We start from the raw sequence: 115,343 nt of genomic DNA, 5'->3' as shown, positions 1-115,343 counted from the left end.
AAGGATCATCCTTGGTTCGTAGCAGTTCAATATCATCCAGAGTTAAAATCAAGACCAAACAGACCTCACCCATTATTTGTAGGATTTGTTGGTGCTGCATTAAACAATAAATAATTTTAGAAATATTAAGGATATCTAACTAAATGTTAGGTGTCCTTTTTTTATTTAATAATATTAGAAATAAAATCTTATAAAAATATACTATATATAGATTAGATTTTATGTGATATGATAATAATATAAATATTTAACATAAGAAATTTATACATTTTTAAATAGGATATTCGAAAGTTTCTATATATAAAAGTCTTAAGGCAATCTAAAACAACTTTTCTTTACCTTATTCCACTAATTAAAAAAGCAGGAGGTGCTTAAATTGAATATAGAACAATATGAAAATATGACTTTAGTTCAGCTAAAAGAGCAGGCTAAAGAATTAGGAATAAAAAATATAAGTAAAAAGAAAAAAAGCGAATTAATTGAGGAATTAAAAGCTGAATTTAATAAACAAAATAGCAATACTAAAGTAATACATAAAGATGGTGTTATTTTAAGAGAAAAAATATCTCAAAAAGAGCAAGGTGGAAACAAAGAAAGTTTTTCTGGTGAAAGAGTAGTTAGAAATAGCAATAATTATAATAACAATAATAGTAATTATAATAATTCAAATGATGAAGGAAAAAAAGAGCAATTAAAGGATATGATAAGTTCATCAGACTCTGCTAAGGGAATACTTGAAATACTAGATAATAATAATTTTGGTTTTTTAAGATGTAGAAATTATTTAACAAGTGAAGATGATATATATGTTTCTCCATCACAAATAAGAAGATTTGGATTAAGAACTGGAGATGAAGTTCAAGGTAAAGTTAGAATACCAAAGGATGGAGAAAAGTTTAAAGCTTTACTTTATGTAGAGAGAGTAAATGGTGAAAGTCCTGAAAAAGCAGTTGGAAGAAAGAAATTTGAAGAGTTAACCCCAATATATCCAAAAGAGAGATTAAGACTTGAAACTGAAAATGGAAGAGATTTAAGTTCAAGACTTATGGATATAATTTGTCCAATAGGTAAGGGACAAAGAGGAATGATAGTTGCACCACCTAAGGCTGGAAAAACAACTCTTTTAAAAAGAATAGCTCAGAATATATCAAAAAATAATCCTGAAGTTAAACTTATAGTGCTTTTAATAGATGAAAGACCAGAAGAAGTAACGGATATGAAGAGAAGTATAGATGGAGAAGTAATCTATTCAACTTTTGATGAAGAACCACAAAACCATGCTAAAGTTTCAAGTATAGTATTAGAAAGAGCTAAAAGGATGGTTGAGCAAGGAAGAGATGTAGTTATCTTAATGGATTCTCTAACAAGATTATCAAGAGCCTATAATTTAACAGTTACTCCATCTGGAAGAACTTTATCAGGTGGATTAGATCCAGGGGCACTTATAATGCCTAAGAAATTCTTTGGAGCAGCTAGAAATTTAGAAGAGGGCGGAAGTTTAACAATTTTAGCAACTTCTTTAGTTGATACAGGAAGTAGAATGGATGATATGATTTTTGAAGAGTTTAAGGGTACTGGAAATATGGAGGTACACTTAGATAGAAAGCTTCAAGAAAGAAGAATATTCCCAGCTATTGATATTTATAAATCAGGTACTAGAAAAGAAGATTTATTATTTAATGAGGAAGAAAGAGAAGCTTCATATAAAATAAGAAGAGTATTACAAAAAGAAAATAATATAGAGGATGTAGCTGAAAAACTTATAAATTTATTATCAAAAACAAAAAATAATAAAGAGTTTTTACAAGTTGTTCTAAAAAGCAATTTAGAAAATTAAATAAGTTTTCAAAACAAAAGAAGATATTAAAGTCTATAAACTTTAATATCTTCTTTTATTATAAGAATCATTTAGCATCTTAGTGCAAAGTTTAATTGTTCCTTCTGGAGAATAAGAACTTAATACATCTAAAATACTTTTTCTCATATTAATTAATTTATTATTATCTTTATTTAAATCATTAATTACCTTATTTAATTCTTCCAAGTGGTTGATAGTAATTGCACAATTACTTTTAGATAAAAATTCTCTATTTTCACTTTCTTGACCTGGAATTATAAATGGAATTATCATTGGTAAATGACTTAAAAGTGATTCTGTAGTAGTTAGTCCACCGGGTTTTGTAATAATTAAATCCGAACTTTTCATTATCTTAGGTATTTCAGTTGTATATCCTAAAATGTTTAACTTTTTATTACCCTTTATATGCCCATATTCTTTACATAATTCTTTCTTTAACTCAGTATTGTTTCCACAAACAATAGTTAAATTTAAAGGGTTCTCATTTTTGATTAGGGTTTTTAATACTTTAGATATGTTATCTAACCCCATACCGCCTCCCATTAAAAGAATATTTAATGGTGATTGGATAGTATTTTCCACATAGTTATGGTAATCTTCTTTGTAAAAATCTTGCTTTACAGGTATACCAAAAGGAGATATTCTTTCTTTAGGTATTCCCTTTAAGGCTAGATTTTCTTTTGTAAAATCACAAGCAACTATGTAATGATCAATTATTTTAGAAACATAAGTATAATGACATTTAAAATCAGTAACAACAGAAATAACTGGTACTTTTATAATTTGTCTTTTCTTTAAATAAGAAAGAATACTTACTGCTAAAGGATGGGTTGTAATTATTAAATCTGGATTAAAACTATCGATAAATTTAGCTAATTTATTTGCGACTGGCAAAAATAAAAAACTAACTAAATTATTTATAAATTTTATATTACTAATTTTGTAAAGTAGACCATAAAGAGTTCCTAGGGAACTTGCACATAAATCGTATCCATTTACTATTGATCTATCAAAGAAACGGTTCTCCTTAAGAAAATCGTGTACAAGAATTTCTGTATCATCATTCTTTATAAGTTCCATTAAAGAGTTAGCTGCTTGATTATGACCATAACCAGTAGATGTACTTAAAATAAGAACTTTTTTCATCATATCCACTCACTTTTACTAAAAATCTATTTGCAAAAACAAACTTTATTTGAAAAATATGCCTTATAAACAAAAATGGGAAAGATTTGAGTCTTTCCCATAAAGAAATTATTTATTAAGATTAAATCTCTTGTTGAACTTATCAACTCTTCCGCCAACATCAACGATTTTTTGTTTTCCTGTGAAGAATGGGTGGCACTTAGAGCATATTTCAACTTTAAGTTCTGGTTTAACTGAACCAGTTGTGAAAGTGTTTCCACATGCACACTTAACCACTGTATCGTGATGGTATTCTGGATGTATGCCTTGTCTCATGTAATTCACCTCTTTCAAAAATAAAAAAATGTTGCTAAACAACTATTAACAAGTATATCATGGGGATATTTAATCGTCAATAGTTTAAAAGCTTTCTTATTTAAGTTATAATCATATTTAGAATATTATAAAAGGATAAGGAGTTTAAAGTTAAAATGAGCAAATTATATTTTAGATACGGAGCTATGAATTCAGGTAAATCTACACACCTTATGCAAGTAGCACATAACTATGAAGAAAGAGGTATGGAAGTTATTATAATCAAACCATCTACTGATAAAAAAGGTGGAGATAAGGTTGTTTCAAGACTAGGTGTTGAGAGAGTTGTAGATATTTTAATAGATAATGATGAGAATATTATAGAAACAATTGAAGAGAGACTTGAAAAAGGAAGAAAAATAGATTGTATAATAGTTGATGAAGTTCAATTTTTAAAAGCTCATCACATAGATGAATTATTTGAAATTGCAGTTGGTAAGGGAATACCAGTAATTTGTTACGGATTAAGAACAGACTTCCAAATGAATGGGTTTGAAGGAAGTGAAAGACTTTTATTATTAGCACATAGTATAGAAGAAATGAAAACTATATGTAGATGTGGAAGAAAAGCTATATTAAATGGAAGAATGATAAATGGAAAGTTCACATTTGAAGGAGAACAAGTGGCTATAGATTTAGTTGATAATGTAGAATATCAATCACTATGTGGACAATGCTATTTTAAATATAAATATGGTAAGGATTCTGATAAGTAGTTAATGAAAGGATAGGGTTCAAATTATGAGAAAATGCCAAGTAGGCGGTCAAGCAGTATTAGAAGGCGTTATGATGAGAGGATCAAAAGGAACAGCCACAGCAGTTAGAACTCCAGAGGGAGATATAGAGGTTTCTTTTGAAAAGACTATACCATATACAAAGAAAAATAAAATTTTAGGGCTACCTTTTATAAGAGGATTTGTAACTCTTATAGAGTCTTTAATTGTAGGATTAAAATCATTAAATTATTCAGCAAGTTTTTTTGATGATACAGAACCGTCTAAATTTGAAGATTGGTTAAATAATAAATTTGGTGAAAAAGCTAATAATGTAATAATGACACTTACAATGATACTTTCCTTTGTATTTGCCATAATTTTATTTGTAGCAATACCAACTGGAATTACTTTTTTACTTAAAAAACTTAATCTTCCAGATTGGAGTTTAAGTGTTATTGAGGGAGTCATAAGTATTGGTATGCTTTTAGGATACATGTACTTAATGGGAAAAGTAGATGATATAGAAAGAGTATTTCAATATCATGGAGCAGAACATAAGACTATATTCTGTTATGAGAATGAAGATGAACTTACAGTTGAAAATGTAAGAAAATATCCTAGATTTCATCCTAGATGTGGAACAAACTTTCTATTTTTAGTTGCTATTGTAAGTATATTTATATTTTCCTTTACTAAATGGGATTCAGTTGCTCAGAGAACGGCTATAAGAGTAGCAATGTTACCAGTAATATCAGGAATAACTTATGAACTTATAAGATGGCTTGGCAAATCTCAAGGAAATTTTGCAAAGATAATAGCAGCGCCAGGATTACAATTGCAAAAATTGACTACAAGGGAGCCTGATGATTCACAAATTGAAGTAGCAATAGCTTCTTTAAGGAGGGCTGAAGGATTGAAAGAACCAAATAAAAAAGTTGGAGAATTATTAAATTTAGGAAATGAAACTTTAAAAGAAGTGGGTATAGATACATATATATTAGACACCCAATTATTATTAGGAAAAGTTTTAGAAAAAGATAAAATATGGCTTATAACGAATAAAAGTGAAGAAGTTAAAAAGTCAGATGAAATACATTTCTTAAACTTATTAGAAAAAAGAAAATCAAAGATGCCTATGCAATATATTTTAGGAACTTGTGAATTCATGGGATTAGATTTTTATGTAGAAGAAGGAGTTTTAATTCCAAGAGGAGATACTGAAATAATTGTAGAGGAAGTATTAAACAATATAGATGAAGATGCAGAGATTAATGTGTGTGATTTATGTTGTGGAAGCGGAGCTATAGGCTTATCTTTAGCTAATTATAGAAAGAATATTACTGTAGATTTAGTAGATATAGATGATATACCAGAAAAAGTTACAAGAAAAAATATAAGAGAATTAGAATTATCAAAAAGATGTGGCTTTATTAAGAGTGATCTTTTAAGTGAAGTCATTAAAAAAGGAAATAAGTATGATATTCTAGTTTCTAATCCACCATATATAAGAACGGAAGTCATAAATACTTTAATGGAAGATGTTAAAGATTATGAGCCGCACCTAGCTTTAGATGGGGGAGAAGATGGTTTAATATTCTATAGAAGAATTATTGATGAATCTTTAGAAGTATTAAAGGAAAATGGTATATTAGCCTTTGAAATAGGACATGATCAAGGTGAGGATGTTAAAAATCTTATGATTGAAAAAGGATACTATGGTGTTAAGGTCATAAAAGATTTAGCTGGTTTAGATAGATGTGTTATAGGAAGAGTAAGCCTTGAAAGATAGCATAGTAGTGTGCTATAATTGTAAAATATGAAAATCTGTATACGGAGTGATAATAGATGATACTTGATAGATTAAATTTTATTGAAAATAAATATGATGAACTTTCAGTTAAGATTAGTGATCCTTCAATAATGGCTAACCAAAAAGAGTGGAGAAAGCTTTGTAAGGAACACGCTGACTTAGAAGTTATAGTTAATAAGTACAAAGAGTACAAAGAAGCGACAGAAGAATTAGAAGCTAACAAAGAGATGCTTTCAGAAGAAAGTGATCAAGAAATGAGAGAGATGATAAACTCTGAAATCAAGGACTTAACAGAAAGAAAAAAAGAATTAGAGGACGAAATACAAATTCTTTTACTACCAAAAGATCCTAATGATGATAAAAACGTATTTGTTGAAATCAGAGGTGGTGCTGGTGGAGATGAAGCAGCACTATTTGCAGCTAATCTTTTCAGAATGTACACTAAATACGCTGAAAAGAATAGATGGAAAGTTGAACTAATGAGTGCAAATGAAACTGACATTGGAGGTTTCAAAGAGGTTGTATTCATGATAAAAGGAGCAGGTGCTTATTCAAAACTTAAATATGAGAGTGGAGCACATAGAGTTCAAAGGGTTCCTGATACAGAAAGTTCAGGAAGAATACATACTTCAACTGCTACAGTAGCTGTTTTACCAGAAGTTGATGATGTAGAAATTGAAATAAACGATAAAGATATTAAAATAGACGTATTTAGAGCATCAGGTAATGGTGGTCAGTGCGTTAACACAACTGATTCAGCTGTAAGAATAACTCACTTACCTTCAGGATTAGTTGTTTCATGTCAGGATGAAAAATCACAGCTTAAAAATAAAGAAAAAGCTATGAAAGTATTAAGAGCAAGATTATTCGAGCAAGCTGAAGCTGAAAGATTAGCTGGTATTGCTGAAGATAGAAAGAGTCAGGTTGGTACTGGAGATAGAAGTGAAAGAATAAGAACTTACAACTATCCACAAGGAAGAGTAACTGATCACAGAATAAACATGACTTTATACAAATTAGATAGTTTCTTAGAAGGTGACATAGACGAAATATTAAATGCTCTAATTACTGAAGATCAAGCTCAAAAGATGAAAGCAATGGGTAATACTGAATTTTAATATACAAAGCCTTACATGAATAATGTAAGGCTTTAAAAATACATAGTTTTAAAATGGTAATTAAAGAGGAATATAATTATGGATATAGATAAAGCTATAAAAAAACAAAAAAAATCATATAAAAGATTCATGTTTGTTATGGTAATACTTCTAATATTATTACCTCTTTTGGTTTGTTTTTTTGAAGTTTATAAGGATTTTCTTATAGTATATTTAATCTTTTTAGAAATTTTTATAGTTATTGTTATGATTAAAAATTTTAATAATATAAGATTAGAATATACTTGTGAAAATGGAATTCTAAGAATAAAACCTAATGTGTTATCTAAATATAAGTATATATACTGCGATAGAGTAGGTTTAGTTCATACAGAAAATGAACTTGAAGATATGAAAATTATAATTGTCTTTACTAACAAAGGAAGAAAAGGTAAATTTGGAAAGCAAGTAGGAGAGTACTTTTGTAAAGTTCATCCTGGACTAAGCAAGGATTATAATAAGATGATTAAATTAAACAAGGAAACACAATGGTATTATATAATAATAAAAAGAGGGGCTTTAAAGAAATTTAAACTTTTAGATGACATTTATAAAAATTGTGTTACAGCAACTTATACAAATGATAGTATTGAAAATATAAAGATCGCAAGAGGTCAGAAGAATTTATAAAAGATGAAGGTGATATTGTTTTATGAAAACAAAAGTACAATTCATAAAAGATATAGATAAAGATATAAAATATTTAGAGGAAGCCGCTGAAATAATAAAAAATGGTGGTATTGGGGCATTTCCTACTGAAACAGTTTATGGATTAGGCGCAAATGCTTTAGATGGAGAAGCTGTTAAAAAGATTTTTGTGGCAAAGGGAAGACCGCAGGATAATCCTTTAATAATACATATAGCTGATAAAAAAGATATAGATAAATATGTTGCTGAAATACCTAAATATGCACAGGAGTTAATGGATAAATTTTGGCCAGGTCCTTTAACAATAATATTAAAGAAAAAAGATATAGTTTCAGATGTTACATCAGCAGGTTTAGATACAGTTGGCGTTAGAATGCCAAATGATGAAATAGCCTTAAAGCTAATAGAACTATCAGGAGTTCCAATAGCAGCGCCATCAGCTAATATATCAGGAAGACCAAGTCCTACAGATATAGAAAGATGTGAAGAAGACTTAAATGGAAGAGTTGATTTTATAATAGGAGCTAAAAAAAGTGAAATAGGAGTAGAATCAACTATAGTAGATGCAACTGGTGAACATTTATGTGTTTTAAGACCTGGAGGCATAACTTTAGAGATGTTAAAGGACATAGATGAAGGAGTATATATAGATAAAGCTATATTAACTACTTTAGATAAAGATACAAAACCTAAGGCACCTGGAATGAAGTATAAACATTATGCACCAAAGGCAAAAGTTAGAATGGTTCAAGGTCCAATAAATAAAATGGTTGAAAAAATTAAAGAAATAGTGCATAATTACATAGATGAAGATTTAAAGGTCGGAATTATGGCAACTGATGAAACAATTTCTATGTACAATGAAGGAATAGTAAAATCATTAGGAACTAGAGAAGACTTAACTTCTGTAACAAAAAATTTATTTGAAATGCTTAGAGCTTTTGATGACTTAGGGGTAGATGTTATAATAACTGAGGCCTTTGAGGAAAAAGATTTGGGCGTAGCCATAATGAATAGATTAAAAAAATCCTGTGGATTTGACATAACAATAGTTTAAGAATATATATGGAAGGAGCTAGATAAAAATGAAACTTTTGAGAAAAAGGAACTGTTTTGAATTTATATTTTTTAAAAATTCTATATTTGTTTTTTTTGAAAGTTTAATATCTTTATTTAGTGTTCTTCCAGTTAATAAAAAAAAGTGCTTTTTTATTTGACTTACTATTTAATTTTTTAAATTAAGTAGTGTTATTAGTCATTGAAAAAGCACTTTTTTTAAAATAATATATTAAAACAAACAGGTATAATGGAGGTTAATGAAATGAAAATAGCAATTGGTTGCGATCATGGTGGATTTAATTTAAAAAACACAGTGATAAAACATTTAGAAGAAAAAGGTATTGAGGTAAAAGATTTTGGTACATACAGCACAGATTCTTGTGATTACCCTGATATATCTATACAGGTTGCAGAAGTTGTAGCTAAAAAAGAATTTGAATATGGTATATTAATCTGTGGAACTGGGATAGGAATATCTATAGCAGCAAATAAAGTTCCAGGAATAAGAGCAGCATTATGTTCTGATACATTTAGTGCTCATGCAACAAGACAACATAACAATGCAAATATTCTAGCTATGGGTGAGAGAGTTGTAGGTCCAGGATTAGCTTTAGATATAGTTGATACTTTCTTAAATTCAGAATTTGAAGGTGGAAGACACCAAAATAGAATAGATAAAATAACAGCTATTGAAGAAAAGTATTCAAAATAATTTGATAAAAAATATTTTTATATAAATTTTAGGAGGAAGATACAATGAGTAAAGTAACAGAAATAACACATCCACTTATATTACATAAGTTAGCTTTTATAAGAGATAAAAATACAGGGTCTAAGGATTTTAGAGAACTAGTAAGTGAAGTTTCTATGCTTATGGCTTATGAGGTAACAAGAAATCTTCCTATGGAAGAAATAGAAATAGAAACTCCAGTTTGTAAAACTAAATGTAAAGTTTTAGCTGGTAAAAAAGTTGCTATAGTTCCAATATTAAGAGCAGGATTAGGTATGGTAGACGGTATGCTACAACTTATCCCAGCAGCAAAAGTAGGTCATATAGGATTATACAGAGATGAAGAAACTCTTCAACCTGTAGAATATTTCTGCAAATTACCACAAGATATAGCTGAAAGAGACATAATAGTTGTTGATCCAATGTTAGCTACAGGTGGTTCAGCTGCAGATGCTATAACTCTTTTAAAGAAAAGAGGAGCTAAGCAAATAAGACTTATGTGTTTAATTTCTTCACCAGAAGGAATAGAGTTTGTACAAAAAGCTCATCCAGATGTTGATATATATGTTGCATGTATTGATGAGAAATTAAATGATCATGGATATATCCTTCCTGGATTAGGTGATGCAGGAGATAGACTATTTGGAACAAAATAGTTATAATTTAAATAGCTACTTATTTTAAGTAGCTATTAATTATTTTTGGAGGTAAATGATTCATGGAAAAGATAAAAGTTTTAACTATCTTTGGAACAAGACCGGAAGCTATAAAAATGGCTCCATTAGTAAAAGAATTAGAAAAAAGACCGGAAATAGAATCAAAGGTTTGTGTAACTGCTCAACATAGAGAAATGTTAGATCAAGTTTTAGAACTATTTGATATAAAGCCTGACTTTGATCTAGACATAATGAAAAATCGTCAAACTCTTACTGGAATAACAAATAGAGTTTTAGAGGGATTAGAAAAGGTATTTACAGAAGAAAAACCAGATATGATACTTGTACATGGTGATACTACAACAACTTTTGCTGGAGGATTAGCAGCATTCTATCAACAAATAAGAGTAGGCCATGTTGAGGCTGGACTTAGAACTTTTGATAAATATTTCCCATTCCCAGAAGAAATGAATAGAAAATTAACAGGTGCTTTAGCTGATTTACATTTTGCTCCAACTAAAGGATCAAAAGCTAACCTTTTAAGAGAAGGAATAAATGAAAACGACATAAAAATTACAGGTAACACTGTAATCGATGCTATGGAACATACTGTAGAAGATAACTATGTTTTTGAAAATGATGAATTAAATAAAATAGATTTTGAAAACAAAAAAGTTATAATGATAACTGCTCATAGAAGAGAAAACTGGGGAGAAGGTATAGAAAATATCTGTACAGCTTTAAATAAAATAGTTGAAGATAATAAAGATGTTGAATTAGTTTATCTTGTTCACTTAAATCCAGTTGTAAAAGAGGTTGTTTATAAAAATCTTGATGGTAAAGATAGAGTACATCTTTTACCACCACTTGATACAAAAGAAACTCATAACTTAATGAATAAATGTTTTATGGTTATGACTGATTCAGGTGGATTACAAGAGGAAGCTCCTCATTTAGGAAAACCAGTATTAGTTTTAAGAGATGTTACAGAAAGACCAGAAGCTGTTCAATCAGGAACAGTTAAATTAGTTGGTACTGATGTTGAAAAAATATTAAAAGAAGCTAATTCACTTATAAATGATGAAAAGGCTTATGCAGAAATGAGTAAAGCTATAAATCCATATGGAGATGGTAAAGCTTCTGAAAGAATAGTAAAAGCTATTTTAAATTACTTTGGAAAAAATGATGAAGAAGTAGAAGAATTTATAAGTAAATAACACTTTGTTAAAAAGTTTAATAAATATAATTTGAATAAATGGTATAAATAGACAGATATTTAGAATATTATAGAAATTTTAATGAAAGAATTCTATAATAAAGCTAAATTATCTGTCTTTTTTTTCGAAAAGAGAAAAAATAATAAAAAAGATTGTTTAAAATTTAACAAAAAATATTGAAAGCTAGTAAATTTATGGTTATAATTAAATCAGTTAGAAAAAATATAGATTTTTGATAAATTTTTACCTAAATGGGAGGTTTTTGATATGAGAGAGGTAGTTATTGCAAGTGCAGTAAGAACAGCATTAGGTTCATTTGGTGGTTCATTAAAGGATGTTCCTGCTGTAGATTTAGGAGCTTTAGTTATTAAAGAAGCTTTAAATAAAGCTGGTGTAAAACCAGAATGTGTTGATGAAGTTTTAATGGGAAATGTAATTCAAGCTGGATTAGGACAAAACCCTGCAAGACAAGCAGCTGTAAAAGCTGGTTTACCAGTTGAAATTCCTTCAATGACAATAAATAAAGTTTGTGGTTCAGGTTTAAGATGTGTTGCTTTAGCAGCTCAAATGATAAAAGCAGGAGATGCTGACGTAATAGTAGCTGGTGGTATGGAAAACATGTCACAAGGACCATATGTTTTAAGAACTGCAAGATTTGGTCAAAGAATGGGCGATGGAAAAATGGTCGATGCTATGGTCAATGATGCTTTAACAGATGCATTTAATGGATACCACATGGGTATAACTGCAGAAAATATAGCAGAACAATGGGGATTAACTAGAGAAATGCAAGATGAATTTGCTGCAAATTCTCAAATGAAAGCAGAAGCAGCTATAAAAGCTGGAAAATTCAAAGATGAAATAGTTCCAGTAGTAATTCCACAAAGAAAAGGTGATCCAATAGTATTTGATACTGATGAATTCCCTAGATTTGGAACAACAGCTGATAAATTAGCTAAGTTAAGACCAGCATTCAAAAAAGATGGTACAGTTACAGCTGGTAATGCATCAGGTATAAATGATGGTGCTGCTGCATTAGTTGTTATGAGTGCTGAAAAAGCAAAAGAATTAGGAGTAACTCCAATCTGTAAAATAGTTTCTTATGGTTCAAAAGGATTAGATCCTTCAATTATGGGATATGGCCCATTCTATGCTACTAAAAAAGCTTTAGAAGGAACTGGATTAACAGTTGCAGATCTTGATTTAATAGAAGCAAATGAAGCTTTTGCAGCTCAAAGTTTAGCAGTTGCTAAAGATTTAGAATTCGATATGAGCAAAGTTAATGTAAATGGTGGAGCTATAGCTTTAGGACATCCAGTTGGAGCTTCAGGAGCTAGAATATTAGTTACATTACTTCATGAAATGATGAAAAGAGATGCTAAGAGAGGTTTAGCAACACTTTGTATAGGTGGAGGAATGGGAACTGCTTTAATAGTAGAAAGATAATAAGTTTACCATTATTATAATATATATTTAAAGATACTATCCTATTTGAGGATGGTATCTTTTTTATTAAAAATTTTTTGTAAATCATGTTTAAATCTAAAAATATATTTAAAAATATGCACGAAATTAATAATAAAAATTCATAGTAAAAATATATAATTTATTTAATTTTATATAAAAAAACATGAATAATAGTAAGAAGAATAGAAAAAAATAGGATTAAAGTGAAGAAAAATATTTAAAATCTTAAATTTTGAAAAAAAAAAATAAAAAAATGTGAATAAATATTAAAAAGGTTATTCAAAACCTTTTAAGTTGTATGTTTTATTCTTAATAGTGGTTTGAAATTTTTTTGATAAAAAAGCCTATAAAAGATACAATTTTATAACAAAAACTTTTAAAAAAGGATTTCAAAATCGAAAATAGTAATCGAAATTTAATTTAAGTTCTTACATAGTAATTTAAAAATTCAGAAAAATGAAATGATAAATTCAAAAACATTCATAAATAATTTATAAAAGAGTAAATGAGAGTTTTTAAGAGTAAAAATGAAGGAAATAGTTAAAATTACTTTAAAATATCAGAATATTAATAAATTCAACCAAAATTTAAATTTTATTAATATTAAATTCGGGAATATAATTAGTAAAGTAACATTGCGGAACTATGGAGGTTATATGTGAACGCTAAAATTAAAAGTTTAGTTTTTTCAATTATGAAGACTAACATTTTATTAACAATAATAGCAACCCTATTAATTAGTTTATTTAATTTTAGATTTGGGGTGGCTTTTTTAGTTGGAAGTATAGTTGCTACAATTAATTTTACAGTAAATGCAATTGTAATTCACAAAGTAATAAATAAAAGAAGAGGAGCTTTAAAGATACAATTAAGTTTTGTATTAAGAATGATATTAATTCTTTTATTTACAGTAATATTTATGAAAGATGTTAAAGTATTAGCATTTTACTTAATAGGATTTATTTCACATCAGATATCAATATTTATTTATACAAAAAAGAATAAGGCCTTATCAAAATAATAAATAAATATTTATATACATATATAAATTAATACTAAGATAGAAAGGGAGTGATTCCGTGGATATCTTTGCACCAATGTTTACAGTTAAGATTGGTAGTTTAACAATTAGTAGTACAATTATTTTTCAATGGGCAGCAATGCTTGTTATAACAATATTCGCTATATTGTCAACTAAAAATCTTAAAAATAAACCAGGTAAGTTACAAGTTGTTTTAGAGTCACTTTATCAAACAGTTTATAACTTGGTAAAGAGTAACATGGGGGAAAGTTATATTGGTTTTGTACCTTATATAGGAACATTAGCAGTATTCCTACTTGTATTAAACCTTTATGGATTAATAGGGCTTGCACCTCCTACTCAAGATTTAAGTGTTGCAGTAGCATTAACAATTACTTCCTTTGTTGTTGTTCACGTTAACGCAATACGTAAATGTCATGTTGGAGGGTATATAAAAGGATACTTTAAGCCTTATCCAGTAATGTTACCTTTAAACTTAATGGAGAGAATTATTTTCCCAGTATCTCTTGCACTACGTTTATTTGGTAATATGTTAGCTGCCACTCTATTAATAGATTTAATGTATTCAGGTCTAGCACATATAGGATGGATAGCTCAGTTAGGTGTGCCAATAGTTGCACATGGTTTCTTCGATGTATTCGACGGAACAATACAAATGATAGTATTTACTATGTTAACAATGGTAAATATTAAAATGACAGCAGAACATTAGAAAAATTAAATGAACAAATCAAAATAACTTTACTTTGATTTAAAAAAGGAGGAATTTTTAATGGATATGAAGTTATTAGCAGCAGGTATAGCTGTATTAGCAGGTATAGGAGCCGGAATCGGTATAGGAATTGCAACAGCAGGAGCAATAGAAGCTACTGCAAGACAACCAGAAGCATCAGATAAAATCCAAAGTTTATTCATCATGGGAGCTGGTCTTTCAGAGGCAACAGCTATATATGGTTTAGTAATTTCAATAATATTATTATTCGTTGTTTAATATCAAATTGCGTACTTTTTATTAAGAACTTATAGTAATTAATAAATGAAGATAATAGAGTTAATATAATTGACTCCGAAGGGAGGCTGTGATTGATATATGGAATTAAATTTTATGAGAATATTAGCTACAATCATTAACTTTATAATATTAATTCTTATACTAAAACATTTTTTCTGGGACAAAATCAAAAGAGCCATCGATGCAAGACAAGAGGCTATAGATGAAACTATCTTAAAGGCCGATGAAGATGCAGAAAAAGCAAGAAGATTAAGATTAGATAATGAAAGAATTCTTAAATCTGCTAAAGAAGAGGGCAGAAAGCTTAGAGAAGAACAGAAAAAAGAAGCTGATAGAATTTATAAAGAAATAGTTGATGATGCTCATAGAGAAGCTGAGGCTATAATAAATAGAGCTAATATTGAAATTCAAAGAGAAGAAGAAAAAGTAAAATACGAGTTAAAGCAACAAGTAGTTGATATTTCTGTAATGCTTTCAGAAAAAGCACTTGGAGAAACTATTGATGAATCTAAACATAGAGAATTAATAAATGATTTTATTGAAAAGGTAGGTATCTAATTATGTATGAATATTTAGATCGTAGATATGCCTTAGCTCTATATGAAGTTGCGGAAGAAAAGCATAAAGTTGAAGAATATTTAAATGATTTAAGAGAAATCTGTGATATTATTTATGGAAATAATGAACTTTATGAAATAATAAAACATCCTCAAATTAGTACTGTAAGAAAGAAAAAAACTTTCAGAAACATATTTGAAGGAAAAATAGATGACGAGTTACTTTCATTTTTAATGGTTCTTATAGAAAAAGATAGAATACTTTATCTAAGAGAAAAATTAAGAGAAATGGAAAAAATCCATCTAGAAAGAAACAATACTTTATTTGCAGAAGTAAAAAGTGTTGTTCCATTAACAGAAGATGAAGTTACAAGACTTGTAGGAAAGTTAGAAAATAAATACTCAAAGAAAATTTTATTAAAGCAAGAAATAGATAAAAGTATCATTGGAGGACTTTTTGTCAGAGTTGGCGATGATGTTATAGATGGTACTGTTAAATCTAGACTTGACGATATGAAACAGATAATGCTTAAGAGAGAATAGAGGTGAGTCTATGCATATTAAACCAGAAGAAATAACTTCTATAATCAAGAATGAAATAAAAAACTATGAAAAAGAGTTAGAAACTGTTGATTCTGGTACTATCATACAGATAGGTGACGGAGTTGCCAGAGTTTACGGATTAGAAGAATGTATGGAAGGTGAACTTCTTGAATTCCCTAATCAAGTTTTCGGTATGGCTCTTAACTTAGAGCAGGATAACGTTGGTTGTGTTCTTTTAGGATCTGAAGAAGGTATAAAAGAAGGAGACATCGTTAAAAGAACTGGAAAAATAGTTGAAGTACCAGTAGGAGAGGCCTTAATAGGTAGAGTTGTTAATTCATTAGGTCAACCTATAGACGGAAAAGGACCTATTAAAAATGATGGATACAGAGCTATAGAAGTACCAGCACCAGGTATACTAGAAAGAAGTTCTGTTAATGAGCCTCTACAAACAGGTATCAAAGCAATCGACTCAATGATACCAATAGGTAGAGGACAAAGGGAGTTAATTATAGGAGATAGACAAACAGGTAAAACTGCTATAGCTATAGATACTATAATTAACCAAAAAGGTAAAGATGTTATATGTATATACGTTGCTATTGGACAAAAACAATCAACAGTAGCTAACATAGTTAACACTTTAACTGAAGAAGGAGCTATGGACTATTCAATAGTTGTAACTGCATCAGCATCAGAATCAGCTCCATTACAATACATTGCACCATATTCAGGATGTACAATGGGTGAATACTTCATGAATAAAGGTAAACATGTATTAATAATATATGATGACTTAAGTAAGCACGCAGTTGCTTATAGAACAATGTCACTATTAATTAGAAGACCACCAGGAAGAGAAGCTTACCCAGGGGATGTATTCTACATCCATTCAAGACTACTTGAAAGAGCTGCTAAGTTATCAAAAGAAAATGGTGGAGGCTCATTAACAGCACTTCCAATAATAGAAACATTAGCAGGAGACGTAACAGCATATATTCCAACTAACGTTATATCAATAACAGATGGACAGATATTCTTAGAAACTGAGTTATTCAACGCAGGACAAAGACCAGCTGTTAACCCTGGTATATCAGTTTCAAGGGTTGGAGGTAACGCTCAAATAAAAGCAATGAAACAAGTTTCTGGTACATTAAGACTAGAACTTGCTCAATATAGAGAGTTAGCATCATTCGCTCAATTTGGTTCAGACCTTGATAAAGATACTCAAGCAAGACTTGAAAAAGGTAAGAGACTTATTGAAATCTTAAAGCAAGATCAATATAAGCCAATGGCAGTTGAAAAACAAATTATGATAATATATGCTGCAGTTAACAATTTCTTATTAGATATTAAAGTTTCAGATATTAAGAAATTTGAAAAAGAATTCTTAGAATATATGGATACTCATCATAGAGAAATTGGTAAAGCTATATTAGATAAGAAAGTTTTAGACGATGAATTAAAATCTGCTTTAGAAAGTGCTATAGTAGAATTTAAAAAAATATTCTTAATGTAAAATAAGAGCATAGCTTTTTAATTAAAGCTATGCCCACATTTTTAAGAATGGAGGTGGAGCTTAAATGGCAGGTGCAGGACTTTTAGAAATTAAAAGAAGAATAAAAAGTATCAAAAACACAAGAAAAATAACAAAAGCTATGGGACTTGTTGCCACTTCTAAGTTAAGAAAAGCTAGACAAAAACTAACTGAAAATAATCAATATTTTAGTAGTCTAGATGAAATTGCTAGAGAATTAATCGGATCATTAAATAGCAATAATAATCCTTTACTTAAACCCAATGATAATCCTAAAAAGTTAATAATATTATTAGCATCAGATTCAGGATTATGTGGTGGATTTAATGGTAATACTGCGGCTTTTGTAAGAGATAAATATGAAGATAATCTTCAAAACATCGAAGCAGTAGTAGTAGGAAAAAAAGGTATCCATTATGTTAAGAAAAACAAGATTTCTACTTTAGCAGAATATGTTGATTTAGGAGATACACCAAACGTTGGTGATGCATCAACTATAGTGAATAAAGCTGTTAAAGAATTTACTGATGGAAATTTTGGAGAAGTAAGTTTAGTTTACACTAAATTCTTTTCACCTGTTAAGCAAGAGGTTGTTGAAGAAAAATTATTACCACTAGACTTAACTGGAGAAAAAGGTAAAGTTTCTTTCTTAATTGAACCGGATGAGGATGAAATAATAGATTCATTAGTTTCATCATATTTAAAAGGTAAATTCATGAATGCTATGTTTAATTCAAAAGCTAGTGAACAAAGTGCTAGAATGCAGGCAATGGACGGAGCAACTAAAAATGCCGATGATTTATTAAACTCATTAGATGCTAAGTACAATAGAATAAGACAAAGTATTATAACACAAGAGATATCAGAAATCGTTGGTGGAGCAGAAGCACAAAAATAAGGAGGTACTCAAAATGTCTAATAATATAGGTAAAGTAGTTCAGGTTATTGGACCAGTTGTAGATATAAAATTTGCAAATGATGAACTTCCTAATATATTTAATGCAATACACATAAAAATGGACGATGGAAAAATCTTAGTTTGTGAGGTAGAGCAACACGTAGGAGACGATATAGTTAGAACTATAGCTATGGAGGCTACTGAAGGACTAAGAAGAGGTGTAGAAGCTGTTGATACAGGAGCACCTATATCAGTACCAGTTGGTGAATGCGTATTAGGAAGAATATTTAACGTATTAGGTAAACCACTAGATAGTGGAGCTGAAGTTAATAATGAAGAAAAATATCCAATTCATAGACCAGCTCCATCATTTGAAGAGCAATCAGTTGTTCCTCAAATGTTTGAGACAGGAATAAAGGTTATCGACCTTTTAGCACCTTACCAAAGAGGGGGAAAAATCGGTCTATTTGGAGGTGCCGGTGTTGGTAAAACAGTTCTTATCCAAGAGCTTATAAACAACATAGCTAAAGAGCACGGTGGACTTTCTGTATTCACAGGAGTTGGAGAAAGATCAAGAGAAGGTAATGACCTTTACTATGAAATGATGGAATCAGGAGTTATAAAAAATACAGCATTAGTATTTGGACAAATGAACGAACCACCTGGAGCAAGAATGAGAGTTGCTTTAACAGGACTTACTATGGCTGAGTACTTCAGAGACCAAGGGCAAGACGTGTTATTATTCATAGATAACATATTCAGATTCTCACAAGCTGGATCAGAGGTTTCAGCTTTATTAGGAAGAATACCATCAGCTGTTGGTTACCAACCAACTCTTGCTACAGAGATGGGAGCTCTTCAAGAGAGAATCACATCAACTACTCATGGATCAATTACATCAGTTCAAGCGGTATACGTACCAGCCGATGACTTAACTGACCCAGCTCCAGCTACAACATTCAACCATCTTGATGCTAAGACAGTTTTATCAAGAAGTATAGCTGAAATAGGTATTTACCCAGCTGTTGATCCACTAGATTCTTCATCAAGAATATTAGACCCAAGAGTTGTTGGAGAAGAACACTATGAAGTTGCTTCAAAAGTTAAGCATATATTAGAAAGATATAAAGAACTTCAAGATATCATCGCTATCCTTGGTGTTGATGAGCTTGCAGATGAAGATAAATTAATAGTTGCTAGAGCAAGAAGAATACAAAAATTCTTATCACAACCATTCACAGTAGCAGAGCAATTTACTGGAATGCAAGGTAGATACGTTCCAATAAAAGAAACTATAAGAGGTTTCAAAGAAATATTAGAGGGTAGACATGACAATGTTCCTGAATCAGCTTTCTTATTTGCTGGAACAATAGAAGAAGTTCTAGAAAAAGCTAGAGCAATAGCCCAATAAAAGGGGTGAATAAAAATGAATAAATTCAAGTTAATTGTTACAACACCAGAAAGAGTTCTTATTTCAGGTGAAGTTTCAAGAGTCTTATGTAAAAATGCTGTCGGTGAGTTTGAAGTATTAGCAGGTCACCAACCTTATTTAACAGCGACTGTTCCTACTGTTACAAGAATAGATGATGAGAATGGTGAAAGTAAATATTTATTTACTTCAACAGGATTAATGAAGGTTCAAAACAATGAAGTTACTTTTTGTGTAAATTCAGCAGAATGGCCTGAAGAAATAGATCAAGCAAGAGCTATGAATGCTAAGCAAAGAGCAGAGGAAAGATTAAACAATAAGACTGATGAGCTAGATGAAAAGAGAGCTAAGTTAGCCTTAGCAAGAGCTATGTCTAGATTAAAGTTAAAAGAAATGTAATTTATATAAAGCATACAGGAAACTGTATGCTTTTTTTATTATGATTATGCTTCTCAATAAATATTTTTATGTAATTAATAGAACTTTTTCAGATTACTATAATATATTGATAATATATAAGAGAATTATTGTATAAAAATACTATCCTTGACAATAATTTAGATGGAAGGGTGGTATATTAATGAATAATAATATTTTGGTAGCAGCATTATTTTGTTTCTCTCTTATTTTTAGTCCAAGCACTATTAATTTAGATAATAAAGTCTATTCTAAAGTTGAAGAGGAGATTTGTAATATAGAAGAGTATGGTATGAAAATAGAATATATTACAGATGAAAATATGAAAGATAAGTTTAATCATATTAGTGATTATATTAAAATTGAAGATTTTACTAGTATAGTAGAAAAAGAAAATGAAATATATTTAAATACTTCAAAAAAACAATTTGATTTAGATATTAATCTAATAGAAGAAAATTCAAAAAGTAGAGTTCAAATAGTAATTGTTTCTAAAAATAGAATTGATTTTAATAATATTAAGGAACATTTTCAAGTTATTCATAATAAAAATATGAAAAATATAAAATATTATACTTATATAAAAGGCACTATTAGAGAGAATAATAATATAGATGAAATTGAAGAAAAACTTATAGAATCAATTGGTAAGAGTAAGGTAAAGGAAACTAAAAGAATAAATTTAGAGAAAGGAACTACAGGAATAATTAATCTTAAGAGTGATTACCAGTTTAATTACTCCATTATGACATATGAGGAAGATAGGAAGTTGATTTTAGGAACTCCTATCATATTCACAACATATTAAAATAATTTTAATGGAGGATAATATGGATAAAATAGTAGTAAAAGGTGGAAAGAAATTAAAAGGAGAAGTAAATATAAATACAGCTAAGAACTCAGTTTTACCAATAATCGCAGGAAGTATATTAGCTACTGATGGTGTACTAATAAATGAATTACCTATGTTACAAGATGTTTTTACAATTTGTAATGTTATGGAGCAATTAGGGTATAATTTAAAAATAGATAAGAAAGAAAATAAATTAATTGTACCACCACTAAATAAAGAGCCTTTAATTCCAAGTGAGGATTTGGTTAAAAAAATGAGAGCTTCATTTTTAATAATGGGACCAATGATAGCTAAATATGGAGAGTTTAGGTTAGCTAGACCAGGCGGATGTAATATAGGTTCTAGACCAATAGAATTGCATATAAAAGGACTTAGAGCCTTAGGAGCTGAAGATAGCAATTGTGGCAATGGATTTGTATGTATAAAGGCAAAAAAATTAGTTGGAAGTAAGATATATTTAGACTTTCCATCAGTTGGGGCAACAGAGAATATAATGATGGCAGCAACTATGGCTAAAGGGACTACGGTAATTGAAAATGCAGCCCAAGAGCCAGAAATAACTGATTTAATTAATTTTTTAAATTCTATGGGAGCTAAAATTTATATTGAAAAACCAGGTAAAATAATAATAGAGGGTGTGGATTCATTAAGTTCAACTGAGTACACTCCTATATATGATAGAATAGAAGCTGGAACATTTATGGTTGCAGCAGCAATAACAGGATCAAAAATAAAAATAAATGGAGTAAATAAGGATCATTGTTCAGCGATAATATCTAAACTAAAAGAAGCTGGAACAGAGTTTTGGGATGTCCATAATGAGGAAAACAGTATAATAGTAAAAGGAAATGAAGAAATAAAACCAATTAATATAAAAACAATGCCATATCCAGGATATCCTACTGATATGCAATCACAAATGATGAGTTTGTTGAGTATAGCAAAAGGAAGTAGTATGATAACAGAAAGTGTTTTTGAGAATAGATTCATGAATGTAGATGAATTAAGACGTATGGGTGCAAATATACAAGTAGAAGGAAGAACTGCTTTAATTGAAGGAGTAAATAACCTTACTGGATGTGAAGTTAAGGCAACTGATTTAAGAGCAGGAGCTGCTTTGATTTTAGCTGGACTTGTAGCAAAGGGAGAGACAATAGTTACTGATATATATCATATAGATAGAGGTTATGTTGAAATAGAAAATAAGTTCAGAGCATTAGGCGCTGACATAAGTAGAATATAAGTCAACAGCATTGCTGTTGACTTTTTTTACTTTAAATAATTTTATTATAAGTTCGAGTTTTAGAAAACTTAGCATATACATAAACTGTATTAATAAGTTTTAGGAGGATTTATGATAAATAGAAAAATTTTAGAACCAATAATTTTTATTGGTGCAATCATAGTGAGTATAGTTTTTATACCAATACTTTTTGGTTTTTTATCTAGTTCAAGTATGGCTGAAATTAATAAGGTAGATAAAGTTGAAAATAAAAAGTTAGTTGATGTAGTCAACTTAAAGGAAGTTGAAGTTTACATATCTAAAGAAAATAAAGTAGAAAAAGTACCATTAGAGGAATATGTGTTATCTGTAGTTTCAAGTGAAATGCCAGCTACCTTTCATGAAGAGGCATTAAAAGCTCAGGCTATTTTAGCAAGAACATTTGTTATAAATAAATTAATTTCTGGATGTAGCAATATAAAAGAAGGAAATATATGTGATACTACTCATTGTCAAGCATACTTAAATATTAATGAACGGAAAAAAGCTTGGGGTAAAGAGGGAGAAGAATATTTAAAAAAATTAAAAGCGGTTGTTAAAGAAACAGCAGGAAAGGTTCTGGCTTACAATGACCAGTTAGTAAAATATCCTCAATATTTTTCTACAAGTTCAGGAAATACAGAGGATGCTGTTGCTGTATTTTCAGAAGATGTTCCTTATTTAAAGTCTGTTGAAAGTCCAGGTGAAGAAATATCACCTAAATATGAGAGTGAAATAAGCATGTCTATAAGTGATTTTAAGAGTAAAATTAAAAAATCTATTCCTAATAGTGATTTAGGAAATAACATAAATGAAGAAGTTAAAATATTAAATAGAAATACAGGGGGAACTGTAAATGACATAAAAATAGGAAATGCTACAATTAAGGGGAAGGAATTTAGAAAAATATTTGGATTAAATTCTGCTAATTTTACATTAGAAGTTTTAGAGGACAAAGTAAACATAAAATGTTTAGGTTATGGACATGGTGTTGGTATGAGCCAATGGGGTGCTAATGTAATGGCAAAGGAAGGCAGTAAATATGATGAAATATTAGAGCATTATTTTAAAGGCAGTAAAATTGAAGATAGTAATAAAGTTTTAATAGATTAATAGAAGAACAAGCAAATAAATTTTGCTTGTTCTTTTTTTATAAAAAAAGATTTATATATGTGTATTAATTTAGGATAAATGGACAGAATTAGAAACGGAGGTGTTGAAAATGAATAAAAAAGACCAATTTAAGAGATTTATTAAAAAGGATGGATTTTATGTAGTTTTATTTGTTTGCCTATGCTTAGTAGCAACAGTTGGAGTAGTGGTAGCAAATAAAAGTGCAAATAACACAGTAGAAGAAAATATAGCAGAAAACACTATAGAAAATACAGAGGATAATAGTACTACAACTGGTAATACTTTTGATGATGCGGAATTAGTTGAAGGAAAAACAGAAGCAACAAATGATTCAGAAGAAACTGCATCTAATGAAGCTAAGGTTGAAGAATTAAAACCTGAAGCAAATAATGCTGATAAGTCAGTAGCGACTTCAAATCAAAGTCAAAGCTTTATATCACCAATTAAGGGTGGAGTTATAACAAGATTATATAACTTAGAACCTAGATTAAATGAATCAGGTCAAAGTGCATCTGTTTATAAAGGAATAGATATAGAAGCTGCTGAGGGAACTGAAGTTTTAGCAATTGGTGATGGTAAAGTTGTAGAGGCTGGAAAAGGGAACTCAAAAGAGGGGTGTTTTGTTAAAATAGAGCATCAAAACGGTATTGTTGGTTTTTATGGAAACTTAGATCCAGAAATTAAAGTTAAAGAAGGGGATAATGTTAAAAAAGGAGATTCTATAGGTAAGATTGGAAAAACTATTCAAAGTAGTCCAAGTGACAGAGTTTCTGAAACTTATTTAATGTTCCATATGGAAAATTCTAAGGAACCAGTAGATCCACAAAAATATTTAAAAGATATTCCTGTAAAAGAATAATTTAGTACATAATCAGCTGCTTTTTAAGAAGCAGCTGATTAAAAAATTAAGAATATTTTTAAGGAGGTACGGTTCTTGAAAGATTATATTGAAGAGAGAGTTTTAGAAGTAGCTCAGTACATTATTTATTCAAGAGCTACTATAAGGAAAACAGCTAAAGTTTTTGGTGTAAGTAAGAGTACTATACATAAGGATATGACTGAAAGATTGCCTAAGATAAATCCTGATATAGCTGAAGAAGCAAAAAGTATCTTAGATTTAAATAAAGCTGAAAGACACATAAGAGGTGGAAAGGCAACTAAGCTAAAATATAAAGTTGTTGAATGATGAAAATATTCCTTATATAATAAAAGTTAGTATTTATGTATATTTTTATAGAAAATAATAATTATTATTATATATTAGGGAGTTGTAAATATGTGGTTTTGGAGAAAAGGTACAGACATGGGTATAGATCTTGGAACAGCAACAGTTCTTGTCTATATGAAAGATAAAGGTATAGTCTTAAAAGAGCCATCAGTGGTAGCCATAGACAAAAATAAGAACAAAGTTCTAGCAGTAGGAGAATCTGCAAGGCAGATGATAGGAAGAACACCTGGAAATATAGTAGCATTAAGACCTATGAGAAATGGGGTTATATCAGATTATGAGATGACAGAAGCTATGTTAAAGTATTTTATCAAGAAGGGTGTTGGAAATAGAAGAATATCTGCACCTAAAGTAATGATATGTATACCTTGTCAAGCAACTGGAATTGAGAAAAGAGCAGTTATAGATGCTGCAAAAAATTCAGGAGCTAAAAACGTATATCTTATAGAAGAACCATTAGCAGCTGCAATAGGAGCGGGATTAGATATATCAAAGGCTAGTGGACATATGGTTGTAGATATAGGTGGAGGAACTGCAGATATAGCTATAATATCCTTAGGTGGAATTGTTATAAGAGAATCTGTAAAAGTAGCTGGAGACAGATTTGATGAAGCTATAATTAAATTTGTTAGAAGTAAATATAAACTTATGATTGGTGAAAGAACAGCAGAGGAATTAAAAATAAATGTTGCTACAGCTGTTGAAGGTAATAGAAAAGAAATCATGGAAGTAAAGGGAAGAAATTTAATAACAGGCTTACCTGGAATAATAACAGTAGATAGTGAAGAACTTAGAATAGCCTTAAAAGATGAGGTTAGCATAATTGGTGAAGCTGTACACTCTGTTCTTGAAAAAACACCACCTGAATTAGCTGCTGATATAATAGAAGAAGGAATTCTCATGACTGGTGGAGGAGCTTTATTAAATGGCTTAGATAAGTTTATCGAGCAAAGGACAGGCGTTAAGGTTAGAGTGGCTGATGATGCTGTAAAATGTGTAGCTGAGGGAACAGGTAAAGTTTTAAAAACATTTGAAAAATTAAATTTAGGTATGGATGATTTAGAAGTAAAATTAATTGATGAGTAAAATTAACCATATATCTCTTAATATTAAGAGATATATGGTTAATTTTTTTTGTTTTTTAAATAATAGGCGTGAATTAAAGAATCTACAATAACCTTAGACATATCTAATATAAAGCTTAATCTAATAGGTCTACTTGTAAATAAATCTATATTTTCTGAGGAATCAACTATAGCTATTATAGATATATCTCCAACACTTCTTAAGGTTTTACCAACTCCTTTTCCAGGATGAATAGGCTCATTTCTGATATGAATTTCACCAATAGATTTAGGATCTCCTAAGCAAGCATCTATAGCTATTATTTTATAATCAGGATAGCTTTTTAATATTTCAGTTATTTTTTTATCAAGATTAAGAGCATGAATAGGAGAGTCAAGTGTACCAAATACATTTAAAGGAAAGAATTTTTCTTTTAATAGGGTACCAACCAGTGGTCCTAAGCAATCACCTATACATTTATCAGTTCCTATACATACTATAATTGTTTTTTCATCTATATGATTTTTTAAAAAATCTGAAATTTCGTAATATGCTAAATAATTTTCATAGTAAGTTTTTATTCTATTCAAGGCTTCACCCCCTCATTAATTATATGAAGGAGGAATTAGAAATATTAAATAGAAGTATAAAAAAGATTTTAGGTGGTAATTATTAAAATGGAGGTGAATATGTTTATGAATAAAGGGTTTTTAAGTTTTTTAGTACTATTTTTTACTACAGTAACAATGGGAGCAATGATGTATTTTGTTAACTTAAATTATGAGCAAGTTAAATTTCAAGTAGATAGTACAAAAAATGAGAGGAATGAAATTTTAGAGATTAATGAAGAGAAAAGTGAACAAAAGACTATAGAAAACAATAAAGAAGATTTAAGAGAAGATAAAGATGAAGAAAATATAAGTGAAAATAATCATAAGAAAAATAATAATTTAGATGAATATCGATTAAAAGAAGAAAAAGAATTAGAAAGTAAAACTAAAGAAAATGTAAAAAATATAAAAGAAAATGAAAAGTATAAAGAAAAGGTAGAAATGGGGAAGTCTTCAGAAGAAAGAAAAGAAGTATTTAAAGTAGATAAGTATTCAATTCCTAAGAAAATAAATAAAGCAGATAAGTTTAAATTAATTTCTATTGCTAAAAATTTATCTTTAACTGATTATGGAGTTTTATTAGAACATATTAAGAGAAATGATGAGTTAGATGCTGCTATTGATATATTTAAAATACTTAAGGATAAATTAGAATATAAAGAATATAAAGAAATGAAAGATATATTAAGTCCATACATAAATATTGAGTTAATTGAAGAAAAAATATGAATGAAAAAAGAAGTAAACAAAAGAAATTGAGAGAATATTAAAAATAAATTAACATAATATCTGAAAATCGCCTGAAATTGAGTTTGAAATAAAAAGCATAACAATATATACTAAGTCTTGTCGATTGGCGGTGAGCCAAAACGACAGAGGAAAATAATAAATGTGCTGGTGTGGCTCAATTGGCAGAGCAGCTGACTTGTAATCAGCAGGTTATCGGTTCAAGTCCGATCATCAGCTCCATAAGTGGTGGAATTCCCGAGTGGCCAAAGGGGGCAGACTGTAAATCTGTTGTCGGACGACTTCGAAGGTTCGAATCCTTCTTCCACCACCAATAAGGTCGCATAGCTCAGCTGGGAGAGCACCTGCCTTACAAGCAGGGGGTCACAGGTTCGATCCCTGTTGCGACCACCATAAAACATAATAAATAAATGCGCTGGTGTGGCTCAATTGGCAGAGCAGCTGACTTGTAATCAGCAGGTTATCGGTTCAAGTCCGATCATCAGCTCCACAAGTGGTGGAATTCCCGAGTGGCCAAAGGGGGCAGACTGTAAATCTGTTGTCGGACGACTTCGAAGGTTCGAATCCTTCTTCCACCACCATTTATAAAAACAAAATATTGATATGCTGGTGTGGCTCAATTGGCAGAGCAGCTGACTTGTAATCAGCAGGTTATCGGTTCAAGTCCGATCATCAGCTCCATATGTGGTGGAATTCCCGAGTGGCCAAAGGGGGCAGACTGTAAATCTGTTGTCGGACGACTTCGAAGGTTCGAATCCTTCTTCCACCACCAGAAAGAGACACTATTAATTGAGTGTCTCTTTATTAAAATAATATCTTAATAAAATAGAATAATTAGTATTTATATACTCTTATCCAGAGAGGTGGAGGGAAAAAGGCCCTATGAAACCCGGCAACCAGTGAGAAATCACTACGGTGCCAATTCCGGTAAAGAAATTCTTTACAAGATGAGAGAAGATAAATTTAGTGTATAACTAAAATCTCTTCTTAAATCTTTAAAGGTTTGAGAAGAGATTTTTTTATTAACAAAAATATTTTAAAGGCGCGCATTAAAATAAAGTTTGTTAATTAAGCTTTAAAGATATTATTTTGAATCGTGGGAAGATAAATTAAGTTATTTGTTTAAATAAACAGGGTTGGAATAAATAAAAATGAAAGGGGTGAATTAGCTATCTTATTATGATAGTAAGATAGCATTAGCCATGAGAAGATTATTTACATCAGAATCAGTTACTGAAGGGCATCCAGATAAAATATGTGACCAAATTTCAGATGCAGTTTTAGATGCTATATTTGCAAAAGATCCAAACGCAAGAGTTGCTTGTGAAACAGCTGTTACTACAGGATTAGTAATGGTAATGGGAGAAATAACAACTAATTGTTATGTTGATATCCCTAAAATAGCTAGAGAAACTATAAAAAGTATAGGATATGATAGAGCTAAATACGGTTTCGACTGTGAAACTTGTTCAGTTATGACTACAATAGACGAGCAATCATCAGATATCGCTATGGGTGTTGATGAAGCTTTAGAATCAAGAGCTGGAGAAAAAATTGATATAGATGCAGTTGGAGCTGGAGACCAAGGAATGATGTTTGGTTTTGCTACTAATGAAACTGAAGAATTTATGCCAGCACCAATAGCTATGGCTCACAGATTATCAAGAAGATTAACAGAAGTAAGAAAGAACGGAACTTTACCTTACTTAAGACCAGACGGAAAAACACAAGTTACTGTTGAATATGAAAATGATAAACCAGTTAGAATAGATGCAATAGTAATTTCAACACAACATGGTCCAGAAGTATCTCAAGAGCAAATACAAGCTGATTTAATGGAACATGTTATAAAAGCTGTTATACCAGCAGAGTTATTAGATGAAAATACTAAGTATTACATAAATCCAACAGGAAGATTCGTTATCGGTGGACCTCAAGGTGATGCTGGATTAACAGGAAGAAAGATCATAGTTGATACTTACGGTGGATATGGAAGACACGGTGGTGGTGCTTTCTCAGGAAAAGACCCAACTAAAGTTGATAGATCAGCTGCATACGCTGCTAGATGGGTAGCTAAAAACTTAGTTGCTGCAGGAATCGCAGATAAATTAGAAGTTCAAGTTGCTTATGCTATAGGGGTTGCTAAGCCAGTATCAATTATAGTAGATACTTTTGGAACTGGAAAAATATCAGACGAAGAAATAGTTAATATAATAAACAAAGTGTTTGATTTAAGACCAGGAGCTATAATAAGAGATTTAGATTTAAGAAGACCTATATATAGACAAACAGCTGCTTATGGACACTTTGGAAGAACAGATTTAGATCTTCCATGGGAAAACTTAAACAAAGTTGAAGAAATAAAGAAATATCTTTAATATATAGAAAAGCTTAGGATTTTATATCCTAAGCTTTTTATTTTTCTATAAATTTATTATTTTAAGATGAACTAGTAATTTTTAAATTAAGATAAAATAAAAAAGCACTTTGAAAAATCAAAGTACTTTTTTATATTAAGCTTTATGAACTAATTTTCCATTAACTATTACATATTTTATATCTATATTTTCATCAAAAAGAATTAAGTCAGCATCATAACCTTCTTTAATTAATCCTTTTTTGTCGTCAACCTTACAGTGTTTAGCTCCGTTATAAGTAGCCATTTTTATAACTTCATTAAGTGGATAATTAGTGTTGTTAAATATATTTTTGACTGCCACATCTAAAGTTAAAATTGATCCTGCTAAAGAACCAGTTAATAATCTTGCCGCTCCATTTTTAACTTCAACCTCTTGTCCTCCTAATGAATACATTCCATCAGGCATACAGCAAGCCATCATAGCATCAGTTATTAATAAAACCTTGTCTGTTCCCTTTTGTTTATAGGCAACTCTTAAGCTTGGATATGATATGTGAATACCATCTGATATTGTTTCAGTAGTTATTTCACTATCAAAAACAGCACCTACAACCCCAGGTTCTCTATGAGTAAATGGAGTCATTGCATTAAATAAATGAGTGGCATGAGAGCATCCACACTTTATTCCTTCCATAGCTTCTTCATAAGTAGCTTTAGTATGTCCCATTGAAACAACTATACCTTTTTCACTTAAGAATTTAGTAAGTTCTTTAGCACCTTCTACTTCAGGAGCAAGAGTTATTGAAACAACATCATCTTCATGTTCTCCAACTAATTTATAGAAGTTTTCTTTTGTTGGAGGGATTAAGAAATCAGGATTTTGAGCACCTATTGCACTTGGGCTTATAAATGGTCCTTCTAAGTGAGCACCTAAAACATTAGCTCCATCTGTTCCTTCAGTTTTTGCTTTATGAATAGCTTTCATTGACTTGCATACGTCTTCAGCAGCTACAGTCATTGTTGTTGGTAAAAATGAAGTAGTACCATGTTTAACTATAACCTTTGATATTTCATTTATAGCTTCATAAGTACCATCCATAGTATCGTGACCACCAGCACCGTGTATATGAACATCTATAAATCCTGGAGATAGGAATAAGCCTTCTCCATCAATTACTTCACAATTACATTCTTCTTTAGGATTTATAGCCTTTATCTTTCCGTTTTCTATAAGTATATTTCCTTTTTCAATCTTATCTAAATATACTATATTACAGTTTTTTATTAACATACGAATCACCTTCCTCATAATAATCTTAAAATTTTAATTTGTGTAAGTCAACAAAATAAGCACTATGATTTAAATTTAATAATTGTGATATAATTAATAGTAATAACAATTCAAGAGAAACCTTTTAGGAGGTAATATGGAAGCATTAAATGGAATAGTTGAGAGTATAGTATTTAAAAGCTCAGATACAGGGTATACAGTTATAAAATTTAGAGAAAATAATATTATTCATACAGCAGTGGGAGTTTTACCACATGTGAAAGAAGGTCAAAATTTAAAAATTATAGGAAGTTGGGTTAACCATTCCCAGTTTGGAAAACAATTTAAAGTAGAAGAATGTGAAGAGATATTACCTACTTCAAAGGATGGAATAGAAAAATATTTATCTTCTGGGATAATACAGGGGATAGGGCCTGTTACGGCAAAAAAAATTGTAAATAAATTTGGAGAAGATACTCTTAATATTTTAGATAATAATATTGAGAGATTAAAAGAAATAGAGGGAATAGGTAAAAAGAAGTTAGAAACCATAATTGAGTCTTATAGAGAACAAAGAGAATTAAAAAATATAACTATATTTTTGCAAACACATGGATTAAGTGTAAATCAGTGTTTGAAGATTTATAAAAAATATGGAGCTAGTTCAGTTGATACAGTTAAAAATAATCCATATATACTTTGTGATGAAATTTCAGGAATAGGATTTAAGACTTCTGATAAGATTGCTAGGAGTTTAGGCATAGAAGTAGATTCACCTTTTAGAATTCAAAGTGGTATAAGATACGTAATAAATGAATTTTGTGCTAATGGACATACTTTTATGCCAAAGGATGAACTTATAAAGGAAGCAAGTAATGTATTAACTGTAAGTGGAGATATAATAGAAGAAAATATTAAAAATGCAGCTTTAGATAGAAAAATAAAGTTAGAGAAAGTTAATGATAAAGAAGGTGTTTTCACAATACCTAATTATTATTGTGAGCTTGGAATAACTAATAGGATTTTAACTTTAGCTATAAGCAATTTCCAAGATATAAGTGTAGATGTAGAGCACCTAATACTTCAATTTGAAAAGAAAAATAATATAACTTTTGCAGAATCTCAGAAAGACGCTATAATAAGTGCTTTTCAAAATGGAATAGAGATAATAACCGGGGGACCAGGAACAGGAAAGACCACTATAATAAAGTGTATAATTGAAATTTTTGAAACTTGTGGTTTGAAGGTTCTTTTGGGAGCACCTACTGGAAGAGCGGCTAAAAGAATGAGTGAGTCTACAGGAAAAGAAGCTACCACAATACATAGAATGCTTGACATGGGAGTCTTTGAAAAAGAAGAAAGTGTTTTTGTAACCAATGCAGAGGAACATTCCTTAGAGGCTGATGTGGTTATAATAGATGAGGCATCAATGATTGATATAACTTTAATGAATGCTTTACTTAAATCAATTAAGGTAGGTACTAGGCTTATAATAGTGGGAGATGTTGATCAGCTTCCATCAGTAGGAGCTGGAAATGTATTAAATGATTTTATAGAGAGTGGATTTACAAAGGTTGTACGTCTAAAGGAAATATTTAGACAAGGAAAAGAGAGTATGATTGTAGTAAATGCACATAAAATAAATAAAGGTGAGATGCCTAAATTAAATGAAAAAGGGACTGATTTCTTTTTCATAAGAAATGATATTCAAGAGGGAATATTAAATACTATTATAGATTTAATAAATACTAGGTTGCCTAAGTTTAACTCAAATTGGGATAAGTTAAAAAGTATACAGGTTTTAGTTCCTATGAAAAAGGGTGTATTAGGAGTTACCAATTTAAATGAAAAAATTCAAAACGTCTTAAATCCAAAGGCTCCATATAAAAAAGAAAAAGAATTTAGAAGTATGATATTTAGAGAGGGAGATAAGGTTATGCAGATAAAGAATAACTACTCTCTAAAATGGACTAGAATAGCTGGAAAGGGTGAGCATGAAGGTTCAGGTGTGTTTAATGGAGATATGGGATTTATAGAAAATATAGATTTAGAAGGTAAAAAGCTATCTATAATATTTGATGATGAAAGAAGAGTTATTTATGATTTTATGTATTTAGATGAGTTAGATTTAGCTTATGCAATTACAATACATAAAAGTCAAGGAAGTGAATTTCCAGTAGTAATAATACCTGCATATATGGGAGCACCGTTACTTATGAATAGAAATTTATTATATACAGGAATAACTAGAGCAAAAGAAATGGTTGTAGTAGTTGGAATACCTAAAGCATTAAAATATATGGTTGATAATACAAGGAGTATGGAACGTTATTCTTCTTTAAATTGGAGAATAAAAGAAGTAATATCTAATGAGGTTTTTGAACAAGATTAAATTAGGGGGACTTAAAAGTGAGCTTATATGGCAATAATTTAAGGGTTGAGAATAGATATAGTCATATATTAAAGAAATGGTATGTAAAAAGCAATGAGAGGTTTATAAATTTGATATGTGAACCATATCAAAAGTTGAACTTTATTGAAAGTTTAATTAGTGATTGTTTAATAAATAATGAAAAAGTTTTGTATGTAGGTAAGAGTAGAAAAGTTTGTAAAAGTGAGCAATTAAATTCTATGAATTTTGATTTTGTAAATTTTAATAATCTTTTTAATATAAAAAAGAATTTTAATTTGATAATATATGATGATGTAAGCCTATATTCAAATAAGAGTAGTATTGAATGCAACGAGGATTTAATGTACTTAAAACGCCTATCTAAGAAGATAGTAATATGTTCAGTAGATAAGGTATTTAACAATATAAAGCACATAGAAATATTAAATAATCAAAGGAAAGAACATTTCTTAGAGCCAAGACTAATAACAACTAGAGTTAATTTAGAAACTTCAATGCCTTATACCTTATATGATTATATTGAATGGTTTATAAGAGAAAAGAGAATCTTGGTTGTATATGTTCCAAATAAATTTAACTTAAATAAAATTTATGAATATTATACTGAGGATTTAAATTTAGAAAATAAGGTTAAAATAGTAAAAGAAGATAAAAAGAATTCCTTCTTAAAGATTGTAAATGAAAGTAGATTTAAAAAAGAAGGGGTTATTTTTATAACAGATTCATTACATGAATATTTTGATTCTATTCCAGAATGTGATATGGTGATTTATTCTTTTGAAAAAGATATTGTTGATTACAAAAAAATAATATTTGCCTGTGGAGCTTTATGCAAAGATAAATGCACTGGAAGAGAAGTAATATTATTAAGTAATGAAGAGGGAGATAATATAGAAACTGCTAGGAGGTTAGCAAGAGGCTTTAATAAAACTTTATGGAGAGAGTCAGAGATAAGGTAGATTATTTATTTCAATGTTTTTTAGAAGCTATTTATCCAACAGAAGAAAAGTGTTATGTATGCAATACAGAGGGAGAAAAAATAATTTGTGATAAATGCAAAGGTAAAATACAAAAGTTAAATGAAACTCCGATTATTGAAGAATGTAAAATATTAATCTGTTCTTATTATTCTTTTATAGTTAAGGATTTAATATTAAGACTTAAATATAAAGGAGATTTCCATGCTGGTGAAATATTAGTTATGTTACTAGAAGAAAAAATAAAAGAATCAAATTTAGATGTTGATTTTATAACATATGTTCCAGTAGCAAAGGATTCTCTTAAAAAGAAAGAATTTAACCAATGTGAATATTTATCAAAAGAATTAGGAAAGCGATTAGGAATTAAATCCATAGAAACTTTAAAAAAGAAAAGTAAAGTGAAAGAACAAAAGTTATTATCTAAAGAAGAAAGAGAAAAAAATGTGCAAAATGCTTTTAAGCTTAAAAGATATAGGAATTTAGAAGGAAAAAGTATTATACTTTTAGATGATGTAATGACTACTGGTGCAACATTAAAGGCCTGTGTAAGAGAATTGAAAAAAATTAAAAATATTAAAATTTTTTTATTGACTATTGCTAAAAGTAATATATAATAGTAATGTAGCTAGGTTTGTGGTTGAAAGTCGATGCCAGTCGCAGGCGAAACGATCCACGTAAGTTAAACAAAGTTTTAATGAGCATGGTGCGGCTTAGAAGTAAGACCTACCAGCCAATAAAGGCTGAGAGGGTTAGTAGTGAGAGGTTAACTCCGGGTAGCGAAAGCTCCAGTAGGCGAGTGTGGGGTCAAAGACCAGGTCAACTAGCTATAAAAAGGGACTATGATTTTCATGGTCCTTTTTTATTTTTGTCAAGTTACATTTGTTATAAATAAATTAAGTAAAGAGAAGATTTAATTAGACAATTATGATCTATATTATAAAAAATTAAGTTAATTAAAATAATTAAAGCTTGTATAAAATGCTTTAACAGAGTACAATTATAGTATAAAATTTAAACCTTTACATTATTAAGGTTACTTGTTTTTTGAAAGGGGCTGACGATATGAAAGTAACAGTACATGCTAAGAATATAGAGTTAACAAATGCTTTAAAGGATTGCGTAGAAAAGAAAATATCCAAGTTAAGCAAGTATTTTGAACCAGGAGTTGAAGCAAAGGCCACTTTAAGCGTAGAGAAAAATAAACAAATCATAGAAGTTATGATTCCTTTTAATGGAATATTATTAAGAGGTGAAGAATCTACAGACGATATGTATAAGTCAATAGATTTAGTTGAAGAAAAAATCGAAAGACAAATAAGAAAACAAAAAACTAGATTATCAAAGAAAAATAGATATGATTCATTAAGATTTGCTCATATAGATCCAATAGAGGATATGAAAGAAGAAAAAGAAGCAAAAATAGTAAAAACTAAAAGATTTGATGTTAAGCCAATGGGAGCTGAAGAAGCAGTTTTACAAATGGAGCTTATAGGACATGACTTCTTTGTATTCCAAGATCCAGAGACAAATCAACTAAATGTAGTTTATAAAAGAAAAGATGGTAATTATGGTTTAATTGAACCAGGATTAGGCGAAGAATAATAGAATAAATATAAAAAAAAGATGTAGGTTTTTTACCTACATCTTTTTATTTTTATGTAAAAGTTTTATCTAAATTATTACATTTATTGAAAATAGGTTATTATAAATGGTATAATCTAATGAGAATTATTTTAAATAATTTTTTTTGAAAATTTAGAATAATGTATATATGTGTTATAATGAGATAATTATTAGAATATTAAGCATATAAGAAAGTAGAATTGAGGGATAGTATAATGGGATTATTTGATAAAATATTTGGAAGTTATAGCGATAGAGAAGTTAAAAGAATAACACCTATTGTAGACAAAATAGATTCGCTTGGGCCTGAAATGGAAAAACTATCTGATGAAGAATTAAAGCAAAAAACATTTGAATTTAAGGATAGATATGCTAAAGGAGAAAGCTTAGATGATATGCTTCCAGAAGCTTTTGCTGTTTGTAGAGAAGCATCAACAAGAGTTTTAGGAATGAAACACTATAGAGAGCAATTAATTGGTGGTACAGTATTACACCAAGGAAGAATAGCAGAAATGAAAACTGGTGAAGGTAAAACATTAGTTGCTACTTTACCTGTTTATTTAAATGCTATAGCTGGCAAAGGTGTTCATGTAATTACAGTGAATGATTATCTTGCAACAAGAGATAAAGAGTGGATGGGGCAATTATATGAATTCTTAGGACTAACTACTGGGGTTATAGTTCATGGATTAACTAATGATCAAAGAAGAGAAGCATATAATGCAGATATAACTTATGGAACAAATAATGAGTTTGGATTCGATTATTTAAGAGATAACATGGTTATTTACAAAGAAGAAAGAGTTCAAAGACCATTACACTATTGTATAGTGGATGAGGTTGACTCAATTCTTATAGATGAAGCAAGAACTCCTCTTATAATTTCAGGAGCTGGAAGTAAATCAACAGATCTTTATAAGATAGCTGATTTCTTTGTTAAGAAATTAAGAGAAGAAGAAGATTATACAATAGATGAAAAAGCACATGCTGCAATGCTTACTGATAAAGGGGTTGCAGAGGCAGAAAAAGCTTTTGGAATAGAAAACTACGCAGATGCTAATAACATGGAGTTACAACACCATATTACTCAAGCCTTAAAAGCTAACTATGTAATGAAGAGAGATAAAGATTACATGGTTAAAGATGATGAAATAGCTATAGTCGATGAATTTACAGGAAGACTTATGGAAGGTAGAAGATATTCAGATGGTCTTCACCAAGCTATTGAAGCTAAGGAAGGTGTTAAAGTTCAAAGAGAATCTAAGACTTTAGCAACTATAACATTCCAAAACTATTTCAGAATGTACACTAAATTAGCAGGGATGACAGGTACTGCTCTTACTGAGGAAACTGAGTTTAGAGAAATATATGGATTAGACGTTGTGGTTATTCCAACTCATAGACCAGTTCAAAGAGAAGACCACTCAGATTTAGTATTTAAAACTGCTAAAGGAAAATATGATGCCATAGTAGAAGAAATAATAGAAACTCATAAGACAGGTCAACCAGTATTAGTTGGTACAACTAGTATAGAAAAATCAGAATATCTTTCATCTTTATTAAAGAGAAAAGGAATTCCACATAAGGTTTTAAATGCTAGATATCATGAGCAAGAAGCTGAAATTGTATCTCATGCAGGTGAGTTAGGTAACATAACAATTGCAACTAACATGGCTGGTAGAGGTACTGATATTAAACTTGGAGAAGGTGTTTTAGAAGTTGGTGGTTTAAAAATCATAGGTACTGAAAGACATGAATCAAGAAGAATAGATAACCAGCTTAGAGGACGTTCTGGTCGTCAAGGAGATAAAGGTCATTCAAGATTCTATATCTCTTTAGAAGATGATTTAATGAGAATATTTGGATCAGAAAAACTTCAAGCCGTTGTTGATAGATTAGGACTAGAAGAAACAGAGGCTATTGAAAGTAAAATGGTTACTAAATCAATAGAAAATGCTCAAAAGAAAGTAGAAGGTAACAACTTTGATATAAGAAAAACATTATTAGGATACGATGATGTTATGAATAAACAAAGAGAAGTTATCTATAAGCAAAGATCACAAGTTTTAGAGGGTGAAAACTTAGAAGACAGCGTTCAAGCTATGATTGAAGATGTTATAACTGGTGCTGTTCAAGCTCACTTAGGAAACATTAATGAAGATGATTTTGAAAAAGAACTTGGAGATTTAATAAAATACTTAGAAGATATAATGTTACCACATGGTAAATTCACTGTAGAAGAATTAAAAACTTCTTCAAATGAAGAAATTACTAGAAAATTCATTGAATGTGCTAGAGAAATCTATAAGGAAAAAGAAGAGTTCGTTGGCTCAGAACAAATGAGAGAAATTGAAAGAGTTATAATCTTAAGAGTTGTTGATACTAAGTGGATGGATCACATAGATGATATGGATCATTTAAAACAAGGTATTGGATTAAGAGCTTACAAACAACAAGATCCAACTCAAGCTTACCAAATGGAAGGTAGTGCTATGTTTGATGAAATGATAAATAACATTAAAATAGACACAGTAAGATACTTATTCCATGTAAAAGTTGAAGCTGAAAAACCACAAAGAGAGAGAGTTGCTCAAGAAACAGGAGCAAGTCATGGTGGAGACTCTCAAGAAGTAAAGAAAAAACCAGTTAAAAAAGAGCCTAAAGTAGGTAGAAATGATTTATGTCCATGTGGAAGTGGAAAAAAATATAAATCATGTTGTGGAAGAGAAGTAGTTTAATATAATTAAAAGCCTTTGCATTATTTGCAGAGGCTTTTTTGCATAATTTTATTAATAGATAAAATGCTATGAATTGTACACATAATATTGGAATGACTTGAACTTCTACTGATATTCAATTTTTAAAAAAATATTTTTATGAACTTTAAGATTATATTTAGATTTTTACTAAATATGATTTTATTGTTTTAAATAGCTATAAAATGATATACTTTATAATATCAAAATAATTAAAGCTAGGGGTGAAGTTTTTATGATTATGGAACTTGAAAATCAATTATCAAAGTTACATGAACTAAAAAATAATTTAAAGGAAATGGGGGCTTCACTTTGACTTAGCATCTTTAGAGAAGAAGAGTGCAGAATTAGAGCTTAAGATGCAAGAGGCGGGATTTTGGGATGATGTCCAAAAGGCCCAAGAAGTAACCCAAGAAGCAAAAAGAGTAAAAGATAAAATTGATAAGTTTAAAAATTTAAATGAAAGAATAGATGATGTAGAAGTATTAAAAGAGCTTATGGAAGAAAATGATGAAGAAACAGCACAGGAAATAATAAGCGAAGTTAAGGCTTTAAGTAAAGAGATAGATACATTAAAAATAGAGACAATTCTTTCTGGTGAATATGATAGAAATGATGCCATATTAACACTCCATACAGGTGTTGGTGGAAGCGATGCTAATGATTGGACAGAAATGCTTCTTAGAATGTACACAAGATGGTGTGAAAAGAAGGGATATTCTTTAGAAACTATTGATTATTTACCTGGAGATGAAGCAGGAGTTAAAAGTGTTACGTTAAAAGTTAAAGGTGAGTTTGCTTATGGATATTTAAAGGCTGAAAAGGGTATTCACAGATTAGTTAGAATATCACCTTTTAATGCTAATGGTAAAAGACAAACTTCCTTTGCTTCAGTAGAAGTTTTACCAGAGTTAACATCAGATCAAGATATAGAAATAAATCCAGTGGATTTAAGAATAGACACTTATAGAGCAGGTGGTGCTGGTGGTCAGCATGTAAATAAAACTGAGTCAGCAGTAAGAATTACTCATATTCCAACTGGAATAGTAGTTCAATGCCAAAATGAGAGAAGTCAGTTTTCTAATAGAGATACTGCCATGGGAATGTTAAAGTCTAAACTTATAGAACTTAAAGAAAGAGCTCATAAGGAAAAAATAGAAGATTTAACAGGTGAATTAAAAGATATGGGATGGGGAAGTCAGATAAGAAGTTATGTTTTCCATCCATATTCAATGGTTAAGGATCATAGAACTAATGTTGAGACATCTAATGTTAACGGAGTAATGGATGGAGATATAGATAATTTTATAATTGCCTATTTAAATTCATAAAAAGGTGACTATATAAAAAACTTATAAATAGATTATGAGAATTAATGAATATTTTTATTCACATATTCTCTTCATACTATTTATAAGTTATTTTTGTATAATGACTTTTTAATTTTATATTTTTTAATTATATAATTTAACTCCTTAACTTTAATATTAAACAAATTAAAGCTGATAATATTAGCAATATAAGAACTTTTGAGTCTAATAAGAATAATCCAGAGGATGAGTAAGCTGAATCAAATATCTCGCTCCACACCACAGAGAAGCTTCTATCTATGGCTGTAGGACTTATATATTCAATTTTATCTTCTGGTGTGTGAATTCTTGTTACATCACCATCATTTATTGTTATTGCATCAAAACCTTCTTTAACAAAGCTTGCGTGGTCAGAGGAATCTTTATTTTCTATAATATTAGTTATGTTCTTTTCATTACAAATTTCACAAAGCCTATCTAGTAAATCACTGTGGAAACAAGTATCTTCTCCTGCCATAAATGTAAGTGGGATATCTTTATCACTTCCAATCATATCAAAGTTAATAACTGTAGCATCTTTTAATAATTCTTTATTTTCTTTAGCAAAATTTTTAGAACCTAGTAATCCAAATTCTTCAGCATTTAGAGAGACTATTATTATATCCCTTGATGGTTGAGGAAGAGAAGCTAGGAAAGAACTTAATTCTAATAAAAATGAAGCACCAGAAGCATTATCTAAAGCACCTCTATAAATTTCACCAGAAAGTCCTTTTCCCATATGATCAAAATGAGCTGTTAAGACTAAAGGAGGTAAAAATGGATTTTTACCTTTTATAATTCCAGTAACATTGTTAACAACTTTCTCTTTAACCTCATAAGGGATAAAACAGTCTATTTTGTAACCTTTATTTAAATATGTCTCTAGTTCTTTTATAAGATTTGGAGCTACTACCACATATAAGTCACAAGGTGTATCCTCAATAAAAGAGCTTCTAAAATTAAAAGAATCTACTGGAGATGAGAGAAATACAACACTGTTATTAGATGAAGAAGTTCCTTTCATTATTGTAGGAAGAACTTTAAATTCATTTGTATTATCAAAAGTTATATGATTTACCCTAAAGTTTATAAAGGCTTCTTTAAAATCTACTCCATATTTATATGAAGATACTAACTTATTATTTTTATCGTAAACTTTTAAATAAGGCTCTCCTTCAACTAAAATAGGGGCTTTTACATTGAAATCTTGAAGATAACTAGAATTAAGTTTTTTTATGTTTGATTTAATAAAAGAATTTTCAATGAATTCTTGAGCTAAGTAATTACCTTTATTTCCGCAAAGTCTTCCTTCTAATTCATCAGAGGTTAAGTATTCTATATTCTTTAAAACACCTTCTCTTTCAAAGGGATCAAGCCTATTTTTATAAACTAGAGAGAGTTGTATAAGCAAAATAAATGTACAAAGAAGTATATTTATTGTGGCTATATATAATTTTTTCATATTATCCTCCATAAATAATTAGGTTATAATTAAAAGTATGAGATTTAAATTATGTTTATTCAAAAAATTACTATTAATATTAAATTAATAGATAAAACATAGGAGGACATTATGGACAATATAAATCATATTTTATCAAAGGAACTTGGTATTTCATTAAAACAGGTAACAAGTGTTATAGAGATGTTAGATGAAGGAAATACAGTACCTTTCATAGCTAGATATAGAAAAGAAAGAACTGGTGGATTAACAGATGAGGTTCTAAGAAAATTTAATGAGAGATTAACATATCTAAGAAATTTAGAAAGTAGAAAAGAAGATGTTTTAAGAATAATAGAGGAGCAAGAAAAATTAACTCCAGAATTAAAACTAAAAATTGAGAAAGCTACTACTCTTACTGAGGTTGAAGATATATATAGACCTTTTAAAGCTAAAAAGAGAACAAGAGCTACTATGGCTGTTGAAAAGGGATTAAAGCCACTAGCTGAGCTTATTTTATCAGGAGAGTTTAATGGTGATATAGTAGAAGAGGCTAATAAATATATTAATGAAGAAAAAGGCGTTAAAAATGAAGAGGAAGCTCTTCAAGGGGCTATGGATATTATAAGTGAAATAATATCTGATAATGCTGATTATAGAAAATGGATTAGAAATTTTGTTCAAAAGGATGGCATAATTCAGGTAAAAGGAAGCAGTGAAGAACAAACACCTTATGAAATGTATTATGATTATAAGGAACCTGTTAGAACAATTCCATCTCATAGAATATTAGCTATAAATAGAGGAGAAAAAGAAAAAATTCTTTCTGTTAAAGTAACTTGTAATGATGATAAAATTATAGATTATTTAAATAAAAAAGTTTTAAAGGGAAATAAAATTACTGATAAGTATTTAGAAGAAAGCATAAAGGATTCCTTTAAAAGACTTATATATCCTTCAATAGAAAGGGAAATAAGAAGTGAATTAACCTCTAAGGGGGAAGAGGGCGCTATTGATATATTTAAGGCTAATTTAAAAGCTCTCTTAATGCAAGCACCTATTAAGGGGAAAGTTGTAATGGGCTTTGACCCTGGCTTTAGAACTGGATGTAAGGTTGCAATCTTAGATGAAACAGGAAAATTTGTTGAGAATACAACTGTTTATCCAACAGCTCCTCAAAATAGAATTGATGAAACAATAAGTACACTTAAAAAACTTATTAAAAAACATGGAGTTCAAGTTATTTCTTTAGGAAATGGAACAGCTTCAAGAGAATCAGAAGAAGTAATTGCAAAGATGCTTAAGGAAATAAAAGATGAAACAGGAAAAGAGTTATTCTATGTTATAGTTTCTGAGGCAGGAGCTTCTGTTTATTCAGCATCAGAACTTGCAAATAAGGAATATCCAGACTTAGATGTAACTGTAAGAGGAGCAATTTCTATAGGAAGAAGACTTCAAGATCCATTAGCTGAGCTTGTTAAAATAGATCCTAAGGCTATAGGAGTAGGACAATATCAACATGATGTAACTCAGAAAAAACTTGATGAATCCTTAGCAGGGATAGTTGAGGATTGTGTTAATAATGTAGGAGTAGATTTAAATATAGCAACTCCATCACTATTAAGTTATATTTCAGGTATAAATGCTTCAATAGCTAAAAATATTGTTGATTATAGAGAAGAAAATGGTAAGTTTAAAAGTAGAAAAGAGCTTTTAAAAGTTAAAAGATTAGGACAAAAAGCTTATGAACAATGTGCAGGATTCTTAAGAGTTATGGAAAGCAAAGAAGCTTTAGATAATACTTCAGTTCATCCAGAGTCATATGGGGTAGCTAAGGAACTTATAAAAACTTTAGGATATACAGAAGAAGATTTAAAAAATAGCAAATTAGTAGATATAGATGAGAGAGTAAAAGCAAAAGGAATTTCTAACTTAGCAAAAGAATTAGAAGTTGGAGAACCAACACTTAATGATATTATAAAGGAAATTAAAAAGCCTGGAAGAGATCCAAGAGAGGAATTACCTAAACCAATATTTAAGTCTGGCGTAATAGAAATGAAAGATTTAAAACCAGGTATGATTTTAATGGGGACAGTTAGAAATGTATCTGATTTTGGTGCTTTTGTAGATATTGGAGTTCACCAAGATGGATTAGTTCATAAGAGCCAAATGGCAGATAGATTTGTTAAACATCCACTTGATATAGTTAAGGTTGGAGATGTAGTAGAAGTTAGAATATTAGATGTTGATTTAAAAAGAAAGAGAATTTCATTATCAATGAAAAAAGAAGGTTAAGTTAGAAAATTAATTAAAATAAGTGAAAATTTTAGTAGATAAAAATATTTAATATATTGAAATTTATATAAAAAAGAGTTAAAATTATAACAAATAAAATAAAAAAGTCTTCAGGGCGGGGTGTAAGTCCCCACCGGCGGTAAAGCCCGCGAGCTAGTTTTTAGCATGATTCGGTGAAATTCCGAGGCCGACAGTATAGTCTGGATGAAAGAAGATGAGTGTTTAATGATTTAAATTCTGAATTTATATGCCCTGATATAAGTATATGTATCAGGGCTTTTTTATTTGAAAAAAATCATTAAAGACTTAATAGCCCCAGAGGAAGTAACTTTTGGGAGGGGACAAAATGAAAACAAAAACCTTAAACACAAACAGATTCATTAAATTATCACTTTTATCTGCAATTGCAGTAATACTTATGTATATTGACTTTCCAGTAATACCTATATTCCCATGGCTTAAGATTGATTTAAGCGATGTGCCTGTACTTATGGGAGCCTTTGCTTTTGGTCCATTAGCAGGGGTAATAATAGAACTTATGAAAAATTTATTAATATTAATAGTAAAGGGAACTGGAACAGGATTTGTAGGTGAGCTTGCTAACTTTTTAGTTGGAGTGGCTTTAGTATGGCCAGCAGCTTTAGTTTATAATAAAAATAAAACTAAGAAAACTGCTATTTTAGGAATGGTACTAGGAGTTTTATGTATAGAAGTGGTAGGAATATTAGCTAATGTTTATTTATTGCTTCCAGCATACGGTATGGCTATGTCAAAAACAGAGTTAATGCAATATGTAACAGTTGGATTAATTCCATTTAACGGAATAAAATCTATATTGGTTTGTGGAATAACATATGCTTTATATAAAAAGGTTTCTGTATCAATATTTAAGGTTGAACCTATGCTAGATAAACCAAAACAAATGAAAGAAAATTTAGGATAATAGAAAGGGACTATATCAAAATGATATAGTCCCTATTAAAGGATATGTATTAAAATAACTTTTATAAAACTTACAAATATATTCTGAGAATTACTAGATTTCGCTAAGAATTTATAATTATTACTCCGAAGATATTACTAAAACTTCGAAACTTGCTTCGCTTCGAACAGTCTCAGTTTTTTAACGTAATATCTTCTGCGTAATAATTTAAACTCTAAAGCTTATCTAGATATTCTCTTCATAATATTTGTAAGCTTTTTTATTGTATTTTAATAAAGCTCTAATATAAAAATAAATACTAATAAAAAATATATGCTAAATATCATGTCTCCACATTATTATGGCATTTTCTTTTGGATTATTGTAGAAGTTTTTTCTTATCCCTTCTTCTTTAAATCCATGTTTTTTATAAAGGGATTGAGCAGGAATATTAGACTCTCTAACTTCTAATGTAAGGGAATTTATATTATTTTCTTTACATAAAGTAATTAGATTATCTATTAAAAGATTTCCAACTCCTTGTTTTCTATATTCAGGATGTACTGCTACGTTAGTTATATCTCCCTCATGAAAAACAATCCACATTCCAACAAAGCCAATAACCTTGTCTCCATGTAAAGCAACAAGATATTTTGCTAGTTTATTAGAAAGTTCTTTTTCTATAGAATCTATATTCCAAGATTCTGCAAGACTAAGTTTACTTACTTCAAAAACGTCCTTAACATGGGAAGAATTCATAAGTTCTATTTTATATGAATTCATTATTTTAATCTCATTCTTTCTTCATATTCTCTTTCAGCTTGAGATTTTCTTAAGTATATAGGAGCATATGTATTTAAATCATGAGAAACTCCTGACTCTAATAATCTTAATCCTAATTCTCCAACTGATGCTGCTCTTGGATAAGATGAATGACTAGGTGCAAAAGAGCAATTAGGAAGAGCTTCTTCTAAAGCTTCTTTGTGTTTGCTTATTCCATCTCCCACAAATATAACATCTTCATTTTTTTCTTTTATTTTTTCAATTAAGTCAGTTAAAGAAATGCATTCTTTTTCACTAAGAGATACTAGCTCATCTCCTTCTTTTTTATATAGAGAAGCATATACATTTCCTCTAAGAGCATCTATAATAGGACAGATTATTCCATTAAATCCTGAAATATTATAAGCTAAAGCATCAAGGGAAGAAACACAAACAGAAGGTTTTTTACTTCCAAAACTTAATCCTTTAACAGTTGCCATACCAATTCTAAGTCCAGTAAATGAACCAGGACCTTCACTAATAGCAAATCCGTCTAAATCCTTAATCTTTAGATTATTATACTTAAGTAAATCATCTATTAAGTCCATTAATAAAACGGAATGTTGTTTTTTATCATTTAAGTTTATTTCTCCTAGAACTCCTTTTTCACTAACAAGTGCGCAAGTAGCTGTGCTAGAAGATGAATCAATAGCTAATACTAACATTCTTCTATCTCCTTTATGTAGTTATATCTATCACCATAACCATTAATACTTATTTTTCTAAAATTTTCACCCATATCAGGTAATTTTTCTATTTTTATATGTATATACTCTTCAGGAATAAGTTCTTCTATATAATTAGCCCATTCAATTAAGCTTACTCCATCCCCAAATATATATTCATCAAAGCCAATTGCTTCAATTTCATCTGGATCATTAACTCTATAAACATCAAAATGATAAAGAGTTAATCTTCCGCTATGATATTCATTAACTATATTAAAAGTTGGACTAGTTATATGCTCGTCAATTCCTAATCCTTCTGCAATTCCTTTACTTATATGAGTTTTGCCAGTTCCTAAGTCTCCAGTTAAACAAAGAATATCTCCTTTATTTACAAGAGAACCAAGTTGTCTTCCAATATGCATAGTTTTATCTACACTATCTACTATAAATTCCATAAAGAACTCCTTTCAAATTAACACTCTTTAATCATTCTATCCAAATTTAGAGAAAAAGAAAAGAGAGAGTAGATTTAATAAGGTATTTAAAGTTTTATTATGTTCCTTAAATAGTTAAAAATTCTCCTAATATTTAATAAAACATATACCTATAAAATTATTATAATATTAACAATAAAAGGGGAAAAGTATCTTTAATTAATACTTTGATAAATTTAATATAATTGGATAACTATGTAATAATATAATAGTATAATAATAGTATATAGTATGTAAATTTAGGAATTGGGGGGATTTGTATGTTAGTAAAAGCTATTATGACAAAGAAAGAAAATCTAGATTTAGTTGATTCTAATACTAAACTTAAAGATGCACTAAAAATCATGGAGGATAATAAGTTTTTATCAATTCCTGTAGTAGATGGAGATAAGTTTAGGGGCGCAGTGGCTAAAAGCTCTATCTATAAATATTACTTTAAACATAATTTAAGCAAAGATGAAGTGTTAAATAATATTACTGTAGGTGAAATATTAAAAACAGAAGTTCCTATAATAAATAAATCAGAACATATAGAAAAGGCAGTATCCATGCTAGAAAGAATGAGAATTTCTTTTGTGGCTGTTGTAGATGAATTTGATAATTTCAAAGGAATACTAACTCATAAGGCAGTTTTTAGAGAATTTAACAATGCTTTTGGACTTAATAAAGGGGAAAGAATAGTAATAAGATCTTATGATGTCCCAGGACAATTATCAAAAATAACTAAGACAATATCTGAAGAAGGTGGAGATATATTAAGCATAGTTATTGTAGATACAAAGAGTCTAACTGATGTTAAAGAGGTTATAGTTAGGGTTAAAAGTATAGATGTTGAAAATATTAAAAAGAAATTAAAAGAGTCAGGATTCAAATTAGCATAGTAAACCATTATAAACATATAAGTATAGAGCATATATAATATTGATTTTTTAAATTTATATTATATATGCTTTATTTTAATTGATGAAGATAATAGTGAAATGATGAAATAATTACTTTAAATTTAGCTAAATATATTTTTTTATTATCAAATATTATATTATTTTATTAGGGGATTAATATAGATTTTTTATTAAAAATAAAAAATTACATAAAAAACTCTTGCGTTAAGTTTATTTTTAATATATAATAAATTCTGTGTTCAGGGGTATGGCTCAATTGGTAGAGTAGTGGTCTCCAAAACCATTGGTTGTGGGTTCGAGTCCTACTGCCCCTGCCAATTAACACAATAAATAACATAATATTATAGGGGTATGGCTCAATTGGTAGAGTAGTGGTCTCCAAAACCATTGGTTGTGGGTTCAAGTCCTACTGCCCCTGCCAAAAAATCAGTGAATTAATTCACTGATTTTTTTTTGCTTAATTTTAAATAAAAGATTATATTTTGAAAACATGTAAATTATATATAAATATTGTAAACAATTTCAGAACAATGTATAATGTTAAGGGTAAAGTTTAAAATTTAGGGGGATGAAAAATAGTGAGAAAACTAATTAAACCATTAAGTGTAGCTACAATGATGTTCTTATCATTAAATTTATGTTTTTTTAATGGTAGGGTTGTTAAGGGGGAAGAGATTTCTAATGAAACTAAGGTTACCATCTTAGGAACCTCAGATATACATGGAAGATTTGTTCCTTGGGAATATTCATCAGATACTGAAAATAAATCAGGAAGTTTATCACAAATATCAACAATTGTTAAAAGGGAGAGAAATGAAAATCCAAATTTAATTCTTGTAGATGCAGGTGATTCAATTCAAGATAACTTTGTTGAAACTTTCAATAAAGGACCTCACCAACCTATGGTTTTAGGTATGAATAAGATGAAATATGATGTTTGGGAAATGGGAAACCATGAATTTAATTTTGGATTAGATGTGCTTAAACATGTAACAAGTCAATTTGAAGGAAAGGTATTAGCTGGTAATATCTATAATGATGATGGAACAAGATTCATGGATGGATATACTATTATAGAAAGAGATGGTATAAAGATAGGTATTATAGGTATGGATACTCCAATGATAAAAGAGTTTGAAAAACCATATAATATAAAAGGAATTGAATTTAGAGATCCAGTTAAAGAAACAAAAAAGATTATAAAAGAACTAGATGGAAAAGTTGATGCCATGATTGGAGTTATGCATATGGGATTAGATAATGAAAATGCTATTCCCAATACAGGTGTTACAGATATTGCTAATCAATGTCCAGAGCTTACAGCAATTGTAGGAGGACATATGCATAAGTTAGTTAAAAATGAGGTTGTAAATGGAGTTATTATAACTGAGCCAGGAAAGTATGGACAAGCTGTATCAAAAATAGATTTAACATTTAAAAAAGAAAATGGAAAAAATGTACTTAAAAATAAAAATGCAGATACTATCTCAGTAGCTAATGTAGAATCAGATAAAGAAATAGAAGATCTATTAAAACCTTTCCATGAAGAATTGCGTAAAGATGCTAACTCAGTTATTGGAAGACTTGAAGGGGTTAACATGGTAGATGAAGATTACATAAAAGGAATACCTACTATACATATAGAAGATACTCCATTAATTGATTTCTTTCATGAAGTAGGAAAGTATTATAGTAAAGCAGATGTAATAGCTTTATCTATAGATAATGATAAGGCTAGGTTAAATGTAGGTGATATAAAAAAGAAAGATATAGCTTATAACTATAGATATACTGGTGGAGAAATAAGCGTTTATGAAGTAACTGGAAAAGACTTAAAAAAATATATGGAATGGGCAGCTGGTTATTTTAATACATTAAATCCAGGAGATATTACTCCAAGTTTTAATCCTAAAAGAAGAGCCTCAAAGTATAGTACTAATGATATGTTTGGAGGAATAACTTACAAAATTGATTTACTAGAAAAAGAAGGTAATAGGATTAAAGATGTTAAGTATAAAGATGGAAGAGAACTTAAGGATACAGATGTTTTAAAATTAGGAATGAATTCATATAGACTTGGACAATTACAAGGAAAAGGAGGAATCTTTGAAGGAAAAGAATTTAAAAAACTTTGGGATTCTAAGACAGCTTATGGAGAAGAAGAAGGAACAATAAGAAATTTAGCTATAGATTATATTAAAAATGTTAAAAATGGCCTTATAAATGCAAAAAAACAAAATAATTGGTGTCTATTAGGAATAGATCCAAATTCAGAAAACTATAAAAAGGTTAGAGATTTGGTTAATTCAGGAGAATTAAAAATACCTACATCAGAAGATGGAAAATATACTAATATAGCATCAATAAATGAAAAAGATTTACCTCCAGATAATAATACATCTAAAGAAAATGGGGATAATCTTAACTTAGATTCTATTAATAATAAGGATAAAGCAGTTAATGAAGAAAGTAAAAAAGATGTGCCTAAAGTAGAGGAAAACATAGAAAAACAAAAAGATAATAAAGAAAATAATTCAAATGAAGATAATACTTTAGTTAAAGAAGATAGTAAATCTAAAGAAGTGAATGAAAAGAATAATGAACAAAATAACATTGAGGAAGTTTCTAAAAAAGAAAATAAACTTCCTAACACAGGATCTCCTATAGGTGCAGAAGCTATGTCACAAATAGGTATGTTGTTATTAGGTGCAGGTGTAATATTAAAAAAGAAAAATAAAAAATAGATGCTACTTGGAATAACATGGTTAATAATCCTTCTATTTCATAGGTTTATAATCTGAATTATGGTTAATATAATAGTGTAAGCAAGAGATAAACAAAATTTCAAGCTTACAAATTACCAAAGCCAAAGGAGGAATTAGAAATGTCAAAATCATTAGTTCCAGAAGCAAAAAATGGATTAAGTAAATTCAAAAATGAGGTAGCTAGAGAATTAGGTGTACCATTCTCAGATTATAATGGAGACCTAAGTTCAAGACAATGTGGTTCCGTAGGCGGCGAAATGGTAAAAAGAATGGTAGAAGCTTACGAAAGTCAAATAAAATAACAAACCTTTCGCTAATACTGAATTAAAGAAAAAAGATTCATTAAAAAAATAGGAATAATTATAATGATTATTAAATAACCATTATAAAAATCCTATAGTATGATTCTAAAAATTTATAACAGGAGAAAGTGTTATGGAGGGTAAACCGCCAAAACATGATGCTTAAACTTCTACCGCAAAAAAGATTACATAGAGGATATATATCCTCTATGTAGTCTTTTTTTTTGACAATCTCTATGATAAAATTAGAATAAATTGGAATAAGAGAGGTGTCATAGTGGTGAAAAAGGTAAAAATATTGCATTGTAGTGATATTCATTTTGATACTCCTTTTAAAGAGTTACCAAAGGAAATTGGTACAATGAGGAGAGCTGAGTTAAGAGAAAGCTTTAGTAAAATAATAAATAGAGGAATTGATGAAAAAGTTGATTTAGTTCTTTTAGCGGGAGACCTTTTTGACAATGATACTATAGAAAAGAGTACTCTTACTTTTCTAAAGGATCAAATGGATAAACTTGAAAAACACAATATAAGAGTATTTATTTCAGCTGGAAATCATGACCCATATAATAAAAAATCTTTTTATAATATGATTAATTGGGGAAAAAATGTTCATATATTTAATGATGAAATTGAAAGGATAGAGATACCTAAATTAAATACTGTTGTTTATGGAGCATCCTTTAAGGAAAAATATATGAGAGAGTCAAAGCTTAAGTGTTTTACTCCAAAAAAAGAGGACAAGGATTTAGTAAAAATAATGGTTCTACATGGTGATTTAGGGAATAATGAAACAGGAGAATATAATCCCTTATTATTTAAGGAAATAGAAGCAAGTAAGATGGATTATATTGCTTTGGGACATATTCATAAATTTTCAGGAATAAAGAGAATAGGTAAGACCTATTATGCATATTCAGGATGTCCAGAGGGAAGAGGATTTGATGAAGAAGGGGATAAAGGAATAATATTAGGAGATGTATCCCTTAAAGTTGTAGACTTGGATTTTATAAAGATTAATAAAAGAGAGTATTTTGTTAAGGAAATTGATATATCAAATTGTGAAACTAAAGAAGAGGTTATAGATAAGATACTTAATACTATTTCAAAAGAATCAAGAGAAAAAAATCTATTTAAAATCATCTTAAAAGGGAATATAGAAGAGTCTTTTAAAATAGATAGTGATTTAATAGAAAACTTAATTAGAGATAAATTCTTTTACTGTAAGATTGTAAATTCTACTAGAATGAAAGTAGATATTGATGAAATGAGCAATGAGTATTCAATTAAGGGGATTTTTTGTTCTTTAATCAAGGATGCTTTAGAATCTAATGAAGAGGATGAAGAGATACTAGATATAGCTTTTAGAATTGGTATGGAGAGTATTTTAGATGGAGAAGTGAATTTAAATGATAATTAAGAAAATAAATGTGAAATCCTTTGGAAAATTAAAAAATAAAGAAATAGAATTAAAAGATGGATTTAACATAATATATGGTGAAAATGAAAGTGGCAAAAGTACATTACAATCTTTCATAAGAGTCATGCTATACGGAGTTGACAATAAAAGAGGCAAAAAAACTTTATCAGATAGAGCAAAGTACACACCATTAGGTGAAGGAAGTTTTTCAGGAGAGTTACTTGTAGAGGATAATGGTGAAGAAATTTTAATAGATAGAAGTTTTGGTAAAACAAAAAAATATGATGAGGGAAATATATTAAATAATATAACTGGAGAAAAGATAAATAAATACTCATGGCAAGAACCTGGTAAGGATGTATTTAATCTTTCTAGCGAGGGATTTAAGAATACTCTATTTATAAGTCAAATGGGGTGTACTGTAGAGAGTTCCAAGCAGGATGATGTATTAAATAAAATTATTAATATCTTAGAATGTGGAGCTGATGAGGTTTCTTATAAAAAAATAAAAAATAATTTAGAGGAAAATAAAAAGTCCTTAACTAATTCAAGAAAAACAGGAAAACTTGATTTATTAAGAATTAAAGAAAGTGAGCTTTTAGAAGAAAGATATAAAAGAGTAAAAATTCATGAGGAAAATATAGAGAATGAGCTTTACTTAAAGGAGTTAAAAGAAAAAAGAACTGATTTAAATTTAAAAATAGAAGAATTAGAATTACATAAGAAAAATTTAAAAAAATCAGAATTGAAAAATGAGTATGAAAATATAAATGAGTATTTAAATAAAAAAGAAAAATTAGAAGAGGAATTAAAAGATTTATTAGAAGAGTTAAAAGATGTACAATCTATCTGTGATTTAAAAAAGTTAAATAACTTAAGAGATGAGTTTAAAAATTATGAGTTTTTAGAAGAATCACTAAAAGAAAAGGAAGAAAAAATAGATAAGCTAAAAGAATCTATTTATGAGTATAATGAAAAATTAAAGAGTTATGGAATTTTAAATGAAATATCAAATAATTTAGAAACTAAATTAATAGAGCTTAGGATTGAAGATGATAGATTAAGAGAAAATTATCAGGTTATTCAAAAGGTAAAAGAAGAGCTTTATCAGTTAAATGAAAAGAAAGATGATTTTTTAAGTCATTTAAATGCTTTAAAATTAAATGATAATTTGGTGTTACAAATAGAAAAGGATTTAGAAAAATATAATAATGAAAAAATAGATCCTTCAATAAATGCAAATTTAAAAGACGAGAAGAATATTATTGAAGAGGAAAGTAAAAGCTTTTCAAGAAAAATTTTTCTTTTTAGAGTTGGAGAAGTAATAAGTATTTTATTATGTGCTTTCTTATTTATATCCTATTTCAAGAGCGAAAATATAATGACCTTAGCACTTTCAATTTTAGGTATGTTATTATTTATATTTTTATTAGCTAAAAGTAGCTTAAATAAAAAAGAAAAAAATAATATAAGCAGAAGAATAAATGAAATAGATGAGCTTATAAATGAGAAAAAAGAAATAGAAGTATTAAAAAGTAAAATTGATGAATATAAAAAATTCCTTAAGGTAAAAGATGAGTATTCTATTAAAGAAACTTTAGAGGATTATAGATTTATTAAAAAAGAGTTAGATATTCTCTATGTAGAAATTAAGGAAAAAGAGAAAAGTTTGATTTTATTAAAAGAAGATGAAACTAAGGAAAAAATATTAAGTAATGAAGCTTTTATAGATAAGTTACTAAGAGTTACAGGGGCAGGTTCTATAGATGAAATCTTAGAACTTTCAAGGGAAAAGAAAAGTCAGGAAGATTTATTAATAAGAAAAAAATCAGAATTTAATGAGATTAAGGAAGATTTAAATCAATTAAATAATAGAAGATTAGAAATAGAAGAAAAAATAAAAGCTTATTTAGAAAATACATCACTACAAGGTATTCCTTTAGATGAAGTATATTCTAGATTAGAAGAAATAGAAGCTAAAATAGAATATAAGGAAGGTTTAAAAAATAAGTTAAATAGTGTAGAGGAAAACTGCAATCTATTACTTAAGGGAAGAGATGTCTTAGAAGTTAAAAATGGACTTTCATATGAGGAATCAGAGATTAAAAATGAAGTTTATAACAGTGAAGAAGAAATCTTAAATGAAATAAAATTAAAAAATAATGACTTGTTAAATATTGAAAAAGAAATAAAGGATGTAGAATATTTAATTAGTAGCAAAGAGTTAACCTGTAGAAGTTTATTTTTAATAGATGAAGAGATAGCTGAAGTTAAGGAAAGGATTAAGTCCTTAGAGAAAAAACTTAAGGGAGTTGAGATTGCAACAAACTACATGGAAAAAGCCTTTAAGGAACTTCAAAAAAGTTTTGGACCTGTTATAAATAAAAAGGTAGAAGATATCTTTAAAGATGTAACTAAGGGTGCTTATAAAGATTTAAGAGTATCAGAAGATTATAACTTAGTTGTTAAGGATACAAAAAGCAATAAAATTATGGATGCTTCTTATCTAAGTAGTGGAACATATGACCAAATATATTTAGCATTGAGACTTGGCATAATTGACATAATATTTGAAGATAAAAAAGTTCCAATAATATTAGATGAAAGTTTTACTCAGTATGATGATAATAGATTAAAAACTATGTTAGACATAATATATAAGAGAGTTTATAAAAATCAAATAATTTTATTTACATGCCAAAAAAGAGAAATAAATATTCTTAAAGATAAGGAAAAAGTAAATATAATAGAGCTTTAATTTAAAATGAAGGACTTATATCAAAATAAATTTTATATAACTTACAAACAATTATTAGCTATACTTAGTAATTCTAGGAATATGTTTATAAGTTTTATTTATAATATATTTTGATTAGTCCTTTTTTATTTTTATTATAGTTTTATTATAAATATTGACAATAATAGAAAAGTAATATAAAGTTTATATTATAATAATGCGAATCATTTGCAAACAGGAGGAAGTATGAGAAAGAAATTAGTATCGATTTTTTTAGGCGTAACAATGGCTGCTTTTTTTGTTGGGTGTCAAAGTGCTAAAACAGCAGAAAATAAAAAGGATAACGGTAAGGTTGATGTTACTGTAAGTATTGAACCTTTAAGAGAGTTTACTGAAATAGTTGGTGGAGATAAGGTAAATGTTAAGACTATGGTTCCAAATGGAACAGAGCCACATGATTTTGAACCAAAAACTCAAGATTTATTAGAGTTAAATAAGGCGAAGGTTTTTGTTTATAATGGATTAGGTATGGAACATTGGAAAGAGCAAGTTCTTAATACAATAGAAAATAAAGATGTAAAAGTAGTTGAAGCTTCTAAAGGGGCTGAAGTATTAAAAGAAGGAGATAAGGTAGATCCTCATCTTTGGTTAAGCTTAGATGGAGCTAAAATAGAAGCTCAAAACATAAAAGATGCTTTAGTTGAAGTTGATTCAGATAATAAAAGTTATTACGAAGAAAACTTTAAAAAGTTTTCAGAGAAATTAGATTCTTTAGAAAATGAGTACAAAGAAAAGTTTAATGGATTAGCTAATAAGGACTTTGTTACTGGTCATGCTGCTTTTGGATACTTATGTAGAGAATTTGGATTAAAACAAGTTAGTGTAGAAAACTTATTTGGAGAGGGAGAAATAACTCCTCAAAAAATGCAAGAGATAGTTGAGTTCTGTAAGAAAAATGATATAAAAACAATTTTTATGCCTGAGTTAGCAAGTGAAAAAATTTCTCAAACTTTAGCTAATGAAGTTGGTGGAAAAATTGAAAAAATATATACTCTAGAAAGCAATGAAGATGGTATAAGTTATATAGATGCTATGAAAGAAAATCTTTCAAAAATATATAATGCATTATCATCACAAAAATAAAAGAGAATAGTTAGTATTGTTACTTAGTTAGAAGGCAAGACTTAGATTTATTATTCTAATACCTATTAATAATAAAATAGGTGTTTTATAGGAATAATAAATTTAAGTCTTTATTTTTTGTGTATTTTAGGAATTATAAAGAAAGAAATCATTTAAAAGGAGAGATTAAGATGAAGAAAGCTTTTGGAGTTTTACAAAGAATAGGTAAAGCTTTGATGTTACCAGTTGCTTTATTACCAGCAGCAGGTTTATTACTTGGATTTGGATCAATGTTTCAAGATCCTCAGTTTTTAAGCTTAGTGCCAGCATTAAATGCAGGTTGGTTTCAATTAATAGCTACAATAATGTCTGATGCAGGTAATATAATATTTTCAAACTTAGCATTATTATTCGCAGTTGGGGTAGCTGTAGGATTATCAGAAGGAGACGGTGTTGCAGGTCTTGCAGCAATAGTTGGTTTTTTAATACTTAATGTAACAATGGGAATTGGTGGAGGAATAACAGCCGACATAGTTTCTGGTACTAAAAATGGTATGTATGCCATAGTTCTTGGAATACCAACACTTCAAACTGGAGTATTTGGTGGAATTATTATGGGAGTTATAGCCGCAGCTTTATATAAAAGGTTCTATAAGATAGAATTACCTTCATACTTAGGATTCTTTGCAGGTAAAAGATTTGTCCCAATAATAACTGCTATTTCTGCCTTAATTCTTGGAGGAATAATGGTATTTGTATGGCCTCCAATACAAGGTGCCTTATTGTACTTCTCACAAAATATGATAAGTGCTAATCAAACCCTATCAGCTTTATTATTTGGAATAATAGAAAGAGCATTAATTCCATTTGGATTACATCATATTTGGTATAATCCATTCTGGTTCCAATTTGGAGAATATACAAATAAAGCAGGTCAATTAATAATGGGAGATAATCAAATATTCTTTGCTCAATTAAGAGATGGAGTTCCATTTACAGCAGGTACCTTTATGACTGGTAAGTTCCCATTTATGATGTTTGGATTGCCAGCAGCAGCCTTAGCAATGTATCATGAAGCTAAACCAGGTAAAAAGAAAATAGCTTCAGGTATTTTATTCTCAGCTGCCTTAACTTCCTTCTTAACAGGAATTACTGAGCCTTTAGAGTTTGCATTCTTATTTGTTGCTCCTGTATTATTTGCAATCCACTGTGTATTAGCAGGGTTATCCTTTATGATAATGCAATTATTAAATGTTAAAATAGGTATGACTTTCTCAGGTGGACTTTTAGACTTTATACTATTAGGAGTAATTCCAAATAGAACTAGATGGTGGTTAGTAATACTTGTAGGATTAGGCTTTGCTGTAGTTTACTATTTCTTATTTAGATTCTTTATTAGAAAATTTGATCTTAAAACTCCAGGTAGAGAAGATGACGATATATTTGATGATATGGATAATGAAACTGTAAATGATGACTTAGCTGCTGAAATTTTAATAGCTTTAGGTGGTGCAGGCAATATAAATAAATTAGATGCTTGTATAACTAGATTAAGAGTTACAGTTAATGATTCAAGCAAAGTTAATAAAGAAAGATTAAAAGAGCTTGGAGCAGCTGGGGTAATGCAAGTTGGAGAAAATATTCAAGCTATATTTGGTGGAAAATCAGATATACTTAAAACTCAAATTAGAGAAATTATGAATGGCATGGGAGAAAAGTAGCAAAATTAAATAGGAAAATTAGTTAATTGTTTGAGATAAATTTTAAAAAATACAAAAAACATAAGAAAAATAGGTCATATCAGAATAAATTTTATTATTAGTTTTTGATATGGCCTTTTTATTTTAATTTTAAAGCCTTAATTTAAGTATATTTTTAATTTTTATATAGACTTTATTTATAAGAGATTTAAATCATTTTTTCATATAAATTTAGAAAGTGTCATAGTTTAAAGGAGAGTCTTGCATTAAAATATGTTAACTATGGTATAATATTAAAAAAGTGTTTTGAGAGGATAAATATGGAGAATAGAAAAGAAATTTATGAAAAAAGAATAGAAGAGTATTCAAGTGCTTTAAAGAGATTAAAGAGAGACTATAATATAATCAGCGCATTAAGATTAGTAGTTTCTTTAAGTATTTTATTTTTTATTTACTACGCTTATAGTATAGGGTCAATAAGCTTTGGGATCTTATTATTTTTGCTAAATTCTATATTATTTTTATATTTAGCAAAGGTTCATGAAGGTATAGTGAATAAAATAAGTAAAAGAGAAGCTCTTATAGAGGTTAATAAAAAAGAGATTCTTAGGTTAGAGGGAAAATGGAGAGAATTTAATGACTTAGGAGAAGAATATTTAGATAATAAGCATCCTTTTATAAATGACTTAGATATATTCGGGAAAAATTCTTTGTTTCAATGGATAAATGAAACTGGTACTGTCTATGGAAGAGAGAAATTAAGTCATTTATTAAAGTTAGAAGAACTTCCAAATAAAGAAGAAATTTTATTAAGACAGGAGGCTTTAAAGGAGCTTTCTAAAAAAGTGGATTTTAGACATGAATTTATAGCTTCATTAAAAGATAAAAAAGGAAAAAAAGAGAAGTATTTAGGAGAATGGTTAAAAGAAGATAGTAAATCTATATCATCTTTATTAAATATTCTTAGAATAATAATGCCAGTAATAAATATTGGAATTACTATTTTAGTTGGTATGAATATTATTTCATGGCAAATATTATTAATTTCTCTTGTTATAAGTTATGGTATTTTGAAGCTTGGCAATAGGGAAGTTATTAAAGGATTAAATATATTTGAAGATTTAAAATATAGAATAAAAACTTATGTAGAGGCTTTAGAGTTAATAGAAAAAGAGAATTTCCAGTCAAATATAATACAAGGTATAAAAAGTAATTTAGATATGAATGGTAAAAGTGCTAGTAAGGAGCTTAAAAGTTTAGAAAAGATAACTAGCTGGCTTTATGATAGGGGAAATGCCTTTTATCTTTTATTAAACTGTTATTTACTTTGGGATTATCAAATTCTATCAAAGCTTGAAAAGTGGAAGAGTTCTAATAAAGATGAGTTTTATAAATGGATGATTTCTTTAGGTGATTTTGAGGCTTTAGTTTCTTTAGCTGGATTTACTTATAATAATCATGGATGGGCTATACCAAAAATAAATGATGACTATACTTTAAAAGGGAAAAATCTTAGCCATCCAATGCTAGGAGAAAAAGGCGTTGGAAATAGTTTTGATATTAATAAGGATAAGAGAGTAATCTTAATAACAGGGTCTAATATGTCTGGTAAGAGCACATTTTTAAGAACTGTTGGATTTAACTGTATATTAGCTTATTTAGGACTTCCTGTAAAAGGAGAAAGCTTTGAAGCTCCAATATTAAAAGTTTATACCTGTATGAGAACTGGAGATAATCTTGAAGAGAGTATATCTTCATTTTATGCAGAGATACTTAGAATAAAGATTATAGTTGAAGGAGTAAAAAGAGGAGAAAAGATTTTATTCTTGTTAGATGAAATATTTAAAGGAACAAATTCCTTAGATAGACATGAGGGAGCAGAGATATTAATAAATCAGCTTTTAGAAGGAAATACCTTAGGATTAGTTTCAACTCATGATTTTGAACTTTGCGATATGGAGAAAAAAGATTCTACTATACAAAATTATAATTTTAGAGAATATTATGAGAATAATAAATTAAAGTTTGATTATATTTTAAGAAAAGGTGTTTCACAAACAAGAAATGCTAGATATTTAATGAAGATGGCTGGAATAGATATTGAATAAAATTATACTTCTATATATAAACAGCAAAATAACTTAATTTTAGACAAATTAAATTAATTTTGATATAATAAACAAATGATGTATTTAGTGAAAAAGCCTTAAATGGCTTTTTTTCATGAGTAGAGTTATTAGTAAAAGAGGACTTAGAATAAATAGCAAAAAATTAGGAGGCATGTATATTTTGTTTACAGAAAAGGTAAAAGCAAAAGAATATTACATAAAGGATTTATTAAGTAATAAGTTCTTATTTGAAATCCCAGATTATCAAAGAGCATATTCTTGGACTAAAGAAAATTTAAAGCAATTAGTTGAGGATATTTGGGAGTCAGTAGAACTAAATAAAGCAAGAGGAAATAAAGAATTTGATCAATATGAGCCATATTTCTTAGGAAGCATTGTTTTATGTTCTAAGGAATATAAGGATGATGGCTGTGGAATATATGATGTAATAGATGGACAACAAAGACTTACATCCATAATCATGTTAATTGCTGCAATAAGAGATTTAATAGATAATGAAGAGTATAAAAAAGTATTATCTGATTTAATATATCAAAAACCAAATGTTCTTATGGGAATTAAAGAGAGCATAAGAGTTAAGGCTAGAGGAAAAGAAGAAGAGTTCTTTAAAAAGTACATATTAACTAATGGTGGAACAGAATTAGTTAAAGATTTAGACATGGAAGAACTTTCAGAAGCTAAACAAAATATGGTTAATGCAATAGAAGTATTTAGAGATAGTTTCTTTAATGAAAATGGAGAACTTTTAGAAGAAAAGTTAAATGAGTTTATAGTTTACTTACTTCAAAAAGTTGTATTAGTTGTAATAACAACAGAATCATTTACTTCAGCATTTAGATTATTCAATGTAATAAATGCAAGAGGATTACCTTTAACAGATTCAGATCTTTTAAAGAGTGAAAACTTAAGAGTTATGAATCCTGAAATAAGAAAAGAGTACACTGATATTTGGGAAAGTCATGAACAAGATTTAGGTAAGGAAAAACTAGATCAAATCATAGGTTTCATGAGAACAATGAAGCTTAAAAATAAAGTTGAAGAAAGCGTATATGAAGAGTTTAGCAAAAAGATATTTAGAAATGAACCAGAATATCTAGGAGTTAACTTTGTAAATCATTTAACTGCTGTAAAAGCTTTATATGACAAGTATATAATAGACGGTAATCTTGAAGGTGTATCAGAGGAAAAAAAATCTTATTATAAAAACTTAATAAACATAATGAGAGAATTCTTACCATATGATGATTGGATGGCAGCAGTTATTAGATTTGCTGAGAAATTCAATGATGATAAGTTAGTTTTAGAATTTGTTAAAGTTCTAGAAAAAAGACTTGTTATTGATTGGGTAAACGGAAATTCATTTGCTGATAGATTAAATAGAGTTTATGGAATTTTAGAAGTTATAGAAGAAAAAGATTCTTTAGAAGAAATAAAAGAAGCACCAGTATTCTTATATGACTTAGAGAGAACAACTGCATATTTTGAAAATGCTTTAAATGATATAGATTTCTATAGCAAAGGTAGAATGATGATACCTAAGTATATCTTCGTAAGACTTGATATGGAAAAGAGAGCTAATGAAGTTTTAGATTATAGCGATAAGATTATGATAGAGCATGTTCTTCCTAGAAATGCTAAAGAAGCTTATTGGAAAGATAACTTCTCAGCTGATCAAAGAAGAAACTGGGCTAATAAGTTTGGTAACTTAGTTATAATAACAGGTGCTAAAAATACTAGAGCTAACAATAAACCATTTGCTGAAAAAGTTGAACAATACTTAAGTAAGAAAAGTGATTTCGCTATAACTAAAGAAGTTTTAGAATTATCTGATTGGAACATGGATTCATTAAAAGATAGACATGAAAGCTTAGTTAATAGAGCATTAGAACTTTGGACTAAGTTTTAGAAATTAAAAGGGCATGTATCAAAATAACTTTTATTGTTATATTTTGATACAGCCCCCTTTTTTATTTAAATAAAAGTTAAGTTTTGTCTATTGAAAATTAGGAATTAACTCAATAAAATAAAAGTTATTAGATAGGATAATTAAGATTTATTATTAGAAAAAGTAGTAAGTAAATAATAAATCAATTTTAATGAAAAAATCCAAAATTCATGGCATAATTATATATGGATATAGATAGTGAGAGGATGTAGAGAATGGGGTATGTAATAATAGACCTAGAATTTAATAATATGCAAAATATTACAAAATTTTATCCTAATATTTATAATGAGCAAAAAGATTTAAAGGAATTAGATTCCTATAATGAAATAATAGAGATTGGGGCTATAAAATTAAATAAGTTCATGCAAGAGGTTGATGAGTTTAAGACATATATTAAACCATCAGTATTTAAGGTTTTAAATCCAAAGATAATAGATATAACAGGAATAACTGAAGATCATTTAAAAGATGGAATTAAATTCGAAGATGCCATGGACAACCTTAAAGATTTTATTGGGGAAGATGATATACTTTGTTCTTGGGCTACTGATGATATTGTTCACATAGTTAATAATGCTAAGTATCATTCATATAAGAATATAAGTTGGATAAAAAAATATATTGATATACAAAAATATTGCACAAAGATATTAGCGCATAAAAAATCTTTAAGCTTAAAACATGCTTTAGAAGAGTTAAAGATAAAAATGGATAAAAGTAAACTACATGATGCACTAAATGATGCTGTTTATACGGCAGAGGTTTTTAAAAGATTATATAATGGTAAAAAGGTAAAAGAGTATATAGTAGAAGATGTCTACAATATGCCTTCTATAAGGGTTAAAGATTTAAAGAATTATAATTTAGAGTGTGAAGATGTAGAATTCAAATGCCCTAAATGTAATATTAAAGTTGAAATGGACCATCCTTTTAGATTATTTAGTTGGAGATTTGTATCAATAGGAAAATGTCCAAAATGCAATAGAAATGTTAGACAAGAGGTTGTACTAAAAAAGACCTTATCAGGTAATTTAGTTTATGAATCTACAAACTCTTTAATAAATGACACAGAATACATTGATCTTGACTATAAATTTAAAAAGTTAGCTAAATGACAATAGATTGTCACTTAAAAAAACATATATATGATAAAATAAAAGTATAACAATTACTATAAAAAATTAGGGGAACTGATATATTATGAATATTGCTTTTTTTCTAACACCAAAAAGTGAAGTAGCATATGAATATACTGATGCAACAATGAGACAAGTTATCGAAAGAATGGAGCATCATGGATATACAGCTATTCCACTTATAGATAAAACAGGAAAATATGTGGGTACATTAACAGAAGGGGACTTACTTTGGACTTTAAAAAGAAATCCAGAGCTTAATTTTAAAAATACTAACACAGTTAGTGTAAAGGAAATACCAAGAAGAGTTAAACACAAAAGTGTTTGTATTAATGAAAACATGGAAAGTTTAATATCATTAGCAATCTCTCAAAACTTTGTACCAGTTGTTGATGATAATGGGATATTTATAGGAATAATAAAAAGAAGTGATATAATAAATCACTGTTATAACAGTCTATATAAAAATAATTAAGGTCTTTTGGCCTTAATTTTTTTTATAAATATATTGATTGAATCTTCTGAAAGTATTATTATTAAGTATATTTAAATAATTCTATAATAATATGTTTAGAGTAGTTTTAAATAAAATTATTTTATTATATAATGTTTTTAACAAAATTAGAAAGAGGTGATACTTGTGATAGCTTTATTATCACCTGCAAAAACTTTAGATTTAACAAAACCAAATTTAAATATAGAAACAAGCAAACCTATCTTTATCAGTGAGGCTGAAGTAATCATGAATAATTTAAAGGAATTAGAAATTCAAGATTTATGCCCACTTATGAAAATAAGTGAAGATTTAGGAGTACAAACATTCACCAAAATTCAAGATTGGAATACAATTTACTATGGTGATGAAAAACCCTTTGTATTATCTTTTAAAGGGGAAGCCTATAGAGGGTTAGATGCAGATGATTTTACTAAAGAAGATTTAGAATTTTGTAATGACTCTTTAAGGATATTATCAGGACTTTATGGGGCATTAAAGCCTTTAGATGGAACCAAGGCATATAGATTAGAAATGGGAACAAAAATTTCAATTGAGGGCTCTAAAAATCTTTATGACTTTTGGGGAAATAAAATAATGGACGCTGTTTTAAAAGATTTAGAAAATCATAAGGAAAAAGTTATTATAAATTTAGCTTCTAATGAGTATTATAAGTCTATAAAGAAAATTGAGAAAAAAGTTAGAGTTATAACCCCTGTATTTAAAGAAAGAAAAGGTATTGAATATAAGGTTGTTACGGTGTATGCTAAGAAGGCAAGAGGACAAATGGTTAGATACATAACGAAGAATAGGATCACTAAATCAGAAGATTTAAAAAACTTTGATTTAGATGGATATGAGTTTAATGAGAGGCTTTCTGAAGGAGATACATGGGTATTTACTAGAGATTAGCTAAAAATCATAGATATTAAAAACTTAAGGGTTAATATTTATGAATTATTATATAAAATTAAAATAAATAATATAAATTAAAATTTTAAGGAGAGATTTTTTTTATGAGCAAACTTATTTTAGAGATTGATGGAATGTCATGTTCAAATTGTGTTAGACACGTTGAAGCAGCTTTATTAGATGTTGACGGAGTAGATGTTTTAGAAGTAGAAGTTGGCAGAGCTGTTGTTGATACTGAAGTTGATGAAGATACTTTAAGAGATGCTTTAGAAGAAGTTGGTTATGAATTAGTTTCAATTGAAGATTAAATTGTTTAATTACCTAATGGCAATATGTTATTAGGTAATTTTTTATTTATATAAGCCTAAACAAGCTATATGCCTACTTGTTTTATAACATATAGTTATGTAAAATATTTTATAAAGTAAGCCTTAAATAAAGGAGATGTAAATATGAGTGAAAATCTTACAATGTCAGAATTAATGGATAGCTTTGAGTTAAAGCATTTTCATAAGGGTGAAATAGTTAAAGGGAAAGTTATAAGCGTAAAGAATGATGAAATAATAGTTAACATTGGTCATTTTGCAGATGGTGTGGTACCAAGAAATGAAATTTCAAATGATAAGAATTTTGATATAAATTCAATAAATGTAGATGATGATATATTTGTAATGGTATTAAGTGGAGATGATGGAGAAGGAAATGTTCTTCTATCAAAGAAAAGAGCAGATGCAATAAAGGTTTGGGATGATTTAAAAGAAGCATTTGAAAAAGAAAAATCAATAAAGGTTTCTTTAAAAGAAGTTGTTAAAGGTGGAATAGTAGGAGATTTTAATGGTCTTAGAGTATTTATGCCAGCTTCTCAATGTGCAGGAAGAAGAATAGAGAATTTAGAAGAATTAGTAGGAAAAACTTTAGAAGTTAGAGTTATAGAATTTAATAAAGAGAATAGAAAAGTTGTTGTTTCAAGAAGAGTAATAGATGAAGAAATAAGAAATAATGAAAAGAAAGCTCTTTGGTCTTCAATTAAAGAAGGAGAAAAAAGAGAGGGAAAAGTAACTAGATTAGCTAAGTTTGGTGCTTTTGTCGATATTGGTGGAGTAGAAGGATTAGTTCACTTAAGTGATATGTCATGGTCAAGAGTTCATAAGCCAGAAGATGTTGTATCAGTTGGAGATGAAGTAGAAGTATTTGTATCAGAAGTGGATATGGATAGAGAGAGAATAGCACTTTCATTAAAAGATGTTATTAAAAATCCATGGGAAACTTTAGAAGGATTAAAAGTTGGTGATGTTGTTTCAGGAAAAGTAACTAATTTTATAAAGGTTGGAGCTTTTGTTGAAGTATTACCAGGAATAGAAGGATTAGTTCATATTTCAGAAATTACTGATGAAAATATAGCTAAGCCATCAGATCTTTTATCATTAGGTCAAGAAGTTAAGGTTAAAATCTTAAATATAGATGATGAAAACAAGAAAATGAGCTTAAGCATAAAAGATGCTGTAGAAACTTCAAATGAATATATGCAGTATAATGATGAAGAGGAAGGTTATTCATTAGCTGACCTATTCAAAGGATTAAATCTATAGTTCTTAAAAATAAAACTTATTAATAATTTAATAAGCTAATAGATTTCATTAAGAATTTATAAGTTTTATAGAATTAGAAAAGGATAGTAATTTTAATACTATCCTTTTTATATTAAATTATATTTTTTCAATTTTTAGCATGTTTGTTCCACCAGTTATTGATGTTGGGAATCCAGCAGCTACCATTATATTATCTCCAGTTTCAGCTATTTCAAATTCTTTAGCTACTTTTCTAGCTTCTTCTATAATTTCATCTGTACTATTAAAATAAGCACATTTCTTAGAAATTATTCCAAAGTTTAAAGCTAGGCTTCTTCTAACTTTTTCATATGGAGTAATAGCTATTATTGGACAACTAGGTTTATATTTTGATAATATCTTAGCAGTTGAGCCAGTCTGAGTGGCTGCTACTATAGCTTTTGTAGGGAATTTGCTAGCTGTTTTTGATGCTGAATAACTTATGGCATCTGCAAAGGCATCTGGATTTGGATTTGGATCCTTTAATCTTCTTAAAAGATAATTATAGTCTAAATTAGCTTCTGCTTTTTTTGCTATTCTAGACATTGTCATTGCTGCCTCTATAGGGAAGCTACCAGAAGCACTTTCTCCACTAAGCATTATGGCATCTGTACCATCAAATATGGCATTGCATACGTCAGAAGCTTCAGCTCTAGTAGGTCTTGGATTTCTTATCATAGAATCTAACATTTGAGTTGCCGTTATAACTATTTTTCCTGCTTGATTACATTTCTTAATTATATTTTTTTGAATTATAGGTACATTTTCTATAGGAATTTCTACCCCCATATCACCTCTAGCAACCATTACACCATCAGTAACCTTAATTATTTCGTTTATATTATCTACACCTTCTTGGCTTTCTATTTTTGATATTATTTTTATATCTTTTCCACCATGAGAGTCTAGAATTTCTCTAACTTCAAGTACATCCTCTGGTTTTCTTATGAAAGAAGCTGCTACAAAGTCTACTTCCATCTCACAACCAAATATTAAGTCAGATCTATCCTTTTCAGTTACTGCAGGGAGTTTTATTGGTACATTAGGTACATTTACACCTTTATGGTCTTTTATAGTACCTCCTTCAATAACTTCACATATTATATCAGTTCCACGGACTTCCTTTACTTTAAATTCTAAAAGTCCATCATCAACAAGTATTGATCCACCAGGTTTTATGTCTTCATATAGTTCTTTATAAGAGATTGAACATTTAGTGTTATCACCTAATATTTCATCTCCGCAAGAGAATGTGAATTCATCACCATTTCTTAATTCAGCTTCGCCATTTTTAAAACTATGTGTTCTTATTTTAGGACCTTTAATGTCTAATAAGATAGCTGTAGCTGATTTTTCTTCTTTTCTAAGTCTCTTAATAAGTTCTATTTTTTCTTTATGACTTTCATGGTCTCCGTGTGAGAAGTTTAATCTAGCTGCATTCATACCAATTCTTATGAACTCTCTTAGAATTTCTTCTGAATCACTTGCAGGACCAATTGTAAATATCATTTTTGTTTTTTGCATAAAAACCACCTCATTTTGTTTAAACTAAAATAGTTTAGTGATTGCTTTAAAAGTTTGATATATTTGATATAATAGAATAAATTATTAAATTAATTATATTTTACCACAATAATAGGAAGGGATGGGTAAAAAATGAATGTATTAAAAGGTTTAGAACCACAAAGTGTTTTAAAATATTTTGAAGAAATATCACAAATTCCAAGAGGATCAGGTAATGAAAAGGGAATAAGTGATTTTCTGGTTAATTTTGGAAAAAGTTTAGGACTTGAAACAATACAAGACGAATCATTAAATGTAATAATAAGAAAACCTGCAACTCCAGGATATGAAAATGCACCAGGAGTAATAATACAAGGTCATATGGATATGGTATGTGAAAAAAATAAAGATACTATACATGATTTTGAAAAAGATCCTATTGAACTTAGAGTAGATGGAGATTATATATACGCTACAGGAACTACATTAGGAGCAGATAATGGTATAGCAGTAGCTTATGGAATGGCTGTTTTAGCTTCAAATGATATAGCGCACCCTGCTATAGAGCTTTTAGTTACAACTGATGAAGAAGTTGGAATGGGTGGAGCTATTGCTTTAGATGGAACTTTATTAAAAGGTAAATATCTTTTAAACATAGATTCAGAGGAAGAAGGAAAACTTTTAGTAAGCTGTGCAGGTGGAGCTAGAAGTGAAGTTACTTTACCAATAAACTTTGAAGAAATGGAAAAAGATTTTGAAGTTTATGAAATCATGCTAAGAGGACTAAAGGGTGGTCACTCTGGAATGGAAATAGATAAACAAAGAGGAAACTCTAATAAGTTAATGGGAAGAGTATTAAATGATATTAATGCTAACTGTGACATTAGATTAATATCAATTAATGGTGGATCTAAGGTAAATGCTATTCCAAGAGAATGTGATACTTTACTAGCTGTTAAAAAAGAAGATGTTAAAAAATTAGAAGAATTAATTCAAAAATGGGATTCAATATTAAAGGATGAATACCATGCTAATGATAGTGGAGTTAATGTAACTTTAGTTAAAAAAGAAGAAAATCATAAAGTATTCTCTAAAGACACTACATTTAAAGCTATAAAAATAATGAACTTAATTCCTGATGGAGTTGATACTTATAGTATAGAAATGAAAGGATTAGTTCAAAGTTCAACAAACCTAGGTGTTGTTACTACAGAAGCAGATAAAATTGTCTTTGCTAGTTCAACAAGAAGTTCAGTTGAAACTTTAAAAACTAAACTTTTAGATGAAATAGCTGATGTTGCAGAAGTATTAGGTGGAGAATTTGAAATACAAGCACCATACCCAGCTTGGCAATATAATCCTGATTCAAAAATAAGAGAACTTTGCAGCAATGTATATAAAAATATGACAGGAAAAGATCCTGAAATAATAGCTATACATGCTGGATTAGAATGTGGATTATTAGGAGAAAAAATAGAAGGATTAGATATGATTTCATTTGGTCCTAATATGTATGATGTTCATACTCCAAATGAACATGTTAGTATATCTTCAGTAAAAAATGTTTGGGATTTCTTAGTTGAAATATTAAAAGCTATAAAATAATTAAGAATTAATTTAAGGTTGTATCTAAATTACCTAAAAAACTTATAAATATATTTTAGAATTATTGAATTTTTATAAGGATTTATTGAAGGTTTCTAATAAATCCTTATAAAGCTTTGAACTTAGCTTAAGCCTATAATTTCTATGGCGAGAATTAAATTCTAAATTTTATCTATAATATTACTTATAAGTTTTACTATTGAGGCTAGATACAGCCTTATTATTTTATAGAGAGATATAAATAAACATATAAAAAGAATAAATAAATTAAATAGTAAACAATAAACATATTAGACTGTGGGAGGATATAGACATGAATTTAGTAAGAACTGATTTACATATGCATACTAGAGCTTCTGATGGAACACTTACACCAAAGGAGTTATTAAAGGAAATAGTAGAAAAAGACATAAAACTATTTTCAGTTACAGATCATGACTCTATAGGAAGCTTAGAGGAAATGCAAGATTTAACTGAAGAAATGGATATTAAATTCATTCCAGGGGTAGAGGTTTCAAGCATAATAAATGGAGAACAGTTTCACATATTAGCTTATAATTTTGATAAAAATAATAAAGAGTTAATGAGCTTAATAGAAAATAATGATAGATTGCTTCAAGAGAAAGACGATAATTCAATAAAGCAATTAATTGATGCTGGATATGATATAGATTTTGAAGATTATTTAGCTTATGAACATGATCCTTCAAAGGGAGGATGGAAAACTCTTAATTTTTTAATTGATAGAGGAATATGCAAAAATATTGATGAGTTTTTTAATAAAATATTTGTTGGTGAAAGAGCTTTGAAATACCCTGATTTTCCTCATCCTAAAGAAGCTATAGAAACTATAAAAAAAGCTAATGGAATTGTTGTTTTAGCTCATCCTAAGTATGGAAAGTCTCAATTTAAATTAGATGAAATGTTAGAATTATTTAAAAACTGGGGTGTAGATGGAATAGAGTGTTATCATCCGCATCATGATGAGGATACAATAAAATATTTAGTAGATTATTGTACAAAAAATAATTTAATAATAACAGGTGGATCTGATTATCACGGAGGACTTATATCTAAGAGAAGTTTAGGAACGCCAGAGTTTTATGCAAGATATGATTTGTTAGATAAATAATTGTTATTAAAATTTATTTGAGTAATTTTTAAAAAAATATTATTAAAATAATATATTAGTTTAGTTTGTAAGCTTTATTGAAAATAATGCTTTATGGAATTTATTGATTTGAATTCTAAAAGCAAATTTCAATAAAGCTTTTATTTATTATTAAAATGTAAAATTTAAGAAAAATAAAATTAAAAGAAGGAATTTTACAAATTATGTAAAATAAATATATAAAGAGGAAATTTACATAATTTGTAAAAAGAAAATGTTTAGTAAAGTTAAATTAAAAGAAAGGTTGGGGGAAGGGTGAAGTACACTAGAATTGATGTAAAGAATAAAAAAAGGAGTAATGGACATAACAACAATAATAACAATGATGGTAAAAGTTTTATATTACTTTTTATTGGGGTTATTGTTGTAGCACTTGTAATATCAACTGCAATGTCTAAGTTTATATGGCCTGAAGGAAAGAAAACAGCAGAAAAGGAAAGAATAGAAGCAACTTCTGGAGAAAATAAAGAGACAAGTGAGAAAGATAAGGAAAATAACAAAGCAGCAAAAGAAGATGAAAAGCCGAAAGATAATAAGGTAATGGCTGAAAGTGTAGGTGGACAAGAGTATGTAATGATTCAATGTGGTTTCTACTCAAATAAAGAGAATGCAAATAATGTAAAGGCTCAATTAGAAGATGATTATATTGCAGTATCCTTAAGTGAAGCAGAAAATTATAGAGTAATAGTTCATATTGGAAATGAAGAAGAAGCTACTAAACTTTCTAATGAGTTAAATGAAAAGGGTGTTAGTAATACAAAAGGAAGATTTATGATTCCAAAAACTGATGTGTGTAGCAATGAGATTATAGAAATAGTAAATGGATATGTAAATATAATAAATAAATTAAAAGAGGATTCTGTTAAGGGTGTTAAGACAACAGAGTTTAAAGAATGGGTTAATGGCTTAGAGGAACATAGTGATTCTGAATATTTTAAAGTATTTAAAGAATTAAAAGATGGTATAAATAAAATTCCAGATGAAATAACTAAAAAAAACATAGAGGAAAGTTACCAAATAGTGTTTAATACTTTAAATAATTTTAAAGTAAACAAATAATTGTAATTTATTTTTAATTTATAGTAATATATTTTTAAATTATAATAAAAATGAAAGAGTTAAAATCTCTTTCATTTTTTTCTTTATAATTTACTATACACGTACATTTATACTTGTTTATAAAAATAATAAATGATAAACTATATAGGATAAAGAGTACAAGACCTTATTTAAGGAAAAATAAGATTATTTAAAAGTTTTTAAATATAAGGTAAGGTGGAAAAATGAAGGTTATTTTAGCATCAAAATCTCCAAGAAGAGTTGAGATTCTTGAAAAAATAGTTAAAGAATTTGAAGTAGTTGAGTCAAATTTTGATGAAAATACTATAGACTTTAAGGGAGATATTGAAAAGTATGTTAAAGATTTGTCTAGAAATAAAGCTATAGAGGTTTCAAAAAGACTTAATGAACCATCTATAGTTATTGCTGCGGATACAGTTGTTTTTCAAAATGGAAAAGTTTTAGAAAAACCTAAAAATGAAGAGGATGCTTTTAGTATGTTATCTTCATTAAGTGGTAATACTCATAAGGTATATTCAGGTATTTGTTTAATAAATACTTATAATGATACTGTAGTGACTGATTGCGACTGTACAGAAGTAAGATTTTCAGAATTAAATCCTAGACAAATAAGAAATTACATAAATTCTGGTGAGCCTATGGATAAAGCAGGAGCTTATGGAATTCAAGGCTTAGGTGGTGCTTTTGTAGAGGGGATAAATGGATGTTATTACAATGTCATGGGATTGCCCTTGAATAAACTATATAAAGCATTAGAAAACTATGACATAACAATACTTTAAAATTACTTTCAATGGGCATGTTAATTTCTAAATAAGGAGTTGTAATATGTCTAAAAATATAAGAATTAATGAAATTCCATCTGGTGAGAGACCAAGAGAAAAACTGCTTTTTTATGGAGCACAGTTTTTGTCTAATGAGGAACTTTTAGCTATAATTCTTAGAACTGGAAATAAGGATTCAAATGTAGTTGAATTGTCTTATAGAATAATACATAGTGTTGGTGGATTGAATGGACTTTTTAAAGCTTCAGCAAAGGAGCTTATGGAGGTAAAAGGTGTTAAGGAAGCTAAGGCAACTCAAATTTTAGCCATGTGTGAATTGTATAAGAGATTTAAGGTTTCAGAGTTAACACAGGTTAAAATTTCAAAGCCATCAGATGTAGCAGAATTGGTTTTAGATGAACTTAGAATGCTACGGCAGGAGGTGTTGATTCTAATAACACTTGATACTAAAAATAAAGTAATATCTAAAAAAGAAATTTTTAAAGGTGGACTGAATTCTTCTTTAGTACACCCAAGAGAGATATTTAGAGAGGCTGTTAAGGATAGTGCAGCATCTATAATTATATGTCACAATCATCCTTCGGGAGACCCAACACCTAGTAGAGATGATATAAACATAACAACAAGACTAAAAGAGTGTGGAAAAATGATGGGTATTGAGCTTTTAGATCATTTAATAATAGGAGATAACAGATTCATAAGTCTTAAAGAAAAAGACATATTGTGATTAGGAAAGGGGATTAAAAATGGGTTTATTTAATTTTGGAATGACAAAAGACATGGGTATAGATTTAGGAACTGCAAATACTCTAGTGTTCGTTAAAGGAAAGGGGATCGTATTAAGAGAGCCTTCAGTTGTTGCAATAAACAACTTAACAAAAAAATCATTAGCTGTTGGTACTGAAGCTAAGCAAATGATAGGTAGAACACCAGGAAACATAGTGGCTATAAGACCATTAAAAGACGGAGTTATTGCTGATTTCGATGTTACTCAAACAATGCTTAAGAGATTTATCGAAAAGATAACAAACAAAAGTGCATTCACAAGCCCAAGAATAATAGTATGCTTCCCTTCAGGAGTAACTGAAGTTGAGAGAAGAGCAATAGAAGAAGCTACTAAGCAAGCAGGAGCAAGAGACGTAATATTAATGGAAGAGCCAATGGCTGCTGCAATAGGAGCAGGACTTCCAGTTGATGAGCCTACAGGAAGTATGATAGTTGATATCGGTGGAGGTACTACTGAGGTTGCTATCATATCATTAGGTGGAATAGTTACTAGTAAATCATTAAGAGTTGCTGGAGACGAATTAGACCAATCAATTATAAACTACATTAAGAGAGAATTTAACTTAATGATAGGTGAGAGAACAGCAGAGCAAATAAAAATGGAAATTGGATCAGCTTACAAAGTTGATGAGAATGAAGAAGAACAAACAATGGACATAAAAGGAAGAGATTTAATATCAGGACTTCCTAAGGTTGTTGTGGTTGATGCAGGACAAATAAGAAACGCTTTAAAAGAGCCAGTTTCATCAATAATAGAATCAATCAAAACTACTCTAGAAAAAACACCACCAGAATTAGCAGCTGATATCATGGATAAAGGAATAATGCTTGCTGGAGGAGGAGCATTCCTAAAAGGACTAGATGAACTTATATATAAAGAAACAGGAATGCCTGTTCATATAGCAGAATCACCTCTTGACTGTGTTGCACTAGGTACAGGAAAAGCTTTAGATAAGTTTGATTTAATAGTTAAACAACAAAGAGGATAGAATATGAAATTCTTCAAGAATAAACTGGCAGTAACTGTTATAGTACTGTCAGTTGCCTTTTTAGGAATAATTATATTTACTGTTAAGAGTGATTCTAAAAATCCAATTTCAGGTGGAGTTGGTACTGTTTTAAACCCTGTGCAGAAAGTAGTATACACAATAAGTGATAAAGTTCATGATGTCTTTGATTTCTTCTATAACTTTTCAGATGTTAAGAATGAAAATAATGATTTAAAAAAGAAAAATTTAGAGTTAGAGAATCAATTAGTTGAATACAATGAGTTAAAGCGTCAAAATGATGTTTTAAGAGGAATAGTTGATTTTTCTAAGGAAAATAATCAATATAAGTATATCGGTACAAACATAATAGGAAAAAGTGGAGATAGCTTTGTAGAAGGCTATACTATTGATAAAGGATCAAGTGAAGGTATTAAAAAAGATTACATAGTAATTTCTCCAGAAGGATTAGTTGGAGTTGTAACAGAAGTTCACTCAAATTGGTCAAAAATACAGACTTTATTAAATGAAAATGTAGCTGTTGCGGCTACTATTGAAGGAGATAGTAATTCAGGAGATGGAATAGTTAAAGGATATAGAAATGGTAATGATATGCAAGCAGAAATAACTAATTTACCTATGAATTCTACAATAAAAGAAGGTGAAACAGTAGTTACTTCGGGCCTTGGAGGATATTATCCTAAAGGAATAAGAATCGGTGAAGTAACATCAGTACAATCAGATGATGTTAAAGTTATGAAAACTGCTATACTAAAAACATATGTTGATTTCAATAATCTACAAGAATTATTTGTAGTTGTACCACCATCAGAGAGAGATGGTATAGTTAAATATTAGAAAAGAGGGAGTAAAGTGAAAAGATTAATACTAATATTAATATGTCTTTTACTATTTATAATAGATAATACTCTGGTACCTTTTTTCTCTATAAAAGGTGTTTATCCTAGTTTATTATTCACCTTTGCTGTACTATATGCTCTTATGAGTGGGTATTGGGAAGCGGTATTTATAGGAGTTTTATCAGGTTTCCTTCAAGATGTTTATTTTGTAAATGTCTTTGGAGTAAATATGTTAGTAAATATGTTAGTGTGCTTAATAGCTGCGTATATTGGGGAAAGTGTATTTAAGCATAAAAAAACAATTCCAGTACTATCAGTAGGTTTACTTACCATAATAAAGTTTTTTGTAGTGGCGTTTATATTAAATTTAGTTAATATAAGAATAAACTTATTAAGCTTTTGGATTATGGTACTTTATAACGTAGTTGTAGGATTCTTTATGTATAATTGGGTTTATAAATTATGCAATAGAGATCTTATGAAAAGAGAATGGAAAATAAGTGAAAAATAGGTGGTTACATGAGAAGTTCAATAAATGGAAAAACGCCTATAGATAGATATAAAATTCTCATAGGAATAATGATAATAGTATTTGTATCTATAGTAGTAAGATTAGTTTATCTTCAAGTATTTAATTATGAAGAATTTAAACAAAGAGCTGATACTAGATCTATGAGATTTCTATCAGAACAGGCTCCAAGAGGTAAAATTTATGATTCAAATGGGGACATTTTAGCTACTAATAGACAAACATACACATTAACATTTACTGAAACAGATGAATCTAAGAAAAACTTTTATACTACTATAGATAAAGTTTATTCTATTTTAAAAGAAAACAATCAAAGTATATTAGATAATTTTAAGCTTAGAATTAATGAAAATGGAGAACTTTATTTTGATGTTTCAGGTGAAACTGAAAAACTAAGGCTTTTAAAAGATATTGGAATGGGTGATAAGGTTAAAAATGTTCTTTTTAAGAATAAAGAAGGCGATTTAACTGCTGAGGAAGAAGATCAGATAGATCAAGAACTTTTAAAGGTTACCCCAGATGAGGCTTTTAATTTCTTAGTAAAAGAATATCAGTTATATGACATATTAAATCCTACAGAGGAAGAGAAGGATTTATATAAAAAGATGGACCCTAAGGAAATAACAGATATTTTATTAAAAAAATATTCTCTTCAAGATATAAGAGGATATATGCTTATTAAAAATGCCATAAAAATGCAAAGTTTTTCAGGATATAAGCCTGTTACAATAGCTAAGGATATAAACAAAGAAACTGCATTTATATTCTATCAAAGACTTAATGATTTACCAGGAATAGATGTAAGCATCGAGCCAATGAGATACTATCCATACAATGAATTAGGTTCTGCATTCTTAGGATATGTGGCTTCTATAAATGGAGATCAAAAAGCTAAGTATGAAGCAAGAGGATATGATGCTTCTACTGATTTAATAGGAAAAGCTGGTATAGAAGCAGCTTTTGAAAATGAGCTAAAAGGTGTTAAGGGAGGAACTACAGTTAAGGTAAACTCTTCTGGTAGAAAAAAAGAGGAGCTTTATGACTTAGAATCTTATCCAGGAAATAATGTACACTTAACTATAGATAAGGATATTCAATATTCAGCAGAAACTTCAATGAAATATCTTTTAGATTTTCTTCAAACAAGAAATAACTTAGATTCCAATACGAATACTAAGAATGCAACTAGGGGAGCAGCTGTTGCTATAGAAGTAGATACAGGAAAGGTTTTAGCCTTAGTTAGTTATCCAGGATTTAATCCAAATGAATTTGCAAAAGGAGAATTAGATCCAGTTGTGGCAAAGGAATACTTCCAACCAGATTATGAAGCCTTTGCACAACAGTTTATAGCTAGAAATGCTTTAAATAAAACAGTAGATGATCTTTTCCCTAAAAATTCAAAAACTGGATTAAGGGAAGATTTATATGATCTTTATCCAAAGAGATTCTATAACTATGCTACTTTAGGTATGGTTCCACCAGGATCTACATTTAAACCTGTTACTAGTGTAGCAGCATTAGAAGAAGGTGTAAGAACACCGACTGATACTATAAACGTTGTAGAAGAACAGTTTGGTAGAGCTTATCCTGAAATATTTGGTAAGAATCCAGCCAACTGGCCAAGAGATAGAAACTATAAAGGTGTAGTAGATTTATATACTGCTTTAATGAAGTCATCTAACTCTTATTACTTTGATGCAGCGGTAAGAATGTATTATAAAAATGGTGGAGATCCATATGGAGATGGAAGATACAAGAAGAGTAGTATAGAAGCCTTAGATTCTATTGCAAAATATTCATGGCAATTTGGATTAGGAGTAAATCCAAATTCAGATAAAAAGGCTTCAACAGGAATTGAAATATCTGAAAATTTTGGTCAGGTTTATAATTTTGAATCATTTAAGAAGCAAACAATAGCCCTTATGAGATTTACTTTAGTTGATTCGCTTGAAAAAGGAACCTTTGTTAATTCTTCTTCGCCTGATTTTCCACAGTTAAATATAGGAGTCAATGATAGAGATTCTAAAGAGTTAGCAGCGGCTAAAGAAGCTATAAAGAAAGATGTAGAGAATTCATTAAATAAGCTTGGTGATGGAAATACTATTGATGAAAAAGCTTTAAGTGAGTCTTTAAAAAAGGATTTTAAAACTTTATATAGCATAGATTCTGCCTATCAAGAAAGTATTAAAAACTTTAATGGAATAAAATCTAAGGATGAAGAGGAAAAAGTTGATAAGGCAATAAGTCTAACAGTTCAAAAAACAGTTGCTTGGGTTGTAGGAGATATTGCTTACCAAATAGTTTCACCAAGAAACCTTACTGACTCTGCTATAGGACAGAGTATAAGTAACTTTACCCCTGTACAGCTAGCAAGTTATGTTGCAACCTTAGCAAATGGGGGAACAAGATACAAGACACATTTGGTTGATAAAATAACAGATGCTCAAGGAAACTTAGTAGAAGAATTTAAACCAGAAGTTTTAAATAAAGTTAATATGTCAAAAGCTACTTTAGATGCTGTTAAAGAAGGTATGAGGAGAGTTAATGCTACTGGTTCAGCACAATATATAATGTCAAAATTCCCAATAGTTACAGCTGGAAAAACTGGTACTGCTACTTTCAGAAATGATCAATCAGATTTTGGAAGAACAGACTATGGGGTTTATATTTCCTTTGCTCCATTAGATAATCCTAAGATTGCCGTGGCAACAGTCCTTTATGATGGTGGTCATGGATATTATGGATCATTCATAGCAAGAGCTATTTATGAAACTTATTATAGAGATCAATTAAAAGCTCAAGGATATAAAGCATATGATTTAGATGGGAAACAATATGACTATTCACTAAATCCGCCGTTAGAAGCTATCAAGGATTCAAATATAAATAGTAAGGTAGAAAATGCAGAATTAGATTCTTCAGGAAAACCAGTTGAAGAGTCAGCAACTAATAATTCTGAAAATAAAAAAGAGGATAATAAATCTCAAAATAATAAACAAGAAAACAATAATCAAGAGGATAAAACTAAAGTAGATGAAAATAAACCTCATTAATATAAAACCTACAGAATTAATTTCTGTAGGTTTTTAAATTATTATTGCTATTTTAATGAAATAATTAAATAAATTATAAATAGGTTTTTAAAATACGATTGATTTTTTCAAAAATTTACTACTTTATTTCATAAAGTCCTTTTATAAATTAAAAATAATTTATATAATATAAAGTGAGAATTAATTTATTGTATAATTTACCTTAAGAATAAAAGGGGTTGGATACTTGGAGGATAGTAATTTACTATGCGTGATGATAGAATTTTTATAAAAGGAAATAAACTAGGAATAAATGCCATAATTAATATGGACAAGTTTGGTAATTTTGATGAAATGCTTGATTCTTTAGTAGAGAAGTTAAGTAGAGGAAAAAAGTTTTATAAAGGCGCTACTTTAACTGTAACTACTGATTTAAAATATATAAATGAGAGACAAATATCAAAGTTAAAAGATGTACTTTTTGATGAGATACTTATAAAGGATTGTATATTTGAAGAACGATTAGAAAAGCAAAGTAGTGTTTTTTCGGGAGTTTATGAGGGAAGAACAAAATTTGTAAGAAAAACTGTTAGAAGTGGTCAATGTTTAAATTACGCAGGTAATTTGATAATAATTGGTGATGTTAATAATGGGGGAGAAGTTAGAGCACATGGAAATGTAATTGTGTTAGGTGACTTAAAGGGAAAGGTTTTTGCAGGAGATAATGGAAATGAAAATGCCATAATAGCAGCCTATTCTTTAGAACCAGAATTAATTTCTATATCAGGTAAAATAACAATATCACCGGATGATTTTGAGAAAACAGGATATCCGGAGGTGGCTAGATTGAATGAAAATAATATAATTGTAGAGCCTTATTTACCGGATAAATATTCTTATTAATATTACATAATTTAATGGAGGGAAAGTAATGGGAGTATCGATAGTAATAACATCAGGAAAAGGTGGAGTTGGAAAAACAACTACTACAGCTAACATTGGAACAGCTTTAGCGGCACAAGGGAAAAAGGTAGTCGTTGTTGATGGAGATACAGGTCTAAGAAATTTAGATGTGTTAATGGGACTAGAAAATAGAATAGTTTATACAGTAATTGATGTAATTGAAAATAGATGTAGAACTAAGCAAGCTTTAATAAGAGATAAGAGATTTAATAATTTGTACTTATTACCTACTGCTCAAACTAAGGATAAGAATGATATAAGTCCTGAGCAAATGTTAAGATTGGTAAATGAATTAAAAGAAGAGTTTGATTATGTAATTTTAGATTGCCCAGCTGGTATAGAGCAAGGATTTGAAAATGCCATAGTTGGAGCAGATAGAGCTATCGTAGTAGTTAATCCAGAAATAACTTCTGTAAGAGATGCTGATAGAGTTATTGGAAAACTTGATGCTAAAGGATTAGAAAATCATGAGGTTATAGTAAATAGATTAAATTATGAAATGACTAAAAAAGGTGATATGCTAGACATTTCAGATATTATAGAAACTCTTTCTGTAAAACTTTTAGGCGTTGTACCAGATGATAGAAACATAACAGTTTCTACTAATAAAGGAGAGCCTATAGTACTAGATGAAAAAGCAAGTGCAGGACAAGCATTTAGAAATATAGGTAGAAGAATAATAGGAGAAGATGTTCCAATAATGGATTTAAACACAGAACATCAAGGAATATTTAGTTCTATATTAAAGTTGTTTAGAAGAGGGTAGGTGAGAGAAAATGAGTTTTTTAAATGTTTTTTCTAGTAGACCTACGCCGAAACAAGTTGCTAAGGATAGATTAAAGGTTATTTTAATTCATGATAGAGGGGAACTATCAGATGAGGTTTTAGATAAAATAAGACTTGAAATATTAGATGTACTTTCTAAATATGTAGAGATTGAAAACGAGGATGTTGACATAACTGTTACAAAGTCAAATCCAATAGAAGGCGAATCACCATCTTTAGTAGCAAATATACCAATAAAGAATATAAAAGGGAAAGCTAGATAATTTAAAAATATAAGCTATTTCAAATTTTTTGAGATAGCTTTTTATTAGTCTTTTAAAAAGTTCAGAATTTTGTAATTGAAAATAGGTAAAAATAAAGTATTATATAAATAGTTATGTTAAATAAATAAAATTTATGGAGGTACTATAATGCTTAGTAGACTAAAACTAGATAGTAAACTAAGAAGAGAAATTGATTATAAGCTTTTAGTATCTATGATATTAATAGTACTGTTTGGAATATTAAATATATACTTAGGAACAAAATCACAATGGGGATTTTTTTTCGCTAAGAAACAGTTAATATGGTTTATAATATCAATGGTTGCATTGTACATAATATTACTTTGGAATTATAACATAATTTATAATTATGTTGAGATATTCTATTGGGGATCCATAGTTCTGCTTATAATAACCAGATTTGCAGGGAGTGTAATAAATGGAGCTAGAGGATGGATCGTATTAGGTCCTGTAAGTATTCAGCCATCTGAGCTGGCCAAAACGGCTATGATACTTATGTTGGCCAAGAAGATGGAACAAGTTGATTTAAGAATAAATGACTTTAGAAATTTTATTAAAGTTGCCATGTACGCAATTATACCAATGATATTTATAGTTGTACAACCTGATATGGGTATGACTATGGTTTCATTTTTCATAGCACTTGGTATATTCTTTGCAGCAGGATTAGATATGAAAGTAATAGGTGCAGGGCTTTTATCAATAATAGTGGCAATAGCCTTAGTTTGGAATTCGGGGCTTATAAAAGATTATCAAAAGGCTAGGCTTGTTGGATTTTTAAATCCTGATGGAGATGAGTTAGGTATAAACTTGCAGTTAACTCAATCAAAAATAGGAATTGGATCTGGAGGATTCTTGGGGACAGGATTAGATCTAAATGGAGAAGTTGGTGGATATTCCTCAGAATTCGTACCAGAAAGACAGACAGACTTCATATTCGCTGTAATAGGTGAACACTGGGGAACAGTAGGAGGAATGTTTTTATTATTATTATATGGAATAATGATATATAGGATGATAATGACGGCCAAAACTTCCAAAGATATATTTGGCTCCATAATATGTGTAGGATTTGCCTCTTATTTTATATTTGCTATATTACAGAATATAGGAATGACAATAGGTATAATGCCTATAACAGGAATAACATTACCATTAGTAAGCTATGGAGGAAGTTCGTTGCTTACAACTATAATGAGTATAGCCTTAGTTCTAAATATATCTATGAGAAAGAAAAAATTAAAATTCTAATAAAAATAAAAGTATTAAGATCAATAATGATTTTAATACTTTTATTTTTTTATATCTATTATATTTCAGTTTGTAATAAAAGTTCTATAAGATGCATAAAAAAAATATATATTAAGTATAATTAAAGATTTCTAGAAAGGAGAAGAAAAATGGGTAGCTATAACAAAGAATATGAGAAGTATTATAGAAAAATAAATAAGACAAGAAAAGCTTCTCCTAATCATGAGGTGAATTTCAAAACTAAGGGGTCTTATAAGCGAAAAGAGAAAGATAGTTTGGGTAAATACGTAATTAAGGAAGTTATTTTCTCATCAATTTTAGGCTTTTTAATTTTTTCTAGCTTTTTTTTAATGGGACAAGTAGAAAGTGAATTTTTAGTAGGATTAAGTAGAAAATTTAAAGAGGTAATGTCAACTGATGGATATTATAAAAACTTAGATTTAAATGAAAGTAAAATAGTAGCTACTATTAGTAGTGGAATAAAAGATGGTTTTAACTTAGAAAATTCTAGTCTAAAAAAAGAATCTAAACAAGCTAATGAAGAAAAGGTATCTGAAAACAATGGGGAAATAAGTGTTTTTAATAATTTTCAAGTTATTGAGAAGGAATCTATAGACTTTTTAAAGGAAAGTAAAGTTATTCCCTTTGATGGAGAAGTTAAAACTTTGGAAAATAATAATTTAAAAGGGAAAAACCTTTATTTAAGTGGTTCAAAGGGTCAGGTGAAAAGTCTGTTAAAAGGAACCATAAGTGAAATGAAAAATGAAAATGGAACATATACTGTCAAGGTGAAGTATTATGATGATTTAGAAGTTTTATATCACAATTTAGAAGAGGTGGTAAAAAAAGAAGGAGATAAGGTAGAAGAGGGTGAGAAAATAGGGATTTCATCTGAAAATGAAAAAGCAAAGGGTGTAATAATTCAAGTATTATTTAAAAATGAGTATGTTAACCCAGAAGAAAGCATGAGGTTTTTAGGAGATAAGCAGTGAAAATCAATAAAAAGATAATTATACAGCTTATTACATTTTTTATTTTAGGATTTATATTTGATTTAGCCTTAGCTTTTTTTTGGATTATAATACATGAATTAGCTCATTATTTTGTTTTATTAAAATTAAATATAGAGTCAGAGAAATTTAAACTTCATATTCTAGGAGCTAGATTAGAGATAAAAGATTATGAAGATTTAAGTTCAAGAGAAAAATTAATAGTATGTTCAGCAGGTCCTGCTTTAAATGGAATTGTTGCTATGATTTTTTTCTGTGTTTATAAATTAATTTTAAAAAGTGAATATATTTATTCTACCTATGAAATAAATTTAGTCTTATTTATTTTTAATTTGCTCCCTACTTATCCTTTAGATGGAGGAAAAATATTAGGAGCAATTTTAGAGGATAAAATGATTTTTAAGGATGTTAATAATATATTGATTAGGATAAGCTATTCATTTGGAATAGCATTTATTTTGTTATCTATATTAGGAATTGTGATTTTAGGTGAAATAAATATAACTAGTATATTAGCAGGAATATTTATAATCTATTTAAGTTATAATGAGAGAAGAAAGGTAATGTATATAATTATGGGTGATATAACTAAAAAGAGGGAACGATTAATTAATAAGAAATACATAGACAGTAGAGTAACTTCTGTATATTGTGAACAAGATATGGTTAATCTTCTTAGAATTATTGATAAAAATAGATTTAATATATTTTATGTTTTAGATGAAGAAATGAATTTGCTTTATGTCTTAAGAGAAAATGAAATAATAGAGACTCTAAAGACAATTGGAAACATTAATTTAAGAGAATATTACATTAAGTATAGAAAAGAATAAATATATTGGTTATAATTATTCTTTGTGATAGAATAGAAATTGTTAATATGAGAGAAGTATAAAGAGGTATACTTCTCTTTTTATTATAGATATTAGCTTTAATATTTTATAAAAATGTAGGAGGAAACTAAATGGTAAGAATAACTGATGATATTTTATATAGAGTTGAGAAGCCATCTAGATACGTAGGTGGAGAACTTAATGAAGTGATAAAAGACCCAAAAGAAGTTGATATAAGATTTGGATTTTGCTTCCCAGATGTTTATGAAGTAGGGATGTCTCACTTAGGATCAAGAATTTTATATCATGTTTTAAATCAAAGAAAAGATACATATTGTGAAAGAGTATATGCTCCATGGCCAGACATGGAAAAGCTTATGAGAGAAAATAATATTCCTTTATACGCTTTAGAAACTAAAGATCCTATAAATGAATTCAACTTTTTAGCATTTACTCTTCAATACGAAATGAGTTATACAAATATATTAAATATGCTAAACATGGGTGGAATTCCACTTAGAGCATCAGAAAGAACAGAGAAGGATCCTTTAGTAATAGCTGGTGGACCTTGTGCATATAATCCAGAGCCTTTATATGATATAGTTGACATATTCCAATTAGGTGAAGGTGAAGAAGGATTAAATGATCTTTTAGATCTTTATCAAAAACATAAAGATAACTTTAACAAGGAAGCTTATTTAAGAGAAGCTAGTCATATTCCAAGTGTTTATATTCCATCATTATATGATGTTACATACAACGAAGACGGAACAATAAAAGAATTTATACCTAAGTACGATGATGTACCTAAAAAGGTTAAAAAGAGAATCATAAATAACTTTGACCAAGTTGATTTCCCAGAAAGTTTAATAGTACCTTATAGTGAAATAGTTCATGATAGAGTTGTTTTAGAATTATTTAGAGGATGTACTAATGGATGTAGATTCTGTCAAGCTGGAATGATATACAGACCAGTTAGAGAAAAGAGCAGAAAAACTTTATTAGATCAAGCTAGAAAAATGCTTAAAGCTACAGGATATGATGAGGTTTCATTAGTTTCACTAAGTACTTGTGATTATTCTGATATTCAAGGATTAGTAAAAGATCTTATAGAAGAGCACGGAAAGAATAATGTAAGTGTTGCCTTACCATCAATAAGAGTAGATGCTTTCTCAGTTGATCTATTAAAAGAAATTCAAAAGGTTAGAAAAACTGGTTTAACTTTTGCACCAGAGGCTGGTTCTCAAAGAATGAGAGATGTTATAAATAAAGGATTAACAGAGGAAAGAATATTAGAAGCAGCTAAAAATGCTTTTGAATCAGGATGGAGTACAATAAAATTATACTTTATACTTGGAGTTCCTTATGAAACAGTTGAGGATGCTGCAGAAATAGGATTATTAGCTGAAAAAATAGCTGATCAATACTTTGCTGTACCTAAACATATAAGAAATAAAGGACTTAGAATTACTGTAAGTACTTCTATTCTTGTACCAAAACCATTTACACCATTCCAATGGGCACCAATGGAAAAAATGGACATTGTAACTGAAAAAATCAATGCTGTTAAAGGTGCTATAAAATCAAGAAGCATAGTTTACAACTATCATGAGCAAAAAACATCATATATGGAAGCAGTTTTAGCTAGAGGAGATAGAAAACTTTGTGATGTATTAATAAAAGCTTATGAAAAAGGTGCTAAATTCGACGGATGGTCAGAGTATTTTGACTTTGAATTATGGCAAGAAGCTTTAGCTGAGTGTAATGTAGATGGAGATTTCTATGTTTACAGACAAAGAAGCTACGATGAGATTTTACCATGGGATTTCATAGATATTGGAGTAACAAGAAAATATCTTGAAAGAGAAAATGAAAAAGCTAAAACTGGTGAACCTACTCAAAACTGTAGAAAAGGATGTACAGGTTGTGGAGTAAATGTAAACTTTAAAGATGGGGAGTGTTTTGAAGGTGCGATACTTAATTAAATTTACTAAAGATGCAGATATAAAATTTGTTTCTCACTTAGATTTAATGAGAACAATTCAAAGAATAGTAAGAAGAGCTGAACTTCCAGTTGAATATTCAAAAGGATTTAACCCTCATATGGCCTTAGCAATAGCACAACCTTTATCAGTTGGGGTATATTCTGAGGGAGATTATCTAGACTTAAATTTAACTGAAGATATGAATGAAGAGGCAGTAAAAGAAAAGTTAAATGAATTCTCAGCAAATGGTATTAGATTTTTAGAAGTTTCAAAGAGTCCAGTTATACACAATGTTAAGAGATTACCAGCAGCTATGGCTCTTTTAGATGCTGCAAATTATACAATAAAAATAAGATATAATGATATTTCTAAGGCTGAAGAAGAAGTTAATGCTTTAATAGCTAAAAAAGAAATAATTACAATAAAAAGAACTAAAAAAGGCGAAAAAGAAGCGGATATAAAACCATTTATAAAAGATTTTAAATGTTGGACTAAGGACAATTATTTAATTGTAAATACAACTATAAGCTGTGGAAGTAGAGAAAATCTTTCAGCGGATCTTTTAGCAAATGTTATAAAAGAAAATACATCAAATGTTAATGAAGAAGCTTTCGTAGAAATAAAAAGAGTTGAGATGTATGCATACAAAGGGGATACATTAGTTCCTCTATATAAATACATCTAAATTAGGAAGTGAATTCATGAGAGATATATACGTAGAAAGAAGAGAAAATTTATTAAGGGTTGCTATAAAGAAAAATAATCTTTTAAGTGAGTGCTATATAGAAGAAGAGAGTCTAGAACCTGTTCAAGGAGAGATATATAAAGGCATAGTGAAAAGAGTAGTTCCAGGAATAAAGAGTGCCTTTATAGATATTGGGTATAGTAAACAGGCCTATATGATACTTGGAGAGGATGAAAAAGATCTAAAACAAGGAGATGGAATAATTGTTGAAGTATTAAAAGATCAATTTGGAAGTAAAGGGGCAAAAGTTACTTCAAAAATATCTTTAGCAGGAAGATATTGTGTTTTAGAGACTTCAAGAAATGATATTTCAATTTCAAGAAAGATAGAAGATCTAGAATTAAAAAAAGAACTTGAAAAATCATTGATAAAACCAAGTGAATTAGGGGTTACTGTTAGGACAAAAGCTCAATCAGCTAGTATTCATGAGATTCAAGATGAAATAGAAGAACTATATAGAAACTATAAAGAGGTTATCAGAGAAGGTAAATTTTCCTTAAATCCAAAAAGATTATTGGGTAAAGGAGACCTTATTAATAAGATAATTAGAGATGACATTGATGCTTATACTTCTTCAATAATTGTTGATTCTATAGAAGATTACGAAAGAATAAAAGATAGTATTTCTAATTCTGAATATTTAAAAGTAATTCTTTATGATGATGCTAGAAGTCTTTTTGATTATTATGGTATTGAAAAAGAAATTCTTAGCCTTAGAAATAATAGAGTTAATTTAAATTGTGGTGGAGACATAGTTATAGAAAAAACAGAGGCTATGTATGTTATAGATGTTAATTCAGGTAAGAATACAAATCATAAAAATAAAGAAAAAACTGCCTATGAAACTAATAAAAATGCTGCAATAGAAATTGCCAGACAAATTAAAATTAGAAATTTAGGTGGAATAATACTAGTTGATTTTATAGATATGTATTCACAGGAAAACAAGAAGAAAATATTAGAGATATTAAAAGATGAATTTAAAAGTGATAGTCAAAGAGCTAAAATTTTTCCTTTTACAGAACTTGGATTGGTACAGATAACAAGATATAGAAAAGGAAAAAGTATTTATGAATATATAGAAGAAAATTGTTCAGCATGTAATGGTCATGGAAAGAGATTAAAGTTATCTTATATAAATCTTCTTTTAAGAAATGAGATTTTGAAGAAAAATGGAGAAGGAAAGATAAAAGATTTCCATATAGAAATAAACTCTATTTATGAAAAAGATATTAGAGGAAATATTTTTGAGTTTTTAAAAGAAATTGGAGCATTAGATTTAAATATTTACTTGAATTTTCAAGAATCTAAAGACTTTTATAAAGTAGAACCATTGATCTTTAAAAATCAAATAGAAAGCGTAAAAGAGTATTTGGTGAAGAATATCGAAAAATATTAAATTTAGCTTTACAAAAGGCTTTAGCTATGATAGAATGGCTTTTGTAAACCGCTCACGAATAGGTTTTAAAAATAACTTTAATTAGTTTACCTTAAGTGGCGAGACCGTTATGAGGAGGTGTTTTAATGTACGCAGTATTAACTACAGGAGGAAAACAATACAGAGTTCAAGAAGGAGACGTATTATTCGTTGAAAAACTTAACGCTGAAGTTGACTCAACAGTTGAATTAACAGAAGTTCTTGCAGTCGCTAAAGACGGAGAAATCAAAGTTGGTGCACCAGTAGTTGAGGGTGCTAAGGTTGTAGCAAAAGTATTAGCTCAAGGAAAAGCTAAGAAAGTTGTTGTATTCAAATACAAAAGAAAGAAAGACTACAGAAGAAAAAATGGTCACAGACAACCTTACACTAAGATCGTTATCGAAAAGATCGAAGCTTAATTTTCTGATATGATTAGAGTTAAATTTCAATCAAAAGAAGATAACATAATTTCCTTCACTATTAAAGGACACGCAATGGAATGCAGAGATGCTATTCTAGCTGGAGAGGCGTACGATATGATATGTAATTCCGTATCAGTATTATCTCAAAGTGCAATCATTGGTTTAGATGAGGTTTTAAAACTTAATGTAAACTATGAAATGAGTGATGGATATTTAAAACTAGATCTAAATGGGTTTACTCATGAAGAAATAGTTGAAGCTCAAGTTTTACTTAAAACTTTTGAAATGAGCTTAGCGAGTCTAGTCCTAGGGCTGGATAGCAGTTTAGGAAAGAAAACGCGTTGTAAATATATAGAGATAATAAAAGAGGAGGTGTAGACTATGTTAAAAATGAACCTTCAATTATTTGCACATAAAAAAGGGGTTGGTAGCTCAAAGAACGGTAGAGATTCTGAAGCTAAAAGACTTGGTGTTAAATGTGCAGATGGACAATTCGTTCTTGCTGGAAACATCTTAGTAAGACAAAGAGGAACAAAGATTCATCCAGGTGCTAACGTAGGTAAAGGTGGAGACGATACTTTATTCGCTAAGATCGATGGTGTTGTTAAATACGAAAGACTTGGAAGAGACAAGAAAAAAGCTTCTGTTTACCCAGTAAACGTAGAAGAAGTTATAGCTGAATAATATATTTAGTTTTATAAAAGCACCCTTACTTAGGGTGCTTTTTGATTAATAATAAAAAAATTAACCATATGAGAACATAGCATTAAAAAAGCTGTGTTTTTATATTAAAGTAAGGTTATAATATACTAAAAAGGAACATTTTATAGAGAAAGCAAGGTGAGAAAACATGTTTATAGATACGGCCAAGATATTTGTGAAATCTGGAGATGGTGGTCATGGTTCTGTTTCTTTTAGAAGAGAAAAATACGTTCCACTTGGTGGACCAGATGGTGGAGATGGTGGAAAAGGTGGAGATGTTACTTTTGTAGTAGATCCAGGAATGACAACTCTTTTAGATTTCAAATATAAGAGAAAATTCGTAGCAGGTAGAGGACAAGACGGTCAAGGTTCTAAATGTTACGGAAGAGATGGTGAAAATTTAACAATAAAGGTTCCAATGGGAACTATAATAAGAGATGTTGAAACTAATAAGGTAATGGCAGACCTTTCTCATAGAGATGATACATATACAATCTGTAGAGGAGGAAAAGGTGGTAAGGGAAATTGTAAGTTCTGTACACCTACAAGACAGGCGCCAACTTTTGCTGAGCCAGGAATGCCAGGGGAAGAAAGATGGGTTGCTTTAGAATTAAAACTATTAGCAGACGTAGGTCTTTTAGGATTCCCTAACGTTGGTAAATCAACATTACTTTCAGTAGTAACTAAAGCTAAACCAAAGATAGCTAACTATCACTTCACAACTTTAAAACCTAATTTAGGAGTTGTTGCTGTACCAGGAATAGAGCCATTTGTTATGGCAGACGTACCAGGTATTATAGAAGGAGCTTCAGAGGGTGTAGGTCTTGGATTAGACTTCTTAAGACATATAGAAAGAACAAGACTTTTAATACATGTTGTTGATATTTCAGGAGTTGAAGGAAGAGACGCAGTTGAAGACTTCAAGAGAATTAACGAAGAATTAAAGAACTACAGTGTTAAACTTTGGGATAGACCTCAAATAGTAGTAGCAAATAAATGCGATATGTTATTTGATGAAGAAATTTTTGAAAACTTCAAAGCTGAAGTTAATAAAATGGGATTTGATAAGGTGTTTAAAATGTCAGCAGCTACTTCACAAGGAGTAGAGGAAGTAATAAAAGAAGCAGCTAGAATGCTTAAAGATATTCCTGTTACTGACTTAGAAATCCCAGAAGATGAAAGATTCATTCCAGAGGATAAGAAGTTTACATATACTATAAATCCAATAGAAGAAGATGGATTAAAGGTTTATGTAGTAGAAGGTTCATTTGTAGACAGATTATTATTAGCTGTTAATGTAAATGATCCTGATTCATTAAGATATTTCCATAAGGTTCTTAATAATAAAGGAATATTCCATGAGTTAAGAGAAATGGGAATAGAAGATGGAGATATGGTAAGATTAAACGACTTTGAGTTTGAATACTTACTATAATTAATGGAGGATAAATAATGATAACAACAAAACAAAGAGCATATTTAAGAGGATTAGGTGCTAAATTAACTCCTATATTTCAAATAGGTAAAAACGGAATAGAAGATAACTTTTTAAAGCAAGTTGATGATGCTTTAGAAGCAAGAGAGATTTTAAAAATAAATGTTCTTGAAAATAGTGGATTAGAGACAAGAGAAGCTTCAAATTTCATCTGTGAAAGATTAGGATGTGAAGGGGTTCAATCTATAGGAAACAAAATAGTTCTTTACAGAGCATCAAAAAATAATCCTAAGATAGAATTACCTAAAAAAGGGAAGTAATATGAAAAAAATAGGAGTATTTGGTGGAACTTTTGACCCAATACACATAGGCCATATTTATATAGCTTATGAAGCCTATAAAATATTAGAACTAGATGAAGTTATATTCATGCCAGCAGGCAATCCACCTCATAAGAAGTGGAAAGATATAACTGATGAAATAATTAGATATGAAATGGTTAAAAAAGCTATAGAGCCATATAGCTTTTTTTCCATAAATAACTATGAAATAGAGAAAAAAGGATTGAGCTTTACTTATGAAACTTTAAGATATTTACATGAAAGTTTTAAAGAAGTAGAGCTCTATTTCATAACCGGAGCAGATTGTCTTATAAACCTAAATTCATGGAAAAATATAAATGAAATTTTTAAATTTAGTAATTTAGTGGTTTTTAATAGACCTGGATTTGATAAAAATGATTTATTAAAGAGGAAAGAAGAGTTTGATAGAGAATATTGTACTAATATAGTATATTTAGATTTACTTAATATAGAGATAAGTTCTACTCTTATAAGAGAAAGAGTTCATGATTCTCTAGAAGTTAAATTCTTTTTACCGCCAGGTGTAGTGGATATAATAGATAAATATAATTTGTATAGGAGAGAGTAACTATGTGGTCATTAGAGGAAATAAATCATTATGTTAAAGAGACTATTAAGGGAAGTAGATACTCACATACTTTAGGGGTTGTTGAAACTGCTAAAGAACTTGCTAAAATAAATGGAGAAGATATACAAAAGGCAGAATTAGCTGCATTAATTCATGATGTAGCAAAATATATTCCTGTAGATGAACAAGTAAAAATATTAGAAGAGCATGGTTATGAACTAGATGAAATAACCTTAAAATCACCTCAAGTTTTACATGGATTTGTTGGTGCCATAGTAGCTAAAGAAAAATTTGGAATAGAGGATGAAATGGTTTTAGATGCTGTGAAATACCATACTTTAGCCAAGAAAGATATGAGTACTCTAGAAAAAATAATATATATAGCTGACTATATTGAGCCAGGTAGAGATTTCCCAGGTGTTGAAGAATTAAGAGAAATAACAAGAGAAGATTTAGATAAGGGAGTATTAAAAGGATTAGAAAATACAATTTTATTTGTAATAAAGCAAGGGAATTTAATACATCCCTTAACTATAGAAGCAAGAAATTTCTTAATAATGCAAGAAAAATAATCAAATAATTGGAGAGGGTTATATGGGGAATGAAGAAAATAGATTTGAAAAAAGACAAGATAAGAAAAATATCAATAAAAAAAGCTTGGTAAAAAGAATAATTTTAGGTGCTTTAGCTTTTATTCTTATTTTTTTTATAAGTATTTTTGGATATTTTTATTTTAAATATGGCAGTTTTTTAGGGGAAGTTTTTAATATAGTTAAAGACGTAAAACAGGATGTAATAAAGGTTGAAGAGCCAATTAATGTACTCTTATTAGGAATGGATATTGGTGATACAAGTGATGTGTCAAATAAAGATGCTAAAAGAACAGATACTATAATTTTAGCTAACTTTGACCCTATAACAAAAGAGGCTAAGTTAATATCTATACCTAGGGATACTAGAGTTAAAATTGGAGGAAAGTCTCAAAAAATAAATGCTGCTTACCCAATTGGGGGAGAAAAGCTTGTTAAACAGCTTGTTGGAAATATATTAGGCGTTAAGGTTGATTATGTTGTTAAAGTCGATTATGAAGGCTTTAGAGGCATAATAGATGCCATTGGTGGAATTGACATGTATATAGAACAGGATATGAACTATGACGATCCAGGGCAGGATTTACACATACATTTCAACAAGGGGGAGACTGTACACTTAGATGGTAAAAAAGCTGAAGAGTTTTTTAGATGGAGAAAAAATAATGATGGTACAGGATTAGCTAATGGGGATGTTGATAGAATAAAAAATCAACAAAAGTTTATGAATGCTGTAATAGACAAGGTTTTATCAGTATCTACCATAACAAAGATAGATAGTATAGCAGAAATTTTAAATAAAAATATAGAAACTAATATTCCTTTAGATGTTACTGTTGCATATGGACTTAAAGGATTAGAAGCTGATAAGAATAATATAAAAATGATGACTTTACCTGGAGAAGGTAAATATGTTGGAAATGTTTCTTATTATATTCCAGATGAAAAGGCTACTAAAGAATTAAAGAGTCAATTAAACAGTAGTAATTTAAGTGGAAGAAAAAATGTTATTCCTAGTGCTGCTAGGGGAGATTTATCCATAAAAGTTTTAAATTGTACAAAAATAAATGGCTTAGCTGCAAATGTACAAAAACAATTAAATGAAAACGGATATGATAAAGTTGATGTTGGAAATGGAGATCCAAGAGAAAAATCAGAGATTTTGATAAAGGATGAAAGTTCTAGAGCTTTTATGGAAAATGATTTAAAGATAGAGAGTATTAAAAAGGGAATTTCATCTAAGTATGATGGAAATGGAACTTATGATGTAGTAATATTACTAGGAAAAGACTTTAAAAATTTCGGAGAGATGAAATGAGTATTTTAGAAAGTAAAATAACTAAAGAGTATGATAAAAGAAAAATAAGAGAGTTTTTAAAAGAAGAGTTAGGATTATCTTCAAGATTAATAAGAAGTGCAGCTATAGACAAGAGAATTAAGGTAGATGGTGTTGCTGTAAAGATGAACTATGTTGTTAAAACTGGTGAAGAGATAAAAATTGAGCTTTCAAAAAAGGAATCTCAAAATATTGAACCAGAAAAAATGGATTTAGAAATAGTTTATGAGGATAGTGACATATTAGTCTTAAATAAGAAGCCTTTTATGGTTGTACATCCTACAAGAAGCCATCCTAATGGAACTTTAGCTAATGGTATATTATATTACTTTAAAGAGAGTAATCAAGATTGTATAGTTAGACTAGTTAGTAGATTAGATATGAATACTTCAGGACTTATAATCATAGGTAAAAATCAATATGCTCATATGGTTTTATCTAATGAAATGAAAACTGATAAATTTCAAAAAAGATATTTAGCTATAGTTCATGGAAATTTAGAAGAAAAAGAAGGAACTATCAATAGACCAATTTATAGACCAGCAGAGGATACTATAAAAAGGGTTGTAGATGAAAGAGGGCAAGAGAGTATAACTCATTATAATGTTATAGAAAGTTATAATGGTGCCGATTTAGTTGAATGTTTATTAGAAACTGGGAGAACACATCAGATAAGAGTGCATCTAAGCAGTTTAGGTCATCCTATATTTGGAGATTCTTTATATGGAACAGAGGATGAAGATTTTATATCAAGACAGGCCTTACATGCTTATGGATTAGATTTTTATAGTCCAAAGACAAAGAAGCCTTTAAGCTTAAGGGCAGATCTTCCAGAGGATATGAAAGAGTTAATAAATAAATTAAAAAACAAGTAGTTTTAAGCTATAGCTTAAAACTACTTGTTTTTTAATTGTAGAAATATGAATTACGTTTTTTTCTATTTCTTATTCTTTTTATAGTTGATATAAGCCTAATCATAAATAGTATTAAGATTATTAAAAATATTAAACCTATAACACCTAAAGCTATGTAAAATCCACTAAAACTCTTTAACTTAAACATAAGTTTTTCAAAACTTGTATAAGTTATATCATTACTATTTAAAAGATTTAAGGTTTTATAAGGAGTATTTCCAATCATAAGTGTTCCAGTAAAAGAATCAGTATCCTTTAATATATCCATACCCCTAGATATAGGTTTATTTGCTTTTACCGAAAAGTCTATGTTTAAATTTTTCTTTATTTCATCTGTAGATAAGTTTTCTATTTCAGAGTTCTTAAATGTTTTATAAATATCTTCAGGAACTACTAAAGATAAGGTGTTCTTATCATCAATGTAATATTCTTTTACAACATCATCTTTAGAATATAATTTAACTAAAGAAAAATTATTAAAACCATAGTCTAAAAGATTTTTTGTATCTTCATAGTATTGATCCTTAGTGTCGTAACCTAATAGAGTAAGGATTAATTTTCTATCTCCTTTTTTTGCTGCACAAGTAAATGTATGTCTTGATTTAGTTGTATATCCTGTTTTGTTACAAAAAATATCTTTATTATAATATGGGCTTGTTGAGTGAATAAGTTGATTATTATTATTTGCCCATATAGGTTCTCCACTTACAACGCTTTTAGGCATTTCATAAGCAGTTTTTTCTGTAATTTCAGCGATTAATGGATTTTTTGAAGCAGCATTCATTATTAGAGCAAGATCATAAGGAGTAGTCATATGATCATCCTCAAAAAGTCCACTAGCATTAACAAAGTGAGTATTTTTAGCACCTAATTCTACTGCACGCTCATTCATAAGTTTTGCAAATTCTCCTTCAGAACCAGAAATATGTTCTGCTAAGGCTACAGCGGCATCATTAGCTGATTGTATTAATAATGCATTAAGCAATTCTTCTACTGTATATTTATCTCCTTCTTGAAGACCAACACGGGTTCCTTCAGCTAAAGGAGGATTCTTTCCTATAGTAACAACATCATTTAGTTTAGCTTTTTCTACTGTAAGTAAAGCTGTCATAGTTTTAGTAGTAGATGCAGGAGCAAGTTTTTCATTAGCATTTTTTTCAGCTAATACCTCTCCAGTAGTTCCATCCATAAGAACCATTCCTTCACCTTTAATTTCTGGTACATTACTTTCAGCAAATACATTAGTACTTAAAATTAAAGAGAAGATAAAAGCCATAGATATTATAAAATTAAGTTTTATTTTTAAATTCTTAAACTTTATACTCATAGAGCCTCCAAAATTTTTAATTTTAATTGCAATAATTATTATAACAATAATAGAGTATATTTTCTATAAATTTGTATTAATTTGGTACTCAAAAGAAGAAAAAATGTCAATAATATTAAAGAAATATGAGAATTTATTGATTTGAAATTTTGTTTTTTAATAATTTTCTAAGAATTTATATAATATGGAGGAGTCATGAAGAAAAAAGAAAAAATTATAGGTAGTTTAATAATTGCTATAATAGCTATTGGGTTTTTATTTATTGGTTACTCAAAGACAAATGATAAAAAAATAAGTGATAGTGATATGGAAAAACTATTTTTAAATTCTGAAGAATCAGAAGAGAATAATGAATTAGAAGATTTTAATGAGAAAGAATCAAGTTTAAAGAAAGAAGAGAGTAATAATAGCAAATTAGAAAAAGATAGTCATATAGAAAGTGAAAAAGAAGAAAAAGAAACTAGCTTAGGTGAAGAAAAAATAGTTGTAGAGATTAAGGGCGAGGTAAAAAAGCCTAATGTCTATGAATTAAAAAATGGAAGTAGAATTTATGAACTTATAGAAGAAGCAGGGGGACCAACTGATGAAGCAGATTTAAGTGATATAAATAGAGCTTTATATTTAAGTGACGGACAATGTATAGTAATTAAAAATATAAATGATGTTGAAAGTGAAGAGGCAAATTTAAATGAAAGTTTAAATACTGAAGTTGCTAATAGTATTCCTGCTAATTTACCTGGTGAAAAAGGTGAGAAAAATGAAAGTTCAGTTATAAATATAAATACTGCCTCTAAAGAAACACTTATGACCTTAAATGGAATAGGAGAAAGTAAAGCACAGGCCATAATAGATTATAGAGATGAAATTGGCGGATTTAAAAGTGTTGATGATATTACAAATGTAAGTGGTATAGGAGAAAAAACATTAGAGAAGATAAAAGATAAAATTTCTATAAAGTAATATGATATAATGAATATTATTATTTAGAAAAGAGGTGGAGTTTTATGATAGAAAAAAGATTAACTGAGCTATCAAAGACTTCTGGCTGAGCAGCCAAAATAGGGCCGGGGGCTCTTTCAGAAATTTTAAGTAAATTACCAAAGATGAATGATAAAAATTTAATTGTTGGAATAGATACATCTGATGATGCGGCAGTATATAAATTAAATGATGAAATGGCAACAATACAAACATTAGATTTCTTTACTCCAATAGTAGACGATCCATATACCTTTGGACAGATAGCTGCAGCAAACTCCTTAAGTGATGTTTATGCCATGGGAGGAAAGCCCATAGTGGCATTAAATATAGTTTGTTTTCCTAATTGTCTAAATATGAATATATTAGGTGAAATATTAAGAGGGGGAGCAGATAAGGTTTTAGAGGCTGGAGCTGTAATAGTAGGAGGACATACAGTTCAAGATGATGAACCTAAATATGGTTTATCTGTTACAGGAATTGTTCATCCAGATAAAGTTCTTAAAAACTATGGATCAGAGACAGGTGATATTTTAATATTAACTAAACCAATTGGTCTTGGGATAATAAATACAGCTATTAAGGCGGGTATAGCTTCCAAGGAAGCTTATGAAAAAGCAGTAAAAGTAATGGCATATTTAAATAAGTATGCAGGTGAAATAATAACTGACTATAATATAACATCATGTACGGATATAACAGGATTTTCACTAATAGGGCATGCGTATGAAATGGCAGAACCATCTAAAAAAACCTTTAGAATCTTTAAAGATGCAATTCCATTTATTAAAGAAGCTAAAGAATATGCTAGTATGGGATTAATACCAGCTGGTTGTTATGAGAATAAAAGATACTTAGAAGGAAAATATCTTCTAAAGAATGTTGAAAGTTGGATGGAAGATATATTATTTGATCCTCAAACATCAGGTGGATTATTAATTAGTTGTAAAGAGAAAGATTACATAGACATACTAACTAGATTAGAAAAGTTAGAGGTAGAAAGTTCTGTTATAGGACGTGTTGAAGATTTCAATGATGCATATATAGTAGTGGAGTAATTTTTAGGAGGATAACATGACAAAAGAACTTCTTAGAGCTTTGCCTAAGATAGATGAAATACTTGGTATTTTTAATGAAGACTTTTTAAATGAAAATGGGAGAGAAACAGTTGTAAATGCTTTAAGGGATATAATCAATGAAAATAGGAAAGCTATTCTAAATGAAGAGGTAGATTATGCCTTAACTAAGGAAGAAGCTAAGAGTAAATGTGAGCATAGATTACTTAAAAAAAGAGAAAGAAATTTAAAAAGGGTTATTAATGGAACAGGTGTTGTTATTCATACTAATTTAGGAAGATCTTTGTTAAGCAAAGAGGCCACTGAAGCAGTTGCTTTAGCCGCTTCAAGCTATAGCAATCTAGAGTATGATTTAGAAAAGGGAGAAAGAGGATCTAGATACTCCCTTATAGAAGGTATCATAAAAGATATTACAGGAGCTGAGGCAGCCTTAGTGGTAAATAATAATGCAGCGGCCATAATGCTTGTATTAAATTCTCTTTGTGAAAATAAAGAGGTAATTGTTTCTAGAGGGGAACTTATAGAAATAGGTGGCTCTTTTAGAATTCCAGAAGTGATGAATTTTTCAAGAGCTAAGCTTGTGGAAGTTGGAACAACTAATAGAACACATTTATATGATTATGAGGATGCCATAACAGAAGAAACTGGAGCCTTTTTAAAAGTTCATAGCTCAAACTTTAAAATAGTAGGTTTTACTAAGAGTGTAAGTGCTAATGAGATATGTAACTTAGCAAAGGAAAAGGATATACCTGTAATAGAGGACATTGGAAGTGGTGTTTTAATTGATTTAAGCAAATATGGATTAGAAAAAGAGCCTACAGTAATAGAAAGTTTAGAATCCGGAGTAGATGTTGTAACATTTTCTGGAGATAAGATGCTTGGTGGAGCTCAGGCTGGGATTATTGTAGGTAAAAAGAAATTCATAGATAAAATAAAAAGGAATCAATTAACTAGAGCTCTAAGAGTTGATAAATTTACTTTAGCTGCTTTAGAAATTACTTTAAAACATTATTTAAATGAAAAAGAGGCAATTGAAAAAATACCAACTCTTCATATGATGACTTTAGATTTAAAGGAAATAAGAGAAAGAGCTAATAGATTTTATAAGAATTTAGAAGGGTTAAATAAGTTCTATAAATTTTCTATAGAAGAAGGTGAATCAACAGTTGGTGGAGGTTCAATGCCAGATAGTAAATTAAGTACTTATTTACTTAGAATAGATTCAGAGAGCATAAATGAAGTTAATTTAGAAAGAGAGCTAAGAGAATATAGAATACCTATAATAACTAGAGTTTATAAAGGGGCAGTTTATATAGATCTTAGAACAATCTTAGAAGATGATTATGAAGTCATATTTAATGCTTTAAAGGAAATAGGTGAAAAATAGATGAAACATGTGATTATAGGAACATCAGGGCATATAGATCATGGTAAAACAACTCTTATAAAGGCTTTAACAGGTAGGGAAACTGATAAGCTTGATGAAGAAAAGAAAAGAGGTATATCAATTAACTTAGGATTTACATTCTTTGATTTGCCTTCAGGAAAAAGGGCAGGGATAATAGATGTTCCAGGGCATGAAAAATTCATCAAAAATATGTTAGCAGGAGCTACATCACTAGATGTAGTTCTTCTAATTATTGCCCTAGATGAAGGAATAATGCCTCAGACAAAGGAACATTTAGAAATATTAGAACTTTTAGAAGTTAAAAAGTGTATAGTTGCTTTAACTAAAAGGGATTTAGTTGATGAAGAATGGGCAGAAATGATAAAAGAAGACATAAAGAATTATTTAAAATCAACTAGTTTTAAAGATGCAACCATGATAGAGGTTTCTTCTAAAACTAAAGAAGGAATTAATGAATTAATAACTGAGATAGATAGTGCAGTAGAAGAAATAGAGCAAAAGGATAAGGAAGGCCATTTTAGATTAGCTGTGGATAGAAGCTTTTCAGTAAGTGGATTTGGAACAGTAGCCACAGGAACTATATTAAGTGGAAGTGTAAAATTAGGTGATTTAGTTCAAATTAATCCAAGTGGAGTAGAAGCTAGAGTTAGAAATATTCAAGTTCATGATGAGAATGTTGAAATAGGGGAAGCTGGTCAAAGATGTGCATTAAACTTATCAGGAGTTACTAAAGAGGAAGTAACTAGAGGAATGGTTGTTTGTACTTCTAATACTATTGAGCCATCTTACATGGTAGATTGTAAGATTAGATACTTAAAGTCTAATGAAAAAAACTTAGTTAATAGACAGAGAGTAAGAATATATCATGGTACATCAGAGATATTTGGAAGAATAGTCCTACTTGATAAAGAAGAGGTAAAGCCTGGTGAAGAGGCATATATACAGTTAAGACTAGAAAGTGAAATATGTGCTCAAAAAGGCGATAACTTAGTTATAAGAAATTATTCCCCTATGATAACCTTAGGGGGAGGTAAAATAATAAATCCCTTAGCAAAAAAAGCTAAAAGATTTAAAGAAGATTATTTAAATGAATTAAAGCTTATGGAAAAAGGAAGCATAGAGGACATAGTTGAAAATATAGTACTATCTTTAAGTGAAACCTTCCCAAACTCACAGGAAGTTATAAAAGGACTAGGAAGAAATATAGAAAATATAGATTTTATATTGGAAAAGCTTTGTGAGGATAAGAAAATTATAGGAATAGATAATGGTAAATCTAAAGTATTTATTCATAATAAATTTTTCACTAAAAAGAGTGAAGAAATTTATGAAATTCTAAGAAGATTCCATGCAGAAAATCCATTAAAAGCAGGGATGAATAAAGAAGAACTTAGAAGTAAGAGTTTTTCAAATAAGATTAAGCAAAAAATATTCCAAAGTTTCTTAGAACTTATGAAGGAAAAAGAGATAATAAAAGAAGGGAGTAATATAATTTCACTAAAGGATTTTAAGATAAAACTAACAAAAGCTCAAAAGGCAATTAGGGAAAAAATATTAAAAGCTTATTTAGAAAGTGGAATAGTTTCTCCAAAGATAAAAGATATCATAGAAGATAAAAAGTTAGAAAAGGAATATATAAAAATATATAATCTTTTAATTGAAGAGGGAACTTTAATTAAACTTCCAGAAGAGGTTGTAATGCACAAAGAGATATTACAAAGTGTTAAAGATAAAATAATAGAATGGTTAAATAAAAATGGTTCTATTACTTTAGGTGAAACTAAGGAGATTTTAGGTGTTTCCAGAAAGTATTTAGTAGCAATTTTAGAGTATTTAGACAATGAAGAAATAACTAAAAGAGTAGAAGACAAGAGAGTTTTAAATTAAATAAAGGATTCTACAAGAGAAGTTTGGTCTTATAAGCTTCTCTTTCTTATATTCATAATTAAAATGTAATAGTTTTGCCATAATAATACATTATAATTAAATAGATTTGATTTACATAAGATAATAAATATAGTATATTTAATTAATGTATTTCAGAATAATATTTAATGCTTTTAGGAGGATATTATGGACGATAACAAATTCACTAAAGAGCAAGAAAATGCTTTGAAAAGTGATGAAACATCAGTAACAAATGAGAAAATGGACTCATATGAAAAAGAGGCTGCGGTATTAGAGAGTATATCATTAGATACCAATACTATGGCTATTGATGAGGAATTTATGAATAAACCAGATAAAGACAAAAAAGATATTAGTGAAAAAGGTGAGAAAAACACTTCTTTCTTTAAAAGAATACTAGAAGGAGTTATAGATCAAACGGTAGTATTACTATTATCTTTAGCAGCCTTCTTTATAGTAGATTTGCTAATGAGACCTTTTGGCTATAAGATATCATTAGAAGGAAGAATTCCTTTTTATTTTGTAATATTTGTTATTATGAACATACTTTACAGAGCTGTAATGGAAGGTAGAAAGTTCAAATTAACATTAGGCGAAAAAGTTTTTAGAAAATAAATAATTTATTAGTAAGGGAGACAACTAATGAGAAAAGGTAACGAAATAGAATTATTAGTAGAGGGAATAGAGTTCCCTGCTAAAGGATTCGGATTTGTAGATGGATTAAAAGTTTATGCTAAAAATACTTTTCCAGGACAAAAAGTCTTTGGTAGAGTAACTAAAAAAAGAAAAGAGTATGCAGAGATTAGAGTTTCTGAAGTAAGAGAAAAAGCTAGTTATGAGGATGATCAAAAGTGTCCACATTTTGGAGTTTGTGGAGGATGTTCTTCTCAAACAATTCCTTATGAGAAACAATTAGAGCTTAAGGTTGAACAAGTTAAAGATTTATTTAAAGATGCTGAAGTTCCAACAGGAGAGTTTTTAGGTATAGAAACTAGCCCAATCCAATGGGAATATAGAAATAAGATGGAATACACTTTTGGAGACGAAGAAAAAGGTGGAGAACTTACCCTTGGAATGCATATGAAGGGAAAATCTTTTGGAATAGTAAATGTTGATAAATGTGTATTAGTTAATGAAGATTTTAGAAACATACTAGATACAACAGTTAAATATTTCAGAGAAAAAGGATTACCTTTCTATAAAATAATGCCTAGAACAGGGTATTTAAGATACCTAGTAGTAAGAAAAAGTGTTAAGACAGAAGAAATTCTTGTTAATTTAGTTACTACAACTCAAATAGATTTTGATTTAACAGAGTTTACTGAGCTTATAAAAGGATTAAACTTAAAAGGAAAATTAAAATCAATAATACATACAGAAAGTGATGCTTTATCAGAGGCTGTTATACCAGAGAAAGTAAATATTCTATATGGTGATGATTTTATAACAGAAAATCTTTTAGGATTAAACTTTAAAATATCTCCATTCTCATTCTTCCAAACAAACTCACTAGGAGCTGAAAAGTTATATAGCATAGTGAGAGATTTTATGGGAGCTGCTGACAATAAGGTAGTGTTTGACCTTTATTGCGGAACGGGAACAATAGGTCAAATAGCAGCAGGAAAAGCTTCTAAGGTTATTGGAATTGAACTTATAGAAGAGGCAGCTAAAGCAGCTAATGAGAATGCTAAATTAAATGGATTAAATAATTGTAACTTTATAGCTGGAGATGTAGCTGAGGTTATAAAAACAGTTAAGGATAAACCAGATATAATAATTTTAGATCCGCCAAGAAGTGGGGTACATCCAAAGGCATTAGACTACGTTATAAAATTTAATGCTCCACAAATAATCTATGTTTCATGTAATCCAAAAACTCTAGTAACTGACTTAAAAGTTTTAGAAGCTAAGGGATATGAAATAGAAAAAACTTTACTTATGGATATGTTCCCTAACACTCCTCATGTAGAGACAGTTGTAAAATTAAATAAGAAATAAATTATTTTATAAGCATAAATAGAATGATTTGATTAATAAATTGCCAACAATTCAACTAGATAAAAGTTGATTGTTGGCATTTTTTTGTTTATAGAAGTATTTTGAGAAATTAATTATAATTAAAAGTTTTAATATAAGAACTATATATTCTTATAAATAGTTAAATACGGAGAAAGCGGCTATTTGTAACATTATCTAAATTATAGAGTAAATTAAAATAAGAGTTAATTTTAAGAGGTGAGGAGCCATAGAATCAGTACAATGTCCAAACTTTTTAAGTGAAGATTCTCCAGATTATTTAGTTGAATATAGAGGAAATTTAAAAGAAGAGTTAGAAAAAATTCCTTATGCATGTGGAGACGCGATTACTGGTACCTTAGGTGTTGTTTCAACACCACCACAGTATTTAAAACAACTAAGAAAAGATGTTCCATCAATTCTTTATATACAAACAAGAGTGCCTTATGTTTTACAGGAGGTATCTCCACAAGAAACTGATAATATATCCACAATTGTGAATAATCCTTATTTAGGACTTGATGGAAGTGGAGTTATAGTTGGAATAGTTGATACTGGAATAGATTATCTTAATAAGGAATTTATGAGAGAAGATGACACATCTAGAATACTTACTATTTGGGACCAAAAGAGTACAAAAAAACCTAATGATTCGGTTTATGTAGGTTCTATATTTACAAATGAAGACATAAACAATGCTATTAAAAGTAAGTATGATGGAGGAAATCCATATGATATTGTTGATAGTAGAGATGAAATAGGACATGGAACTAAACTGGCTAGTATAGTAGGAGCTAGAGGATACAATAGAACCATTAAAGGTATTGCACCTAATTGTGATTTTGCTATTGTAAAACTATTAACCTCACTTAGTTATGAGAAAGCCTTTAGAGAAAATGGAATAGAAGGTATTCCTGTTTATAATGAGGCTGAAATTATAGCGGGAATAGAATATCTTAAAAATTATGCAATTAGTGTTAATAGGCCATTAGTAATTTGTCTAGCAATAGGATGTACTGAAGCAAGTCATGATGGAAGAGGACTTTTTTCTAGATATTTAACTACAATTGGATCAATAAGAGGAGTAGCAGTGGTAGCTGGTGTTGGAAATGAAGGGAGTTCACAAGGCCATGCATCTGGAGTTATAGAGCTTGAAAATAGCGTTGAAAAAGTTGAATTATCAATACCAAGAGAAATAAAAAATTTTAACTTAGCTTTCTGGATCCAAAGACCTAATATAGTATCATTAAATATAAAATCTCCTAGTGGAGAAGAATCTTCATTCATAGATGCTAAAATTTCTCTAGAGAGATCATTTAAATTTATATTAACGGATACCAGTGTTAATATTAACTATTATGTTCCTGATACCTTTACAGGAAATGAACTTATTTTTATAGATTTTAAAGATATTAAACCTGGTATATGGACTTTTGAGTTAAGAGGAGATTATATAACTAATGGAAGATATGATGTATGGTTAGCTCCAAGTTCTTTATTACCTGAAAATACAAAGTTTCTTAAGCCTAATCCATTAAACACACTGATGGTCCCAGCTACTGCTAGATATGTAATAAGTGTAGCTTATTATAATAGTCAAACTCAGTCTTTGTTGGCGGAGTCTGGAAAAGGTTTTAATATTAATGGATGGATAAATCCAGATATAACTACTGCAGGAAAGGATGTTTTGACTATGTTTCCTGGTGATAGAGTTGGAAGAATGTCAGGGAGTTCTCCAGCAACTGCGATAATTGTAGGGGTATGTGCTTTATTATTTCAATGGGGAATTATAAATGGAAATGATAGAACAATGAATTCTAGTAAGCTAAGAAGCTATTTAATATATGGTGCTACTAGAATTCCTGGGCAAATATACCCTAATGAATCTACTGGATATGGATATTTAGATTTATATGAAATATTTAAAAATATAATAGCGGTTCCTTTAGCACCTTATAGAAGTGATCAGGTTAATGAAGATTATACTGAGTACTATTGTGGAAGGATGTTAGTTAGCGTACCTTCTGATTTTTATTATGGAGGGGAATAAAATGGAATTTAAGTCTTCAGCTCCAGAGAATGTATTTAATAATGAAAATTATTTAAATTATTTAGTTCAGTATCAAGGTGATATTATAGGAGAGTTTATTGGTAAAGAAGGAATATATGCAACCTTAATTAATAATAGATATGCCATAATAACTATTGATAAAAACTTACAGGAATATGAAAATGATATATCTATGATTAAGTATAAAAAAGAAAATGGAAGAGATGTAGAGATTGATACAATTACTTATATAAAGAATCCAGAAGGATATGTACTTCAGGAAATAAGCCCTTTAGAGGCAGCAAATATTGAATATGTTCAAATAGAATCATATTTTAATTTAACAGGAAGAGGAGTAATTGTTGGAATTTTAGATACTGGAATAGATTACTTGAATGAAGAGTTTATGGATTCAAATGGAAATACAAGAATCTTAGGAATCTGGGATCAGACAGTTTCAAGTGAGGGTTCAAGTAATGATAATTTACCTTATGGAACTTTTTATTCAGAAGAAGATATAAATAGAGCAATAAGACTGAGTAGAGAAGGAGGAGATCCTTATACAATAGTCCCATCAAGAGATGAAATAGGTCATGGAACATCAATGGCAGGAATAATTGGATCATCAGGAAAAAATCCTAGTTTAAAGGGAGTTGCACCAGATTGTAAGTTATTAGTTGTAAAGCTTGCACAGTCACTTTATTATAAAAAAGAATATGAAATAAACATACCTCTTTATAATATTACTGAGATATTCACAGGAATACAGTATTTATATTCATACTTCTTAAAAGGATCACAAAGTATGATTATATATTTACCTTTAGGAACTAATAGGGGAAGTCATAAAGGAACAAGCATTTTAGAAGAATTTTTAGATTCTATTTTAATAAGTAGAGGAATTGCAGTAGTTACCGGTGCTGGAAATGAAGGCACTGCACTATTACATGGATCAGGAACTATAAAACCTGATGGCCAAGTAACTATTCATGAATTTAATATAGATGAAAATCAAAAAAAGATTATTATTGAAATTTGGGTGCAAATACCTAGTATTGCTTCTATAGAAATAGTTTCACCAACAGGAGGAACAACTGGAATAATTCAACCTTTCTTTGGAAAAGGAGATAGATATGATTTTACAATTGAACGGACTACAGTATTAGTAAGTTATTATGTGCCTGAAGAAATATATGAAGATTCTTTGATATTAGTTATATTAGATAACGTCCAACCAGGAACATGGAGTTTCAAATTTAGGGGATTAAAAGAGATAGAAGGAAGATATGATATTTGGTTACCTCCAAGGGGAGTGAGTAAAGCCACAACTAGGATGATACCTTCTGACCCATATGGAACAGTAACTGTCCCAGGTACTAGTTCATCTGTAATAACTGTAGCTGCATACAATCAATTAAATAATACTCAATTAAATTATTCAGGTAGAGGATTTCAGGATAACTATATTGATATAATAGATGTAGCAGCAGGAGGGGTAAATGCCCTTACTGTTGCTCCAAATAATAAAACAACTCTTGCAAATGGCACAAGTGTTGCAGCTGCTATAGTGGCTGGAATTTGCATTTTACTTTTTCAATGGGGAATAGTTGAAGGAAATTATCCATATATGTTCTCTCAAACTTTAAAAGCTTTTATTGCAAGAGGAACAAGAAAGAGAAAAGGGGATACCTATCCAAATCCAGAGTGGGGATATGGGATAGTTGATATATTTAATATGTTTAATCTTACTAATTAAATTAGTTTTATTATATCAAACTAGGTTTTAAAAGTTCATATTAGATAGGAAAAAATAAAAAATACTCTGATTAAACATATAATTTATTAATAAGTTTAATTAGAGTATTTTATTTATAATTATTTCAAAGTTTCTTCTATACTATCATCAACAGAGGCTACAGCTGTTTCAGCATCAGCCTCAATCACATCAGAATCGTTAGTAGCCCTATTATATTTTTTAGTAAATACTATAAGAAGTAATATACTAGATATTAGATAAAGAGCACCTGCTATATAGTATGCTTGTCCATATCCAGCTTCAGTTTTTAATAAAGAATATCTTGTATAAATACCAGCTACAATTCCTATAAGTGAATTAACAACTAAAATAAGTGAATTATAAGCTGAAACTAAATTTTTAGGAACAAATGTTAATGGTAAAGAACTTTGAATTGGAGCAGAAACATTTGCTACACCAGATCTTAAAAATAGTATTATACCTACTATCATAGCAACATTACTTCCAAACATAGCACCGTTAGCCATTAATAACATAAGTGGTACACAAAGTATAGTAGTTGCGGCTATGGTTACTATTGATCCAAACTTCTTTTCTAGGTAAGGGGTACAAAAATAACCGATTACCATAGATACTGTTTGGAATGTTATGATAGATGAAACAGTACCTCTGCTTATATGTAAGAAATTATTTAAATAAATTGGAAAGAATGGTGTTACTAATAAAGCACCAAATCTTACTATTCCAAATATAAGAATCCATAAGATAATATATTTGTTAGCGAATAATTTAAAATCAAAGGCTTTTTCTCCTTTTCTAGCTTGAATTTCTTCAGGAGTTTCTCTATAATCTTCACTTTTTTCTTTTAAGAATAATAGAAAGATTGAAGCTATTACTGTTAAGGCTATTGCGATCCAAAGTACAAATTTATATGAATTTGAATATGCCATTAATTGAACAGAACTTAAGGCATCTTGATTTTCTGATAAAACAGAAGCATTATCATAAGAGACACCTAAAGATTTAGCAAATTTCCAAACAACAATTTTACCATTGAAAAATGTTAAAATTGATTGGCTAATAAGGTTACAGTACATAACTCTAGAGAACATTTTAGTTCTTTCTTTTCTAGGAGTATATGATGTAAACATTACAGGATAAATACAGTCAAACATTCCTAAACCAACATTGACAACTATATATGCCAAAGTTATTATTAACCCATTTTTGCTATAAATACAAACTAATAAACCAACAACTGAAAAAATAGGTGCAAGTAATATTAATTTCTTGAATCCTACTTTATGAGTTAATAGTAAAAGCATTGCTATTATGAAGGTTCCAATTGATGCATAGGTAGGAAGTGCTTTAACTACATTAGGAACAGTTATGTTTAAATAAGATAAATAAGAATCATTAGTTATTCCTGTGACAGCCCCCATGAAAATATAACATAATATAAACATTGCACAATTATATTTCCATCTTTTGTTCCAATTTTCATCTTTGCTTGTAATTAGATTAACTAAACCAGCTTCCATTTAAATTCCCCCAATTTTATAAATTTGTTTAAATTTTCAATTTTATAATAACTCTTTATATATAAAAAAATCAAAACAATAAAAAATATATTAATAAAAAAATATATATAATAATAATTAAAATAATAATTACTAAAGTAAAAATATAACATAAATAGAAAATTAATAGGTTTTTAAAATAAAATTAACATTTATTTGAGATTAATGCAAAAAAATGTTTTTAAAAGATAAAATTTGGTGTAATATATAAAGAAAGTAATATAGATGTAAACATAGGAGGGGCGCTATGATAAAGAGTATTGATAATATAGAGTTAAAGAAAGAATTAGCATATAATTTAATGAGCGATTTTGAGAATGAAGTTTACAATAAAAATATTATTGAGAGAATTATAAAGAAAATAGAGAAAATTCCTTTCTATGCATATATAGAAAAAGGAAAAGAAATAGGATTTCTTTCAATGAAATCTTTAACTGAAGAATCAGCGGATATCTATTTTATAAAAATATTAGATGAATATAAAGATAAGGGGCTTGAGGAAGAACTTATAAATAATGTAGCAACATTTTATAAAGAAAAAGGTTATAAACTTTTAAGAGTTAAGATATTATTAGATGGTAAACATGATAAATTAATAAATTTTTATAGATCAGTTGGCTTTTTTAAACTAGAAGAAACGGTAGAATCAGGAGACATAGAAAATAAAGTTTTGATTATGATCAGACCATTAATATAGAAGTTATTAATAAGCGTAGATTAGTAATAGTGCTAATTTACGCTTATTTTTTTGTTTATTAACATATAATTTCTAATAAGTTAAAAAACTTGACATATTTCCAAAGTGTAATATAATATTAATGAAAATCATTATCAATTAGGTAAAATTAAATTAGGGGGGAACAAATTAATTTTATAAAAATTTTAAGGGGGATAAACATGTCAAATAAAAATAAAATAATTATAGGATTAGCCTCATTTTTGGTTTTAATTGCTGTAGGTTTTGCTGCTAAATCAAAAATGAATGTGAAAAATAATAGTGTTATGGAGGAAGCTGTTGTTTCTAGTGCCTCTGAGAATAGTGAAGAAGCTAATGAAAAAGATAAAGATATGACTAAAGAAGAAAATTCTAATGATGATACAACTAGCAGTGCATCTAAAAGTGATGAAGATGTAAACGGTGATATTAAAAATAATACAGATAGTAATAAAAAAGATGCCTTAAGTAGTGCATCAAGTAAGAATAATAGTAAATCAAAAATTTCAAGTCAAATAAATTCTAAAGGTATAACTTCAAGTAAAGATAAATCAAATGCAATAAGTAGTGCTTCAATAAAAACTAATACTTCTAAAAATGGATTTGAAGCTATAAGTCAAAGTCAACCTAGTTCTAGCAAAGTAAATAAAAATAATTCAAGTAAAGATGTAATAAGCAGTGCTTCTGTAAAGTCTAATAATTCTAGCAAAACAGATGGAGCTATAAATAAAGATCAGCTTATTTCTAAAAATTCAGATGAAAATAATGTGAAAAAAGATACAGTAAGTAGTGCTTCAGAAAATAATCATGGAACAAATTCAAAAGAAAATAACATAAATAATCAAGTGGTAAGTAAAGTAGAAAATAATAGTGGTAAGGATGCTATTAGTAGTGCCTCTAAAGAAGAAAAACATAATAGTATAAACGATTTAATTAGTAACAATAGTACAAAATCAGGTTCTTTTATAGAAAAAGCTATAAATGAAAAATATACAAAATTAGTTGATTTAGGTTGGGTTAAATATATAGTAGTTACTTTTAATCAAGGAACTATAAATGATTATGATTTATATGTTTTAGATAATGGAAATTACAAACTTATAAATCCAAGTAATGTTGATGACAGTGGAAAAATTGTTAAATGGGAAATAGATAAATTAGGCTACAACACAATAAAGGTTAAAAGTAAGAAAACTGGAGAAGAAGGAACTTATAAGTTTGTAAAGTAAGGGGTGAAGGTAATGAATAAGAAAAAACTAAGTATATTAACAGCTATTATAGCAATATCAGCATGCTCAATTTCAAAAACAGCTAGTGCGGCACCAAGTAAAATACTAACTTTTACTAATATGCCTGTTTGGGATTATCATCAAAGAAATTATGATAAGCATGGAAATCTTAGAATTAGCACTGCAAAAACCACATTTAATTTAAATAATGAGGAAGAAAAAGCTAGTTACATTCCTATGTTTAGGGTGGATGAAGCTGAGGTGAATTCACCAATAAATATTCAATGTGAATTAAAAACTGATGAACAAAAAGATTGGTTTGAAAAAATAAATAAAGTAACTCTTGAGGATGCAACAAAGAATCCAAGTTTAGAGCGAAACTTAGAATTTGAAAAGAGCGGAAATAAAATTATTATTAAGGGAAATCAAAAGGCTTTAGATAATAATAAATTACATAGTATAAAGATATATTCAGAAGGAAAAGATTGGGCTGCAATTTCTGTTAATATAGTACAAGCTGAGCCTATTAAGGTTTTAGTATCTTATCCTATGAATCCTAGAACTGGGGAAGATGTAAGATTTAAGCTTGATAACTTTAATTATGCTATTTTAAATCCAGTTAATAGAGTATTTTTAACACATAACAATGTTAGAAAAGAGCTAGTTAAGTTTAAGGATTATCATGTTATTTCAGATTATCTTACAGTTTATGCTAAAAATGTAGATACTGAAGAAGGAAATCTTTTAGAGCCAGGTAAGTACACTTTAGAAATATATGCTGATGGCTTTAAAAAAGCAGAGAAGGATTTTAAAGTAATTAAAAATGAAGTTATGGCATCAGAGAAGAATAATTATAAGGATAATATTAAAATAAAACCTGTAACTTCAAAGATAACACATAAAGAAATTAAGCCTTCATCTGTAGATACCCTAAGTAGTGCAAGTGTTGGCTCAAGTAAGGGAGCAGATAATTCTGGCTCTGAGGAAACATCAGGTGCAAGTATTATAATGCAAACAAATTTAATTTATAACCATGATTTACTTGCAAATGCTTTAATATTAAATGAATTAGGTCTTGGAACAGAGGAATCAGAGGGAATAGCTAAAAGATTTGAGTTAAATACTATTTCTTGGGATGCAGTAATGAATGAAGATGGAACTCACATAAATGATTTTAGAGATTATCTAAATGCCGTGAAGGATGCAGCTTTAAAAGGTGATTATCTAACTTATGATGAATACATAAAGAATGAAAATAGTAAGGAATATAAGAATAGACCATATAACGTAAAAGAAGTTTTAGAGGATAATCTTTTGGGTGATGCTCAAAACTTTAGAACTGTGCTTGGTTTAGAAACTCCAAGCTTAGAGATTAAGAGTGCAGTTATGGATAAAGATTTAATTCTTGAAAGTAGTGATGAAAGTTATTTAAAAAATATAAAATCCATAACAATAAATGGGGGCATAAAAGAATTAGATAAGAGTTTATACTCTATAAAGGACAATCAATTAATAATAAATAGTAAAGTTGTAAAAGGGGATAAAATAAAGATTTCAATTTCAGCTACTGGTTATAAGGACAAGGTTATTGAGACAAAACTTGAAAAAATCTTAGATGATATAAACCTAAAATTAGAAAAAGAATATAAAACAGGGGAAGATGTAGTAGTTACAGGTTTAAGTGAAGACTTTATTAAAAATATCAATAGTATAAAGTTAGATGGACAACTCCTACTAACTAAAGAACAAGGGGGAAGTTCTGACAATACATACTATGAAATTTCAGAGAATAAATTAACACTTAAATCAGGCTTATTTAAAGAAGATAAAAATTATAAGTTAGAAATAGACTCAAAATATTATGGCAAAAAGGAATTGGAATTTAACATTGCAAAAGGTGATGAAAAAAGTAATGAAAAAACTGAGATTATAGAAGAGAAAAAAGAATTACCTAAAATAAGTGTAAAAATTGATAGCAAATCAACATTTATGAAGAAATATGATATTAAATTCTTAAATTCAGGAGAATGGATAAATAATATAACAGGTGTTTCTGTAAATGGAGTTGAATATAAATCAGGTCTTGTATGGGGAGATTCAAAAGACCGTTATGCTGTATATAAAAGTGATAATAATATAGGAATAGGATATGAAGGCTTTAAACAAAATGAAGATAATATAATAAAAGTTAAAGCTAAGGGTTATAATGATTTTACTTTTATAATATCTAAGGATGGACAAATAGTATTAGATAAAGAAGAAAAAGAAAGTGCTAATATTAAAGAAAAATCAGAAGTAGAAAAAGAGATAGATTTTACTAATAATATAAGCATAAGCAAAGAATCAATACTTATAAAGAAATATAATATTAAATTCTTAAATTCAGAAGAATGGTTAAATAATATAACAGATATTTCAGTAAATGGAGTTTCATATAAATCAGGGCTTTCATGGTGGGAATCAAAAGAACGTTATGCTATATATGAATCTGATAAAACTTTAGCCATAGGATATGAAAGCTTCAATAATGAAGGTGAGAACCTTATTAAGATTAAATCAAAGGGATATAAGGAATATGCATTTATTATTAAGGATGGAAAAATAACTTTAGTTCAGGATGAAAAGAAAGTTGAAAGTGAAGATACAAATAAAGAAGCAATTAAAAATGAGGAAAATAAAAAGGGAGAGAGTAAAGAAGAAATAAAAGAAAAAGAAGAATCTCAAAAGGGAGAAAACAAAGAATCCTCAATAAACAAAGATGAAAATAAAGAAGATGTTAAAGGAAAAGAGAATGGAAAAGTAGAAAATAAGGACGGAAATAAAGAAGAAGCCAAGAAAGTAGAAGAAAAAGTGGAAGTTAAAGAAGAGGATTCTAAGAAAGAAGCAGAGAAGCAAGAAGCAGAAAAAGAAAATAAAGAAGTTGAAGAAAATAAACAGTCTGCTGAGAAAGATTTCTCTGGTAATATTCCAACAATAACTAAAAGCTTTTTTGGTGATAAATACGATCTTAAGTTTTTAGGGGCAGATGAGTGGCTTAAAAATGTAGAGAGTGTTTATGTAAATGATGTTGAATATGAGAAAAAACCTTTAATTTGGGGAGATAGTGCAGGGCGTTACAATATATTAGAGAGCGATAGTACTATAGCCATAGGAATTGGCAATTTCAATAAAGATGAAAACATCATAAAAATCAAATCAAAAGGATATAAAGAATGTACATTTATAATAAAATATGGAAAGATAAGCTTAGTTAAATAGAAATATTTTTGGAAGTTTAATGAAAAATAGTTATAGTTGTGAAGAAAAATAAACTTATTTAAAGATAAGTTTACTTAATTAGATTTAAAAGATGATTTTGCTTAATCAAAGTCATCTTTTAATCTAAATGTGTATTTAAATTTTAAGAGATATTTATTGGAGTCAAAATATATGTTGAAAAAGAGAGCAATTATTATTTTATTAGTTTCTATACTTTCTATGGGATTAATATCTTGTGATAATTCAAAAAAAGTGGAAAACAATAATAAAGAAGTTAATTCCTATGAAAAAACAGAAAAGATTTTAGGTACTGTAGTTAGTGGAGTAGCATATGGAGATAATGCTAAGGAAGCCTTAGAAAAAGCTTTTAATAGAGCAAAGGACATTGAGAATATGATGTCAGTAAATATAGAGAATAGTGAGCTTAGCAAGGTAAATTCTGAAGCTTTTCATAAAAATGTTAAGTTATCAGATGATTTATATTATGTCATAGAAAAATCTATATATTATGCTAATTTAACTGATGGAGCTTTAGATCCAACTATAGGACATGTAATTGATTCTTGGGGAATAGGAACAGAACATGCTAATATACCTGAAAAAACTTTAATTGATAAGTATAAAGATTTAAAAAATTATAAGAATATAGAATTAAATTCTCAAACTAAGGAAATAAGATTTTTAAATGAAAATATAAAATTAGATTTAGGAGCCATTGGAAAAGGATATGCTGGAGATGAAATGAGAAAAGTTTTAAGGGAAGAAGGAATAAATTCAGCATTACTTAATTTAGGGGGAAATGTGGTTGCCTTAGGAAACAAGATAAATAATGAAAATTGGAGCATAGGTATAAGAAATCCTAAGGAAGAGAATGAGATTTCAGCTTCTGTAAAAATTAATGATGAAGTTGTGGTGACATCAGGAAATTATGAAAGATATTTTATAAAAGATGGAGTTAGATATCATCATATATTAGATCCTAGCACTGCTTATCCAGCTGAAAAGGGACTTATAAGTTCAACAATAATCACTAAAAATGGAATAGATGCAGATGCCTTATCAACAGCTACTTATATTTTAGGGGCAGAAAAAGCTAAGAAACTTATTGAAGGATTAGATGGGGTAGAGGCATTATTTATAAAAGATAATATGGACTTCATAGAAACAAGCAACTTGGATAACAAAGGATTTAGGGGGATGTAAATGAATAAAAAAGTTCAAGTGGTAATAATTTTTACGATTTTATTGTTATCTACTTTGTTATGTTTTTTTATACATAATAAAAAGGTTAAAAATCCAGTAGCTAAGATATATAAAGATGGACAACTTATAAAATCTATTGATTTAAGTGAAGTAGAGAAGAGTTATGAAATTAAAATAGGGGATGAAGAGCATTATAATATTCTTCAAGTTAGTAAAACAGGAGTAAAGGTAATTGAGGCTACTTGTCATGATAAAGTTTGTATGGAAACCGGAGAAATACATGATTCTCTTTTACCAATAGCTTGTCTTCCGAATAATTTAATAATAAAAATTGAAGGAGGAGAAGAAAATGAAGTGGATACAAAAACTTATTAAAGGAAAGATGGATATTTATGAATAATATTAATAAAATAGTTAGATTATCAATATTAACCACCATTGCTTTAACTATATTTATGATAGAGCTTCACATTCCTCCTTTGGTACCAATACCTGGGGTTAAGCTTGGATTGGCTAACATAATAACCTTGATAGTATTATATTTATATGGAATTAGAGAAGCTTCAACAGTTCTTATTATAAGAATACTTTTAGGAAGTATGTTTTCTGGACAAGTAGTAAGTTTATTATATAGTTTATCTGGTGGCTTAATGTGCTTATTAGTTATGATCCTTTTAATGAAAATAGTTGGGAAAGAGGGAATATGGTTTGTTAGTGTAGGTGGAGCAATAGCTCATAATATAGGACAAATTATTATAGCTATGATTCTTTTTCAAACAACAAGTGTATTATATTATTTACCAGTTTTAATTTTAAGTGGAGTAATAACAGGAGTATTTACAGGAATGTTAAGCAAATATATGATAACTAATAAAGTTATAAATAGATTAATATCAAATAGTTTGTAGTTTTCTTAGTACATATTTTTAGTAAAGGAGCTGTATCAAAATATATAAAGCTTACAAACATATTCCGAGAATTACTAGATTTCGTTAAGAATTTATAATTATTACTCCGAAGACATTACTAAAACTTCGAAACTTAAGTGAAAGTCCAAATTTTCAATTTGGATTTTTGAACTTATGCAATCGAACTTTGTGAGATTGTATTCCTAAGATACTAAACAGTCTCAGTTTTTTAACGTAATATCTTCTCCATAATAATTTAAATTCTAAAACT

The 115,343-nt window shown here is 28.9% G+C and carries 102 protein-coding genes, 9 tRNA genes and 2 riboswitches (1 of these 113 cut by a window edge); of the genes, 100 read left to right on the top strand and 11 right to left on the bottom strand.

Translation table 11 applies throughout. From position 1 onward, the window contains the following. Both ACYUCG_RS09480 and rho read left to right on the top strand, forming a co-directional pair. Positions 1-114, top strand: partial view of a CTP synthase gene (locus ACYUCG_RS09480; RefSeq protein WP_003452392.1) — the 3' end only. Its footprint begins 1,494 nt before the window's first position; only the last 114 of its 1,608 coding nucleotides appear in the window; its start codon lies beyond the left edge, outside the window; it ends in the stop codon at positions 112-114. 262 nt (positions 115-376) lie between these two features. Further along, the gene (gene rho / locus ACYUCG_RS09475; RefSeq protein ID WP_003452426.1) at positions 377-1,837 is read left to right on the top strand and encodes a transcription termination factor Rho; all 1,461 of its coding nucleotides are present in this window, start codon (positions 377-379) and stop codon (positions 1,835-1,837) included. A 42-nt stretch (positions 1,838-1,879) separates the two neighbouring features. Here rho and ACYUCG_RS09470 read toward each other — a convergent pair whose 3' ends face one another. Both ACYUCG_RS09470 and rpmE read right to left on the bottom strand, forming a co-directional pair. Continuing rightward, the gene (locus tag ACYUCG_RS09470) at positions 1,880-3,004 is read right to left on the bottom strand and encodes an MGDG synthase family glycosyltransferase (protein WP_306424325.1); all 1,125 of its coding nucleotides are present in this window, start codon (positions 3,002-3,004) and stop codon (positions 1,880-1,882) included. Positions 3,005-3,112: 108 nt separating this feature from the next. Then, positions 3,113-3,319, bottom strand: a complete 207-nt coding sequence (gene rpmE, locus ACYUCG_RS09465) for a 50S ribosomal protein L31 (RefSeq protein ID WP_003452406.1) — start codon at positions 3,317-3,319, stop codon at positions 3,113-3,115. 155 nt (positions 3,320-3,474) lie between these two features. Between rpmE and ACYUCG_RS09460 the strand changes: the two genes are divergently transcribed. From ACYUCG_RS09460 to mreB, 24 genes are all read left to right on the top strand, one after another. Beyond that, positions 3,475-4,074 (top strand): thymidine kinase, encoded by a 600-nt coding sequence (locus ACYUCG_RS09460; protein WP_060795525.1) that lies wholly within the window; start codon positions 3,475-3,477, stop codon positions 4,072-4,074. Between the two features lie 25 nt (positions 4,075-4,099). Further along, complete coding sequence (prmC, locus tag ACYUCG_RS09455; RefSeq protein WP_460268494.1) at positions 4,100-5,863, top strand: peptide chain release factor N(5)-glutamine methyltransferase; 1,764 nt, start codon at positions 4,100-4,102, stop codon at positions 5,861-5,863. A gap of 56 nt (positions 5,864-5,919) precedes the next feature. After that, positions 5,920-7,002 carry a peptide chain release factor 1 gene (prfA, locus tag ACYUCG_RS09450; protein ID WP_003452315.1) on the top strand — a complete coding sequence of 361 codons (1,083 nt, stop codon included), beginning with the start codon at positions 5,920-5,922 and terminating at the stop codon, positions 7,000-7,002. A 78-nt stretch (positions 7,003-7,080) separates the two neighbouring features. After that, on the top strand, positions 7,081-7,671 hold the full coding sequence (locus ACYUCG_RS09445) for a hypothetical protein (protein WP_003452379.1): 591 nt from the start codon (positions 7,081-7,083) through the stop codon (positions 7,669-7,671). A 22-nt stretch (positions 7,672-7,693) separates the two neighbouring features. Further along, the gene (locus ACYUCG_RS09440) at positions 7,694-8,746 is read left to right on the top strand and encodes an L-threonylcarbamoyladenylate synthase (RefSeq protein ID WP_003457388.1); all 1,053 of its coding nucleotides are present in this window, start codon (positions 7,694-7,696) and stop codon (positions 8,744-8,746) included. A 264-nt stretch (positions 8,747-9,010) separates the two neighbouring features. After that, positions 9,011-9,460, top strand: a complete 450-nt coding sequence (gene rpiB / locus ACYUCG_RS09435) for a ribose 5-phosphate isomerase B (protein ID WP_283681876.1) — start codon at positions 9,011-9,013, stop codon at positions 9,458-9,460. Between the two features lie 44 nt (positions 9,461-9,504). After that, positions 9,505-10,134, top strand: coding sequence for a uracil phosphoribosyltransferase (upp, locus tag ACYUCG_RS09430; RefSeq protein ID WP_460268493.1), 630 nt, complete (start codon positions 9,505-9,507; stop codon positions 10,132-10,134). A gap of 62 nt (positions 10,135-10,196) precedes the next feature. Continuing rightward, positions 10,197-11,351, top strand: coding sequence for a non-hydrolyzing UDP-N-acetylglucosamine 2-epimerase (gene wecB, locus ACYUCG_RS09425; protein ID WP_460268492.1), 1,155 nt, complete (start codon positions 10,197-10,199; stop codon positions 11,349-11,351). A gap of 267 nt (positions 11,352-11,618) precedes the next feature. Then, positions 11,619-12,797: an acetyl-CoA C-acetyltransferase gene (locus tag ACYUCG_RS09420; protein WP_060795531.1), complete on the top strand. Its 1,179-nt coding sequence runs from the start codon at positions 11,619-11,621 to the stop codon at positions 12,795-12,797. Positions 12,798-13,476: 679 nt separating this feature from the next. Beyond that, positions 13,477-13,839, top strand: a complete 363-nt coding sequence (locus tag ACYUCG_RS09415; RefSeq protein WP_060795532.1) for an ATP synthase subunit I — start codon at positions 13,477-13,479, stop codon at positions 13,837-13,839. Positions 13,840-13,897: 58 nt separating this feature from the next. Beyond that, positions 13,898-14,572 (top strand): F0F1 ATP synthase subunit A, encoded by a 675-nt coding sequence (locus ACYUCG_RS09410; RefSeq protein WP_081092153.1) that lies wholly within the window; start codon positions 13,898-13,900, stop codon positions 14,570-14,572. 60 nt (positions 14,573-14,632) lie between these two features. Beyond that, the gene (atpE, locus tag ACYUCG_RS09405) at positions 14,633-14,851 is read left to right on the top strand and encodes an ATP synthase F0 subunit C (RefSeq protein WP_011592986.1); all 219 of its coding nucleotides are present in this window, start codon (positions 14,633-14,635) and stop codon (positions 14,849-14,851) included. Between the two features lie 99 nt (positions 14,852-14,950). Continuing rightward, on the top strand, positions 14,951-15,430 hold the full coding sequence (locus tag ACYUCG_RS09400) for a F0F1 ATP synthase subunit B (protein WP_060795533.1): 480 nt from the start codon (positions 14,951-14,953) through the stop codon (positions 15,428-15,430). Positions 15,431-15,432: 2 nt separating this feature from the next. Continuing rightward, positions 15,433-15,972: a F0F1 ATP synthase subunit delta gene (locus ACYUCG_RS09395; RefSeq protein ID WP_060795534.1), complete on the top strand. Its 540-nt coding sequence runs from the start codon at positions 15,433-15,435 to the stop codon at positions 15,970-15,972. Positions 15,973-15,982: 10 nt separating this feature from the next. Further along, positions 15,983-17,491, top strand: coding sequence for a F0F1 ATP synthase subunit alpha (atpA, locus tag ACYUCG_RS09390; protein WP_060795536.1), 1,509 nt, complete (start codon positions 15,983-15,985; stop codon positions 17,489-17,491). A 64-nt stretch (positions 17,492-17,555) separates the two neighbouring features. Further along, entirely contained in the window at positions 17,556-18,407 is an 852-nt protein-coding gene (gene atpG / locus ACYUCG_RS09385; protein ID WP_060795537.1) for an ATP synthase F1 subunit gamma, read from the top strand. Positions 18,408-18,420: 13 nt separating this feature from the next. Beyond that, complete coding sequence (gene atpD / locus ACYUCG_RS09380) at positions 18,421-19,818, top strand: F0F1 ATP synthase subunit beta (RefSeq protein WP_060795539.1); 1,398 nt, start codon at positions 18,421-18,423, stop codon at positions 19,816-19,818. A 15-nt stretch (positions 19,819-19,833) separates the two neighbouring features. Then, positions 19,834-20,235: a F0F1 ATP synthase subunit epsilon gene (locus ACYUCG_RS09375; protein WP_460268491.1), complete on the top strand. Its 402-nt coding sequence runs from the start codon at positions 19,834-19,836 to the stop codon at positions 20,233-20,235. Between the two features lie 181 nt (positions 20,236-20,416). Then, positions 20,417-21,061, top strand: coding sequence for a hypothetical protein (locus tag ACYUCG_RS09370; protein WP_283681868.1), 645 nt, complete (start codon positions 20,417-20,419; stop codon positions 21,059-21,061). Positions 21,062-21,083: 22 nt separating this feature from the next. Next, entirely contained in the window at positions 21,084-22,349 is a 1,266-nt protein-coding gene (murA, locus tag ACYUCG_RS09365; RefSeq protein ID WP_240298752.1) for a UDP-N-acetylglucosamine 1-carboxyvinyltransferase, read from the top strand. Between the two features lie 111 nt (positions 22,350-22,460). After that, on the top strand, positions 22,461-23,480 hold the full coding sequence (spoIID, locus tag ACYUCG_RS09360; RefSeq protein ID WP_460268490.1) for a stage II sporulation protein D: 1,020 nt from the start codon (positions 22,461-22,463) through the stop codon (positions 23,478-23,480). A gap of 109 nt (positions 23,481-23,589) precedes the next feature. Further along, the gene (locus ACYUCG_RS09355; RefSeq protein ID WP_060795548.1) at positions 23,590-24,360 is read left to right on the top strand and encodes a M23 family metallopeptidase; all 771 of its coding nucleotides are present in this window, start codon (positions 23,590-23,592) and stop codon (positions 24,358-24,360) included. Between the two features lie 75 nt (positions 24,361-24,435). Then, positions 24,436-24,687 (top strand): sporulation transcriptional regulator SpoIIID, encoded by a 252-nt coding sequence (spoIIID, locus tag ACYUCG_RS09350; RefSeq protein ID WP_003452341.1) that lies wholly within the window; start codon positions 24,436-24,438, stop codon positions 24,685-24,687. 90 nt (positions 24,688-24,777) lie between these two features. Further along, complete coding sequence (mreB, locus tag ACYUCG_RS09345; protein ID WP_283681862.1) at positions 24,778-25,815, top strand: rod shape-determining protein MreB; 1,038 nt, start codon at positions 24,778-24,780, stop codon at positions 25,813-25,815. A 38-nt stretch (positions 25,816-25,853) separates the two neighbouring features. On the opposite strand, the gene yyaC is transcribed toward mreB, so the two are convergent. Next, entirely contained in the window at positions 25,854-26,384 is a 531-nt protein-coding gene (gene yyaC, locus ACYUCG_RS09340; RefSeq protein ID WP_060796293.1) for a spore protease YyaC, read from the bottom strand. Positions 26,385-26,471: 87 nt separating this feature from the next. On the opposite strand from yyaC, the gene ACYUCG_RS09335 reads away from it, so the two are divergent. The 9 genes from ACYUCG_RS09335 to metK all read left to right on the top strand — a co-directional run bounded on the left by ACYUCG_RS09335 (position 26,472) and on the right by metK (position 29,530). After that, complete coding sequence (locus ACYUCG_RS09335; RefSeq protein WP_060796294.1) at positions 26,472-27,134, top strand: hypothetical protein; 663 nt, start codon at positions 26,472-26,474, stop codon at positions 27,132-27,134. 164 nt (positions 27,135-27,298) lie between these two features. Further along, positions 27,299-27,374, top strand: a tRNA-Thr gene (locus ACYUCG_RS09330). Positions 27,375-27,379: 5 nt separating this feature from the next. Then, positions 27,380-27,465, top strand: a tRNA-Tyr gene (locus tag ACYUCG_RS09325). 4 nt (positions 27,466-27,469) lie between these two features. After that, positions 27,470-27,545, top strand: a tRNA-Val gene (locus ACYUCG_RS09320). A 21-nt stretch (positions 27,546-27,566) separates the two neighbouring features. Then, positions 27,567-27,642 (top strand) — tRNA-Thr (locus ACYUCG_RS09315). Positions 27,643-27,647: 5 nt separating this feature from the next. Continuing rightward, positions 27,648-27,733: transfer RNA gene (locus ACYUCG_RS09310), tRNA-Tyr, on the top strand. 24 nt (positions 27,734-27,757) lie between these two features. Continuing rightward, positions 27,758-27,833 (top strand) — tRNA-Thr (locus ACYUCG_RS09305). 5 nt (positions 27,834-27,838) lie between these two features. Then, positions 27,839-27,924, top strand: a tRNA-Tyr gene (locus ACYUCG_RS09300). A 76-nt stretch (positions 27,925-28,000) separates the two neighbouring features. Next, positions 28,001-28,106: riboswitch (SAM riboswitch) on the top strand. A gap of 248 nt (positions 28,107-28,354) precedes the next feature. Next, positions 28,355-29,530 (top strand): methionine adenosyltransferase, encoded by a 1,176-nt coding sequence (gene metK / locus ACYUCG_RS09295; RefSeq protein ID WP_003478628.1) that lies wholly within the window; start codon positions 28,355-28,357, stop codon positions 29,528-29,530. A gap of 135 nt (positions 29,531-29,665) precedes the next feature. Here metK and nagA read toward each other — a convergent pair whose 3' ends face one another. Next, positions 29,666-30,802: an N-acetylglucosamine-6-phosphate deacetylase gene (gene nagA, locus ACYUCG_RS09290; protein WP_460268488.1), complete on the bottom strand. Its 1,137-nt coding sequence runs from the start codon at positions 30,800-30,802 to the stop codon at positions 29,666-29,668. A 136-nt stretch (positions 30,803-30,938) separates the two neighbouring features. On the opposite strand from nagA, the gene recD2 reads away from it, so the two are divergent. From recD2 to prfB, 6 genes are all read left to right on the top strand, one after another. Beyond that, complete coding sequence (gene recD2, locus ACYUCG_RS09285) at positions 30,939-33,173, top strand: SF1B family DNA helicase RecD2 (RefSeq protein ID WP_060794645.1); 2,235 nt, start codon at positions 30,939-30,941, stop codon at positions 33,171-33,173. A 17-nt stretch (positions 33,174-33,190) separates the two neighbouring features. Continuing rightward, entirely contained in the window at positions 33,191-34,153 is a 963-nt protein-coding gene (locus tag ACYUCG_RS09280; RefSeq protein WP_460268487.1) for a hypothetical protein, read from the top strand. Continuing rightward, positions 34,129-34,788 (top strand): ComF family protein, encoded by a 660-nt coding sequence (locus ACYUCG_RS09275; protein ID WP_060794647.1) that lies wholly within the window; start codon positions 34,129-34,131, stop codon positions 34,786-34,788. The genes ACYUCG_RS09280 and ACYUCG_RS09275 overlap by 25 nt, the downstream gene beginning before the upstream one ends. A gap of 448 nt (positions 34,789-35,236) precedes the next feature. Continuing rightward, entirely contained in the window at positions 35,237-35,776 is a 540-nt protein-coding gene (hpf, locus tag ACYUCG_RS09270; RefSeq protein ID WP_003452413.1) for a ribosome hibernation-promoting factor, HPF/YfiA family, read from the top strand. Positions 35,777-36,012: 236 nt separating this feature from the next. Then, a complete protein-coding gene (gene secA, locus ACYUCG_RS09265; RefSeq protein ID WP_060794648.1) occupies positions 36,013-38,535 on the top strand; it encodes a preprotein translocase subunit SecA in 2,523 nt (840 codons plus the stop codon). A 253-nt stretch (positions 38,536-38,788) separates the two neighbouring features. Beyond that, a protein-coding gene (gene prfB / locus ACYUCG_RS09260; protein ID WP_110083754.1) for a peptide chain release factor 2 occupies positions 38,789-39,884 on the top strand; the annotation gives its coding sequence in 2 pieces (ribosomal slippage) (positions 38,789-38,866 and positions 38,868-39,884; 1,095 coding nt in all). Positions 39,885-40,020: 136 nt separating this feature from the next. On the opposite strand, the gene ACYUCG_RS09255 is transcribed toward prfB, so the two are convergent. After that, positions 40,021-41,364 (bottom strand): M28 family metallopeptidase, encoded by a 1,344-nt coding sequence (locus ACYUCG_RS09255; RefSeq protein WP_460268485.1) that lies wholly within the window; start codon positions 41,362-41,364, stop codon positions 40,021-40,023. Between the two features lie 111 nt (positions 41,365-41,475). On the opposite strand from ACYUCG_RS09255, the gene tex reads away from it, so the two are divergent. Together tex and ACYUCG_RS09245 are read left to right on the top strand one after the other, a co-directional pair. Further along, positions 41,476-43,638 (top strand): RNA-binding transcriptional accessory protein Tex, encoded by a 2,163-nt coding sequence (tex, locus tag ACYUCG_RS09250; RefSeq protein ID WP_460268484.1) that lies wholly within the window; start codon positions 41,476-41,478, stop codon positions 43,636-43,638. Between the two features lie 102 nt (positions 43,639-43,740). Further along, positions 43,741-43,858, top strand: a riboswitch (FMN riboswitch). Between the two features lie 126 nt (positions 43,859-43,984). Continuing rightward, entirely contained in the window at positions 43,985-44,581 is a 597-nt protein-coding gene (locus tag ACYUCG_RS09245; RefSeq protein ID WP_460268483.1) for an ECF transporter S component, read from the top strand. A 315-nt stretch (positions 44,582-44,896) separates the two neighbouring features. Here the strand turns inward: ACYUCG_RS09245 and rimI are convergent, their stop codons facing one another. From rimI to tsaE, 3 genes are read right to left on the bottom strand one after another with little or no spacing between them, the layout of a single operon-like run. After that, positions 44,897-45,343, bottom strand: coding sequence for a ribosomal protein S18-alanine N-acetyltransferase (gene rimI / locus ACYUCG_RS09240; protein ID WP_139934039.1), 447 nt, complete (start codon positions 45,341-45,343; stop codon positions 44,897-44,899). Beyond that, positions 45,343-46,047 (bottom strand): tRNA (adenosine(37)-N6)-threonylcarbamoyltransferase complex dimerization subunit type 1 TsaB, encoded by a 705-nt coding sequence (gene tsaB, locus ACYUCG_RS09235; protein WP_240298740.1) that lies wholly within the window; start codon positions 46,045-46,047, stop codon positions 45,343-45,345. The genes rimI and tsaB overlap by 1 nt, the downstream gene beginning before the upstream one ends. Then, on the bottom strand, positions 46,041-46,505 hold the full coding sequence (gene tsaE, locus ACYUCG_RS09230; RefSeq protein WP_003457392.1) for a tRNA (adenosine(37)-N6)-threonylcarbamoyltransferase complex ATPase subunit type 1 TsaE: 465 nt from the start codon (positions 46,503-46,505) through the stop codon (positions 46,041-46,043). Before tsaE ends, tsaB begins: the two co-directional genes overlap by 7 nt. A gap of 299 nt (positions 46,506-46,804) precedes the next feature. On the opposite strand from tsaE, the gene ACYUCG_RS09225 reads away from it, so the two are divergent. From ACYUCG_RS09225 to rpsA, 16 genes are all read left to right on the top strand, one after another. Then, positions 46,805-47,425 carry a CBS domain-containing protein gene (locus ACYUCG_RS09225; RefSeq protein ID WP_003457372.1) on the top strand — a complete coding sequence of 207 codons (621 nt, stop codon included), beginning with the start codon at positions 46,805-46,807 and terminating at the stop codon, positions 47,423-47,425. Positions 47,426-47,687: 262 nt separating this feature from the next. After that, positions 47,688-47,763, top strand: a tRNA-Trp gene (locus ACYUCG_RS09220). Between the two features lie 28 nt (positions 47,764-47,791). Continuing rightward, positions 47,792-47,867 (top strand) — tRNA-Trp (locus ACYUCG_RS09215). A 157-nt stretch (positions 47,868-48,024) separates the two neighbouring features. Then, entirely contained in the window at positions 48,025-50,190 is a 2,166-nt protein-coding gene (locus ACYUCG_RS09210) for a 5'-nucleotidase C-terminal domain-containing protein (RefSeq protein WP_460268482.1), read from the top strand. Between the two features lie 140 nt (positions 50,191-50,330). Next, positions 50,331-50,513 (top strand): alpha/beta-type small acid-soluble spore protein, encoded by a 183-nt coding sequence (locus ACYUCG_RS09205; RefSeq protein ID WP_003452440.1) that lies wholly within the window; start codon positions 50,331-50,333, stop codon positions 50,511-50,513. Between the two features lie 280 nt (positions 50,514-50,793). Next, a complete protein-coding gene (locus tag ACYUCG_RS09200) occupies positions 50,794-51,933 on the top strand; it encodes a metallophosphoesterase family protein (protein ID WP_460268481.1) in 1,140 nt (379 codons plus the stop codon). Beyond that, complete coding sequence (locus ACYUCG_RS09195; RefSeq protein WP_460268480.1) at positions 51,923-54,691, top strand: AAA family ATPase; 2,769 nt, start codon at positions 51,923-51,925, stop codon at positions 54,689-54,691. The genes ACYUCG_RS09200 and ACYUCG_RS09195 overlap by 11 nt, the downstream gene beginning before the upstream one ends. A 225-nt stretch (positions 54,692-54,916) precedes the next feature. After that, a complete protein-coding gene (locus ACYUCG_RS09190; RefSeq protein ID WP_460268479.1) occupies positions 54,917-55,813 on the top strand; it encodes a metal ABC transporter substrate-binding protein in 897 nt (298 codons plus the stop codon). 170 nt (positions 55,814-55,983) lie between these two features. Next, complete coding sequence (gene ptsG, locus ACYUCG_RS09185; RefSeq protein WP_460268478.1) at positions 55,984-57,513, top strand: glucose-specific PTS transporter subunit IIBC; 1,530 nt, start codon at positions 55,984-55,986, stop codon at positions 57,511-57,513. A gap of 299 nt (positions 57,514-57,812) precedes the next feature. Continuing rightward, positions 57,813-59,600, top strand: coding sequence for a MutS-related protein (locus ACYUCG_RS09180; RefSeq protein WP_460268477.1), 1,788 nt, complete (start codon positions 57,813-57,815; stop codon positions 59,598-59,600). A 181-nt stretch (positions 59,601-59,781) separates the two neighbouring features. Then, the gene (locus ACYUCG_RS09175; protein WP_460268476.1) at positions 59,782-61,527 is read left to right on the top strand and encodes a DUF262 domain-containing protein; all 1,746 of its coding nucleotides are present in this window, start codon (positions 59,782-59,784) and stop codon (positions 61,525-61,527) included. A 254-nt stretch (positions 61,528-61,781) separates the two neighbouring features. Further along, entirely contained in the window at positions 61,782-62,684 is a 903-nt protein-coding gene (locus ACYUCG_RS09170) for a 3'-5' exonuclease (protein WP_003452466.1), read from the top strand. 85 nt (positions 62,685-62,769) lie between these two features. Continuing rightward, entirely contained in the window at positions 62,770-63,180 is a 411-nt protein-coding gene (locus tag ACYUCG_RS09165; protein ID WP_003452437.1) for a CBS domain-containing protein, read from the top strand. 165 nt (positions 63,181-63,345) lie between these two features. Further along, complete coding sequence (gene yaaA, locus ACYUCG_RS09160; protein ID WP_164790841.1) at positions 63,346-64,110, top strand: peroxide stress protein YaaA; 765 nt, start codon at positions 63,346-63,348, stop codon at positions 64,108-64,110. 104 nt (positions 64,111-64,214) lie between these two features. Continuing rightward, positions 64,215-64,418 carry a heavy-metal-associated domain-containing protein gene (locus tag ACYUCG_RS09155; RefSeq protein ID WP_003452305.1) on the top strand — a complete coding sequence of 68 codons (204 nt, stop codon included), beginning with the start codon at positions 64,215-64,217 and terminating at the stop codon, positions 64,416-64,418. 144 nt (positions 64,419-64,562) lie between these two features. Next, complete coding sequence (gene rpsA, locus ACYUCG_RS09150) at positions 64,563-65,699, top strand: 30S ribosomal protein S1 (RefSeq protein WP_460268475.1); 1,137 nt, start codon at positions 64,563-64,565, stop codon at positions 65,697-65,699. A 117-nt stretch (positions 65,700-65,816) separates the two neighbouring features. On the opposite strand, the gene pyk is transcribed toward rpsA, so the two are convergent. Beyond that, positions 65,817-67,241 carry a pyruvate kinase gene (gene pyk, locus ACYUCG_RS09145; protein WP_460268474.1) on the bottom strand — a complete coding sequence of 475 codons (1,425 nt, stop codon included), beginning with the start codon at positions 67,239-67,241 and terminating at the stop codon, positions 65,817-65,819. A 132-nt stretch (positions 67,242-67,373) separates the two neighbouring features. Between pyk and ACYUCG_RS09140 the strand changes: the two genes are divergently transcribed. From ACYUCG_RS09140 to ACYUCG_RS09010, 27 genes are all read left to right on the top strand, one after another. Continuing rightward, complete coding sequence (locus tag ACYUCG_RS09140; protein ID WP_415330138.1) at positions 67,374-68,825, top strand: aminoacyl-histidine dipeptidase; 1,452 nt, start codon at positions 67,374-67,376, stop codon at positions 68,823-68,825. Positions 68,826-69,138: 313 nt separating this feature from the next. Beyond that, positions 69,139-69,957, top strand: a complete 819-nt coding sequence (locus ACYUCG_RS09135; protein ID WP_460268473.1) for a PHP domain-containing protein — start codon at positions 69,139-69,141, stop codon at positions 69,955-69,957. 294 nt (positions 69,958-70,251) lie between these two features. Then, positions 70,252-71,055: an SPOR domain-containing protein gene (locus tag ACYUCG_RS09130; RefSeq protein WP_060794667.1), complete on the top strand. Its 804-nt coding sequence runs from the start codon at positions 70,252-70,254 to the stop codon at positions 71,053-71,055. Positions 71,056-71,279: 224 nt separating this feature from the next. Then, positions 71,280-71,858: a Maf-like protein gene (locus ACYUCG_RS09125; RefSeq protein ID WP_139934014.1), complete on the top strand. Its 579-nt coding sequence runs from the start codon at positions 71,280-71,282 to the stop codon at positions 71,856-71,858. A 46-nt stretch (positions 71,859-71,904) separates the two neighbouring features. Further along, on the top strand, positions 71,905-72,588 hold the full coding sequence (radC, locus tag ACYUCG_RS09120; protein ID WP_139934012.1) for a RadC family protein: 684 nt from the start codon (positions 71,905-71,907) through the stop codon (positions 72,586-72,588). 19 nt (positions 72,589-72,607) lie between these two features. After that, positions 72,608-73,636: a rod shape-determining protein gene (locus ACYUCG_RS09115; protein ID WP_003452282.1), complete on the top strand. Its 1,029-nt coding sequence runs from the start codon at positions 72,608-72,610 to the stop codon at positions 73,634-73,636. A 3-nt stretch (positions 73,637-73,639) separates the two neighbouring features. Next, positions 73,640-74,491, top strand: a complete 852-nt coding sequence (mreC, locus tag ACYUCG_RS09110) for a rod shape-determining protein MreC (RefSeq protein ID WP_060794668.1) — start codon at positions 73,640-73,642, stop codon at positions 74,489-74,491. A gap of 15 nt (positions 74,492-74,506) precedes the next feature. Next, positions 74,507-75,004 carry a rod shape-determining protein MreD gene (gene mreD / locus ACYUCG_RS09105; RefSeq protein ID WP_060794669.1) on the top strand — a complete coding sequence of 166 codons (498 nt, stop codon included), beginning with the start codon at positions 74,507-74,509 and terminating at the stop codon, positions 75,002-75,004. An 8-nt stretch (positions 75,005-75,012) separates the two neighbouring features. Further along, entirely contained in the window at positions 75,013-78,078 is a 3,066-nt protein-coding gene (locus ACYUCG_RS09100) for a penicillin-binding transpeptidase domain-containing protein (protein ID WP_460268471.1), read from the top strand. 246 nt (positions 78,079-78,324) lie between these two features. Then, positions 78,325-78,960: a septum site-determining protein MinC gene (gene minC, locus ACYUCG_RS09095; protein WP_003452463.1), complete on the top strand. Its 636-nt coding sequence runs from the start codon at positions 78,325-78,327 to the stop codon at positions 78,958-78,960. 28 nt (positions 78,961-78,988) lie between these two features. Beyond that, positions 78,989-79,786 (top strand): septum site-determining protein MinD, encoded by a 798-nt coding sequence (gene minD, locus ACYUCG_RS09090; RefSeq protein ID WP_003452408.1) that lies wholly within the window; start codon positions 78,989-78,991, stop codon positions 79,784-79,786. A gap of 10 nt (positions 79,787-79,796) precedes the next feature. Further along, entirely contained in the window at positions 79,797-80,069 is a 273-nt protein-coding gene (gene minE, locus ACYUCG_RS09085; RefSeq protein WP_003452508.1) for a cell division topological specificity factor MinE, read from the top strand. 147 nt (positions 80,070-80,216) lie between these two features. Further along, on the top strand, positions 80,217-81,341 hold the full coding sequence (gene rodA / locus ACYUCG_RS09080; protein WP_060794671.1) for a rod shape-determining protein RodA: 1,125 nt from the start codon (positions 80,217-80,219) through the stop codon (positions 81,339-81,341). Between the two features lie 149 nt (positions 81,342-81,490). After that, a complete protein-coding gene (locus ACYUCG_RS09075; protein ID WP_460268470.1) occupies positions 81,491-82,333 on the top strand; it encodes a peptidoglycan DD-metalloendopeptidase family protein in 843 nt (280 codons plus the stop codon). Further along, positions 82,330-83,184, top strand: coding sequence for a site-2 protease family protein (locus tag ACYUCG_RS09070; protein WP_460268469.1), 855 nt, complete (start codon positions 82,330-82,332; stop codon positions 83,182-83,184). Before ACYUCG_RS09075 ends, ACYUCG_RS09070 begins: the two co-directional genes overlap by 4 nt. 131 nt (positions 83,185-83,315) lie before the next feature. Next, on the top strand, positions 83,316-85,169 hold the full coding sequence (locus ACYUCG_RS09065) for a TIGR03960 family B12-binding radical SAM protein (protein ID WP_003473328.1): 1,854 nt from the start codon (positions 83,316-83,318) through the stop codon (positions 85,167-85,169). Continuing rightward, entirely contained in the window at positions 85,153-85,854 is a 702-nt protein-coding gene (locus ACYUCG_RS09060) for a TIGR03936 family radical SAM-associated protein (RefSeq protein ID WP_283704780.1), read from the top strand. The genes ACYUCG_RS09065 and ACYUCG_RS09060 overlap by 17 nt, the downstream gene beginning before the upstream one ends. Positions 85,855-85,870: 16 nt before the next feature. Beyond that, a complete protein-coding gene (locus ACYUCG_RS09055; protein ID WP_460268468.1) occupies positions 85,871-87,313 on the top strand; it encodes an Rne/Rng family ribonuclease in 1,443 nt (480 codons plus the stop codon). A gap of 125 nt (positions 87,314-87,438) precedes the next feature. Then, positions 87,439-87,750, top strand: coding sequence for a 50S ribosomal protein L21 (gene rplU, locus ACYUCG_RS09050; protein WP_003452389.1), 312 nt, complete (start codon positions 87,439-87,441; stop codon positions 87,748-87,750). Positions 87,751-87,759: 9 nt separating this feature from the next. Then, positions 87,760-88,131 (top strand): ribosomal-processing cysteine protease Prp, encoded by a 372-nt coding sequence (locus ACYUCG_RS09045; RefSeq protein WP_011592937.1) that lies wholly within the window; start codon positions 87,760-87,762, stop codon positions 88,129-88,131. Between the two features lie 3 nt (positions 88,132-88,134). Next, positions 88,135-88,437, top strand: a complete 303-nt coding sequence (gene rpmA, locus ACYUCG_RS09040) for a 50S ribosomal protein L27 (RefSeq protein ID WP_003454907.1) — start codon at positions 88,135-88,137, stop codon at positions 88,435-88,437. A 166-nt stretch (positions 88,438-88,603) separates the two neighbouring features. Next, the gene (gene obgE / locus ACYUCG_RS09035; RefSeq protein ID WP_003454769.1) at positions 88,604-89,890 is read left to right on the top strand and encodes a GTPase ObgE; all 1,287 of its coding nucleotides are present in this window, start codon (positions 88,604-88,606) and stop codon (positions 89,888-89,890) included. A 17-nt stretch (positions 89,891-89,907) separates the two neighbouring features. Continuing rightward, the gene (gene yhbY, locus ACYUCG_RS09030; RefSeq protein WP_003453740.1) at positions 89,908-90,210 is read left to right on the top strand and encodes a ribosome assembly RNA-binding protein YhbY; all 303 of its coding nucleotides are present in this window, start codon (positions 89,908-89,910) and stop codon (positions 90,208-90,210) included. 1 nt (position 90,211) lies between these two features. Then, positions 90,212-90,820 (top strand): nicotinate-nucleotide adenylyltransferase, encoded by a 609-nt coding sequence (gene nadD / locus ACYUCG_RS09025; protein ID WP_003453701.1) that lies wholly within the window; start codon positions 90,212-90,214, stop codon positions 90,818-90,820. Positions 90,821-90,822: 2 nt separating this feature from the next. Continuing rightward, entirely contained in the window at positions 90,823-91,392 is a 570-nt protein-coding gene (yqeK, locus tag ACYUCG_RS09020; protein WP_221365053.1) for a bis(5'-nucleosyl)-tetraphosphatase (symmetrical) YqeK, read from the top strand. 22 nt (positions 91,393-91,414) lie between these two features. Next, positions 91,415-92,728, top strand: a complete 1,314-nt coding sequence (locus tag ACYUCG_RS09015; RefSeq protein WP_265886117.1) for an LCP family protein — start codon at positions 91,415-91,417, stop codon at positions 92,726-92,728. Beyond that, positions 92,725-93,621, top strand: coding sequence for an RluA family pseudouridine synthase (locus ACYUCG_RS09010; RefSeq protein WP_240298722.1), 897 nt, complete (start codon positions 92,725-92,727; stop codon positions 93,619-93,621). Before ACYUCG_RS09015 ends, ACYUCG_RS09010 begins: the two co-directional genes overlap by 4 nt. A gap of 31 nt (positions 93,622-93,652) precedes the next feature. On the opposite strand, the gene ACYUCG_RS09005 is transcribed toward ACYUCG_RS09010, so the two are convergent. Further along, entirely contained in the window at positions 93,653-94,987 is a 1,335-nt protein-coding gene (locus ACYUCG_RS09005; RefSeq protein ID WP_283704775.1) for a D-alanyl-D-alanine carboxypeptidase family protein, read from the bottom strand. A 195-nt stretch (positions 94,988-95,182) separates the two neighbouring features. Between ACYUCG_RS09005 and ACYUCG_RS09000 the strand changes: the two genes are divergently transcribed. The 8 genes from ACYUCG_RS09000 to ACYUCG_RS08965 all read left to right on the top strand — a co-directional run bounded on the left by ACYUCG_RS09000 (position 95,183) and on the right by ACYUCG_RS08965 (position 106,179). Beyond that, positions 95,183-95,947 carry a helix-hairpin-helix domain-containing protein gene (locus tag ACYUCG_RS09000; RefSeq protein WP_460268467.1) on the top strand — a complete coding sequence of 255 codons (765 nt, stop codon included), beginning with the start codon at positions 95,183-95,185 and terminating at the stop codon, positions 95,945-95,947. Between the two features lie 44 nt (positions 95,948-95,991). After that, a complete protein-coding gene (selD, locus tag ACYUCG_RS08995; protein WP_139933990.1) occupies positions 95,992-97,023 on the top strand; it encodes a selenide, water dikinase SelD in 1,032 nt (343 codons plus the stop codon). A gap of 16 nt (positions 97,024-97,039) precedes the next feature. Then, entirely contained in the window at positions 97,040-98,428 is a 1,389-nt protein-coding gene (selA, locus tag ACYUCG_RS08990) for an L-seryl-tRNA(Sec) selenium transferase (RefSeq protein ID WP_460268466.1), read from the top strand. After that, positions 98,429-100,336: a selenocysteine-specific translation elongation factor gene (selB, locus tag ACYUCG_RS08985; RefSeq protein WP_460268465.1), complete on the top strand. Its 1,908-nt coding sequence runs from the start codon at positions 98,429-98,431 to the stop codon at positions 100,334-100,336. It abuts the gene before it with no gap. Between the two features lie 186 nt (positions 100,337-100,522). Further along, entirely contained in the window at positions 100,523-100,972 is a 450-nt protein-coding gene (locus ACYUCG_RS08980) for an RDD family protein (protein ID WP_283678275.1), read from the top strand. 27 nt (positions 100,973-100,999) lie between these two features. Beyond that, positions 101,000-102,355 (top strand): 23S rRNA (uracil(1939)-C(5))-methyltransferase RlmD, encoded by a 1,356-nt coding sequence (gene rlmD / locus ACYUCG_RS08975; RefSeq protein WP_283678268.1) that lies wholly within the window; start codon positions 101,000-101,002, stop codon positions 102,353-102,355. A gap of 247 nt (positions 102,356-102,602) precedes the next feature. Beyond that, complete coding sequence (locus ACYUCG_RS08970) at positions 102,603-104,423, top strand: S8 family peptidase (RefSeq protein ID WP_373575950.1); 1,821 nt, start codon at positions 102,603-102,605, stop codon at positions 104,421-104,423. 1 nt (position 104,424) lies between these two features. Continuing rightward, positions 104,425-106,179 (top strand): S8 family peptidase, encoded by a 1,755-nt coding sequence (locus tag ACYUCG_RS08965; RefSeq protein WP_283678255.1) that lies wholly within the window; start codon positions 104,425-104,427, stop codon positions 106,177-106,179. Positions 106,180-106,298: 119 nt separating this feature from the next. Here the strand turns inward: ACYUCG_RS08965 and ACYUCG_RS08960 are convergent, their stop codons facing one another. Next, a complete protein-coding gene (locus tag ACYUCG_RS08960; protein ID WP_240298712.1) occupies positions 106,299-107,720 on the bottom strand; it encodes an MFS transporter in 1,422 nt (473 codons plus the stop codon). Positions 107,721-108,006: 286 nt separating this feature from the next. Here ACYUCG_RS08960 and ACYUCG_RS08955 point away from each other — a divergent pair, with 286 nt between their 5' ends. From ACYUCG_RS08955 to ACYUCG_RS08930, 6 genes are all read left to right on the top strand, one after another. After that, a complete protein-coding gene (locus ACYUCG_RS08955) occupies positions 108,007-108,456 on the top strand; it encodes a GNAT family N-acetyltransferase (protein ID WP_060794691.1) in 450 nt (149 codons plus the stop codon). Positions 108,457-108,656: 200 nt separating this feature from the next. Continuing rightward, entirely contained in the window at positions 108,657-109,703 is a 1,047-nt protein-coding gene (locus ACYUCG_RS08950) for a hypothetical protein (protein WP_460268463.1), read from the top strand. A 12-nt stretch (positions 109,704-109,715) separates the two neighbouring features. After that, positions 109,716-112,961 (top strand): hemoblobin-interacting domain-containing protein, encoded by a 3,246-nt coding sequence (locus ACYUCG_RS08945; RefSeq protein WP_460268462.1) that lies wholly within the window; start codon positions 109,716-109,718, stop codon positions 112,959-112,961. Between the two features lie 171 nt (positions 112,962-113,132). Continuing rightward, a complete protein-coding gene (locus tag ACYUCG_RS08940) occupies positions 113,133-114,164 on the top strand; it encodes an FAD:protein FMN transferase (protein ID WP_415318995.1) in 1,032 nt (343 codons plus the stop codon). After that, entirely contained in the window at positions 114,165-114,539 is a 375-nt protein-coding gene (locus ACYUCG_RS08935; RefSeq protein WP_003463119.1) for a NusG domain II-containing protein, read from the top strand. It begins immediately after the preceding gene. Between the two features lie 17 nt (positions 114,540-114,556). Then, complete coding sequence (locus ACYUCG_RS08930) at positions 114,557-115,072, top strand: Gx transporter family protein (RefSeq protein WP_003482066.1); 516 nt, start codon at positions 114,557-114,559, stop codon at positions 115,070-115,072. Positions 115,073-115,343 lie beyond the last annotated feature (271 nt).

It is taken from the genome of Clostridium sp. CTA-17, from assembly GCF_054767895.1.
Note: the sequence above shows the minus strand (reverse complement) of the source record. Positions and strands in the feature narration are given on the sequence as shown.

Coding starts and splice junctions, on each gene's coding strand:
- ACYUCG_RS09440 (WP_003457388.1), top strand. CDS start 7,694: ATGAAAACAAAAGTACAATTCATAAAAGATATAGATAAAGATATAAAA.
- ACYUCG_RS09000 (WP_460268467.1), top strand. CDS start 95,183: ATGAAGAAAAAAGAAAAAATTATAGGTAGTTTAATAATTGCTATAATA.
- ACYUCG_RS09445 (WP_003452379.1), top strand. CDS start 7,081: ATGGATATAGATAAAGCTATAAAAAAACAAAAAAAATCATATAAAAGA.
- ACYUCG_RS09005 (WP_283704775.1), bottom strand. CDS start 94,987: ATGAGTATAAAGTTTAAGAATTTAAAAATAAAACTTAATTTTATAATA.
- ACYUCG_RS08960 (WP_240298712.1), bottom strand. CDS start 107,720: ATGGAAGCTGGTTTAGTTAATCTAATTACAAGCAAAGATGAAAATTGG.
- ACYUCG_RS09100 (WP_460268471.1), top strand. CDS start 75,013: ATGAGAAGTTCAATAAATGGAAAAACGCCTATAGATAGATATAAAATT.
- secA (WP_060794648.1), top strand. CDS start 36,013: ATGGGATTATTTGATAAAATATTTGGAAGTTATAGCGATAGAGAAGTT.
- rodA (WP_060794671.1), top strand. CDS start 80,217: ATGCTTAGTAGACTAAAACTAGATAGTAAACTAAGAAGAGAAATTGAT.
- selB (WP_460268465.1), top strand. CDS start 98,429: ATGAAACATGTGATTATAGGAACATCAGGGCATATAGATCATGGTAAA.
- yhbY (WP_003453740.1), top strand. CDS start 89,908: ATGATAACAACAAAACAAAGAGCATATTTAAGAGGATTAGGTGCTAAA.
- ACYUCG_RS08950 (WP_460268463.1), top strand. CDS start 108,657: ATGTCAAATAAAAATAAAATAATTATAGGATTAGCCTCATTTTTGGTT.
- ACYUCG_RS09205 (WP_003452440.1), top strand. CDS start 50,331: ATGTCAAAATCATTAGTTCCAGAAGCAAAAAATGGATTAAGTAAATTC.
- ACYUCG_RS09375 (WP_460268491.1), top strand. CDS start 19,834: ATGAATAAATTCAAGTTAATTGTTACAACACCAGAAAGAGTTCTTATT.
- obgE (WP_003454769.1), top strand. CDS start 88,604: ATGTTTATAGATACGGCCAAGATATTTGTGAAATCTGGAGATGGTGGT.
- minE (WP_003452508.1), top strand. CDS start 79,797: ATGAGTTTTTTAAATGTTTTTTCTAGTAGACCTACGCCGAAACAAGTT.
- radC (WP_139934012.1), top strand. CDS start 71,905: ATGTCTAAAAATATAAGAATTAATGAAATTCCATCTGGTGAGAGACCA.
- minC (WP_003452463.1), top strand. CDS start 78,325: ATGCGTGATGATAGAATTTTTATAAAAGGAAATAAACTAGGAATAAAT.
- hpf (WP_003452413.1), top strand. CDS start 35,237: ATGAAAGTAACAGTACATGCTAAGAATATAGAGTTAACAAATGCTTTA.
- ACYUCG_RS09275 (WP_060794647.1), top strand. CDS start 34,129: ATGGAGAGAGTCAGAGATAAGGTAGATTATTTATTTCAATGTTTTTTA.
- ACYUCG_RS09225 (WP_003457372.1), top strand. CDS start 46,805: ATGTTAGTAAAAGCTATTATGACAAAGAAAGAAAATCTAGATTTAGTT.
- ACYUCG_RS09255 (WP_460268485.1), bottom strand. CDS start 41,364: ATGAAAAAATTATATATAGCCACAATAAATATACTTCTTTGTACATTT.
- ACYUCG_RS08935 (WP_003463119.1), top strand. CDS start 114,165: ATGAATAAAAAAGTTCAAGTGGTAATAATTTTTACGATTTTATTGTTA.
- ACYUCG_RS09460 (WP_060795525.1), top strand. CDS start 3,475: ATGAGCAAATTATATTTTAGATACGGAGCTATGAATTCAGGTAAATCT.
- metK (WP_003478628.1), top strand. CDS start 28,355: ATGAGAAGATTATTTACATCAGAATCAGTTACTGAAGGGCATCCAGAT.
- rimI (WP_139934039.1), bottom strand. CDS start 45,343: ATGAATTCATATAAAATAGAACTTATGAATTCTTCCCATGTTAAGGAC.
- upp (WP_460268493.1), top strand. CDS start 9,505: ATGAGTAAAGTAACAGAAATAACACATCCACTTATATTACATAAGTTA.
- ACYUCG_RS09065 (WP_003473328.1), top strand. CDS start 83,316: ATGGTAAGAATAACTGATGATATTTTATATAGAGTTGAGAAGCCATCT.
- ACYUCG_RS09420 (WP_060795531.1), top strand. CDS start 11,619: ATGAGAGAGGTAGTTATTGCAAGTGCAGTAAGAACAGCATTAGGTTCA.
- tsaE (WP_003457392.1), bottom strand. CDS start 46,505: ATGGAATTTATAGTAGATAGTGTAGATAAAACTATGCATATTGGAAGA.
- ACYUCG_RS08965 (WP_283678255.1), top strand. CDS start 104,425: ATGGAATTTAAGTCTTCAGCTCCAGAGAATGTATTTAATAATGAAAAT.
- ACYUCG_RS09245 (WP_460268483.1), top strand. CDS start 43,985: ATGAAAACAAAAACCTTAAACACAAACAGATTCATTAAATTATCACTT.
- ACYUCG_RS09170 (WP_003452466.1), top strand. CDS start 61,782: ATGGGGTATGTAATAATAGACCTAGAATTTAATAATATGCAAAATATT.
- nadD (WP_003453701.1), top strand. CDS start 90,212: ATGAAAAAAATAGGAGTATTTGGTGGAACTTTTGACCCAATACACATA.
- recD2 (WP_060794645.1), top strand. CDS start 30,939: ATGGAAGCATTAAATGGAATAGTTGAGAGTATAGTATTTAAAAGCTCA.
- atpD (WP_060795539.1), top strand. CDS start 18,421: ATGTCTAATAATATAGGTAAAGTAGTTCAGGTTATTGGACCAGTTGTA.
- atpA (WP_060795536.1), top strand. CDS start 15,983: ATGCATATTAAACCAGAAGAAATAACTTCTATAATCAAGAATGAAATA.
- rpsA (WP_460268475.1), top strand. CDS start 64,563: ATGAGTGAAAATCTTACAATGTCAGAATTAATGGATAGCTTTGAGTTA.
- spoIID (WP_460268490.1), top strand. CDS start 22,461: ATGATAAATAGAAAAATTTTAGAACCAATAATTTTTATTGGTGCAATC.
- ACYUCG_RS09075 (WP_460268470.1), top strand. CDS start 81,491: ATGGGTAGCTATAACAAAGAATATGAGAAGTATTATAGAAAAATAAAT.
- ACYUCG_RS08980 (WP_283678275.1), top strand. CDS start 100,523: ATGGACGATAACAAATTCACTAAAGAGCAAGAAAATGCTTTGAAAAGT.
- prfA (WP_003452315.1), top strand. CDS start 5,920: ATGATACTTGATAGATTAAATTTTATTGAAAATAAATATGATGAACTT.
- rpmA (WP_003454907.1), top strand. CDS start 88,135: ATGTTAAAAATGAACCTTCAATTATTTGCACATAAAAAAGGGGTTGGT.
- ACYUCG_RS09015 (WP_265886117.1), top strand. CDS start 91,415: ATGGGGAATGAAGAAAATAGATTTGAAAAAAGACAAGATAAGAAAAAT.
- wecB (WP_460268492.1), top strand. CDS start 10,197: ATGGAAAAGATAAAAGTTTTAACTATCTTTGGAACAAGACCGGAAGCT.
- ACYUCG_RS09190 (WP_460268479.1), top strand. CDS start 54,917: ATGAGAAAGAAATTAGTATCGATTTTTTTAGGCGTAACAATGGCTGCT.
- mreC (WP_060794668.1), top strand. CDS start 73,640: ATGAAATTCTTCAAGAATAAACTGGCAGTAACTGTTATAGTACTGTCA.
- ACYUCG_RS09370 (WP_283681868.1), top strand. CDS start 20,417: ATGAATAATAATATTTTGGTAGCAGCATTATTTTGTTTCTCTCTTATT.
- ACYUCG_RS08930 (WP_003482066.1), top strand. CDS start 114,557: ATGAATAATATTAATAAAATAGTTAGATTATCAATATTAACCACCATT.
- ACYUCG_RS09180 (WP_460268477.1), top strand. CDS start 57,813: ATGGAGAATAGAAAAGAAATTTATGAAAAAAGAATAGAAGAGTATTCA.
- pyk (WP_460268474.1), bottom strand. CDS start 67,241: ATGCAAAAAACAAAAATGATATTTACAATTGGTCCTGCAAGTGATTCA.
- atpG (WP_060795537.1), top strand. CDS start 17,556: ATGGCAGGTGCAGGACTTTTAGAAATTAAAAGAAGAATAAAAAGTATC.
- minD (WP_003452408.1), top strand. CDS start 78,989: ATGGGAGTATCGATAGTAATAACATCAGGAAAAGGTGGAGTTGGAAAA.
- ACYUCG_RS09395 (WP_060795534.1), top strand. CDS start 15,433: ATGTATGAATATTTAGATCGTAGATATGCCTTAGCTCTATATGAAGTT.
- ACYUCG_RS09195 (WP_460268480.1), top strand. CDS start 51,923: ATGATAATTAAGAAAATAAATGTGAAATCCTTTGGAAAATTAAAAAAT.
- ACYUCG_RS08945 (WP_460268462.1), top strand. CDS start 109,716: ATGAATAAGAAAAAACTAAGTATATTAACAGCTATTATAGCAATATCA.
- murA (WP_240298752.1), top strand. CDS start 21,084: ATGGATAAAATAGTAGTAAAAGGTGGAAAGAAATTAAAAGGAGAAGTA.
- ACYUCG_RS09135 (WP_460268473.1), top strand. CDS start 69,139: ATGAATTTAGTAAGAACTGATTTACATATGCATACTAGAGCTTCTGAT.
- ACYUCG_RS08940 (WP_415318995.1), top strand. CDS start 113,133: ATGTTGAAAAAGAGAGCAATTATTATTTTATTAGTTTCTATACTTTCT.
- yqeK (WP_221365053.1), top strand. CDS start 90,823: ATGTGGTCATTAGAGGAAATAAATCATTATGTTAAAGAGACTATTAAG.
- mreB (WP_283681862.1), top strand. CDS start 24,778: ATGTGGTTTTGGAGAAAAGGTACAGACATGGGTATAGATCTTGGAACA.
- ptsG (WP_460268478.1), top strand. CDS start 55,984: ATGAAGAAAGCTTTTGGAGTTTTACAAAGAATAGGTAAAGCTTTGATG.
- ACYUCG_RS09165 (WP_003452437.1), top strand. CDS start 62,770: ATGAATATTGCTTTTTTTCTAACACCAAAAAGTGAAGTAGCATATGAA.
- rplU (WP_003452389.1), top strand. CDS start 87,439: ATGTACGCAGTATTAACTACAGGAGGAAAACAATACAGAGTTCAAGAA.
- ACYUCG_RS09115 (WP_003452282.1), top strand. CDS start 72,608: ATGGGTTTATTTAATTTTGGAATGACAAAAGACATGGGTATAGATTTA.
- ACYUCG_RS09045 (WP_011592937.1), top strand. CDS start 87,760: ATGATTAGAGTTAAATTTCAATCAAAAGAAGATAACATAATTTCCTTC.
- ACYUCG_RS08955 (WP_060794691.1), top strand. CDS start 108,007: ATGATAAAGAGTATTGATAATATAGAGTTAAAGAAAGAATTAGCATAT.
- prmC (WP_460268494.1), top strand. CDS start 4,100: ATGAGAAAATGCCAAGTAGGCGGTCAAGCAGTATTAGAAGGCGTTATG.
- rlmD (WP_283678268.1), top strand. CDS start 101,000: ATGAGAAAAGGTAACGAAATAGAATTATTAGTAGAGGGAATAGAGTTC.
- ACYUCG_RS09355 (WP_060795548.1), top strand. CDS start 23,590: ATGAATAAAAAAGACCAATTTAAGAGATTTATTAAAAAGGATGGATTT.
- ACYUCG_RS09400 (WP_060795533.1), top strand. CDS start 14,951: ATGGAATTAAATTTTATGAGAATATTAGCTACAATCATTAACTTTATA.
- nagA (WP_460268488.1), bottom strand. CDS start 30,802: ATGTTAATAAAAAACTGTAATATAGTATATTTAGATAAGATTGAAAAA.
- ACYUCG_RS09470 (WP_306424325.1), bottom strand. CDS start 3,004: ATGAAAAAAGTTCTTATTTTAAGTACATCTACTGGTTATGGTCATAAT.
- ACYUCG_RS09010 (WP_240298722.1), top strand. CDS start 92,725: ATGAGTATTTTAGAAAGTAAAATAACTAAAGAGTATGATAAAAGAAAA.
- ACYUCG_RS09055 (WP_460268468.1), top strand. CDS start 85,871: ATGAGAGATATATACGTAGAAAGAAGAGAAAATTTATTAAGGGTTGCT.
- selA (WP_460268466.1), top strand. CDS start 97,040: ATGACAAAAGAACTTCTTAGAGCTTTGCCTAAGATAGATGAAATACTT.
- atpE (WP_011592986.1), top strand. CDS start 14,633: ATGGATATGAAGTTATTAGCAGCAGGTATAGCTGTATTAGCAGGTATA.
- rpiB (WP_283681876.1), top strand. CDS start 9,011: ATGAAAATAGCAATTGGTTGCGATCATGGTGGATTTAATTTAAAAAAC.
- ACYUCG_RS09155 (WP_003452305.1), top strand. CDS start 64,215: ATGAGCAAACTTATTTTAGAGATTGATGGAATGTCATGTTCAAATTGT.
- ACYUCG_RS09125 (WP_139934014.1), top strand. CDS start 71,280: ATGAAGGTTATTTTAGCATCAAAATCTCCAAGAAGAGTTGAGATTCTT.
- tsaB (WP_240298740.1), bottom strand. CDS start 46,047: ATGTTAGTATTAGCTATTGATTCATCTTCTAGCACAGCTACTTGCGCA.
- rpmE (WP_003452406.1), bottom strand. CDS start 3,319: ATGAGACAAGGCATACATCCAGAATACCATCACGATACAGTGGTTAAG.
- ACYUCG_RS09140 (WP_415330138.1), top strand. CDS start 67,374: ATGAATGTATTAAAAGGTTTAGAACCACAAAGTGTTTTAAAATATTTT.
- tex (WP_460268484.1), top strand. CDS start 41,476: ATGGACAATATAAATCATATTTTATCAAAGGAACTTGGTATTTCATTA.
- ACYUCG_RS09335 (WP_060796294.1), top strand. CDS start 26,472: ATGGAGGTGAATATGTTTATGAATAAAGGGTTTTTAAGTTTTTTAGTA.